Origin of the sequence: Nocardia camponoti (assembly GCF_014646135.1) — a bacterium.
Taxonomy (GTDB): Bacteria; Actinomycetota; Actinomycetes; order Mycobacteriales; family Mycobacteriaceae; genus Nocardia; species Nocardia camponoti.
In genome coordinates, this window is record NZ_BMMW01000003.1 from 569114 (window position 1) to 684456 (window position 115343).

A 115343-nucleotide genomic window follows, 5' to 3' on the forward strand; every position below is an offset into this window, starting at 1 on the left:
CGCCAGCGGCGGCGAAGGCGAGCGCGTGTGCGCGGCCGATTCCCCGGCCCGCGCCGGTCACGATCACCGTGCGGTCTTGGCAGAGTTTGTCTTGCATGTCTTTCCTTCGTTAGTGATTAGTTGTGGCGGCGTCAAGGAAGGCGGGTCGCTCGCCGCCCCCGTTGACCAATAGCGCTGCTCCACTGATGTATTCGGCCATCTCAGACGCGAGGAAGAGCGCGGCATTGCCCACGTCGGCGGGTGCGGCGAGGCGGCCAAGCGGCACCGTCTTCGCCACTGCCGCGACGCCCGCTTCGTCGCCGTAATGCAGGTGGCTTTGCTCGGTTTCGACCGGCCCGACGACGACGGAATTCACCCGGATCGGTGCCCACTCGACCGCGAGCGAGCCGACAAGGCTGTCGATGCCCGCCTTGGCAGCGCCGTAAGCGGCGGTGCCGGGCGACGGTCGGTGGCCGCTCACGCTGGAGATCATGGTGATCGAGCCGTGGTTCTGCTTTTGCATCACCGCGTGCGCCTGTTGCGAAACAAGCAGTGGGGCAAGGAGATTCAGCTCGACGATCTTCGAGTGAAACCTTGGGCTAGCCGCGTCCGCGAGTGCGAACGGCGCACCGCCCGCGTTATTGACCACGTGGTCGACGCGGCCGTGCACCCCGACGATGTCGGCGAACATCGCCGCCACTGAGTCGGGATCGCGCACGTCGCATGTCCGGTGCTCAATTTCGTTGTCACCAAACCGGATTCGTTCCTCAAGCGGCCGTCTCGCACACGTGAGCACCGTCGCGCCCGCAGCCAGAAACGCGCGGCTGATACCAGCGCCGACCCCGCGTACGCCGCCGGTCACCAGCACGATCTGGCCGGAAAGGTCGATTTCTATCGCCATCGTGTTAACCTACCAAGCAATTGCTTGCTTTGTCTTGAGATGGGACATCGATGGGGATAAATCGGCACACCGAAACGACTGGCGTCGAAGTCGTCACAGTCGACTACCCGCCGGTCAACGCACTGCCATCCGACGGATGGTTCGCGCTGGCCGACGCGGTGCGGGCGGCTGGCCGCGAACCTTCCACCCGGGTGGTCGTGTTGCGGGCAGAAGGGCGCGGGTTCAACGCGGGCGTCGACATCAAGGAGATGAACGCCGACAGCGGCCACACCGCGCTCATTCGCGCCAACCACGGCTGCTTCGACGCGTTCGCCGCCGTCTATGACTGCGAAGTTCCGGTGATCGCGGCGGTTAACGGGTTCTGCCTCGGCGGCGGCATCGGACTGGTCGGCAACGCGGACGTCATCGTCGCTTCCGACGACGCCACGTTCGGACTGCCCGAAGTCGAACGCGGAGCACTAGGTGCCGCAACGCATTTGGCGCGACTGGTCCCCCAGCACCTGATGCGGACGATGTTCTACACCGCGGGCAAGCTCACGGCACAGCAGCTGCACCATTTCGGGTCGGTGTACAAGGTGGTGCCGCGCGCCGAACTCGACGCTGCCGCAATGGAAGTCGCCAAAAACATCGCCGACAAGGACCCCCGCGTGATTCGGGCGGCCAAGCGCGCGCTGAACGGGATCGACGTCCAAGACGTGCACCGCTCCTACCGGTACGAACAGGGCTTCACGATGGAACTCAACCTCGCTGGCGTGGCCGACGAGATCCGCGCCCGCTTCGACGACGACATCGCCGCGCAGAAGAAGGAGAGCTGAATTTCCATGCGCGACAAGACGATGACGCTCGACGAGGTGGTCGGCGAGCTGCGTAGCGGCATGACGATCGGCATCGGCGGCTGGGGTTCGCGGCGTAAGCCGATGGCGCTGGTGCGCGCGCTGTTGCGGTCGGATGTTACCGACCTGACTGTTGTCACCTATGGCGGCCCTGACCTGGGGCTGCTGTGCTCGGCGGGCAAGGTGCGCAAGGCGTACTACGGGTTCGTTTCGCTCGATTCCGCGCCGTTTTATGACCCGTGGTTCGCCCAAGCGCGCACGTCGGGGCAGCTCGTTGTGCGCGAGATGGACGAGGGCATGGTGAAGTGCGGACTGCAAGCGGCGGCCGCGCGACTGCCGTTTTTGCCGATTCGCGCAGGGCTCGGGTCGTCGGTCGTCGACTTTTGGGAAGGCGAGCTGAAGACGGTCGATTCGCCGTATCCGACCGATGGCCAGACCGAGACGTTGATCGCGATGCCCGCGTTGCAGCTGGACGCGGCGTTGGTTCACCTTGACCTCGCCGATCGCCACGGGAATGCCGCCTACACCGGGGTCGACCCGTACTTCGATGATCTGTATTGCCTTGCGGCAGAGCGCCGTTACGTGTCGGTTGATCGGGTTGTCGACACCGAAGAACTTGTGAAAACCGTTCCGCGCCAAGCGCTTTTGCTCAACCGCATGATGATCGACGGGGTCGTCGAAGCACCCGGCGGCGCGCACTTCACTTTCGCTGGTGAATACGGCCGCGACGAGCGGTTCCAGAAGCACTATGTGGCCGCGGCGCAGTCGGCTGAGTCGTGGACCGAGTTCAAGGCTCGCTACCTGGATGTTTCCGAGTCGGAGTACCAGGCCGCTGTTGCGGCGTTCGCTGAGGAGTCGCGATGAGTCCCACCCGTGCTGAGGTTTGCGTCGTCGCCGCCGCCGAGATTTTTCGGGGGGCGGGCGAGATTATGGCAAGCCCGATGTCGACTGTCACCACGATCGGGGCGCGGTTGGCTCGGCTGACTTTCGAGCCTGACCTGCTGCTTTCCGACGGTGAAGCGTTGTTCTTCGCCGATGTCCCCGCGATTGGGTCGGGTGCGCCGATCGAGGGATGGATTCCGTTTTCGAAGGTGTTCGACGTTGTCGCTTCTGGTCGTCGGCACGTCGTAATGGGTGCGAACCAGCTCGACCGATTCGGCAACCAGAACCTGTCGGCGTTCGGTCCGTTGCAGCATCCGAAGCGCCAGATGTTCGGCGTGCGCGGTGCGCCGGGCAACACGATTAACCACGCGACCAGCTACTTCGTGCCTAACCACAGCCCGCGCGTCTTTTGCGACACCGTCGATGTGGTTTCTGGGATTGGCTACGACAAGGTCGACGCGACCAACCCCGCTTACCGGTTCCACCACCTGCATCGGGTTGTTTCGAACCTTGGTGTGTTCGACTTCGGTGGTCCGGAATCGACGATGCGGGCGCTGTCGCTGCATCCGGGGGTTTCGGCGGACGAGGTCGCTGAGCAGACGTCGTTTGAGGTCGCCGGGTTGACCGAGGCGGGCGAGACGCGGTTGCCCACCGACGAGGAACTACGCCTGATTCGGGACGTGCTTGACCCCAAGGGTTTTCGTGACAAGGAAGTGCGGGCATGAATCTCCGTGACGGCGCTCAGTGCGTTTCTATGCGGGTCCAGTGCGGGGAGGTTGCGGCATGAGGTTGCGTACTCCGCTCACCGAGCTGATCGGGATCGAGCACCCCGTTGTGCAGACCGGGATGGGGTGGGTCGCTGGCCCGCGCCTGGTCGCGGCTACCGCGAACGCGGGTGGCCTCGGGATTCTCGCGTCGGCGACGATGACCTACGACGAGCTTGTCGCTGCCGTCGCCAAGACGAAGTCGCTCACGTCGCGGCCCTTCGGCGTGAACATTCGCGCTGACGCCACCGACGCGTTGGAGCGCATTGAGCTACTGATTTCCGAGCAGGTTGCCGTCGCTTCCTTCGCGCTCGCGCCGAAGAAGGAACTGATCGCGCGGCTGAAAGACGCTGGCGTTGTTGTCATTCCGTCGATTGGCGCGGCGAAGCACGCGGTGAAGGTCGCGTCGTGGGGCGCGGACGCGGTCATCGTGCAGGGTGGCGAAGGCGGCGGTCACACGGGGCCGGTCGCGACGACACTGTTGCTGCCTTCGGTTTTGGACGCGGTAGACATTCCCGTTGTTGCGGCAGGCGGGTTCTTCGATGGGCGCGGTCTTGCGGCGGCGCTGTCGTATGGGGCGGCTGGCGTCGCGATGGGCACGCGGTTCCTGTTGACGCAGGAGAGCACGGTGCCGGACGCGGTGAAGGCGGAATACCTGGCGCGCGGTCTGGGCGACACGGTCGTTTCCGCGAAGGTCGACGGGGTGCCACACCGGATGCTGAACACGGATTTGGTTGAGCGACTTGAACATTCGGGCGGCTGGCGCGGACTGTCCGCCGCGGTTGGCAACGCGGCGAAGTTCAAGTCAATGACTGGGATGAAGTGGTCGGCGCTTGTTCGCGACGGATTGGCGATGCGGCGAGGCAAGGATCTGACGTGGTCGCAGGTGGTGATGGCCGCGAACTCGGCGATGCTGACGAAGGCGGCGTTGGTTGAGGGCAGGACCGATGCGGGCATTTTGCCTGCGGGCCAGGTCACGGGCATTATCTCGGATTTGCCGACGGTGGCGGACTTGATCGCCGAGATCGTGAGCGACGCTGCGTCGCGCATCGCGTCGGTGAACAGTTTGGTTGTTGAGCCTGCGACGTCTTAGGCGCTCGTCAAGAAGGCCTGGCCCGCGTGGACCAGGCCTTCTTTCGTGTTCCGCCTAGGTAGCAACCAGCCTGTTGCAATAGCCATGGCATAAACGTGCAGATTCGCGCGAAAGGCCGCAATTTCCCCCGAAAGTCCGTGAACGTGCACGTTTATGCCACTTCGTTCTGCGAACCCGGCGGCGGCACTCTCGCTGGTCGCCCCACTTGGCGACCAGCGAGCTGGCGGTGGCTCCTACTCCGTGTCCAACCGCTCGATGATCGTCACGTTGGCCGTGCCTCCACCCTCGCAAATCGTCAACAACCCGTAGCGGCCGTTGACGCGCTCCAACTCGTGCAGCAACGTCGCGAACAGCTTCGCGCCCGTCGCACCAAGTGGGTGGCCCAACGCGATCGCGCCACCGTTGACGTTCACCTTTTCCGGGTCAGCGCCAATCTCCTTGATCCACGCCAACACCACCGGGGCGAACGCCTCGTTGATCTCGATCACGTCAATGTCGTTGATGCTCAACCCAGCTCGCTCAAGCGCGTACTGCGTTGCTGGGATCGGGGCGCTCAACATGAAGATTGGGTCGGCGCCGCGCGCGCTCACGTGGACGATGCGGGCACGGGGGGTGAGGCCGTATTCCTGAACAGCCCAGTCGGAGGCGAGCAACGTGGCCGACGCACCGTCGGAAATCTGGCTCGCAACTGCCGCGGTAAGCGGCGAACCCTCGCTCAACGGCTGCAACGTCGCCATTTTCGCCAGGCTCGTTTCGCGCGGACCTTGGTCGACGGTGAAGTCGCCAACTGGCACGATCTCCGCTTCGAACCGACCGTCGGCGATCGCCGCACGCGCACGTTTGTGGCTGCGCAGCGCCCATTCCTCCATGTCAGTGCGGGTAATCCCCCACTTTTCCGCGATCAGTTCCGCGCCCCGAAACTGCGAAACCTCGCCCGTCCCGTAGCGCGCGTCCCACCCTTCAGCGCCGACGAACGGCGAGTCGAACCCGTACTCGCGCCCTGCCAACATCGCCGCCGAAATCGGGATCGCGCTCATGTTCTGCACGCCAGCGGCAACGATCACTTCGGCCGTGCCGCTCATAATCGCTTGTGCGCCAAAGTTAATCGCCTGCTGGCTCGACCCGCACTGCCGGTCGACCGTCACGCCCGGCACTTCCTCCGGGTAGCCCGCCGTCAGCCACATGGTGCGGCCGATGTTGCCCGCCTGCGGGCCGATGTTGTCGACACAGCCGACGATCACATCGTCGACAACGGCCGGGTCAATCCCGGTCCGGTCGACGAGGCCGCGCAACGCGGCAGCGCCCAGGTCAGCGGGGTGAACGGCGGCGAGCGCGCCGCCACGTTTACCGACGGCGGTGCGCACCGCGTCGATCACGTAAGCCTCGCGGGCCGGGGTGTAGGGGCGGCTGGTCATGAGAACTCCTAGCTAGCTCACGGTTAAACCGTCGAGCACGATCGTGAGGTATTGCTGTGCAAGGTTTTTCACGGTGATGGGGCCGCCCGGCGTGTACCAGCGGACCGCGACCCACACCGTGTCGCGCAAGAACCGGAAGGCCAGTTCCACGTCGAGTTCGGGTCGGAAACTGCCATCGGCGACGCCTGCGGCGAGCACGCGATGCCACAGCTCGCGGAACTCAGTGTTGAAGTCGCCGATGTAGGCGAAGCGGGGGACGTCGCGCAGGTTTTTTGCTTCGGCCTGGTAGATCGCGACGGCCGCGTGATGAGCGTCGATCGCCTCGTATGACGCAATCACCAAGGCTTCCAACGTGTCTCGCGAACTCAGGCCAGCCGCCGCGATCTCGCGGTAGCGACCGAAGAGTTCGTCGAGGAACCCGCGCAGGATCTCGTCGACCATCGACTCTTTCGAATCGAAGTGGTGGTAGAGGCTGCCCGAAAGGATGCCTGCCGAGTCGGCGATGTCGCGCACGGTGGTGGCGCGGAGGCCACGTTCGGCGAACAGGTCGGCGGCGAGGTCGAGCAGCTCGGCGCGGCGGTTGCGTTTGGCGGTGTCGGGTGCGGTCACGCCCGTCATCATGCGCGTTGACTACTGACCGACACCACTTCGCCGGTCAAGTAGGTGGTGTAGTCACTAGCGAGCATGGCGATTGTCGCGGCGATCTCCCAAGGTTCGGCGGCGCGACCGAATGCTTCACGCTCGCTGAGGGCGTCGAGGAGTTCGGTTGAGCTGACCTTGTCGAGGAAGGGGTGTCGCGCGATGCTCGGGGCGACGGCGTTGATCCGCACCCCGAGTTCGGCGGCTTCGACGGCACTGCATCGGGTGAGCGCCATAACCCCGGCTTTCGCCGCCGCGTAGTGAGCCTGACCTTGCTGCGCGCGCCAGCCGAGGACGCTCGCGTTATTCACGATCACCCCGCCGTGCCCCGCGCCGCGGAAGTAATTCAGGGCCGCGCGGGTGCAGCGGAAGGTGCCGTTGAGGGTGATGTCGAGGACGGTGTCCCACTGCTCGTCGGTCATGTCGACGACGGGCGTTTCGCCGCCGAGCCCGGCGTTGTTGACGAGGATGTCGATGCGACCGGACGCCTCGATCAGGTTGTTGACCTGCGCGGTGTCGCGGACATCGCAGACGACGGCACCGATTTCGCGCTCGGGAAATTCTTTGGCGAGCAGCTCGGCGGTTTCGGTGAGCCGACGCTCATGCCAGTCGGAGACGACGACGTCGGCCCCTTCTTCAAGGAGCCTGCGCGCGGTCGCCGACCCAATGCCGGTGCCCGCGGCAGCAGTGACGACGGCACGGCGCCCAACGAGCAGGTTGTGCCCGGGCGTTGGGGTGGGAGGGACGGATAGCGGTGAGCTCATAACTACTCCTGACCGGGACAAATGTGATGGGCGGTGCGCGCGTAGGCGGCGCTGCCGACGTGGGTAGAGGTGATGTCAGCTCGGGCTTGGTGACTGGCCGCAGGCGTACGGGCGGCACTGCCGACGTTGGCGGGAGCGATACCAACTCGGGCTCGCTGTCCGGGCGCTGACGCGCGGACGCCGACATGGGCAGAGGTGATGCCAGGTCGGACTCGGCGACCGGTGACAGGCGCATAGGCCGCGCTGCCGACGTTGGCGTGGGTCGCTCGGGCTTGGCGACTGGTCGCAGGCGTACGGGCGGCGTTGCCGACGTTGACGGGAGCGATACCAATTCGGGCTCGGCGGGACGGTCGCAGGCGCATAGGTGGCACCGCTGTTCACGGGCGCGCCTCGCGTGGGAGGCCGAGCACGCGTTCGGCAATGATGTTGCGCTGCACCTCGTTTGAGCCGCCGTAGATCGTGTCGGCGCGGGTGAAGAGGTAGAGGCGTTGCCATGCGGTGAGGTCGTCGGGGTCGGTGACCAAACCCAGCGCGCCCTGCACCGCCATCGCTAGCTCGCCCAAATCGCGATGCCAGTTGGCCCACAACAGTTTTGACACCGATGCGCCACCCGCGTCGGTGCTCGCCTCGCTCATCGTGCGCAGCGCGTGCGCGCGCAGAACGCGCAAGCCGACCCACGCGTTGTCGATTCGGTCGACGATCAGCGGGTCGTCGAGTGCGCCGGTTCGACGGGCGAGCGCTTCGATGTCGGCGAGTTCGCGGGCGAAGCGGATCTGCTGACCGAGCGTCGAGATGCCGCGTTCGAAAGTGAGCGTGCCCATCGCGATGCGCCAACCGTCGCCGGGTGCGCCGACGACCAGGTCAGCGTCGGTCACCGCATCGGTGAAGAAGACCTCGTTGAATTCTGAAGTGCCCGTTAGCTGTTCGATTGGCCGGACCTCGATGCCCGGCTGATTCATCGGAACAAGCAGGTAGGAAAGGCCGTGGTGGCGCGTCGACCCGCGCTCGGTGCGGGCGATGACGAAGCACCAGTCGGCGACGTGCGCTAGCGACGTCCAGATCTTCTGCCCGTTGATCACCCAGCGGTCGCCGTCGAGGCGGGCGGAGGTGCTGACGGCGGCGAGGTCGGAACCAGCGCCCGGTTCGGAGTAGCCCTGGCACCAGAGTTCGTCGACCGAGCGCACGCCCGGCAGGAAACGCTCCTTTTGTGCGTCGGTGCCGAACGCTAAGACCGTCGGGCCGAGCAGTTCCTCACCAACGTGCGAAACACGCGCAGGCGCATCAGCTTTCGCGTATTCCTCGTGGAAAATCACCTGCTGCGCGACGGTCGCGTCACGGCCACCGTGTTCAGTCGGCCACCCGAGGCACGTCCAGCCGGATGCGGCGAGATGCCGGTCCCACGCGAGGCGTTCCTCGAAGAACTCGTGTTCGCGGCCGGGGCCGCCGGTGCCGCGCAAGGTCGCGAACTGGCCGGATTCGAGGTTCTCGGCAAGCCAGTCGCGAATTTCTGCCCGAAACGCCGCGTCGTTGGTCGCGGTATCGGAATCTGAGGTCTGGATCACGCCCACGTCGATAGAGTAACCTACCAAGCACTTGCTTTGTTAGGAGAACGTCAGTGTCACCTTCCGCACACACAACTCCACAGGCCTTGCGCGCCATCGCCGCAGCTCACCCCGCTGATCTCGCCATCATCGACGGCCCCGCCCGCCTCACTTGGACTGAACTACTCGATGAAGTGCGCGTCGCGGCACGGGCGTTGATCGCGATTGGGGTCGAGCGGGGCGACCGCGTCGCGATGTGGGCGCCGAACACCTACCACTGGGTGGTCGCCGCGCTGGGCGCGCAGTCGGTCGGGGCGGCTTTGGTGCCGTTGAACACGCGGTATGTGGTCAGCGAGGCCGTTGATGTGCTTGAGCGAGTTGACGCCAGGGCGATCTTCGCGGCAGGCCCGTTCCTTGGCCGCGACCGCGCGACAGAGCTGGTCGATGCGGGCGTCGCGGGCACGGTAATCGCCGTCCCGGTTGAAGATTCAACCTCGCCTTCCCTAGCGACCGGCTCGACTACTGCCGTGCCCGTCGACCCAGAATTCGCTGCCCAAGGTGGGGACACGAATCCAGACGATTCCTCGGCAGCGGATTCGCCGCATGCTGCCAGTCTCGACGCGGCGAACGTGCAACCTGGGTCGGCTACCGCGGATTCGGACGCGGAAGTCGGCAGTCCGGTGGCAAGCCTCTCCTGGGCGCAGTTCCTCGCGGGCGCGGCCGGGGTCAGTGACAGCGACGGAGAACTGCGGGCCGGCGAAGTTCAGCCCGACGACATCGCCGACATCCTCTTCACCTCCGGCACCACCGGGCGCAGCAAAGGCACGCTTGTCGCGCATCGGCAGGCGCTCGACGTGGTGCGCGGGTGGGTCGAGTGCACCACCGTGCGCGCGGGCGACCGCTACCTCGTGATCAGCCCCTTCTTCCACAACTTTGGGTACAAGGCGGGGATGCTCGCGTGCGTGCTCACCGGCGCGACGATGATTCCGCAGGCGAGCTTCGATGTACCAAAGGCGTTGTCGCTCATCGAAACTGAAGGCGTCACGGTATTGCCGGGGCCGCCGACCATTTACCAAACGCTGCTCGACGCACCGTCGCGGTCCGAGCGCGACCTGAGTTCGCTGCGCGTCGCGGTCACCGGGGCGGCGATGGTGCCGGTGGTCCTGATTGAACGGATGCGCGCCGAGCTCGCTTTCGACGTTGTTGTCACCGGATACGGCCTTTCGGAGGCGTCCGGGTTTGGCACGATGTGCCGCGCCGACGACGATGCCGCAACGATCGCGGGCACGTGCGGTCGCCCGATTGCGGGCTTTGAGCTGCGACTTTCCGACGCGGGCGAGGTGCTGCTTCGCGGTCCGAACGTGATGCTCGGCTACCTCGACGACCCCGCCGCCACGGCCGAGGCCATCGACGCCGACGGCTGGCTGCACACCGGCGACATCGGCGTACTCGACGAACGCGGCTACCTCCGCATCACCGACCGGCTCAAAGACATGTACATCACCGGCGGGTTCAACGTGTACCCGGCGGAGATCGAGCAGACGCTCGCGCGCCTCGACGGGATCGCGGAGTCCGCGGTGGTCGGGGTGCCCGACGAGCGCATGGGCGAGGTCGGCAAAGCGTTCGTTGTGGTGCGGCCGGGCTCGCAGCTCGAACCGCGCGACGTAATCGCTTATGCGACACAGCATCTCGCGAACTTCAAGGTCCCCCGAATCGTGGAATTCCGCGACCAATTGCCCTACAGCGCGGCAGGCAAAGTGCTCAAGCGCGAGCTACGTGAGGAGAAGGCGTGAGCCTGTCAGAAGAGGTCGTCACCTACGCGGTGCGCGGGTCGGTCGCGGTGGTGACCATGAATCGGCCCGAATTCCGCAACGCGCAGAATTCGCAGATGACCTACGCGCTCGACGCCGCGTTCGTTCGCGCTGTCGAAGATCCCGAGGTCAAGGTCATCGTATTGGCCGGTGCCGGAAAGCATTTCAGCGCTGGCCACGACATCGGGACGCCAGGACGCGACCACGACGTTGTCTATGAAAACAAGGCCGCGCTGTGGTGGGACCACGTTGCGCGCGAAGGTGGCGACCAGCGGTTCGCGCGTGAGTCCGAGGTGTACCTCGGGATGTGTCGACGGTGGCGCGAGCTGCCTAAGCCGATGATCGCGATGGTGCAGGGCGCGTGCATCGCTGGCGGGCTGATGCTGGCGTGGGTGTGCGACCTGATCGTGTGCTCCGACGACGCCTTCTTCTCCGATCCTGTTGTGCGCATGGGGATTCCGGGCGTTGAGTACTTCGCGCACCCGTGGGTTATGGGCCCGCGCGCGGCGAAGGAATTCCTCTTCACCGGCGACCGCTTCGGCGCGACGCAGGCCAAGGAGTGGGGCATGGTGAACCGGGTTGTGCCGCGCGACGCGTTGTCAGACGAGGTGTTCGCGCTTGCCGAAAAGATCAGTGCCATGCCGCAATTCGGTCTGGCGCTCACGAAAAAGGCAGTGAACCAGGCCGAGGATCTGATGGGGATGCGCTCCGGAATGGACTCGGTTTTCGGCCTCCACCACTTCGCCCACGCGCACAACGCGGAAGTTGGCGCGGACTCTCTCGGTGGGATGAACGCGCGGACGATGCGCGGCGCGGCTGCGGGGACTGCCGCGCAGGGGGGCAAGGGTGCGACTGGCGCGGAGGCCGATAACGCGAGCGCCGCAGACCCTGGTTCGGGCGACCATGATGCGGTCACCCAGGCTGCCGAAGGTGCTGTCGGGCTCGGCGGCAACGGCGTTGGCGAGAGCGACGCCGTTGCGGCCAATCTGAGCGCCAGCAAGGCGGACTCTGCGGCAACGGAAACAACGAAGGCGGGCCGGTAGATGGATCTCGATATTGAGCCAAGCGCGCGGGCGTTTCAGCTCGAAGTGCGGGAGTTTCTGGCCGCGAACGTGCCACATCGACCGCTGCCGTCGATGGACACTGCCGCCGGCTTCGAAGCGCATCGGGAGTGGGAGGCGACGCTCGCCGACGCGCGATTGTCGGCGGTTTCGTGGCCGCGCGAGTTTGGTGGACGGGACGCGTCGATCCTTGAGTGGGTGCTCTTCGAAGAGGAGTATTACGCGGCTGGTGCGCCCGGTCGCGTCGCGCAGAACGGCATATTCCTGCTCGCCCCAACACTTTTCGAGCATGGGACACCGGAGCAACTCGCGCGGATTCTGCCGCGCATGGCTCGCGGCGACGACATTTGGGCGCAGGCGTGGTCGGAGCCTGAGGCGGGGTCGGATTTGGCGAGCTTGCGGTCGCGGGCTACGCGCGTCGACGGCGGCTGGGTGCTCAACGGGCAGAAGACGTGGAGTTCGCGAGCGTCGTTCGCGGACTGGGCATTTGGACTTTTTCGGTCTGATCCCGACGCGCAACGTCATCATGGGCTCACCTATGTGATGTTCCCGCTCACAGCCGAAGGCGTCACGGTGCGGCCGATCCCCCAACTCGACGGCGAACCCGGCTTCGCGGAGATCTTCCTCGACGACGTTTTCGTCCCTGATCAGGACGTGATCGGCGCGCCGAATGAGGGCTGGCGGGTCGCGATGGCTACGTCGAGCAACGAGCGCGGGCTTTCCCTGCGCAGTCCGGGGCGGTTCAGCGCGACGGCGCGGCGGATCGTCGACCTGTGGCGCGAGGAGCGTTCGGCCGAAGACACCGCCGCACGCAACGCGGTTGTCGACGCGTGGCTCGGCGCCGAGGCGTACCGGCTGCACACGTTCGGCACGGTGACGCGCCTCGCCGACGGCGGCCAACTTGGCGCGGAGTCGTCGATTACGAAGGTGTTCTGGTCCGACCTCGACATCGCGATGCACGAAACCGCGCTTGACCTGGTTGGTAGCGAGGAGCGCGGTCCGTGGACCGACGGTTACCTGTTCTCCCTCGCGGGCCCAATCTATGCGGGTACCAACGAGATTCAACGAAACATCATCGCCGAACGCATCCTTGGTTTGCCGAGGGAGTCGCGCAAATGAGGACCGCACGTACTACCCAAGGAGGGCCGCGATGAGGTTCGCGCTAAGTACCGAACAGGTCGATTTCGCGACCGAACTCCGCAAAATTCTCGACGCCGCGAAGGTGCCGGGCATCGCGCGTGCGTGGGCTGACGGCGACTTCGTCCCCGGTCGCGCGTTGTTGCGCAGCATCGCTGACATGGGCGTTTTCGGACTCATCGTCGACGAGGAACACGGCGGGGCGGGCGCAACGGCGGTGGATTTGGTTGTCGCGTTAGTCGAGCTTGGTCGGGCCGGGGTGCCGGGGCCGATCGTGGAATCGGCGGCAGCGATTCCCGCACTGCTGCAACACCTTTCGCCTGTCGACGAGGCTACGTTGTCGCGCATCGCGGATGGCTCGACATTAGCGACCATCGCTTTCGCGTACCCGAGCACCACTGCGGGCGTGCGCGATCAGACCGCGACGCCCACGCTCGCCGCGAACGGGCACGCGGGCGCGACGCCATCACTCGAACCAGGGCGTCCTGCGCAAACTAAACCCGCACTCGCGTTGGACAGCGGGGCCGCCGACCTGGTGCTGCACGCAACCCAGCGTGCGGTCGGCGTCGGGCTCACGACGCGCGCTGACAACGACGGCGACACCACCGGCGCAAGTCCCGGGAACGTCTCGCGCGCGATTGTTGGTGACGCCGTCACATCCGTCGATGCCACCCGCAAGCTGACACGGGTCGAACCAGGCGAGGTGCTGGCCGACGACGCGGACGCCATCGACTACTCCTTCGACGTCGGTGTCCTCGGGTGTGCCGCACAACTGCTCGGTGCCGGGCGGGCGATGCTTGATCAGTCCGTCGCCTATGCCAAGGCGCGCAAGCAGTTTGGTCGTCCTATCGGCGAGTTCCAGGCCGTTAAGCAGCAGCTGGCCGACGCGCTCATCGGCCTCGACCTTGCCGAGCCACTGCTCTACCGAGCGGCACTCACCCTCGACACCGCCGATCGCGCACGTGACGTTTCGGCGGCCATCGTCGCGTGCGGCGACGCCGCCCACCGCGCAGCACGGACCGCACTCCAGGTGCACGGCGCGATCGGCTACACGGCGGAATGCGACCTGTCGCTCTGGTTGACCAAAACCACCGCACTCCGCACCGCATGGGGCACGCCTGATTTCCACCGCGCCCGCATCGCAACGGCCCTCCGCAATACCCCACCCGACCGCCCCGCCTGATCACCGTTGCCACCCACCAACAGCCGCGATCCTCTCTTGAGCCGGTACGCCAGCCCAAGCAATCCACACGACGCCGCGCATCGGGCTCTCCGTCCAACGCCCGATGTGTCGATCGCACAGATGCCTCAGCAGGCTTGTGCACCAGCACATCGGGCACCGCGGCAGTCTTGTGCACCAGCGCATCGGGCTCTCCGGCCAACGCCCGATGTGTCGATCGCACAGATGCCTCAGCAGTCTTGTGCACCAGCACATCGGGCACCGCGGCAGTCTTGTGCACCAGCACATCGGGCTCTCCGGCCAACGCTCGACGTGCTGATCGCACAGCTGCCTCAGCCGTGTTGTCCGCAAGCACATCGGGCACCGCAGCAGTCGGCGTCCCGGATAACACCCTGAACCGGCACGGGGCATCGCGCACCCCGGACCGCCCACCGCCCCCCTTCTCCCCAAGGATCCGTACATGTCCGCTGACGAACTCGACGAGTTTCGCGACTCCCTTCGCGCCCTGCTCACCAAGCACGCCGGGTCTGCCGCGCTTCGCGAGTCGATGACAACTGAGCTTGGGTACGACCCGAAACTCTGGACCATGCTGTGCGAGCAGATTGGGGTTGCTGGGCTCGCGGTCCCGGAAAAGTGGGGTGGAGCTGGGGCTACGCTCACCGAAGCCCTGCTCGTTGTCGGCGAGCTCGGGCGCGTGCTGTCGGGGGTGCCGATGCTCGGGTCGGCGGTGCTCGCCACCCAAGCCCTGCAACTTTCGGGCGACGACGACGCCTGCGAACGCCTACTCCCCGACCTCGCCTCCGGCGAACGCACCGCTGCGCTGTGTTGGGCGGGCGCGAAGGGCTGGGACGAAACCCCGATTCGGGTAGACAACGAATTACTCACCGGCACAGCGCATTACGTTCTGCACGGCACACAAGCTGACGTACTCCTAGCGCTCACCAACGACGGCCTCTACGAGGTCGATCCCGAAGCGCCAGGCGTCACCCGAACTCCCACCCCCGCACTCGACCCCACCCGCCAACTGGCCACAATCACGTTCACCGACACCCCGGCCCGCCGCATCGCGACAGCCGACCTGACCGGCTTGCGCCAACGTCTGCGCGAAATCGCATGGACCGCGCTCGCGGCGGAACAGGTCGCCGCCGCCCGCTACTGCCTGGACCAGACCGTCGAATACACATCGACCCGCGTGCAATTCGGGCGCCCAATCGGGGGCTTCCAGGCGTTGAAACACCGCATGGCCGACATGTACGTGTTGGTCGAGTCGGCAGATTCGGCAGCCCAACTGGCAACGAATTCACTTGCGAGCGAAGCGGATTCGTCGACAGAGGACGCATGGGTGGCCCGCAAGCACTGCACTGCGGCCTTCGAAGCGGTAGCAGCGGAAATGATCCAGTTGCACGGCGGAATAGCAATCACGTGGGAACACGACGCCCACCTGTACTTCAAGCGCGCCCACGCAACATCGCACCTTTTCGGCCAGTCCCCCCGCCCAACCTAGGTATTGGCGCAGGGTCAACACGCTTTGGTGGCGAAAGTTACTCGCACGATGCCGCCACCAGAGCGTGCTCACCGATTTGTCGTACCCGAGGGGCACTATCGACCGCATGGGGGACAAACAAACTGAGCCGTTTATTGGGTCGTGGGCCGTCGAAGCCGGGGTTATGACGCGATGGGAGCTGCGAAAGAACTTCGCACGCGTCGCGCCCAATACTTACGTGCCGCGCGGACACCAGATGGACGCCATCGACCGCGCGAAGGCCGCCGTGCACTGGACTAAGGGACAGGGTGTACTTATCGGTCGTTCGGCCGCGGCGCTACACGGAACCAAGTGGATCGCCGACGACACAAGAGCCGAGATCGCGGTGAGAACCTTCCGGCGAACACCAGAGTGGATCTCGGCTACTCAACACCGGATACCTTCCGCCGACCGCTGTTTCGTCGGCGATTACCCAGTGACAACGCCGATTCGTACCGCGTTCGACCTGTCATGCCGATTGCCAGAGCATGAAGCCGTCCCGGTGCTCGACGCCCTGTGCCGCGCGACCGCGCTCACGCCTGGCGCGGTCATTGACTTCTGCGACCAGCATCCGGGCGAGCGCGGTTGCGCAATAGCCAGGACCACGTTGGCACACGTAGACCCTGGTGCCGAGTCACCGCCAGAGTCGTTGACTCGACTTTGCATCGTGAACAGTGGGCTTCCCGCGCCGGAGACGCAGATCGTCATCCGCGACCAATTCGGCGCGTTCATCGCTCGCATCGATATGGGCTGGCGCGAGGCAAGAGTCGGCGTCGAATACGACGGAGCCCAGCACTGGACCGACCCAGCTCAGCGCACGAAAGACATCGATCGCATCGCACTACTGGAAGCGCAGGGCTGGCGGATCATCCGGGTGAGCGCGAACTTGCTGTACGCGCGCCCACATGTGTTCCTAGACCGGATACATCAGGCCCTAAATCGGTGAGCACGCTCTGGTGGCGGCATCGTGCGAGTAACTTTCGCCACCAGAGCGTGTTGATCTTGATCCGCGAGGACTACAACCACGTATCCAACGTCGTATTCGTCAGGAAACTGTCCAAATCAGACCTCCACGGGGCCGGCGTCGACTTATCCGGCGCCACTCCCGTGTACTGGCCACGGTAAAACAGCAGCGGACGACCGTCGCCCGCCTCGCTCATGGCCTGCACGCGGCCGATCACGATGTAGTGGTCGCCGCCGTCGACTACCGAGTCCACCGTGCACTCGATCGTCGCCAACGAACCTTCCAACACCGGCACACCGCCAGGCGAACTATGCCAAGCGAGACCGGCGAACTTGTCTTCCGCGCGCGAGCCAAACGTCGCGCACGTCGACTGTTGTTCTTCCGCAAGCACATTCACGCAGAAGCGGCCCGCAGCTTCGATCGCCGCCCATGACCGCGAGCCCTTCGTCGGGCAGAACAGCACGAGCGGCGGGTCAAGCGACAGCGCCGCGAACGACTGACACGCGAACCCAATGGGCTCGCCCGCGGGGTCGACCGTGGTGATCACGGTGATGCCTGTGCAGAACTGCCCGAGGACGTTGCGAAACTCGCGGCCGTCGATCATTGCTTGAATCCGACCGTGAAGTCGTGACCCCACAGACTCACCGCGGTCGATTCGCGCGCGATCCAATCGTCGTCGTCGACTTCTAGTCCCTCGCAACCGAATTCGATGTCGAAGCCGCCCGGCGTCTTCATGTAGAACGACAGCATCTTGTCGTTGATGTGGCGACCAAGCGTCGCCGACATGCGCACCTTCTTGCGGTTCGCGCGGTCCAGGCAGAGGCCGACGTCGTCGGAATTCTCCACCTCAACCATCAGGTGCACGATGCCAGTGGGGTTCGGCAGTGGCAGGAACGCGAGCGCGTGGTGGCGCGGGTTGCAGCCGTAGAAGCGCAGCCAGGCCGGGTCGCCGTCGGCGGGTCGGCCGACCATCTGCGGTGGCAGTCGCATGGAGTCGCGCAGTCGGAAGCCGAGGATGTCCTGGTAAAACGCCTGTGCCGCAGCATCATCGGTGCACGTGAGCACCACGTGACCGAGGCCCTGTTCGGCGGTCACGAACTTGTGGCCGTACGGGCTGACGAATCGGCGGCCAAGGTACTGCGCGCCATAGAACGCCTCAAGCGTGTTGCCTGACGGGTCATCGAAGCGGATCATCCCCTCGACGCGCCGCTCCCCCAGCTCTTCCTTCGTCCCTTCGACGAACGCGACGCCAGCCTTGTCGAGCGTCTCGCGCAGCTGCTGCAGCCCGCGCGCGTCGGTGGCCTCCCAGCCCGAAACAAGCAGCCGGTCCGTATCGCCAGGAACGATGACCAGGCGCGCGGCGAAGTCGTCCATTCGCAGGTAGAGCGCATCGGGGTTGGGCCCGCTGCCCTCCATCATGCCGAGTACTTTGAGGCCGTACTCGCGCCAAGCGGCCATGTCGGTCGCCTGAATGCGCATATAGCCAAGGGCGCGGATGCTCATCAGCCCTCCCCGAGGAAATCGATGGTGAGCCGGTTGAATTCGTCGAATTTCTCCAGCTGCGCCCAGTGCCCACATCCGCCGAACACGTGCAGTTGCACGCGCGGGATAAGTTTCGTCGCGAGTAGCGCGCCGTCGAGCGGGTTGACGCGATCCTCGCGGCCCCAAATCAACAGCACCGGCTGACGCAACTTGTACGCGTCGCGCCAGAGCATGCCCTTTTCGAAGTCGGCGCTGGCGAACGACTTGCCCATCGCTTTCATCGCACCAAGCGACTCGGGGGTGTTCGCGAGCGCGAACCGCTCATCGATCAGCTCGTCGGTGATGAGGCTCTGGTCGAAAACCATGATGCGCAAGAACTTTTCGATGTTGTCGCGCGTTGGTTCGTAGGTGAAGCGCGAAAGCAGCTTCACACCCTCAGTGGGGTCGGGGGCGAACAGGTTCGTGCTCAACCCGCCGGGGCCCATCAATACGAGCTTGCCCGCGCGACCGGGATAGTCGAGCGCGAACCGCACCGCGGTGCCGCCACCAAGCGAATTACCAAGCAGCGCAACGCGTTCGTCGATATTGAGGTGGTCGAGCAGCGCGAGCAAAGCGGTGGAACTGTGCACGAAGTACTGCGGGTGATCGACCGGCTTGTCGGACTTGCCGTACCCCGGCTGATCAGGCGCGATCACGTGATAATGCTGGGCGAGCACTTCGATATTGCGCGCGAAATTCGACCACGCAGAAGCGCCGGGACCGCCACCATGCAGCAGCACGATCGTCGGGCCGGTGCCCGCCTCGTGATAGTGCAGCCGCAGATCATCGGTGACTTGGGCGAACCGCGACGTGGATTCGTAAGTGATTTCAGCGGTTTGGGTCATCGGCTACACCATCGCGTCGGTGATCGGCAGGCCGAACTCGTGCGTCCCGTACATCACGTACGCGCGCTCGGGATCGTTGGCCGCATGCACGCGACCGGCGTGCGCGTCGCGCCAAAAGCGTTGCAGCGGTGTGCCGTTCGCGAGCGCGGTGGCTCCGGAGGATTCGAAGAGCTTGTCGATCGAGGAAATCACGCGGCCGGTGGCGCGCACCTGATCGCGGCGAGCACGAACGCGCAGGTCAAACGGCACTTCCTCACCCGCGAGCAGGTGTGCGTACTCCTCGGCGACGTTGCCGGAAAGCTGACGCCACGCGGCGTCGATATCGCTGGCAGCCTCGGCGACGCGCACCTTCGCGAACGGGTCGTCCTTCGCGTTTTCGCCAGCGAACGCCGCGCGCACCCGCTTGCCCTGATGCTCGACGTGCGCCGCGTACGCGCCGTAGCCCATGCCGACGATGGGCGCCGAGATCGTGGTGGGATGGATTGTGCCCCAAGGCATCCGGTACACCGGGTCGGTGTTGTTCGCGAGGCCAGGCGCACGGCCTTCGCTCATCGCGCGGAAGCTCAAGAACCGGTGCGAAGGAACGAAAACGTCTTCGACGACAACAGTATTCGAGCCGGTGCCGCGCAGGCCGACAACGTCCCACACGTCCTTGATCTGGTACTCGCTGCGGGGAATGAGGAAGCTGCCGAAGTCGACCGGCTTGCCGTTCTTGATCACCGGACCGCCGACGACGACCCAGCTCGCGTGGTCCGAACCCGACGACCACGCCCACGATCCGCGCACCACGTACCCGCCGTCGACGGCCTGGCCCGCTCCCATCGGCGCGTACGACGAGGAGATGCGGACGTCGGTGTCTTCGCCCCAAACCTCTTCTTGCGCTTGCTGATCGAACAGCGCGAGGTGCCAGTTGTGGACGCCGATGATGCCAGCGACCCAGCCCGTCGACCCGCACGCGCTCGCGATCTTGCGAACGGTGTCGTAGAAAACAACGGGGTCGGCGGCGAGGCCGCCCCACTGCTTGGGCTGCAACAGCCGGAAGAATCCGGTCTCCTGCAGGGCCTTGACGGATTCTTCGGGGAGCTTGCGCAGGTCTTCGGCCTCTTGCGCGCGTTCGCGCAGGGTGGGGAGGAGGGCCTCGACCCGTTCGGTCACTTCTTGCGTCATTTGGGAGCCCGCTCCTGTTGTCAGCCGGTTCGTATCGTCTCTGAGATTAGAACAGGTTCTTGTTTCTGTCGAGAAGATCCGCACAAGTACAGCGCAAGACCGCTAGCGTGAAGCGAACACGTTTTGTAACGTGTTCTAGTGAAGAAGGAGGGTTCGGGATGACAGTCAACCCCAAGGTGAGGGAACTCGATGTCGGCACGGCACCGAAACGGTTCGCGCGCGGCTGGCACTGCGTTGGCTTGGCGAAGACATTTCGCGACGGCAAGCCGCACGCGGTCGAGATCTTCGGCACCAAGCTCGTCGTCTGGACCGACAGCAACGACGACATCCAGGTCCTCGACGCCTACTGCAGGCACATGGGTGGCGACCTGAGCATGGGCTCGGTCAAGGGCGACGACATCGCGTGCCCGTTCCACGATTGGCGCTGGGGCGCGTCGGGGAAATGCACGTCGATCCCCTACGCGCGCAGGGTGCCGCCGCTCGCGCGGACGCGGCGCTGGACGACGCTGGAACGCAACGGTCAGCTGTTCATTTGGCATGACCACGAAGGCAATCCGCCGGACGTGACCATCCCGGCCATCCCCGACGCCTACCCCGACGGGAATGTCCTTGCCGACGGTTGGACGCAGTGGACCTGGAATTCCATGCTGATCGAGGGCGCGAACTGCCGCGAGATCATCGACAACGTGGTCGACATGGCGCACTTCTTCTACATCCACTACGCGTTCCCGACGTACTTCAAGAATGTGTTCGAAGGCCATGTGGCCACGCAATTCTTGGAGACTAAGGGCAGGCCCGATATTGGCATGGCGGCGAAGTACGGCGGCGAGACTTTGTTGAAGTCCGAAGCGTCGTACTTTGGTCCGTCATACATGATCAACCCGCTGGTCAACAGCTACGGCGGTTACGAGATCAAGGTGGTGCTGATCAACTGCCACTACCCGGTCACCCAGGATTCCTTCGTGCTGCAGTACGGGCTAATCGTGGAGAAGCCCAAGGGAATTGACGACGCGACCGCGCAGAAGCTCGCCGAATCGATGGCGGAATTCTTTGGCGACGGGTTCATGCAGGACGTCGAGATTTGGAAGAACAAGTCCAAGGTCGACAACCCGCTGCTGTGTGAGGAGGACGGCCCGGTCTACCAGCTGCGCCGCTGGTACGAGCAGTTCTACGTCAACGCCGCCGACGTCACCGAAAAGATGACGCAACGCTTCGAATTCGAAGTCGACACAACCAAAGCCAACCAGGCATGGGAGGCCGAGGTCGCCGAGAATCTGCGGCGTAAGGCCGAAGCCGAGGTCGGGTAGTCATGGCATGGGCCAAGGCGCCGGATTTCGCCGATCAGCCCGAGCGGCGTGCGGCGGTGGAGGCCCAGACCAGCGACGATCGGCGACATTACCTGGACGAAGGTCTGACGCCACTGCGGTGTCAGACCTGTTCAGCGCAGGTTTTGGTGCGTAAAGCGAGCGAGCATCAGACGTCGATTCAGTGGACGGACCGCCCGGCCGATGTGTGCCCGGTTTTCGCGCGACTGGGCGCTCCGGGCCGTCCCGATTCGTGCCCGTCGTTGGAGAAGACGATCGCGTGGGCGGTCGACGAGGGTGTGCTTACGCAGGACTGATCAAGATCAACACGCTCTGGTGGCGAAAGCTACTCGCACGTTGCCGCCATCACAGCGTGCTCAGGCGACAGCTAAGCGGCGGTACTGGCCTGGCGGGAGACCGTACTCGCGTTTGAACGCCTTCCCGAAGGCGAATTCCGAGCTGTAACCCGTCATTGTCGCGATGGTCGGGATCGGGAGGGTTTCCTCGCGCAGGTGTTTCGCCGCCGTCGTCAACCGCCAGCGGGTCAGGTACGACAGCGGCGGCTCGCCAACCATCGTCGTGAACTTGCGGGCGAAGGCGGCGCGCGACAGACCGACATGGTCAGCGAGAGATTGCACCGTCCACGCCGCGGCCGGGTCGGTGTGCATGATCGCCAACGCCGGAGCAACCGACGGATCGCGCAACGCCGCCGCCCACCCGACGGCTTCCGTACGCGGTTGTAGCTCGACCCAGGCGCGCAGGATGTAGAGCAGTAGCGCGTCAATGAGCCCGCTGACGATCGCCCGCGACCCGATGCCCGGGTTTTCCACCTCGGCCGTGAGCAGCCCGATTGCCGCGGTGAGCTGCGGGTTTCGTGCGGCGTCGGCCGGGAGGTGGATGAACTCGGGCAGTTGGCGGAGGATCGGGTGCGGGCGGACATGGTCGAGTTGGTAGTTGCCGCACAGCAGGCTGGTTCGCTCGCCATCGCCGCCCAGCTGACACGAACCGACGGGCGGCAGATTCGTGAACTGATCCTCGCGTGGGACTTCTGGTTGGGTCGACGGGTGGTCGGCGAGGACGTGGCCGGAGCTATCGCGAAGGAAGATCACGTCACCGGTGGTGAGCGGAACCGGCTGGGAGGAGTCGCGGGTCGGATAGATCCAGCAATTGCCTTGCAGCACAACGTGAAACCCGCAGCCAACACCATCAGGCAACTTGAGCGCCCACTGCGCGCGGCCGTCGGTGCGCACGGATTTGGGTGCGCCGGTTCGCATGGAAGCGACCGCTTCACTAAGCACATCCACGTCTAACTCCGATCCGATCCGCCGATCGTTGCCACGTGAGCACGATCCTCCCTCACGCCACGGTCAACACCACCTTGCCCGTCGTCCTTCCCGTCGCAACCAGCTCGTGGGCGGCGGCCACTTTTTCCAGCGGGAACGTCGCGGCGACCTCGACCCGAAGTGCGCCCGACTCCAACAACGCCGCGACCTCCGGCAAGCCAGGGGCGTCCGCGTCCACCGACGTGCCAACGAATCGCCTGCCGGCGGAAGTCACCAAGTCAGCCAATTCCGCATCGCGGTGCTGCGTGATGGTCACCAGCGCGCCGCCGGGGTTCAAGACCGTCAGCGAGCGAGCTCCGTCGTCGACCGAGTCGACAACCACGTCGATCTTGTCGACAACCTCAGTGAAATCGACTGTGCGGTAATCGATTACCTCATCAGCCCCAAGCGACCGCACGAAATCGTGCTTCTCCGCCGACGCAAGCGCGATCACATACGCACCCCGCGCCTTCGCGATCTGCACCGCCAAATGGCCAACGCCACCGGCCGCGCGGTGGATGAGCACCCGGTCGCCTTCCTTGACGCCCGCACCCTCAACCAATCCTTGCCAGGCGGTCAGCGCGACCAACGGCACCGCCGCCGCCTCTACCTGCGACAACGCGGTCGGCTTCAGCGCGAAATGCGAAGCGGGCGCGGCGACGTATTCGGCGTAACCGTTACCTGCTGCGGGGAAGCGCGGCATGCCGAATACCTCGTCACCGATCGCGAAGTCGACGCCTTCGCCGACCTCAACGACAGTTCCCGCGATATCCCAGCCGAGCGTGAACGAAGGCTCGCCAAGGAGAGGGAAAGCGCCCGATCGCACCGCGACGTCAACGGGGTTCACCCCACTCGCGGCCACCCGAACGACAACTTCGCCGGGACCAGCCGTCGGCCGCTCAACCTCAACGACCTCAAGTACCTCGGGTCCACCGAAAACCTGCTGAACGATCGCGCGCATCGCCTTGTCCTCCTGCGTCTTTGGTCAGCTCATGTGCTGACACCAATAACGTTAGAGGCCGGAACCAAGACGATGAATGGCCTGAAGTCTCCCCTTTTTGTCCAGGCGTCTCGCGCTGCGAATCGACACAGTTGGAGCCACTCAATTCGTCACGTGACCCCGCACAAAACAAGATCACCAGGCTCTGAGGGATTTTCCTTCTCGACGTTTGTTTACCTGAGAGCCTGGTGATCTTGATCGAACTAGCGCTCCCGCTGCAATTCCAGCGCGATATCGATCAGCTGGTCCTCCTGACCGCCGACCAGCTTCCGCTTGCCCGCGCGAACCAGCATTTCCGCCGCGCTCACGCCATATCGCTCGGCCTGACGCTCAGCATGCTTCAAAAAGCTCGAGTACACACCCGCGTAGCCCATCATCAGCGCCTGACGGTCAAGCAAGCACTCCTGCGGCATGATCGGGCGCACCACATCCTCGGCCGCATCCGCGATCGCGAAGAAGTCGATGCCGGTCTTCACGCCCAACTTGTCGCAAACGCCAACGAAGGCTTCGACCGGGGTGTTGCCCGCGCCCGCACCGAATCGCCTTGCGCTGCCGTCGATTTGGGTCGCGCCAGCGCGCACCGCGTATACCGAGTTCGCGACGGCGAGGTCAAGATTCTCGTGGCCGTGGAAGCCGACCTGGGCGTCATCGCCCAGTTCCGCGACCAGCGCGGCAACGCGATCCGACACCTGCTCAAGCACAAGGGCGCCCGCCGAGTCGACGATGTACACGCACTGGCAGCCCGCATCGGCCATGATCCGCGCCTGCTTCGCCAGGAACTCCGGCGGCTGCGTGTGCGACATCATCAGGAAGCCAACGGTCTCTAACCCCAGGTCACGGGCGTAACCGAAGTGCTGGATCGACACGTCCGCCTCGGTGCAGTGCGTCGCGATCCGACAGATCGACGCCCCGTTGCCCTGCGCGATCTTGATGTCTTCCTTCACCCCGACACCGGGAAGCATGAGGAAGGCGATCTTCGCGTCGCGCGCCGTTTCGGCGGCGATCTTGATGAGGTCCTGCTCAGGGGTCCGCGAGAAACCGTAGTTGAACGACGAGCCGCCGAGGCCGTCGCCGTGGGTCACCTCGATGACCGGCACGCCAGCACCGTCGAGCGCGGCGACGACGTCGCGCACCTCTTCGGCGGTGAATTGGTGCCGCTTGTGATGCGAGCCGTCGCGCAGCGACGTGTCGGTGATGCGGATGTCAAGGGAATCGGAATAGACCATCGGAAAGCTCCTCACACCGAAAGAATCTGGGCGGCAATGACTTCGCCGACGCGCGTGGCCGCCGCGGTCATGATGTCGAGGTTGCCCGCGTACGGCGGCAGGAAGTCGCCAGCGCCTTCGACCTCAACGAACACCGAAACCTTCGCCAGCCCGCCCGAGACGACCGACGGCTCGTCGAACTGCGGCTCGTTGAGCAGGCGATATCCGGGAACGTACTGCTGAATATCGGCGACCATGCGGTGGATCGACGCGCTGATCGCCGCCTGATCCGCGTCTTCGGGGATCGCGCAGAAGATGGTGTCGCGCATGATCATTGGCGGTTCGGCCGGGTTCAGGATGATGATCGCCTTGCCACGCTCCGCGCCGCCGATGGTCTCGACACCGCGCGACGTGGTCTTGGTGAACTCGTCGATATTCGCACGGGTACCGGGCCCGGCGGACACCGACGACACCGACGCGACGATCTCCGCGTACGCGACCGGCACCACCCGCGACACGGCGGCGACGATCGGAATCGTTGCCTGGCCACCGCAAGTGATCATGTTGACGTTGGGCGCATCAAGCAGCGAGTCGAGGTTCACCGGCGGGACAACGGCAGGCCCGACGGCGGCGGGCGTGAGGTCGACCGCGCGAATCCCCGCCTCCGCATAGCGCGGAGCGGCGGCGCGATGCACATACGCCGACGTCGCTTCGAAGACCAGGTCCGGCTTCTCGGCTTGGGCGAGCAACCAGTCGACACCCTCAGCGGACGTCTCAAGCCCGAGCCCACGAGCCCGCTTGAGCCCCTCGCTATCGGGGTCGATGCCGATCATCCAGCGCGGCTCGATCGACTCCGACCGCAGCAGCTTGTACAGCAGGTCGGTACTGATGTTGCCGGATCCGACGATCGCGGCGGTGACGGGGCTATTCACGATGCACTCCTCATGCGAAAGACAAACGGACCGAACCGAGTCCGGTGAAGTCGGCGGTGAAGTCGTCGCCTGGGCGCGCGTCGATGGCGCGTGTGCACGACCCGGGCAGCACGATGTCGCCCGCCTTCAGCCGCACGCCAAAGCTCGCGACCTTGCGCGCCAACCATGCGACCGCGATCAGCGGATCGCCGAGCACCGCGTCGCTGCGACCTTCCGCAACGACCTCGCCGTTGCGGGTAAGGACGGCGTCGATGGCGGTGATGTCGATGTCAGCGGGCGCGACGCGTTCGGTGCCGAGCACGAAGCCAGCCGACGACGCGTTGTCGGAAATGGTGTCGGCGAGACCGATTTTCCAGTCGGTGATGCGCGAATCGATGAGTTCGATCGCGGGCGCGTAGGCGACGGTGGCGGCGAGCACGTCTGCCTCGGCGCAGTCTTCGCCTGGAAGGTCTTCGCCCAGCACGAAACCCACTTCCACCTCGACGCGCGGCAACAGGTACCGCGACGTATCCACTGGCCGGTCCTGGAACACCTCCATGTCGGCGAGCAGGTGGCCGTAGTCGGGTTCATCGACGCCCATCATCTGCTGCATCGCCAGCGACGACAGCCCGACCTTGTGGCCAACGACTTTCGCGCCCGCGCGGAGTTTGCGCTGGATATTGAGTAGTTGGATCTCGTAGGCGTCGACCACGTCGATGGCGGGATGGCGATCGACCAGCGGCGACACGGCGACCCGGTCGGTTTCGGCGCGAGCCAATTCATCGGCGAGCTCGGAACGCAGCGCGTCAGAAAGCACGCGGACCTCCTAAGACAACAGGCGTGCCGGCCGGAGTCGGCCGAACACCAAAACTGTAACGGGTTGCCGGGCCAAATATCAGCCCTTCTTCCAGACAACATAGCGCAAACGCGCCCTGATTCTATAACGTGTTCTACATGAGTGATCGGGAATACGATGTGGTGGTTGTCGGCAGCGGCGCCGCCGGAATGACCGCCGCGCTCACCGCGGCACATCGCGGGCTGAGCGTGGTGTTGTTGGAGAAGGCGCCCTACTACGGCGGATCGACGGCGCGGTCAGGCGGTGGCGTGTGGATTCCGGGCAACAAGGCGTTGCGCGCGTCGGGCCAACCCGACGATCGCGACGACGCGCGGACCTACCTCCACAGCATCATCGGCGACGTTGTGCCTGCCGAAAAGATCGACACGTTCCTCGATCGCGGCGCTGAGGCGTTCGACTTCGTGCTCGACCACAGCCCGCTCAAAATGACCTGGGTGCCGGGCTATTCCGACTACTATCCCGAAGCGCCGGGCGGACGTGGCAGCGGACGCTCGTGCGAACCAAAACCGTTCAACGCCAAGGTACTTGGGCCCGAACTGGCCAACCTCGCACCGCCGTACGCGAAGGCTCCACTGAACGTGGTCGTCACCCAGGCCGACTTCGTTCGCCTCAACCTCATCCGTCGTCACCCGAAGGGGATCATGCGGGCGCTGCGCGTTGGCGCGCGCACGTACTGGGCGAAGGCAACAGGAAAGCACCTGCTCGGGATGGGACAGGCGATCATCGCGGCGATGCGAAAAGGGCTGCTCGACGCGGGCGTTCCGGTGCTGCTTGATACCGCGTTGACCGAGTTGGTGATGTCGGATGGGCGCGTGACCGGGGTCAAGGCGCTTAGCAATGGCGAGCCGGTCACGTTCACCGCGCGACACGGCGTCGTCCTTGCTAGCGGCGGGTTCGAGCACAACGCGGAGATGCGCGCGAAATACCAGCGCGCGCCGATCGGCACTGAGTGGACAACCGGCGCGGTCACGAATACCGGCGACGGAATCGCGGCCGGTTTGGCGATCGGTGGCGCGGTCGACTTCATGGAGGACTCCTGGTGGGGCCCAACGACTTTCAAGGCCGGCAAACCGTGGTTCGCGCTGGCTGAGCGCAACCTGCCGGGCACCATCATGGTCAACGACCGCGGCGAGCGGTTCGGCAACGAGTCGGCGCCCTACGTCGAAGCCGTACACACGATGTATGGCGGCAAGTACGGCCAGGGCGAAGGGCCGGGCGAAAACATCCCCGCGTGGCTCGTTTTCGATCAGCGCTACCGCGACCGCTACATCTTCGCGGGTTTGCAACCGGGACAAAAGATTCCGTCGCGCTGGATGGAGAACGACAACATCGTGAAGGCCGACACCATCGAGGCGCTCGCCGACCGCATCGGCGTGCCCGCTGACTCGCTCGCGTCAACTGTGCAGCGGTTCAACGGCTTTGCCGCATCCGGTAAGGATGAGGACTTCGGGCGCGGCGACAGCCACTACGACCGCTACTACGGCGACCCGACGGTGAAGCCGAACCCGTGTCTGGCCGAGCTGTCGCATGGGCCGTTCTACGCTGCGAAAATGGTGCCCGGCGACCTTGGCACGAAGGGTGGCCTTGTCACCGATACAGCGGGACGCGTACTGCGCGAAGACGATTCGCCGATCGACGGCCTCTACGCGGCGGGTAACACCAGTTCACCGGTGATGGGCCACACCTACGCGGGCCCCGGCGCGACGATTGGCCCCGCGATCGTGTTCGGCTACCTCGCCGTTCTCGACATCCTCGCGAAGAAGGAGGGCAAGATCCATGCCCATTGATCCCCAACTGGCTCTCGGCGCGGAACTTCCCGCGCGCACCTTCGCGTGGACCGCGACCGACGTGCAGCTTTACCACCTCGGCATCGGCGCGGGCGCACGCCCGCTCGACCCGACCGAGTTGCGCTACCTGGCCGACGAAACCCCGTGTGTCCTTCCCACTTTCGCGACAGTAGCGCCGACCTTGGGCGAAACCGAAGCCCCGAAGGTGCAGTTCCCCGGCATCGACATCGACCTCGCGAATGTGGTCCACGGCCACCAGGAAGTGGTTGTCCACCGGCCGATCCCCGCGACGGGCAAAGCGTCGAGCACCGGCCGCATCAGCGAGCTCTGGGACAAAGGCGCGAACGCGGTAATCGTGCAGGAACAGACCGTGGTCGATGAAGATGGCGAGCCACTGTGGACGGCGCGCTCGTCGATCTTCGCGCGAGGCGAAGGTGGTTTCGGCGGCGAACGCGGCCCGAGTGCGAAGACAGAACTCCCCGACCGCGCCCCGGATGCGGAGCTACTGACCCCGACGCTCCCCCAGCAAGCCCTGCTGTATCGCCTCTGCGGCGACCGCAACCCGCTGCACAGCGACCCGGAATTCGCGGCCAAGGCAGGCTTCCCCGCGCCGATCCTGCACGGTTTGTGCACGTACGGTGTGGTCGCGAAGGCCATGACGGATGCGTTCGTTGACGGCGACCCGGCTCGCGTCGCAGCGTTCCGCGCTCGCTTCGCGGGCGTGCTGTATCCGGGCGAAACCCTACGGACGCGGGTGTGGCAGGACGGAAACGAGCTCACCGCCGTCGTGACGGTGGTGGAACGGGAAGACGCACCGGTCCTCAGCGACGTGGTGTTGCGTATCGCGTGACCAGCGGTTGAGGCGCGCTAATCAGCGCGCCTCAACCAGCCTGGTCGGCCTTCGCCGACTCGGGAGCTTCAACCACCGGCTTGCGCCCAGCCAAGCCGGCGATCACCACCGCGTAAATCAGCACGATCAACACCGGCGCCGCCAGCGGTGCCCACATCAGCTCAACCGGGACAAGCGCCGCTGTCGCCGCCGCGATCGTAAACAAAATCGCGCCGCCAACCGACGGAATCGTCGTCGGCACGACACCTTCCGGCGCATGCAGCACCGCCGCGTTCAGCAGGTACGTTGTCGCGACCAATCCCGTTGCCGCAGCGGCAATTACGCCGACGTCGTCCGAAAACGCGATAGCCGCGATTACCACGAGCACCGCGACAACAGCCGCCGTCCGGTACCACCAACTGGCGATCACCAACGCGAGCGAAACCACCCCAGCGAGCGGATTCACCAACGCGACAGCGGCAACGAGCAGCAGCCCGGAAAGCAGGGCGAGAAATCGCGTCATCGACGCACCCGCACCGTCCGCCGCCGCTCCGGCAGCAACTTCATCGCCTGATCCAACCTCGTATCCTCCGGCCACGCGATGATATCGACGCCGACCGTGCCCATGTCCCGGTACATCGCCGCCCGTTCCAACTGCCACATCTTCGCCATCGTGTCGTCGAGTCCTTCGGCGAACGGCGTGCCGCGCAGGACGTCGACAGCGACTACCACGTGACCGCGTTTGCGCAGGTCAATGAGGGCCAAGGCGAACTGGGTGTCGAGCAAAGTCGTAAACGCGACAACGATCGCGCCAATCGGCACCGCCGCGTGCGGGGCCAACGTGCCGGTGGTTTCGACGTGCTCGTCGCCAACGCCAAGCACGGTGTCGACGATGCGGTAGAACTGCCTGCGGCCGATGTCGGGACGCAACCAGCGCGGTTGTTCGCCGAGGCAGACCACGGCCGTGCGGTCACCCGCCTGCAACGTCGACTGCACAACCTGGGCGGCGCCACGCACCGAAAGTTCAAGCGACGCCGACGCTGGACCGGGTGCCTGCTGCGAAGTATCAACTAGCACAACAACATCCGCCGACCGGTTCGTGAATCGCTCGGTGATGTACAACCGGCCACGTCGCGCCGAAACCGGCCAGTTCACCGTGCGCAGCTGGTCGCCCGGCGCGTACGCGCGGATGTCGGCGTACTCAACGCCCGGCCCATGCCGACGGGTGAGGTGCGTACCGATGCGATCGGGAAGTTCGGTGCGCGGCAAGCGCATTCGATGCGGATCGGCGATCGGATAGACGAAAACCTGCGCCGCGGGCACTTCCGCCGTCGCGACAGCGAGCCCGGCCGGACTCAAGGCCGACACCTTCACTGTCACCGGGTAGCGCCCCCAGCGCGCGGCCGAAACCGCGAGCTCAAGTCCTGCGGGCGCGCCGCCGGAATCGTGCGCTTCCTCGACGGTCAGTTCCATGCCTTTGATCGGCAGCGCCGTCATCCGCAACAGCGCGTGACCTTCTTCAACGAAGGCCGCGATGCTGCTGTGCACCTCTTCGGTTTCAAAGCACCGCACGGTCCCGCTGCCGTCGACCTGCACGCGCGTGCGTGCCTGTTGGAAGGGCGCGGTCGCGAGCACGCCGAGCATGGGCGCGGCGAAGATGACCAACTGCCACTGTCCGCGCACGACGGCGACGACGAGCGCGACGGCAGCGCACCCGGCGAGGATGAAAACGAGCGGCGCTGGCCGCCACCGTAGTTCGACCTCGACCGACCGCGATTCGTCGCGATGTCTCATGTGCTCGTCGCGCGGGGAACCGGGAGTCGACGCAGCAGTTCGCCGATGACGTCCTCGCCGCGAATCCGTCGCACCCACATCTCGGGGCGCAAGGTGATGCGGTGGGCCATCGCGGGGACGGCGAGTGCCTTGACGTCTTCGGGAATCACGTAGTCGCGGCCAAGCAGCAGCGCGCGCGCCCGTGACATCTGCACCAGGTCCAACTCGGCACGCGGCGACGCGCCAACCTCGACCTGCGGGTGGTTACGGGTCGCGGTAGCAAGGGCGACAACGTAACTCACCACGTCGGGATGCACCGTCACGAACTCGACCGCCTGGCGCATCTCCATCAGACCCTGGGCGTCAACGACCTGCTGCACCTGCGGCGATGTCGCGCCACGCTCAAGGCGACGGCGAATCATCGTCGTCTCATCGGTCTCCGAGAGGTACCCGAGCCGCAGCTGAATCGCGAACCGGTCGAGCTGGGCCTCGGGCAGCGGGTAGGTGCCCTCGTACTCGATCGGGTTGTCGGTGGCTAACACGATGAACGGCTGCGGCAGCAGGAACGTCTCACCGTCGATCGACACCTGACCTTCGGCCATCGCTTCCAACAGCGCGGCCTGGGTCTTCGGCGGGGTGCGGTTGATCTCGTCGGCGAGCAGGAAGTTGGTGAAAACCGGCCCGCGTCGGAAGTTGAACCGGCCCGACGACATGTCATAGATCGTGGAGCCGAGCAGGTCGGCGGGCAGCAGGTCGGGCGTGAATTGCACGCGCGTGAAATCCAACCCGAGCGCGGCCGCGAACGAGCGCGCGATCAGGGTCTTGCCCAGTCCGGGCAGGTCCTCAATCAGGACATGCCCACCCGACAGCACCGCGATCATGATGAGTTGCATCTCATCGCGTTTGCCGACCACGACCCGACCCAGCTCGCGCAACACCGCGTCGGAGCGTTGGACGGTCGCATTCAACGGGATTGTCATCGTCTCGCCTCTAACCCCTCACATCACATGGTCTGTAGGCGGCGCAGGATCTCGTCCAGTGCCGCTCTACCGGGTGCGCGACCGGTGTGGTCACGCAACGCCGCGTTCGCCGGATCCACCCATCGCCACAGTTCGGGTCCGAACTGCAACTGCCCTGCGGCTTCGGTGGCTTTGCGGTCTTTGGAGATCCGCATACCGGTGGACAACTCAAATTCCTTGGCCAGCAGTGGCCGAAGGTGTCGGTCCCAGTCGGCGCGCGTGCCGTCGGCGCGCGCGGTCAACATTTGGGCGCGTGCTTGCCAGCGGTCGAGCATTTCGGCGGGACCGTTGTCGATGTACTCGGGCAGCGGTGCTTCCCGAATCACGCGGTAGCGCATCGACCAGACAAGCGAGCACAGCACGATCGCGACGGGCGCGCCGACGGCAAGACCGACCATCGTCGGCGCGAAGACCGCGAGCGCGGCTTCGATCGCGACAACGATGATGATGGCCCAGATCGCCATCGCCTTCCGATTCGCTGGGGGCGCTTCAACTTCCTGCGTCACCGTGATCATGCGGGCACCAACCTTCGCTGGAGATCGGCCAAGACGATGCGAAGTAGCTGCTCGGCGCGCATGCGCTGCCACTCAAGCATCGAGTGCGGGCTAAAGCGGGCTTCTTCGAACAGCGCGACCAACTCGCGGGCCGACGCGTCGTGCAGCACGCCACTTTCAAACGCGCGCGCGAGCACTTCCATCGGGGTGTCCGATGCCTGCGGGCGGGCGGCGTTGTCGCTGGAGAGGCCGCGTTCCATCGCGGCGTAGCAGGCGATGATCGCGGTGCGCGGGTCCTGGCCGGACATGTTGATCGCGGCGAGGCCCATTTCGGCGGCGCGGGTGAGCGAGTCGACGTCGGTGTTCGTCGGTTCTTCAACCGGCGTGGGCGCGGGAATTGGCTTGCGTCGCGCGGCAATCGCGACGACGAGCAGCCCGATCAACGACAGGCCGATCAACGTGAGCGCGAGCCCGACCGCGATGAACAGCGCGGTGCCGGTGAGTTCGGACGCGCCCGGACCGGGGTCGGCGGTGATCGAATCGGCTGGCGTTGGCACCGGACCCGAGCCTTCGGCGACGGTTTCCGCGCTTGGCTGGATCGGCCCGCGTGCGCCAGGCAGCAGGAACAGGCAGGTGACGCCACCCGCGAAGACGAGCGAGACCGTCGCGACGAGCACCGGGCCGAGGACGGTGAGCCTGCGCCACTGGAACGCGGGCATAGCGTCGTGTTCGGCAACCGGCATCGCGAGCGGCAGTCGGTGCTGGCTTGCGATGACCCCGGCAACGAGGATGACGACCGAAACGAGCAGCAGCACGGGCATCACCGCGACGAGAAGGGGCGACGCGTGCTCAGTGCGATTGCTTGCTCCGGGCATGGTGCCGCTCAACGCGAACGTGGCCGCAGCGACCAACACGATCACGACGACCGCTCGCGTAATAGGTTGATTCACCCCGATCACTGCATTACCGCCAAACCCCGAAGCTTCACAAAACAGCCACATAGTTACATGGCGAGCGAGCGCCCCGGGAGTAAATGGCGATATTAGGGTTACTCGCGAGTAAAACTAGTTAGAAACACCCACTTTTAGCTCACCAAGTCTGCTAGCGGTACGCGCTAGATCCGGTAGCGCATGCACATCGGCTATTAATTCTTTCGGCAGTGCGGCGGCAGCGATTGTGGTTGGCAGATCGGCGTCGTAGAGCACGTCGATGAGGTTCACGAGGCGCATCGCGTGATCGAGGGGCACGTCGCGCAACAGCGGAACGCCACGCAGCGTCCACCGTTTGAAGCGGGCGGTTAGCCGGAGGTAGTCGGCGGCGCTGGTTGGAGTGCCACAGAGTTGCTCGAAGGTGAAGGCGACGGCATCGTCGGTCGCTTCGGTAGCGAAAACCGTTCTGCCATTGCCGATTTCGACACAGAGTGTGCCCGGACGTGCGGTTTCGTCGAGCAGGTAGTGGCCAGCGAGGAAGCCGCTGTCGCGCTGGGTGCCGATCGTGCGGTAATCGAGCGGGCCGTCGAGACTAAGCACGTCGACGTGGGACAGGATTCGCTCGATCGTCGGCACGAAACGGTCGTGGAAAAGCGGGTTCGGCAGTAGCCCCTGTGGTGGCTGATTCGACGTGACAACCAGGACAATCTTGCGGGCGAACAGCACGTCGAGCATGCGTGCGATGAGCATGCCGTCGCCGATGTCGTTGACGTGAAACTCGTCGAAACACACCAGTTCCGTGTCGCCAAGCAACTCGCTGACCGCCGTTTCGATCGAACCCGTCGCGTGCGTTCGTTCGTGCAGCGCGGCGAAGAACGTGTGGAAGTGGAAGCGGCGTTTGCCCGCGGTTCGCACGTCGGCGAAAAAGCGGTCCATCACCATCGTCTTGCCGCGACCAGGCCGACCGTGCAGGTACAGGCCGCGCTGCTTGCGGCGAGCGCGGCCGTGCCGGTCGAGCAATGCCGTGAGCGCGCTGAGCGCGGCCTGTTGATCGGCGTCGAGTGTCACCGCGTTGAACGTCATCGCTACCCCAGTCATCAGCTGTCGTTGCTGAAACTGTTTTAGCTTGGCTCACGATTGGGTAGCACCAAACGTGAGCAACGTCGCTCGTCGCCGGTCAACTTCGCGCATAATTGCGAATGCGAATTTGCCACTGGCGAAATTCACGCACGCAATTGTGAGGTGTCACAAATAAATTCGTGGCGATATTGTTCGCCCTCCTACTTTACGCTGTAAGCACCAATCCGGAAGTGGGGACGCCGGTGCCCGCTGTCACGACGATTCGGTCCAGGTCGGTGACCTGATTCACCGACGTCCCGCGAATCTGACGCACCGCTTCGGCGATGCAGTTCATGCCGTGAATGTAAGCCTCGCCGAGCTGCCCGCCGTGCGTATTCAGCGGTAGTCGACCGCCGAGCTCGATTGCGCCATCCGCAATGAAATCCTTCGCTTCCCCGCGCGCGCAGAAGCCAAGTTCTTCCAGCTGCATCAGGACAAATGGCGTGAAGTGGTCATACAGGATGGCCGCTTGCATGTCGGTTGCTCGAAGTCCGCTCTGCGCCCACAACTGGTCGCCGACCAAGCCCATTTCGGGCAGGCCGGTCATCGCATCGCGGTAGTAGCTGGTCATCACGTACTGGTCAGCGCCGCTGCCCTGAGCGGCGGCGGCGATCACCGCGGGGCGTTGCGGGAGGTCGCGCGCACGTTCGACGCTGGTGACAACGATCGCGACACCACCGTCGGACTCCTGACAGCAGTCGAGCAGGTGCAGCGGTTCGGCGATCCAGCGCGAATTCTGGTGCTGCTCAAGGGTTATCGGTTTTTCGTAGAAGAACGCGTTAGGGTTGACCGCGGCGTGCTTGCGATCGGCAACCGCGACCGCGCCGAAGTCGGCACTCGTCGCGCCGGTGACGTGCATGTACCGACGCGCGACCATCGCGACCTGCGCCGCTGGCGTGCCGAGCCCCTGTGGATAGGCCCAGCCCGCGTCAACGCCCGACGAAGTGGGCGCTGCCGCGAGCGCGGGCGAGAACTGGCCGAAGCGCGCGCCGGAGCGTTCGTTGAACGCGCGGTAGGCGACGACAACGTCGGCGACCCCGGTCGCGACGGCCATCGCCGCCTGCTGCACGGTCGCGCAGGCCGCCCCGCCGCCATACCCGATGTGCGAGAAGAACTTTAGGCTCGGGATGCCGACAGCACGAGCGACCGCCGCCTGCGTGTTGGTGTCCATCGTGAAGGTCGTGAGGCCGTCGACGTCGTCGGGGGTCAGGCCCGCGTCGTGCAGCGCGGCCGTGACCGCCTCGGCGGCAAGTCGCAGTTCGCTTCGACCTGAATCCTTCGAGAAATCCGTCGCGCCGATGCCGACGATGGCCGCGTTGCCAGACAGGGTGCGGCCAGACAGGGTGCTCATGCGGCTACCTCAACTACCGCTGTCGCGGTGATGTGTTCGCCGAGACTGTCTCGGCCGCGGACGTCGATGGTGATGTCGTTGCCGTCTTTGCCGGTCACGGTGCCCGAAAGGACAAGCGTGTCACCGGAATACAGCGGAACCCCCAAGCGCAGCGCGATCGACTTGATGCGCGCCGTCGGGCCAGCCCAGTCGGTGACGAACCGCTGAACGAGGCCGGTGTCGGTGAGAATGTTGACGAAGATGTCCTTCGAACCCCGCTCGCGCGCTTTGTCGCGGTCGTGGTGGACGTCTTGGAAGTCGCGGGTGGCGATGGCCGTGCTGATCACGAAGGTTGGGTCAGCGTGGATCGTCAATTCGGGGAGGGTGGTGCCGATGTCGATCATGCGTGGCTCGCGTTCCAGTAGGGCAGGACGGTGCCGTCGGCCAGGGTTTCGAACGCGACGGTGACGGAGGTACCGATCGTGACGTCGTCGGGTGCGACCCCCCGCAGTTCGCCGAGCATGCGGACGCCTTCCGGCAACTCGACGAGCGCGACGACAAACGGCAGGTCACGGCCGGGAACCGGGGGTGCGTGGTGGACGACGAAGCTGAACACGGTGCCTTCGCCGGTTGCCACGATGTAGTCGGTTTCGGGCTGGCCGAGGGCGGGGATCGGTGGGTGCCGGAGGGTGCCGTCGGGGAGTTGTTGGATGCGCAGCTCACCGAGTTTCGTTCCGGCCCAAAAGAATTCGGTGTCTTTCGAGATCACCGGGCTAACGCGCGCCGCAGGTGCCGCTGGGAAATCTCGGGTCGGCCCGACTTCCGCGCTTGGGACGCCGTCAGATATCGGGGTAGCCGAGGCCGTCGCCGCAGTCGGGGCCGCAGTCGGGGCGGTCGCGGCTGCCGGGGCGGTCGCGGCTGCCGGTGCGGTCACGGCGGATGAGGCGCTGGCCGGAGGTGTCGCGGAGTTCGTAGTTGCTGCGGTTTCCTCCGTGCGCGGGGCGAATTTCAGGATGCGGAACAGCATTTCCGTGACCACCTCGTCGCCCACTGACCACGTGGTCAGGAACGTGAGGAACCATCCTTCGCCGAGCCCGGTTCGCTTGGGGCCGTTGAACTCCGCTAGGCGCGACGTGACCGTCACTTCCTCGCCGGGGTGCAGGTAGCGGTGGTAGGTCTGCTCGCAGTTCGTGCCGACTACCGACGTGAAACCTGCCTCGTCGAGGAGTTGCGTCGCCAAGCCGAGTGGGTCGTCGGCGGCGCGGGTGCCGTGCAAGCCGTTCATCGTCCACACCTGCGCCATCGCGGGGGGCGCGACGATGTCAGCGTGACCCGCCTCCTGAGCTGCGGCTTTGTCGACGTAGATCGGATTGGTTTCACCAATCGCTTCGACCCAGTTGTTGATCATCGGCTGATTGACCGGGTCGCGACCCGAGCGCGGCGTCGACGCACCCGCCGCGATCAGCTCGGTCAGCGCTTTCTCTAGCACGGGAGTCCTTTCAGCGCGGCACGCGCGGCAGGGCGAGGCCCGCCGTCGCGACCAGTTCACGCATGATCTCGTTCACGCCACCGCCAAAGGTGACGACGAGGTTCTGTTTGGTGCGGCGGTCAAGCCAAGTGAGCAGGTCAGCAGTGGTTTCGTCGGCGGGGTCGCCGTAGCGGCCGATGATCTCTTCGGTGATCCGACCCGCTTCTTGCAGCGATTCGGTGGAGAAGATTTTGGTCGCTGACGCGTCGGCAATCACTTCGTTTTGCGCCGCTGCTGGATCGGCTGCGGCAACCTGCCAATTAAGTAATTCGTTGAGCCGCACCATGGTTCGCACCTTGCCGAGCGCGCGTTGGACTGCCGGTTCGGTGAGAACGTCGTGCGCGGCCGACCAGTCGCGCAGCCGGTCATACAGTTGCTCGATCTTGCCCGACGGGCCGAGGCTCACCCGCTCGTGATTGAGCTGGGTCGTGATTAGTCGCCAGCCTCGGTTTTCCTCCCCTACCTGCATCGATACCGGGACGCGGACGTCGTCGAAATAGGTCGCGTTGGTGTGGTGCGCACCGTCGCAGGTGATGATCGGTGTCCACGAGTAACCGGGGTCTTTCGTGTCGACGATGAGGATGGTGATGCCTCGGTGTCGCGATTCGGGGGTGCCGGTGCGGCAGGCGAGCCAGACGTAATCGGCTTCGTGCGCGCCGGTCGTAAAGATCTTCTGGCCGTTGATCACCCACTCGTCGCCATCGCGCACCGCGGTGGTGCGGAGGGCGGCGAGGTCGGTGCCCGCTTCGGGTTCGGAGTAGCCGATCGCGAAGTGCACGTCGCCAGACAGGATGCCCGGCAAGAACTTTCGCTTCTGCTCGTCGGTGCCGTAAACCTGCAACGTCGGGCCGACGGTCAGCAACGTGACGAGTGGGAGCGGCACGTCGGCGCGCACCGCCTCGTTGAAGAAGATCTGCTGTTCCATCGGGCCAAAACCCTGGCCGCCAAACTCTTTTGGCCACCCGACGCCAAGCCAACCGTCGGTGCCCATGCGGCGGACGACGGCACGGTAGGCGTCGCCATGCCGGTCGACGGCCATCGCCGCCTGTTCTTCGTCGGTGACGAGAGTGGCGAAGTACGAACGCAATTCAGCGCGAAGCTGGGTTTGCTCTGGCGTCAGCTCAGGGAACATCTTGCTCCTAACAGGTCGAGCCGCAGGTCAGCGCCACCGAGCTGGCGGGCGAGGTCTTTGGCTTGCGAGTAGTAGCGGTGCATAGGGTGGCAGATGTCGACGCCGAGTCCACCATGCAGGTGGTGACATCTCTGCATGGCACGCGGGAGTTGATCGGCGGCCCAGTAGGCGACGATGTCGAGGTCCTCGGCAGTCGCGTTGCACCAGCACGCCGCTTCGGCAGCGACGTGCAGGGTGCGCGAGACGACGTAGAGGTCAGCGACCTGTTGGGCGACCGCTTGGAACTCGGCAAGCGGTCGATCGAATTGCCTTCGGGTGCGGACGTGTTCGGCGGTGAGCGACAGCGCGCCGGTGAGCAGGCCGTCGGCCGCCGCGCCCATCGCCGCGAGGGCAGTGTGGTGCAGGGTTGGCAGCAGATCGGGGATCAGGTGGGTGGCAGCGACGTTGTCGAGGACGACGGTCGCTTCGGGGGTGCCCGATGAGGAAGGGCTGGGAATGATGCGCAGCCCATCGGCGGTCGAATCAACCAGCGCCACACCGGCATTGGTTGGGATAAGCAGCCACTTCGCTTCGTTGGCGTAGGGCACGGCAACCTTGCGACCGGTGATGCCGACCATCGCGACCTGACTCGCGCTAGAGCTACCCGCCGCCGTTCCCTGGCCGTGCGGCGTCCCACTGGCAACGGGGCCGACTGACTCAGCGATGACGGAGCTGCCGCTCCGGGGGGAAGCAGAGTTCGGGGGCGCGACATCAGCGTGTTCGGCGGGGTGCGCCGTAGCGAGTGTTGTGGGGGTGGCAGTAAAGGGTGCGCCCGGCTCGTGCAGGGCGGCGGTGACGATCGCGCCGTTGATGACGTCGGTGAAGACGCGTTCGGCGATGTCGTCAGGCAGGGCGGCGTTTACCAGCGGCAACACGCCCAAAGCCAAGGTCGTCAGCGCTGGCACGCACACCGCGTCGCGCGCCAACTCCATGACCAGCGCCGATACCTCTGGCAAGCCCATGCCGTCGCCGCCGAACTTCTCCGGCACAGCGACCGCCAACAGACCCGAGTCGACCAGTGCTGGCCACAGGTCCATGTCGCGGGCCGCGGTGCGTTCAAGCAGGCTCACGACCACTTCGGCTACCGCATCGGCGCTTTCGTCGCGGGTGAAATCCACGTCGTTCTCCCTAAACCTAGCTCTCGCGTGGGAGGCCAAGAATCCGTTCGGCGGCCATTGTCAACAGGATCTGCTCAGTGCCGCCAGCGATGGACAGGCAGCGGGTGAGCAGGAATTCCTTTAGTTCGGGCGTTTCTGTCGCGCCCGCGAAACCTGTTAGTTCCCAAGCGTATTCAGCGAGGTCTTGCCGGTGTCGCACGCCGACGAGCTTGCGCACCGACGCCTGCGCACCCGCGTCAGCACCAGCGACGGTCGCGAGTGCGATGCGCTGATCGAGCAGCGTGCCCGCGACTTGCGATGCGATGAACGCGCCAAAGCGGTCCTCGCGTAGCTCGCTGTCGGGCCCGAACGCGGCAAGTAGCGCTTCGAGCGCACCGCCAATTCCGCCGCCGCCCATGGCAACTCGCTCCGCCGACAGGGTGGTTCGGGCGATCTTCCACCCGTCGCCGAGCCCGCCGACCAGGTCGTCATCGGGCACGAACACATCGTCGAGGAACACTTCGCTGAAGCGGTCTTCGCCGGTGATTTGGATCAGCGGCCGAATATTGACGCCCGCTGCGCGCATGTCAACGAGGAAGTAGCTAATGCCTCGATGCTTGGCGACTGTCTGGTCGGTGCGCGCGAGGCAGATGCCCCAGTCCGCGACCGACCCAAGCGACGTCCACACCTTCTGACCTCGCAAAACCCAGCCACCGTCGACGCGTTCAGCCGTGGTGCGCAGGGCGGCGAGGTCACTGCCCGCGCCGGGCTCGCTGAAGAGCTGGCACCAGGTGACGTCGCCGTGCAGGGTCGGCCAGACGAACCGTTCGACCTGCTCGGGCGTACCCCATTTCAGCAGCGTCGGAATGGCCCAGCCCGCTACGGCGAGTTCGGGCACCTCGATGTCGGCGACCCGCAGCGCTTCGGCGATTTGCATCGAGGTAAGCGGATCCGCTTCGCGCCCATAGGGTTTGGGCCAGTGCGGCATGAGCAGCCCGGCTTTGACGAGTGCGTCGCGTTGGGGACTAGCTGACCGCCCCGCAGCCTCAGCGCCTGCCTGGTCCGCGTCGGGCATGAGTAGCCCGGCCGTGACGAGGGCGTCGCGCTGGGAACTCGCTGAGCGCCCCGCAGCCTCAGCGCCCGTCTGGTCCGCCTCGGCCGGTATCTCGGACTGCCCCGCCGCCGGCCCGTCGACGGCACCCACCTGCGTAGGCAGCCGCGCGATCGCAGCGACCTCCGCCGCCAACGTCGCGTCGTCGAGCTGGTCGCCCAACACCTGACGCGCACCCGTTGTCCGGCGCTGACCCGCGCGGCTCAGCTCAGCAACCCGCGCCCGCCACCGCGACGAACCGCCAAGCAGCTGACGCAACGCGCCCGCTCGGCGCAGGTAGAAGTGGGCGTCGTGCTCCCAGGTGAAGCCGATTCCGCCGAGTACCTGGATCGCGTCTTTCACGTTGTCGACGGCCGCGTCTAGCGCGACAGCAGCCGCGACGGCCGCCGCGATCGGGAGCTCATCGGTGTCGAAGGCGGCAGCGGCGTCGGCGGCGACGGCCTGCGCGAGCTCGGCCCGGCACAGCATCCACGCGCACAAGTGCTTGATCGACTGGAAACTGCCGATCGGCTTACCGAACTGCTCACGCACCTTGGCGTAGTCGACGGCGGTCCGCAGCGCCCAGCCCGCGATGCCAGCGAGTTCGGCGGAGGCGAGGACGACGAAGAGGTCTTCGACGTCGAACTCCGGCGCGAAAGTGCTTGCGGCGGGGACGAATACGTCGGTTGCGACCACATGCGCGAGCCCGATCGTCCGATCAGCCGACGAAACCACTGTGATCTCAAGCTGCTCAGCGGGCAGCAAAAACCACTGCTCACCAGCAGGAACAAGGACCTGCGTCTCCTCATCGGCCCCGTAGACATACTCCCACCGGCCGCTCACAACCCAGCCAGCGTCGCTCGGCGTCGCGCTGGCGTCACCCGTCAGCGCGACAGCGCACGGATCACCCTCGGCGACAACGCCATTGGCAACCAACCGACCCAAAGCCGTTGGTAACACCGGTCCGCCGACCAGGTCGTCAGCCGTCTGCTCAAGCATCACTGCCAGGTCAGCGACGGTTCCACCCAGTCCGCCACTCGACTCCGCGAGTGCGACTGAGAACAAACCGAACTCGGTGAGCCCGTCCCAATACTTGCGCCAACCCCGCGTGCCGTCGACACGCGTCGTTGCAATTGGCGTCACACCTTTCGCCCAACTCCGCAGGGACGCGGCGGCGGCTTTATGCTCGTCAGTGGTGGCGATGGTCACAGCAAAATCAGCCCTTCCGGCGTGATTCGCACACCTAGAACATGTTCTAATATCTGGGCCGGGTGGAAGTCAAGAGTCAACGAAAGGGTTCCGCGATGGACAGTCCCCCAACTTCGCCCACCGTGACGACGCTGTCGGAAGACGAGCTGAGTTCAACGGCCCAACGCGAACGCCGCAAGCGCATCCTCGATGCCACGCTCGCGCTCGCGTCGAAGGGTGGATACGACGCCGTGCAGATGCGCGCGGTCGCCGAACGCGCCGACGTCGCGGTCGGCACGCTTTACCGCTATTTCCCGTCGAAGGTGCACCTGCTCGTGTCGGCGCTCGCCCGCGAGTTCGAGCAGTTCGAAGGCAAACGCCGCCCACTTCCCGGCGACGGTCCGTCCGAGCGCATGCACACGCTGCTCACCCAAATCACCCGGATGATGCAGCGCGATCCGTTGCTCACCGAAGCGATGACGCGCGCGTTCATGTTCGCTGACGCGTCAGCGGCGGCCGAGGTCGACCGCGTCGGCAAGGTCATGGACCGCGTTTTCGCCCGCGCGATGAGCGACGGCGAACCAAGCGAACGCGACCTCGCCATCGCCCGCGTGATCTCGGATGTGTGGCTGTCGAACCTCGTCGCGTGGCTCACCCGCCGCGCATCGGCGACCGACGTCACCGCTCGCCTTGAGCTCACCGTCGACCTGTTGCTGAGCGATCGCCAATAACCTTCGTTACGCTCGCGAGCGCGGGGGTTGTGGTTTGCACGTGAGTCGCTGGGTCGACTCGGACACAACCCGCCGCGCCGTCTGCGAGCTTCTCGCAACACAGTATTGTTTTTCGCGCCCCCTAAACATCCCCTCCCATCACTAGGTTGGATGCGTGAGCGCACAGGATCTGCCCTTGGACGTCCGCCGTGCACTGGCTTCGGTCGCGCGCGTGCCGCGACTGCTGGTTGCTTCGGACTATGACGGCACTATCGCCCCCATCGTCAATGACCCGGCGAAAGCTTTTCCGCAACGAGAATCGGTGAGCGCGTTACGTGCGCTTGCTGGCATGGCAAACACCACCGCCGCGGTCATTTCCGGTCGTGCGCTTCGTGACCTCGCCGCCCTGTCGCGGCTGCCCGTCGAGGTGCAGTTGATCGGCAGTCACGGCTCCGAGTTCGACGTCGGTTTCGTGCATGCCATCGACAACGACGCGCGGCAGTTGCTCGCTGAAATCATCACCGAGTTCAACAAGATCGCTGCCGAAAACCCCGGCGTGACAGTCGAAGCCAAGCCAGCGAGCGCCGCGCTGCATGTGCGCAACGCCGATCCCGAAATTGGGCGGCGCGCACTCAATACCGTGCGCAAGGGTGCGGCGAAGTGGGTTGGCGTGCAGGTCACCGAGGGCAAAGCGGTGATCGAACTCGCGGTTATCCCCACCGACAAGGGCACCGCGCTCGACACCATCCGCCACAACGAAAGTTCGTCGGCAGCAGTCTTTTTCGGTGACGACGTCACTGACGAGAAGGCGTTCCGCGTGCTTTCGGGCCCCGACGTCGGCATCAAAGTCGGTGAAGGCGAAAGCATTGCGAAGCTGCGGGTTTCGTCGACTGAAGATGTCGCGAAGGCGCTGGCGTTCCTCGCCGAAGAGCGTCGCATGTGGCTGGCTGGCGCATCGGCGCCGCGCATCGAACGCCTTTCGATGCTCGCGAGCCCGCGCTCGGTCGCGCTGCTGACCCCCGACGCAACCGTCACCTGGTTCTGCCACCCTGAACCCGACTCGGCCGCCGTCTTCGCGCATCTGCTCGGTGGCGACAGCGCTGGCCACTTCACCGTCGAGCCCGAGCGCCCCGGCTTGCCGCTTTCGCAGCGCTACGTCGACGGCACGATGACCGTCGAAACCCGTTGGTCCAGTTTGAAAGTCACCGATTACCTGCCGCATGATGTCGCGCCGAATCGCACCGACCTCACGCGCGTCATTACCGGCGACGCGAAGGCTGTCGTCACGTTCGCGCCGCAACCGGAGTTCGGCCAGGTCGCTGTGCGACTGGAGAAGGTCGCGAGCGGGTTGAAGGTCAAGGGCACCAACGATCCGATGGTCTTGCGGTCGCCGGGCGTTGAGTGGGACATCATTTCCGACGGCACATCAACGGTCGCGAAGGCGGTTGTCGACCCGTCCGAAGGTCCGGTCGTGCTCGAATTGCGGTGCGGCACCGCCGATCTCGCGCCGTCGATGACGCCCGAACCAGCTCGTCGCGCCGAAGCCGAGAAGTACTGGTCGGAATGGGCTGCGGGACTGCACCTTCCGCCGTTGAAGCGCGATCTGATGAAGCGTTCTGCGCTCACCTTGCGCGGCTTGGTGCATCGCCCGTCGGGGTCGATCTTGGCTGCGGCAACCACCTCGCTGCCGGAAGACATTGGCGGCGTGCGCAACTGGGACTACCGCTACTGCTGGCTGCGCGACGCATCGCTCACCGCACAGTCGCTGGTGCGACTCGGTTCGCTCACCGAAGCCGACGAATTCCTCACCTGGGTACACAAGGTGCTCGCCACGCTCGCTGGCCCGGAACGCCTGCACCCGCTCTACACGATCTACGGCGAAACACTGCCGCCCGAGGCCGTCATCGACCTGCTGCCCGGGTACGCAGGTTCGCGGCCGGTGCGTGTTGGCAACGCGGCGAACATGCAGGTGCAGTTGGACGTGTTCGGCCCGATCGTCGACCTGATCACGTCGATGGCGCAGGAGCGGGAACGTCAGGGCAGCCCCAACGCGCTCCCCGACGCCGATTGGGAACTCGTGCATGCGATGGTTTCGGCGGTGCAGCGGCGCTGGCGTGAGCCTGACCACGGCATTTGGGAGATTCGCGGCAACCCGCGCCACCACGTTTACTCGAAGGTGATGGGCTGGCTCACCGTCGACCGCGCGCTTACCCTGGCGCGGCGGTTCGACCGCCCAGTCGACCCCGAATGGGTCGCACTGCGCGAAGAGATCGCCGAGGAAGTCAAGGCCAAGGGCTGGAACGACGAGGTGCAGTCCTACACGGCGGCCTACGACGGCACCGACCTGGACGCGGCGACACTGTGGATTGGCCTCAGCGGTTTGATCGAGCCGACCGACCCGCGCTTCGCCGCGACGGTCGTCGCCACCGAAGCCGAATTGCGTAGCGGCGCAACGGTTTACCGGTACCACCATGACGACGGCCTGCCTGGTGGCGAAGGCGGCTTCCACCTGTGTGCGGCCTGGTTGGTTGAGGCTTATCTGCTGATCGGTCGGCGTGACGACGCGGAAGCCTTGTTCGCGCAGCTCGTCGCGGCGGCGGGCCCGACGGGTTTGCTGAGCGAGGAATACGACCCGGTCGCCGAGCGCAGCCTGGGCAACCACCCCCAGGCGTACAGCCACCTGGGCTTACTCCGCTGCGCACAGCTGTTGAGCGAGTCGGCGGAAGTGCTGGTCTAGCTAGGCGGACCCAACCCACCAAGATCATCAGGCTCTGAGGGATTTTTCTACTCGACGTTTGTTTACCTCAGAGCCTGGTGATCTTGTTTTGTCTTCCCCACCTAACCGGTTATCGACTGAGCGCTTGTCCTGCTACGCTATAACGGAAACGATTCCCATTATGATCTAGAGCAGATCCGTAGCTAGGCCAGGAGTACCGCGTGAGCAGTCGATTCACCCGCATCTGTGCAGCGTTGACGGCGGGAGCGGCAGCCACCGCTGTGCTCGCTGCCTGCGGTGGGAACAGCAAGGACGACGGCACCATCGACGTCGTCGCGTCCACCTCGGCGTGGGGCTCGATCGCCACCGTGATCGCAGGCCCCGACGCCAAGGTCACCTCGATCGTCACCGATCCGGCCGCCGACCCGCATTCCTTCGAGACGACACCCGCCGACACCGCCAAGATTTCCGACGCTGACCTGGTTGTCTTCAACGGCGCGCACTATGACGAGTTCATCGAAAAGGCCATCGAAGGCAAGAAGAAGCCGAGCATCGAAGCCTTCGCGCTGCGTGCCGACAAGGCCGACGAGAACGAGCACGTCTGGTACGACATCCCGACCGTTTCCGCCGTCGCCGACCAGATCGCCGTCGAACTCGGCAAGCTCGACAGCGCGCACGCCGCCGGGTACACCGAGCGTGCGAACGCCTTCAAAACGCAGCTGATCGGCATCAACACCGTCACCGCGAGCATCGCGACAGCACACGCCAACGCCCCGGTCGTGCAGACCGAGCCGATCGCGCACTACCTGCTCAAGGCCGCTGGCGTCGACGACCGCACGCCGCACGAGTTCCAGGAAGCGATCGAGCAGGAGACCGATCCGTCGCCCGCATCGGTTGCCGCGACGCGCGAGCTGCTCACGTCGAAGACCGCGAAGGCGCTCATCTACAACACCCAGACCCAGGACAAGATCACCAAGGACCTGCGCGACGTCGCCGCCGGTTCGCAGGTGCGCATTGTCGAGGTCACCGAGACGCTGCCCGTCGGGCTCGACTACGTCGCATGGCTGACCGCCAACGCGAAGTCGCTCGCGCTCGCACTGCGCTGATCCGATGCTGATGTCCGCAACGCCCCGGAAGGGGGTCGCTATGGGTGAAGTCGCAACGCGGGTGGAGACATCGGCGATCCAATTGCGTTCCGCGCGACTCTCTTTCGGTCAACGCACGCTATGGCGCGACCTCGACCTCGATGTCGCGCCGGGCGAGTTCATCGCCGTCCTCGGCCCCAACGGTTCGGGCAAAACGTCGCTGCTGAATGTGCTGCTCGGCAAGCTCGCGCTTGAATCGGGCAGCGCTTCGGTTGCGGGAGTTGGTGCGCGCGTTGGCAATCCGGCGGTGGGCTACGTCCCGCAGCAGAAGACCATCGACGCTGGCGTGCAGTTGCGCGGCACCGACCTCGTTGGGCTTGGCGTTGACGGACATCGCTGGGGCATCGGCTTGCGCGGACGTCATGAACGAAAGCGCAAGGTAGACACCGCGATTGCGGCGGTTGGCGCTACCGCCTTCGCGCACAAATCGTTGGAAAAACTGTCTGGTGGCGAACAGCAACGGCTGCGTGTCGCCCAGGCGCTCGTCGGCGACCCGTCGGTGCTGCTGTGCGACGAACCACTGCTGAGCCTCGACCTCGCCAACCAGGCGCTCGTCGCGGAACTGGTCGACAAACGTCGCCGCGAACACGAAACCGCCGTGCTCTTCGTGACGCACGAGATCAACCCAATCCTCCCCCTCGTCGACCGGATCCTGTACCTGGTCGACGGCGCGTTCCGCATCGGCACCCCCGACGAGGTGATGACGTCGGAAACCCTGTCCGAGCTGTACGGCACCGAGGTTGAGGTGCTGCGCGTGCGCGGCCGCCTCGTCGTCGTCGGCACGGGCGACGAACTAGACGCGCTTGGCGGGAAGCACTGATGGAACGTCTGACCAAGCTCATGCATCAACTGCTCGACTTCAACACCACCGCCAACCTGCTCACCTACGACTTCGTGCAGCAAGCGCTCATTGCCGCGCTGCTGCTCGGGCTGCTTGCCGGGCTCATCGGGCCGCTGATCGTCGCGCGACAGATGTCGTTCGCCGTGCACGGCACCTCCGAACTGTCGTTGACCGGCGCGGCCGCCGCGCTGCTTGTCGGCGTCGGGGTTGGGTTTGGGGCGATTGTCGGGTCGGTGATCGCGGCTGTGCTGTTCGGGTGGCTAGGAAACCGTGCGCGCGAACGTGATTCGGTGATCGCGGTTGTCCTGTCGTTCGGGCTCGGGCTTTCCGTCCTTTTCCTCTGGCTCGCCCCCGACCGCGCTGGCTCGAAGTTTTCCCTGCTCACCGGCCAAGTCGCGAGCGTTGGGTACGACGGGCTCGCACTGCTCGTGACCTGCGCTGGCGGCGTGCTTGCCGTGCTCGCGGTGATCTATCGACCACTGCTCTTTGCGAGCACCGACCCCGAAGTCGCGATCGCGCGTGGGGTTCCCGTTCGCGCGCTTTCCGTTATTTTCGCTGTGCTGCTTGGCATTACGGCCGCGTTCGGCGTGCAGATCGTCGGCGCGTTGCTCGTGCTCGCGCTCCTCATCACCCCCGCCGCAGCAGCCGCGCAGGTGACAGCGAGCCCGCTTCGTCAGACAGTCCTTTCGGTGATCTTCGCCGAGGTCGCAGCCGTCGGTGGACTCCTACTTTCGCTCGCCCCTGGCGTCCCGGTGTCGACCTTCGTCACCGGCATCTCATTCACGATCTACCTGGTGTGCCGGGTGGTCGGCCAGCGCGACCGGAAAGTCGCGAAGGTCGGCTAACGCCCGCGTCACTTCTTGCTATAGCCCGACGCCGCCGCATGCACATCCCGCGCCTGCGAACGCGAGCACTGTGCGTGCTACTGGGAAATGATGTCGGTGGGATGCCATTCAAGGGGCCTGCATGGGTCAAATAGATTGCTCACTTGAGGGCATCCTTCGTGAGCATCAATATGCCTTCGCCGTCGTAAGCACCCACAAATACCGCCTCCAGCGCACTCGCCAGTGCGGAATACGAAATGGAGTCGCTACTACGGACCCAAGCTCGTACGGCGGGCACATCGCGAAAGACAAAACCACAGTACAGGAAGGTCGTGTCTTGACTTCTTAGCACGTCATCAAGCACGTTATCCGACTCACCAATAACACAGGTTGCGAAAATATCGTCGGACTTCACCACTGGCACGAACTGGTCGACGCCCGAGGGGCTATCCCAGGGACGCCGCATCGGTAGTTCCAGAACGAGTACACGGCCCGCGTAGCGGCTCGCAATTAGATTGCGAAACCCCGGCAAAGCAAACCCACCGACTGCAAATCGGAATTCGCAAATGTTCAGCACGTTGGCGTCCTCGGAAACTATCGCATAAACATTATGCAATCGTGAAGTTTCATCGGACAACCCCCGCGCAAGACCGAGTCCATGGACCAGAGATTCGCGCATGAAGTCCCGGCCGCTTTGATCGAGACTGACGATACGCACAGGTTTCACTTAGGTACCACCGATCCGTGGGAGTCGATTCGATACTGCACTGCCAACGCCGCCGCCCACATGCGGCCCACCATCGCAGCCTGCCTCAACTCGTCGAGGCGATCAACTTCGGAAACTGCGGCTGGAACTTCGCTAACCGCGTCGGCCCGCAAGTTCCGCCCGCTGCCCACCGTCACAACCGCACGAGCGGCCCACCACGACCAGTTGTTGGACTGGACCGACGGCATCCTGACCGCGCACTCGTTGCGTCCAGATTCCTGGCGTTCGGTCCGCAATCCGCAAATACCTCAGCGGGCTGCCTCCCTCGCGAGAGTAGGATTTGCGCCCATGAGTTCGGAATTGCTCGATCGCTCGGTGCACCAGAATCGGCGAAGTCATAGGCAGGTTCTTCACCAGGAGGCGGCGCGTCGAAAGTCGAAACGACTGTTATGAAGGTTACTCCATCGGCTCTACGTACGACGATTGAAGGACTTCGAATCTAGAAGACCAACGTGGCAACTGGCTATTAAGGCTCTTCCAATCTGCATCGGCGTAGTCGGGAATTGAGTCGCTTACACCGATCGCATCGAGAAGATAGAACCTCGCCGCGACCCCGCGCACAATAAGCTCAGCACTCGGATGGAGCACGAAATTCACCGCAACCGCGTCCGAAATTGCGGTCAGGTTGCCGACCACGGAATAGGCAGTAAACCCGGTTCTCGATTTTACGCTATTCCATCCAAATAGCTGAGCACCGTCTACCACACACAGTACGGAATTCCCCGCACGAAACTGTAATGCCGTCCTCGCCTCAAGAAGAATCGCAACCTTCCCCACGAGTGGCGACACGCGAATATCGAGTATCTGCATTTCCTGCAATGCATCGACTTCAGCGAGTGAGCCTTCATCGGTCATGCCGTCCCAAGTAGGCCGATCATCAGAAAAGGCCAGATCCTCAATCGTTATCATGAGATCGGGATTGGGCATGCGGATCGCCATTTTTCACAGTCTGTCCTGTCATGGGATTCACGGTTTGACCTGTCTGATTCATGTATACTACGTAGCCGTTTGGCTGAGGATACCTGCCCGAGGTTACCGGCTCCATCACTCGAACCTGTGTCACACGTGAGTCGAGACCAGCAGTACCACTTGGGATTGGGTAGGTCACTGCCAACCGCCACCGTCGCCACGGTACGCGCCGCAAGCGACGAACAGTTGTTGGACTGGACCGATGAGATCCTGACCGCGACTGCCTGCTGCTTCTGCGTGTTGCGAGACCGAGTGCCTCTAGCTTTCTAGTACTCGCCGGAATTCCGCAAATACCTCAGCGGGCTGCCTCCCTCGCGAGAGTAGGATTTGCGCCCATGAGTTCGGAATTGCTCGTCGATGTATCCGGCAACGGTGTCGCTGTCCTGACGCTCAACCGACCAGCCAAACAAAACGCCGTCACCGCGACGATGGCCGCCGAACTGAGCGCGGCCCTGCGCCGCTGCGATATCGAAGATGCGATTCGCGCTGTCGTTATCACGGGCACCCCGCCCGCCTTCTGCGCGGGCGCCGACCTCGCCGCGCGCGGCGAACCAACCGCCACCCTCGACCCGCCGCCGTGGCAGGTACGCAAGCCCGTCATCGCCGCTGTCAACGGGCACGCGGTCGGCATCGGACTCGCACTGGCCCTGCAATGCGACCTGCGCTATTTCGCCAGCGACGCCGTCTACGGGATGAGTCAGGTGCGACGTGGCGTGCTCGCCGACGGTTACGCGCACTGGACGCTGCCGCGCCTCGCTGGGCTGGCGAACGCCGCCGACATCATGCTCACCGGGCGTACCTTCGACGGATCAGAAGCGAAAGCGATGGGCCTCGCCAACGCCGCGCTGCCCGCGGGCGAAGTACTGCCGACCGCGCTCGCGGTTGCCAACGACATCGCCAACGGCCCCGCTCCCCTGCCCGTCGCGCTGTCGAAGCGGCTGATGTGGGAGGGCCTCGGGATGACGCCCGCGATGGTTGGTCAGCTTGAGTCCGAACTCAACGCGCACGTCGCCAAGAGCGTGGACGGCGGCGAGGCGATGGCCGCGTTTAACCAACGGCGGCAACCGAATTGGAGCGGTTCGGTGAGCGAGGAATGGCCAGCGTGGAACCCGCAGCCAGCCAGCCTCAACGAAGGTGAAGGCGCTTAAAAGTTCCCGTTGCACGAACCGGCAACGAAGAGCAACGCGAACAACATCCCGACAATGGTGCCGAAGATCGCCGCGATGTACCCGATGAGCACCTGCGAACGGCCACTGAGCCGACCGTAAGAACCATCGATCTCGTTGAGCGCTCGCTTGCCGAGCACCCATGCGACCGGCCCAAAAAGCCCGCAGCAGAACGGGCTTAGCAGACCAAGCACGAGGACAAGGTTGGCCTGCGGGTGCTCAACCGTCTCGCCGCTAGGCAGATTGGGGATAGCCACGCTGCGAATTGTACTGTCTCGCAGCGTGGCTGGGCCGCTAACTCAAGCGACGCTGGCGCGCGACTTCGCCCAGAACAACACCAGCGGCAACGGAGGCGTTCAACGACTCGACCGGACCTGCCATCGGAATGCTCAGGATGGAGTCGCAGGTGTCGTGCACGAGGCGCGACAGGCCCTTGCCTTCGGAACCGACAACGATGACCGTCGGCAGCGAACCGTCGAACTCGTCGAGCGTCTGATCGCCGCCCGCGTCGAGCCCGATGATCTGAAACCCTTGCTGCGCAAACTCTTTCAGCGTGCGAGTGAGGTTGGTTGCCTTAGCGACGGGCAGTCGAGCCGCCGCGCCCGCACTGGTCCGCCACGCAACCGCGGTGACACTCGCGCTACGTCGCTGCGGAATGATCACGCCTTGGCCGCCGAACGCCGCGACCGACCGAATGACCGCGCCGAGGTTGCGCGGGTCGGTGATGTGGTCGAGCGCGACGATGAGCGCCGGCTCCGCCGACTGCTTCACCTTGTCGAGCAGATCCTCAGGATGGGAGTAGCGGTAGGGCGGCACCTGCAGCGCGACACCCTGGTGCAGCCCGTTGGTGCTCATGCGGTCGAGGTCGGTGCGCGGCACCTCAAGAATCGAAATGCCCATGTCGGCGGCGCGCTGCACGCTTTCGCTCAGGCGGTCGTCGTTCTCGGTGCCGTTGGCGACATACAGCGCGGTCGCGGGGACCTCGGCGCGCAAACACTCAAGCACCGGGTTGCGACCAAGCACCAACTCGGGACCGTCGTCGGGCTTGCGCCCCGGCCCACGCGACGGCGCCTTGCCGATCGGGCGACCAGCGGCCTTCGCCTTGTCGGCAGCGACCTTGCGCTTATGCGCGGGATGCTTCGTACGCGCCTCAGCAGGCGGGGTCGCGCCGCGACCCTCAAGGCCCCGACGGCGCTTGCCGCCGGTGCCAACTACCGCGCCCTTTTTGGTGCCGCCTTTACGAATAGCACCGCGTCGCTGTGAATTGCCTGCCATCAGTTCGCCTTTCCGCTCATGCGCCCAGCGACCATTCCGGCCCCTGCGGGGTATCGGTAACTTCGATACCCGCCGCGATTAGCCGATCCCGGGCGGCATCGGCTTCAGCCCAATTCTTTTCCGCGCGCGCGGTGGCGCGACGGTCCAATTCTGTTTTCACGAGCGAATCGAGTGCGTCCAGCGCCGCCGAATTGTCGGCGGGACTGAACCACTGCTCGTCGAGCGGGTCGACCCCGAGGATCGACAGCATGGCCCGCACCTGCGAAGCCTGTTCAAGCGCGGTGTCGACCGCACCGGCTTCGAGTGCGCGGTTGCCTTCGTGCACGACGCGATGAATCTCGGCGAGCGCCCTGGGCACCCCCAGATCGTCGTCGAGCGCGGCGGCGAACGCGTCGGTCCATTTACCGACCGTCACCTCGCCAACGCGTTCATTCACGCGATTCACGAAGGCCTCAATGCGCTGATACGACACCACCGCGTCGTCAAGCGCCTTGTCGGAATACTCCAATTTCGACCGGTAATGCGCGCTACCCAAATAGAAACGCAATTCCACCGGTCGAACGCGAGTGAGCACGTTCGGCACCGACAACACATTGCCGAGCGACTTCGACATCTTCTCGCCACCCATGGTGACCCAGTGATTGTGCAACCAATACCGCGCGAAACCGTCGCCGGCCGCTTTCGACTGCGCGATCTCGTTCTCGTGGTGGGGGAACACCAAATCCAGTCCCCCGCAATGGATGTCGAATTCGGCCCCGAGGTAGTACTCGGCCATTGCCGAGCATTCGAGATGCCAACCGGGACGACCGGGACCCCACGGCGACGGCCAGCTCGGCTCACCGGGTTTCGCCGACTTCCACAGTGTGAAATCGCGTGGGTCGCGTTTGCCGCGCGCTGGCGCTTCACCCTGATGGACATCGTCGAGTTTGTTGCCCGACAATTCGCCATAATTCGGCCAGCTGAGCACGTCGAAATACACGTCGCCTTCGGCGGCGTACGCGTGCCCACGGTCAATGAGTCGCTGCATCATTTCGACCATTTGGGTGATATGGCCGGTGGCGCGCGGTTCGGCCGACGGCGGCAAAACGCCGAGCACGCGGTATGCGTCGTTGAACGCGCGCTCATGGGTCGCCGCCCATTCCCACCAAGGCCGACCGGCTTCGGCTGCCTTGTGCAGAATCTTGTCGTCAATGTCGGTGACATTGCGAATAAACGCGACATCAATGTCGTTGGCGAGCAACCAGCGGCGCAGCACGTCGAAAGCGACGCCGCTGCGCACATGACCGATGTGCGGGAGGCCCTGGACGGTGGCCCCACACAGATACACCGAGGCACGGCCGGGGACTAGCGGGACGAATTCCCGCAGGGTCCGCGTGTCGGAGTCAAAAAGGCGCAAGGTCACGGCAATCGATCCTAGTCGGTGGGATAGGCAGGAACACGCGCGGCTGGCGTGGGCCTACCTCGATTGTGAACCCGCATCAGCCGTAATGGCACGGCGGCGGGCGATGGCAGGTTGGATCTAAGACCGCGGACACTCAGTGTTCGCGGTCAACAGACAGGTCGCGATAGCCGCGACACCTTCGCCGCGACCGGTGAGCCCTAACCCGTCAGTGGTGGTGCCCGAAACAGAAACGGGCGCGTCGAGCAGTTCGCTAAGTACTTTTTGCGCTTCGGCGCGGCGCGGGCCGATCTTGGGTCGGTTGCCGATGACCTGAACGGCCGCGTTGCCGACCGACCAGCCTTCTTCGATGAGCAGGCGACGGACCTCGGTGAGCATGGCGGCACCGCCAACGCCGGCCCATTCTGGGCGGCCAACGCCGAAAACGGCACCGACGTCGCCGAGGCCAGCGGCGGAAAGCAGGGCGTCGCAGAGCGCGTGCACAGCGACATCACCGTCGGAATGACCAGCGCAGCCGTCGGCATCGGGGAAATGCAACCCAACCATCCAGCAGGGCCTGCCCGCTTCGATGGGATGCACGTCGCTTCCGATGCCAACTCTCATCGCACTACCTGCGCTACGAGTGATTCGGCCAAGCGAAGGTCAAGGGGCGTCGTGATCTTGAAGGCGAGCGGGTCGCCAGCGACGGTGTGGACGGGAACGCCGATGCGCTCGACCAGTCCGGCGTCGTCGGTGGCCGCGCCTTCGGCGGCGTAGGCGCGACGAAGCACGTCGGCGGTGAACCCCTGCGGGGTTTGGATCGCGCGAAGACCGGCGCGATCGGGAGTGCCGGTGACAACGCCAGCGGCATCGACGGATTTGATCGTGTCGACAACGGCCAGCGCGGGGACGACAGCGTCGTTGCCCGCGTACAGCGCGCCAACCACCCTGCCGATGAGCGCGGGCGGAGTGAGCGCGCGTGCGGCGTCGTGCACAAGGTAATGCGTCGCATCGGGGGTGGCAGTGATGCCAGCGCGCACCGAGTCCGTGCGCTGAGCGCCGCCAACAACCACCTGCACCGGTACCGGGGGCAACGCACCGAGCGAGGAGGTAAGCGCGGCGTCGATGATGTCTTGCGGTAACCCTTCGGGCACGACAACGACAACGCGGTCGACGACGCCAGAGGCGACTAGCCCAGCGACAGCGAGTGCGACCATAGGCGTGCCGCCGACCGGGACGAACGCCTTGGGCAATGACTCACCCAGGCGAACGCCGCGACCGGCGGCAGGCACCAATGCGACGACAGCGGACACGGCTTTTAGGAAGCCGCGGCGAGGACCTCGTCGAGCAGCGATTCGGCCTTGCCGTCGTCGGTGCCCTCAGCGAGCGCGAGCTCACCGACGAGGATCTGACGAGCCTTGGCCAACATCCGCTTCTCACCGGCGGAAAGGCCACGGTCCTGCTCACGACGCCACAGGTCGCGGACGACCTCGGCAACCTTGTTGACATCGCCGGAGGCGAGCTTCTCAAGGTTGGCCTTGTAACGGCGCGACCAGTTGGTCGGCTCTTCGGTATGCGGTGCCCGAAGCACCTGGAATACGCGGTCGAGGCCCTCTTGGCCGACGACATCACGCACACCGACGTATTCCGCGTTTTCCGCGGGAACCCGAACGGTCAGGTCGCCTTGTGCGACCTTCAGGACCAGATACTCTTTTTGCACACCCTTGATGGTGCGGGTCTCGATTGCTTCGATCAGCGCCGCTCCGTGGTGGGGGTAAACGACGGTGTCTCCGACCTTAAAAATCATGTGTCCCGTGCCCCTTTCGATGTTCACAGTTTAACATGCGACTCGATAACGGCGCGATCAACTGTGCAGGTCAGGGCCACAACGAGGCCATCCTAGGGGTTGACAAGTAACACTTGTTGTGCATTACGTTGAGCCATAATGGGTTAACCCGCAGCACAACGCGCCGCACACCCCTAGTCTATCGCTGGCATCTACCCGGCAACCACCGCCGAGACACCGAACTGTTATCTCGGCTCCCGCGCGTCGCGAGCCCCGTCGCCACACACGCGAAACGAACTACTACGCTGCCTAGTTACTACACCTTCGCGCCCTCTCTAGGGAGCGCGAAGTGAGCCCGGTCGACATGGAGGACAAACCGTGACTGCCCACACAGCTGTGACAGCCCCGTCGGCGCGCCGTCGCATCGCGGCGGTTGCCGCCATCGCCGCGGCCGCAGGCATTGCCCTGAGCGGTTGCAGCGCAGGCCAGCACAGCCAGACGGCTTCGCAGGCCGCAGCGATCAACGGCACCTTCGCCAACGTGGGCGACATCGCCCTGCGTGACGTGCACATCGTGTACCCGTCGAGCCCCGCCGAGCACGACAAGGGCGGCAAGGCTGTGCTCGCGCTGTCGATCATCAACGGCAGCCAGACCATCACCGACGAGCTGACCAGCGTCACGTCCGACCTGGGCCAGGTCAAGCTCACCGGCCCGAACGGCGACGCGCGCTTCGAGCTCAAGCCGAACCAGACCGTCGTCGTCGGCCCAGTCGAGGTTTCGGCAGCGGTGCCGCCGCACGCCGCCGATGGCGACGACCACCACGCGCCGACCAGCTCTGCAGCGCCGACCACCACGGCAGCGCCGACGACCACCAAGGCTCCCGCTGGCGACAAGCCGTCGGCTGACCCGGTCACCAAGCCCGGTTCGATCGAGATCTCGAACCTGAGCAAGCAGATCTACCCGGGCCTGACCTACACGGTCACCTTCAACTTCAAGACCGCTGGCACCGTCCAGGTGTCGATCCCGGTCGACGCCGCCGACACCGACCGCGTCACCAACACGAAGTCGGGCCCCGCGCCCGAAGGTGCGTCCGGCCACTGATCTTTTCCGCAAATGCCAGTCAGACATCGCGTCTGGCTGGCATTTGTCGTTTCTGTCAGTACGCGCACGTAAGGTCCGCTTTTATGGCAAAGACCAAGCCCGTCTATCGCTGCTCGGCCTGCTCGCACGAAGTGGCGAAGTGGGTTGGCAAGTGCCCGGATTGCGGTGCGTGGGGCACGGTCGACGAGGCCGCTGTGCTGCCCGCCGCCGCTGTCGCGCCTGGTCGTAGGGCTATGTTGCCGAGCACTGCTGCCGCGCCGCTTTCGCAGATCGACGCCAAGGTCACGCAGTCGCGGTCGACTGGCGTTTCCGAACTCGACCGGGTGCTAGGCGGCGGTGTCGTGCCCGGTTCGGTTGTTCTGCTTTCCGGCGAGCCGGGCGTTGGCAAGTCGACGCTGCTGCTTGAGGTCGCGTTTCGGTGGGCGTCCCAGCGCGACGAGACAGCCCTCTATGTCACGGCTGAGGAATCGGCAGGGCAGGTCAGGTTGCGTGCCGATCGCACGGGCGCGGTCCACGACCGGGTTTATTTGGCCGCCGAGTCGGATCTGTCGATCGTGCTCGGTCACGTTGAGCAGGTGCGGCCAACGCTGCTTGTTGTCGACTCCGTGCAGACCATGCTCGCGCCCGAGGTCGACGGCGTGATTGGTGGCGTCACGCAGGTGCGCGCGGTCACGGCGGCGCTTACGTCGCTCGCGAAGGCAACCGGTGTCGCTGTCCTATTAGTTGGCCACGTGACTAAAGACGGCAATATCGCCGGTCCGCGCACCCTTGAGCACCTCGTCGACGTTGTTTTGCAATTCGAAGGCGACAAGAACTCGACGCTGCGCATGGTTCGCGGCATCAAGAATCGGTTCGGCAGCGCCGACGAGGTTGGTTGCTTTGAGCTGCATGAAGACGGCATCGCGTGCGTCGACGATCCGTCTGGGCTGTTTCTCCATCACCGCACCGAGTCGGTGTCGGGCACGGCGGTCACGGTCGCGATGGACGGCAAACGGCCGCTGGTCGCCGAAGTCCAGGGGCTCACCGTCAAGACCGAAATCCCGCAGCCGCGTCGCGCGGTCAGCGGGCTCGACTACAACCGCGTCGCGATGGTGCTCGCTGTCCTGCAAAGTCGCGGACGGGTTTTTCTCGGCAAGCACGACGTGTACGCCGCGACCGTCGGCGGCATGCGGTTACTCGAACCTGTCGCCGACCTCGCGATCGCGCTTGCCATCGCGAGCGCGGAAGCCGACCGGGCGTTGCCTGCGGGCTGGGTGATCCTCGGCGAGGTCGGGCTTGCCGGTGAGGTACGCAAGATTACCGGGCTCACGCGCCGTCTCGCTGAAGCCGAGCGCCTTGGCTTTACCAACGCCATCGTTCCGCCCGGCGCGGAGAAAACCAAGATCGGCAATATGCGCGTGCACGAGGTCAGCGACCTTCGCGCAGCGCTACGAATGGCTGGTTTGAGCAAATCCCGAGCAGCCAAAGAAACTGTCCCCGCCGGATAGCGTGAACGGCCATCCCCCTTGACACCGCCGCAATTCCTGCGAAGTTTGCAAACAACACAGAACTAATGTGTGAGATATAGCGCACCAGCATAATGTGGCGCGGCCGTTGATTATGCGGCCAGATTGAATGGTTCGGCCGCGCTGCGAATCGGACCTAATTGCGCGACAACCATGTACGCGCCCGCGGGCACCGGCGCACGCTCGCCAACGCAATTCGGTTGCGAGGTAGTGCCAAACCAAGCGCCCTTGTAGGAAAGTTGTTCACCCGCCTTGAGTGTCTTTGTCTCCGGCGGATTGTCGGGGTTGCAGTCGTTGCTCGCCCACAGTCGCTTCTGCCCGTCGAGGGTGTAAACCAAGAATTGCGGGCCGGCCCCGAAGTCGCGCGAACAAGCCGTGCCGGACGTATTCGTGATCACCGTCCCGAACTGCGGCTGGTCGCCAACGCGGTAAGTGGGTTGTGCGACAGACACTTTCACCGCGAGCGACTGGTCAGTGCATGGCGCTGCCGCTGGCTGGGTGCCCGCGTTCGTCGATGACGCACCCGTCGACGACGTGCTTGGGGCGATGCTCGTCGACTTCGACACGGTTGTTGTCTGGCTCGTCGACTGCGCCGAAGTGGCGGTAGTCGACGTGACCGTCTCGGTGCCCGGCGAATCGCCGCCACGCGCCACCGCCATGACCAACCAGATCACCACGATGAGCGCGACAACGATCAGCCCGATCGCGAGCGCACGACGACGCCAGTAAATCTCCGGTGGCAGCGGTCCATTCGGTTCCAGCACCCCACCACGGTAAGCGCACCGCCCAAGCGGGCGCTCGATGAGTTCGGCGTGTCGGGTTACACAACCTCGCCGATATTGCCGACCGCGCGACGCAACTGCACGCGCCCGTCCTCAAGCTTGTACGTGACACTCGCGATCGCACACTGACCAGTGGCTACGCGCTGCGAGATGATCATCGACCGCTGCATGAGTAGTCGCGACGTCTCGACAACGTGGCGTGCCTCGAACTCGTCGACCTGGGTGAGCCCTTCGCGGCGGCCAACCAAGATCGACGGCGTGACCCGCTCAACGACGCTGCGGATGAACCCGCCCGGTACCTCGCCGCCGTCGAGGGCGTCGATCGTTGCCTTCACCGCACCGCAGTTGTCGTGCCCGAGGACGACGATCAGCGGCACATTGAGCACCTCGACGCCGTATTCGATCGACCCAAGCACCGACGAATCAACAACGTGACCGGCCGTCCGCACGACGAACATGTCGCCGAGACCCTGGTCGAAGATCAGCTCGGCAGCGACGCGCGAGTCGCCACAGCCGAACAGGATCGCGTGCGGGTGCTGCTCGTTGACGAGCTTGGCCCGGTCGGCGGCCCCTTGGCTAGGATGCAGCAGGTTGCCGTTGACGAACCGCTCGTTGCCTTCGCGCAGCGACTTCCAGGCACTTATCGGATTGGAACCAGGCATAGCGACCATTGTGCACACTGCACGGGTTACCAGCGAGTCCGTCACGTTGCATGGTCGCAAACAACCCCTGGCGAAACTGAAGTGGAAATAGTGAGCATCGACGGAGACAGCCTGCTTGATTGGTTCGCCGAATCGGCCCGTGACCTGCCGTGGCGCGAACCAAGCGCCACCGCGTGGCACATCCTGATGAGCGAGATCATGTTGCAACAGACGCCGGTCGCGCGCGTCGAACCGATTTGGCGCGAATGGGTCGCGCGGTGGCCGGTTCCGTCGGCGATGGCGGCGTCGTCGCAGGCAGAGGTGTTGCGGGCGTGGGGCAAGCTCGGCTACCCGCGCAGGGCGTTGCGGCTGCACGAATGCGCGGGCGTGTTGGCCGCTGAGCACGGCGACGAGGTCCCGCGTGACGTCGACGTACTGCTCACCCTGCCCGGCATCGGCGATTACACCGCGCGCGCTGTCGCGTGTTTCGCGTACGGGCAGCGAGTGCCTGTCGTTGACACCAACGTGCGGCGGGTTGTCGCGCGTGCGGTGCATGGGCGTGAGCCGGGCAATCCGTCGGCACGGCGCGACCTAGCCGACACGTTGGCGTTGCTGCCCGCGTCGGTTGAGCGCGCCGCGGTGTTCTCGGCGGCGTTGATGGAGTTGGGCGCGACGGTGTGCACCGCGCGCACACCCGATTGCTCGCGTTGCCCGTTGCCCAGGTGTGCGTGGGTTGATGCGGGCAAGCCTGAGTCGACTGTGGTGAAGAAGGTGCAGAAGTACGAGGGCACCGATCGACAGGCGCGCGGTCGACTGCTCGACGTGTTGCGTGCGGCGAGTGGGCCGGTTGAGCGGGTCGCGCTGGATTTGGCGTGGACGCGCGACGTTGGTCAGCGGGCGCGGGCATTGGATTCGCTGTTGGTCGATGGCCTGATTGAGCAGACCGAGGACGGACTCTTCGCGCTCGCCGGCGAGGGATGAAACGGCTCGCATGTTCGTGCGCTCCCGGGCGATGAACCGCTGATTTCGGCGGCTTGGGCGCGCGGCCGCACGATGTGGAGCCCCATCTGCGAGCGAAACCGCTACTGCGGCAGCACTTTTCGCAAAAATCCCGCGACTAGCTCACGATAGACCGTCGGCTGTTCGTCGTGCACCAAATGCGCGGCGTCGGCGACTAACGCGTATTCGGCGTTCGGGTGCACGTCGGCCATTAATCGCATTTGGCCTGCCGGGGCAATCGTGTGCTCGGCCTCGATCAGGAGCGTCGGGATTTCCAACGCCTTCCATTCCGGCCAAAAGTCGCGCGTGCCCCAATCTTCGGAGATCGCGCGGAACGTCTCAGTCTCGCCATGCAGGTGGTAGCCCTGATCCGTCAGCGTGAATGCCCGCTCGAAATAGCGACCGGCGACCGGCCCGAAATAGTCAACAAGCGCATCAGCGTCGGCGAACGGTTGCGGCCATGAATCGACTAGCGCGGCCCACCCTTCAGCCGTCTGGCCGGTGAAATCCGGGGCGATGTCTTCGACAACCAACGCGCGCACGCGATCGGGGTGGGCAGCGGCGAAAACCCAGCCGTGAATCGCGCCCATCGAATGCCCAATGATCGTGAGCGGCTCAGCGATATGTGCCGTGTGGGCGGCGAGGTCGGCGGCGAAGGCGTCCGTGCCCAGGTCGGCAGGCACTGGTCGACCATGCCCGGCAGCCTGAAACGTGTACACATGGCCGAACTCGCGCAACCACGGCACCTGATCCGACCACGTGGCCGCGGAACCCATCAACCCGTGCAGCAACAGGATCGGCGCGCCGACCCCACCTTCGTCGTACAACACCACCCGATTGTGCCGCACCCGTCGCACGCTGACGGCAGCGCTAGGGTCGAGGTCATGGCTGTTGTGAAGATCAATGCGATCGAAGTTCCCGAGGGCGCTGGCCCCGAATTGGAGAAGCGGTTCGCCGCTCGCGCGGGCGCGGTGGAGAACTCGCCCGGCTTCCTTGGTTTCCAGTTGCTGCGTCCCGTTGCCGGCGACAACCGGTATTTCGTTGTGACGCAATGGGATTCGGAGGAATCCTTCGAAGCGTGGCGCGACGGTCCCGCGCGAGCCGCGCATGCCGGTCATGGCAGTGGCGGCGAAGCGCCGAAGCCGGTGTCGACCGGGGCGTCGTTGCTTGAGTTCGAAGTGGTCCTTGACGTGCCAGCGAAGGGCTGACCTCGGTATTGACGTGACGCCACTAAGGCTGTCACAGTTCGAGTGCACACCTGCGACGGTGCGCGGTAATTCCGGTGAGATTCCGGAGCGGTCGCGCCACTGTAAAGCCAGACACCCGCACCATCGCATCGATAACAACCACGGGACGCGCATCCCAAGGAGAGGAATTCGAATGGCTATCGCACATTCGCCCAGCCGCTCGGCTGGTCTGGACAACCTGGCAACCGTGCTCATCACGGTCGGTGTCGTTCTCGCTGCCCTGCTCACGCTGTACCTGGTCGGTTTCGATCAGGGTGCCATCTCGCGTACCGGGATGTTCATGCATGAGCTGATGCACGACGGACGTCATCTGCTGGGCGTTCCATGCCACTGATCGGGACCTACAAGACCCTGCTGCTTCGCGGTCTGCTTGCCGGTCTGTTGGCTGGACTGTTGGCCGCGACAGTGGGCTATTTCGTTGGCGAGCCGCACATCGATGCGGCGATTGCCCTTGAAGAAGCCGGCGCTGGTGGACATTCGCACGGCGACGAGCCGCTCGTGAGTCGGGCAGGGCAAAAAGCGGGCCAATTCCTCGCACTTGGTTTGGCGGGCATGGCATTTGGCGTGATCATCGCGTCGGTGCTCAACTTCGCGCGACGGTATTCCAAGCTCAACGCACTCCAATTGACGCTCGTGACAGCCGGTTTCGCATGGCTCGCGATCGTTGCGGTGCCGTTCTTCAAATACCCAGCGAACCCGCCTGCGGTCGGTGATCCCGAAACGATCGACCAGCGGACCTGGTTCTGGGTTGCGGCAGTGGCGCTTGGCCTGCTCGCGGTGACGGCTTGCATTGCCGCCTACCGCGCGCTGGCAACCCAACGCGCGTTCCAATTGCTCGGTGCGACAGCGGCTTTCGTCGTCGTTGTTGCGCTTGGTTACCTGCTGTTGCCCGACGTGAACGAGGTGGCCGCCGACTTCCCCGCCACCTTGCTGTGGGACTTCCGGGTTGCCTCGCTCGCGCAGACGACGACGCTGTGGGTGACGTTGGGGCTGATCTTCGCCACGCTCACGCAGCTTGCCGCGCGTGACGTCGCGAAAGCTGAACTGCGACTGCCTGGTCTTCGCATGCGATTGCACCTGCGGACGAAGTAACGCAGCACCAAAAACGGCGCGCCGCTTGATCTTCAAGCGACGCGCCGTTTTCGTTAACCGTCTTAGTTGAGCGCGGCGTCGAGTTCGATATCGGCAACGCCAGCGAGCGCCTTGCTGATCGGGCAGCCATTCTTGGCTGCCGTCGCGGCGGCGACGAAAGCATCCGAATCCAGGCCCGACGCGGTGGCGCGCACCGTCAACTTGATCTTGCTGATGCGGAAGCCGCCTGCCGGGTCGGGGCCGAGGGTCACGTCAGCGGTGACGGTCTCGGTGCCGGGCGTGCCACCCGCGTTGGCGATTTCGGCCGAAAGCGCCATCGCGTAGCACGACGAATGCGAAGCGGCGAGCAGCTCTTCCGGGCTGGTACCGACGGCATCGTCGGCCGCGCGACGCGGGAAGCTCACGTCGAACTTGCCGACGCCGGAGCTGACCAGCGCGACCTCGCCCGATCCGTCCTGCAAACCGCCGGTCCAGTCGGTCCGTGCGCTACGAGTTGGCATGTGAATCCTTTCGGTTAGGAGGCCACCGCGGCCGCGGTGACTTCGTCGAGGCGTTCGAGCATGGCGGGCCACACCTGTTCGTGCACGTCACGCACCGCTTGCGACGGGAAACCCGAGTGTTTCAGGCGAAGCCGAATGCCGCGTGGCTGTTTCAAAAATTCAACGGCGACAACGGTTTCTACCCCGCCGGTGGCCGCGGTGACCCAGGTGAATTCGACCCGGCGATCCTTATCAAGGCGCAAAATGCGGCCATAGTGCGGATTGCGTTTCTCGTCAGTACCAGTGTCGAAATACAGCGGCTCGTCGACGCCGGGACGCATACGGACCGAACCGGGAATCGCTAACCACAGGTCGAGGCCCTGTGTCCACGCCGCATACAGCAGGCTGGGCGATGCTTTCATCACGCGTTCGACCATGAGCTCATTGGGTCGCGTGGACAGGTCCGGAGGAGGAACTGGCTGGTCCATCCCGTCGACCTTACCCGTGGTGACCGGGCGACGACGGCATCGGGTGCACCGAGGTCGCCGGGTCGACTTCGCACCATCGCAAGCGCGAAATACGGGCCTGCGAGCGCCAATCCGACGCACGGGGGCGCACGTGTCGGTGGCACGCAATAGGCTGGCCGATGTGGGAATGTCTGCGAAGTGGGTACGCGACCTCGGGGTCCGCCGCGCCTACCCGGTGCTCGGCGTCGGTTACCTAGCCTTCGTCTGGCCGCTGCCCGTGCTGCTCGGGTGGTCGGTCGGCCTTTGGCAGGCGGTTGGACTGTTTGGCTGGACGCTCGCGCTGATCGGGCTCGCCGAGTGGATGCGCCAGCGGCACGCGGTCGCGCGTGCACGTCAGGAGTTGGCGGACGCCGTCGAAGCCGTGCGGCGCGCTGAACAGCTGCGGGTCGTGAGCGAGGAACGCCTCGCGATCGCACGTGAAGCAGGAGATGCGCTCGCCCAAAGCATTTCGCTGATCAACGCGCAGTCATCGGTTGGGCTTGAGCTGTTCGATCGCAAGCCCGCGAAAGCCGCCGCGGCGTTGGCGACGATCAAGACAACGTCGAATCAGGCGCTCGCCGAACTACATTCGCTGCTGCCCGCCATTCGCACCGAGCCAGCAACGCAAGTCGCCGCCGACAGCGACGAGCCCCTGCCGCCACCCGCACAACGTGAGCCAACGCCAACACTCGACGACCTCCCGTCGCTTGTCGACCGCACCCGCGCATCGGGACTTGCCGTTGACACCAAGGTCATTGGCATGCCCAAGCAGTTGCCCGGCGTCATTGACGTGGCCGCCGCCCGCATCATCCAAGAGTCGCTGGCCAATGTCGCCCGGCACGCGCCGGGCGCAGACGCCCTGATCACCCTGCGCTACTCCCCCGAGTCGCTCGACATCACCGTCGACAACAGCCGCCCGCTAGCGCCGCCAAGCGCGGCGACTCGCGCGGCCGCGAAGGGCAACGGCATCATCGCGATGCGCGAACGCGCCCACGCCCTAGGTGGAGCGCTCACCGCTGGCCCGCGCCCGTCGGGCGGCTTTCGCGTCGCCGCGCGCCTACCAGCGCGTCCGGCCGTGGTTGAGGTTCACGAAGTCAGCGCATAATCCAGGCACGTGAAAGGCCCGCTCCCAACCGGGAGCGGGCCTTTCACGTTGCGGCCTTACTCGCCCGAAGCAGCAGCTTCCGGCGCGGGGCCTTCAGCAGCACCCGTGAGCACGACCTCCGGCTTGTCTTCAGCCGGTGCCTTCGTGAGCTTGGCCTTGCTGGTGAAGGTGAACTTGGCATCTTCACCAAGACCCTCGCCGTTCCAGCCTTCAACGTCGACAACCACGGTCTGACCAGCGCCGATCTCGCCGAAGAGGATCTTCTCCGACAGCTGGTCCTCGATCTCACGCTGGATCGTGCGACGCAGCGGACGCGCGCCGAGCACCGGATCGAAACCACGCTTGGCAAGCAGCGCCTTGGCCTGATCCGACAGCTCGATTTCCATGTCCTTGTTCTTCAACTGCCGCGCGACACGGTCGATCATCAGGTCGACCATCATCACGATCTGCTCGGTGTTGAGCTGATGGAAGACGATGACGTCGTCGATGCGGTTGAGGAACTCGGGACGGAAGTGCTTCTTGAGCTCGTCGTTGACCTTGAGCTTCATGCGCTCGTAGTTCGACTGGGTGTTGTCCGAAGAGGTGAAGCCGAGGCCAACCGCCTTCGAAATATCCGACGTACCCAGGTTCGACGTGAAGATCAGGACGGTGTTCTTGAAGTCGACCGTGCGACCCTGACCATCGGTGAGGCGACCATCTTCCAACACCTGCAGCAGCGTGTTGTAGATCTCCTGGTGCGCCTTCTCGATCTCGTCGAACAGCACGACCGAGAACGGCTTGCGCCGGACCTTCTCGGTGAGCTGGCCGCCCTCTTCGTAACCGACGTACCCGGGAGGGGCACCGAAGAGCCGCGACGCGGTGAAGCGGTCGTGGAACTCGCCCATGTCGATCTGGATGAGCGCGTCGTCGTCGCCGAACAGGAAGTTGGCAAGCGCCTTCGACAGCTCGGTCTTACCGACACCCGACGGACCGGCGAAGATGAACGAACCCGAAGGACGCTTCGGATCCTTCAGCCCGGCGCGAGTACGACGGATGGCCTTCGACACCGCGCGAACGGCGTCTTCCTGGCCGATGATGCGCTTGTGCAGCTCGTCTTCCATGCGGAGCAGACGGGTGGTCTCCTCCTCGGTGAGCTTGAAGACCGGGATGCCAGTCCAGTTGGCGAGGACTTCGGCGATCTGCTCGTCGTCGACCTCGGCAACCACATCCAGGTCGCCCGAACGCCACTGCTTTTCCCGCTCAGCGCGCTTGGCGACGAGCTGCTTCTCCTTGTCACGCAGACGCGCTGCCTTTTCGAAGTCCTGCGCGTCGATAGCGCTTTCCTTCTCGCGGCGGGCGTCGGCGATCTTGTCGTCGAAGTCACGCAGGTCCGGCGGTGCCGTCATCCGACGGATGCGCATGCGCGCGCCCGCCTCGTCGATAAGGTCGATGGCCTTATCCGGCAGGAACCGGTCGTTGATGTAGCGGTCGGCAAGCGTGGCCGCGGCAACGAGCGCACCGTCGGTGATGGAAACCCGGTGGTGTGCCTCGTAGCGGTCGCGCAGGCCCTTGAGGATGTTGATGGTGTGCTCGACGGTGGGCTCGCCAACCTGCACCGGCTGGAAACGGCGTTCCAGCGCGGCGTCCTTTTCGATGTACTTGCGGTACTCGTCAAGGGTGGTTGCGCCGATGGTCTGGAGTTCACCACGGGCCAGCTTGGGCTTGAGGATCGAAGCCGCGTCGATAGCGCCCTCGGCCGCGCCCGCACCAACGAGCGTGTGCAGCTCGTCGATGAACAAGATGATGTCGCCACGCGTGTTGATTTCCTTGAGCACCTTCTTGAGGCGCTCTTCGAAATCACCGCGGTAGCGGCTGCCCGCGACCAAGGAACCAAGGTCGAGGGTGTAGAGCTGCTTGTCCTTGAGCGTCTCGGGGACCTCACCGTTGACGATGGCCTGCGCGAGGCCTTCAACGACGGCGGTCTTACCGACACCGGGTTCACCGATGAGCACAGGATTGTTCTTGGTACGACGCGAAAGCACCTGCATGACGCGCTCGATTTCCTTAGCGCGACCGATAACCGGGTCGAGCTTGCCTTCGAGCGCGGCCTGGGTGAGGTTGCGCCCGAACTGATCGAGCACGAGCGAAGTGGACGGCGTGCCAGCCTCGCCACGCGACCCGGACGCACCGCCCTCGACGGGCTCCTTGCCCTGGTACCCCGAAAGCAGCTGGATGACCTGCTGACGAACGCGGTTGAGGTCGGCGCCCAGCTTGACGAGCACCTGGGCCGCGACGCCCTCGCCTTCGCGGATAAGACCGAGCAGAATGTGCTCGGTGCCGATGTAGTTGTGACCGAGCTGCAGCGCTTCGCGCAAGCTCAGTTCAAGGACCTTCTTGGCACGCGGGGTGAAGGGGATGTGACCGGACGGCGCCTGCTGGCCCTGACCGATGATCTCCTCGACCTGGCTGCGCACACCCTCCAACGAAATGCCAAGGGACTCAAGCGACTTCGCCGCCACGCCCTCGCCCTCGTGAATCAACCCAAGCAGGATGTGCTCGGTGCCGATGTAGTTGTGGTTGAGCATCCGGGCCTCTTCTTGGGCCAGGACAACGACACGCCTCGCGCGGTCGGTGAACCTCTCGAACATCGCTCCCTCACTCTCCTGCTCCGACATTCTGGCAACAGACGCCGCAGTATGCGCTGGTCAAACCTGGGCGTTCGACTGGCGAACTGTCGTCGTCAGCCTGCCATGAAGCCCGGGGGTTGCGGCCCCCGCCTCCACTCTAGTTGGCAGGGGATTTCCTTGCCGCCGGTCCACTCTATTGGCGTGCACCGACAACAAGGTCATTCACTCACAACGCGCACGTCACGGCATTCGTTTCCGATCCAGTTTTGCCTACAGCGAAATGTGGATCTAGCCGGTGAACGGCGGAACAAACTCGCACGCGACCGGGCGGGGGTGGTCGGGGTCGAGCGCGTTCAGCGCGAAACCGGCCGCGCGTGGCGAACCGGCGATGGCCAAATGTTCCGACAAATCCTGCGAGCAGCCGTCGGAAACGACGATCGACGTCGCGTTCGGGCCGGGCACTGTGCCCGATGTGTAGGGCACGACCAGTTCGTCTAACGCCGACGCGATGTTGGTGTAGGTGACGCGCGGATCGTAGACGCCGTCGGCATTAAGGCTGGTCATGAAGGGGCTGCCGGTGAACATTTGCGCGCACGCGTTGCAGAGCGAGCCGGTGAGCGCGTCCATCGCCGAGCCGACGCCGAGCACTCGGCTGAACGCGGCGATGTCGCCCGCGCCGAAGGCGTTCGTGCCAAGCCAGGGCGGCGCGATGCCGACGAACTTGTCGACCTTGGCGCCGCCGCCGAGTCGCTTGATGTAGTAGTTGCCCGCGATGTTGCCTTGCGAATGGGCGACGAAGTCGACTTTGCTCGCGCCGGTCGCGCCGAGCACCATGTCGACGAACGCCGAGATTTCGGCCGCGCTCTTTTCGATCGGTGCCATGCCGCCGATGGCTGAGATGGGCCACGGAAGGTCGTAGGCGCCGTAGGTGAGGGAGAAGACGCAGTAGCCCTCGTTGGCGAGCAGCGGGACGTATACGCCCCAATTCGTTTGCGCCCCACCGCCGGTGCCGTGCAGCAGGACAACCGGATTCGGGTGCTCCGGCGATGGGACGCAACGGGTGTCGTTCGAACCCGGCAGCGCGCCGCCTGGGTTGAGTAGTTCAGGGCCGATTCCAGCGAAGAAGTTGTAGTCAACCGGGTAGGTCGGTGTGGCCTGGGCCGGTGCGCTATTCGCCGCGAGGGAAAGCATCGCCGTCGCGACGAGGACGAGCAGCGTTCTCATCTCTTTACTGGAACACGTTCCAGTAGGCGATGGGGTCAGTTCGCCGAAACTCTGCCTTCGGCGATGCCAGCGGTCACGAGCGCGCCGCACAGGACGGCGAACGCAACGGTGTGTACGACGGCGCGCACGATGTTCCATCGCACCCATGCGGCTTCGAAATCGGCGCGCACGGTAGCCAAGTCGGGAACGGCTGCCGGGTCGCCCGCTGCCGCGAGGGCGTCGTTGAGCGGAACATTGGCGCCCGCGGTGACACCGAACGCGATCACGTTGAGCGCCAAGGCGATTGCTACCAGAATCAGCGTCTTACGTTGTGGCGCACCGAGATTGGTGAGCAGCGCGAGCAGCGTGAAGCCAACCGTGCCCATGAACGCGAGCATGAACCACGGGTTGATGATCACCACGTTGACCTTCTGCATCACGTCGACGAGCGTGCGCGCGTCGGTGCGTGCCAGGGCGGGCATCACCGAGATCGCGTAGGCGTAGAACACGCCAGCGGTGAGGCCGGTACTGAGCACCGCGAGAGCTAGCGCGCTAATCCGAAGGCCGAACATGGGATCCTCCTGCGTGAACCGTCGCCGAAAGCGTTTCGGCGTCAACAGGATTCAACTCGCAGACCGCGCTCTGCGATAGCGCTTTGCCGGCTTACAGGTCGTGGTCGGAGATCAGCCCGCTCTGCATCGCGAGCGCGGCCAGGCGCGTTCGCTTCTGGTTCTGCGGCAGGGTTTCGACCCCAAACTTGGCGAACAACGTGCGCAAATGCGTTTTGATCGCGTCGATGCTGAGGAACAGTTCTTCGGCGATCTGCTGGTTCGACGCTGGCGTCGCGAAGCCCGTCCCGTGTTTGTACGGCCGACACAGTGCGATCAGCACGGCCCGCTGGGTGTCGGTGAGCGAACGCATCGTCGGCAGCGAACCGGCCGCCGTGTGCGTCGCGTCGTCGACAACGCCGTCGAAATCAAAGAAATGCACGAGCGTTGTGCCGAGCCGAATGCGGTCGCCGGGGTTCAGGCGACGTCGCCCGACGAGGCGCTCCCCGTTGACGAAGGTGCCGTTGCGCGACAGGCCGTCGTCGACGATGGTCCACTGCGCGCCCAGATATTCGACGGCAGCATGCAGGCGTGAAACCTCAACATCCCAGCCAAGCACCAGGTCAGCGGCCAAATTTCGACCGATGGTGATGCGCTGACTTTGCGGATTCAACGCGAACTCGTGCTGCCGACCGGTGTCGTCGGTGAAGCGCAGGAACGTCACTGTCTCACCTCGAACTCCCGGAAAAGCTTGCGCACGAGAGCATTCTAACGGTGCGCCGACCTGACCAGGTGCCGCGAGGCCACCAGTTGAGCCCAAACGAGAAAAGGGCCGATCAGGCGAGAAACCCGCGCTGGTCGGCCCTTATCTAGAAAGCTTTGCGAATTACTTCGCGACCTCGGCGTTGTAAGCCTCGGTGATTTCGGCCGAGATACGACCACGAGCCGAAACCTTGTGGCCCTTACGACGAGCCCATTCGCGAATTGCGGCGCTCTGTTCGCGATCCATAGAAACGCGCGCCTTCCCCTGCGGAGCCGGAGCACCCGCGGCCTTCACCCGACGACGGCCACTGACGCGACGGGCGTTGTTGACCCATTCGTCAAGACCCTCGCGCAGGCGCGTGGCATTCGTCGTCGACAGATCGATCTCGTACGAAACACCGTCGAGCGCGAACTCGATGGTCTCGTCCGCGATGGACTCACCGTCGACATCGTCGATCAGGCTAACGGTGACCTTCTTTGCCATGAGATGAACGTCCTCTCGAAATCGTCAAGCCTGCCCTCAGGCCGAATACCCGAGGCAAGAATACCCCGAAACGTTAATTTTCCAACATGGGGTCAAAAGTTTAGGAATTGACTGGTCAGCGTGCAGTGGGTCGGACAATCGGGAACAGGATCGTTTCCCTGATTCCCAAACCCGTGAGTGCCATCAACAAGCGATCGATTCCCATACCTGTTCCCGTTGTCGGAGGCATGCCATGTTCCATCGCGGTAAGGAAGTCTTCGTCCAACACCATCGCCTCATCATCGCCCGCGGCGGCAAGGCGTGCCTGGTCGACGAAGCGTTCACGTTGGATCACTGGGTCTACGAGTTCTGAATAGCCAGTTGCCAACTCGAAGCCGCGAACATACAGATCCCACTTCTCCGTAACGCCGGACTTGCTGCGATGTTGACGCGTCAACGGAGAGGTCTCAACTGGGAAGTCACGAACGAAAGTCGGTGTGTAGAGCTTGTCGCCATAGACGTGTTCCCACAGTTCTTCGACAAGTTTGCCGTGACCGTAGCCCTTACCTTCCGGAATTTCTAGACCCACCTGTTCAGCGAGCTTCAGCAATTCCGGCACAGTCGTTTCTGGCGTGACCTCAACACCGATGGATTCAGACAACGAAGGGTACATCTCGACCGTCGTCCACTCGCCGCCGAGATCATATTCGGTGCCATCAGCAAGTGTGACTTGCAGGGTGCCGAAAGCCTCTTGTGCGACTTCTTGGATCAATTCCCGAATCATCGTCGCCGACTCATCGTAGGTGCCGTAAGCCTCATACGTTTCCAGCATCGCGAACTCGGGCGAATGGGTCGAGTCGGCACCTTCGTTGCGGAAGTTCCGATTGATCTCGAACACCTTCTCCAAGCCGCCAACCACGCAGCGCTTGAGGAACAGTTCCGGTGCGATTCGCAGGAAAAGATCCATGTCGAGCGCATTCGAATGAGTAACGAACGGACGCGCGGCAGCACCACCATGAATGGTTTGCAGCATCGGCGTCTCAACCTCAAGGAAGCCACGGCGCTCGAGGGCATCACGCAGCGCGCGCACCACGTTCACGCGCGTACGGGCCATCTGGCGGGCTTCTGGGCGCACGATGAGGTCGACGTAGCGCTGACGCACCCGCGACTCTTCGTTGAGCTCCTTGTGCGCGACGGGCAGCGGTCGAAGCGACTTCGCCGCCATCGACCACGAGTCGGCCATGACGCTCAATTCGCCTGTGCGCGAAGCGATTACCTCGCCATGAACGAAGACGAAGTCGCCAAGGTCGACGTCGGCCTTCCATGCGGCGAGCGCGTCGGCGCCAACGCCGTTGAGGCTGATCATCGCCTGGAGCTTGGTGCCGTCGCCCTCTTGCAGCGTCGCGAAGCACAGCTTGCCGGTATTGCGCACGAAGATCACGCGACCCGCGACGCCAACGGTCAAACCAGTCTGGGTATCGGCTTCGAGATCGGGATAGGCGGAACGGATTTCGGCGAGCGAATGGGTTCGCGCGACGACAACCGGATAGGCCTCGCCACCTGCGGCGAGCAGCCGTTCCCGCTTATCCCGACGGATCCGCATCTGCTCTGGAACATCGACATCCGCGGCGGGACGGTCGGCACGCGGCGAATCAGCGGGGTTAGGGGTGCTCACATCCGATAACAGTAGCGGGCAGGCAATTGTGCGCTACAGCGAGGCCAGCGCATTCACCTCACGCGCGAAATGCGGAACACCAACTCCAACGGTAAGCATCCCGGCCGACTTCAACGCCTGATATCCGCCGATCAGATCGGTCGCCCGATGGATGCCGAGATCCTGCAATGCGGCGGCGGCCAAACTCGATGTATAGCCTTCTGAGCAGAAAATGATCCACTCCACATCATGGTCGGCGGCAAGCGCCAACTTCGCCGACGAAGTGGGGTCGAGTCGCCATTCCAAAACATTGCGTTCGATCACCAACGCGCCGGGCAGCGAACCTTCACGCGCACGCTGAGCGGTCGGGCGAATGTCGACAAGGATCGCACCGCGAGCGAGCGCCGCGGGCAAGTCGTAAACGTAGAGGCGCCGCAGCTTTTCGCGGGCGTTGGCCAGCATCTGATCAATCGTCAAGTGGCTCATCACAGGTCACCTTCGGGCTGGTCGGTGAGGACGGTTTTGGTGCGACGGATGGTGCCGTGACCGGTCACCTCGTAATACGACATCGCTGATAAGGGCGGTGAATAAGCGTGCACGCTGAGCGTGGGGTCGAGTGGGCCGACGGATTCGCCAGTGCCCGAATCGGTAACCGCGTTGACCGGCGCGCGGACCACATCGTGCACCCAGCCAATCGGAAAAGAAGCCTGGTCACCTGCGGAAAGGGTGCGGCGACGCAACTGCGTTCCCGTCCAGCGATATTCCGACAAAGCGCCACTGAGGACGGTGAGCGCGCCGAGCGAACCGGCGTGATCGTGCAATTCAGTTGATTTTCCTGGCGTCCAACTGATCAGCCAGATATCAACTTCATCGTCGGCATGGAGTCGCGCCGCCCAACGCTCGTCGGTTGGCCAAATGCCACCTTCGGGCAGCAGGTGGTCGTAGGTGCCAGCGAGAACGCCAACGGCACCTTCATCGGTGAGCCGCAGCAAATCAGCTGGGCGAAGTCGAGTCGGCAGCGCGGGGCCGGTGGCCGTGGCGCGATCGAAAGAATGCTCTGCGGAAAGGGCAGAAGAACGCATGCGCGAATCTCCAGAAAGTGGGTTCGGTCGAGGAAAACTGCGGCCTCGAACGGTCGAGGCAAGTTAGCCTCGACAACACTCCTGGGTCTGCACAGCGGAAATCACGTTCGCGAGTTTAACAGCATGCGCACGCCATCAACAAAATGACGTGCGGCACACCACTCATTTTTTGTTGCGCTCGTACACCAGCCGCAGACCCGTCAAGGTCAGATGCGGTTCATGTTCGTCGATGGTTTCCGATTCCGGCACGATCAGCGGCGCGCCCGCACCGGTGGCGACCACGGTGACGTCCTTGCCAGCGAAGGCATCGAACTCGTCGCGGACGCGGTCGATGATGCCGTCGACCAGGCCCGCGAAGCCGAACACCGCGCCCGACTGCATGCACTCGGCACTGTTCTTGCCAAGCACCGAACGGGGACGTGCCAGCTCAACGCGACGCAACGCGCTTTTCTCGACCAGCGCCTCGGTGGAAATCTCGACGCCGGGGGCGATCACGCCGCCAAGGAACTCACCCTTGGCCGAAACCAGGTCGACGCAAATCGCGGTGCCGAAATCGACAACGATCGCCGGGCCGCCAAAGCGGCGGTAAGCGGCGAGGCAGTTGACGATGCGGTCGGCGCCAACTTCCTTCGGGTTGTCGACGAGCAGCGGGATGCCCGTGCGCACGCCGGGCTCGACAACAACGTGCGGGGTGTGCGACCAATAGCGCGTGAGCATGGTCCGCAGTTCGCGCAGGACCGGCGGCACGGTGGACAGCGCGGAAACGCCAACGACCTGTGCAAGGTCGGCATCGCCGATGAGCCCGCGCACCTGCACGGCGAGTTCGTCAGCGGTGAGCAGCGGGTTGGTGTGAATGCGCCAATGGCGCGCCAACGTCGCGTGCTCGCCACTGCCGGAAAACAGGCCAAGCTCAATACCGGTATTGCGGACGTCGATGGTGAGCAGCATGCGATTAAACGAACGAAAGTGAGCGCGGCGAGGTCAGGCCCGAGCCTTCGGGTGCGTGCGCCGGATCGTCGCCCAATTCGACCGGGCGGTTGTGATCGTCGACGAAAACGACGCGCGGGGCGTACTCGCGCACCTCAGCCTCGTCCATCTGGCCGTAGGCAATGAGGATCACGAGGTCGCCAGGGTGGACGAGGTGGGCGGCGGCACCGTTGATCCCAATGACGCCCGAACCGCGCTCACCTGCGATGACGTAGGTTTCGAGGCGGGCGCCGTTGGTGATGTCGACGATGCAAACCTGTTCGCCCTCAAGCAGATCGGCGGCATCGAGCAGGTCTTGGTCGACGGTCACCGAGCCGACATAGTGCAGGTCAGCGTGGGTGACAACGGCACGGTGGATCTTGGACTTCATCATGGTGCGCAACATAGGTCGAACGCCTTTCTTACTGCGGTAGCGAGTTCGCGTCTGGGTGGCCGTCGATGGTCGCGCCCAAAACGATGGGTGCGTTGTCGATGAGCCGGGTGTTGCCGACCTTGGCCGCGACGAGCAGGCGCGCGTTGCCGGTGGTCGGGTTGGGGTTGAGGTTGGAGTCGCGCAATTCGACATAGTCGACGTCGACGCCGGGAACCGAGGCGAGCACTTCGCTCGCTGCCTTAACGACGGCCTCCGGGCCGAGGCCCGACGCGTACTTGCCAGCGACGAGAGCGGCCGAGAGGGCGAGGGCGGTTTCGCGCTGTTCGGCGTCGAGGTAGCGGTTGCGCGACGACATCGCGAGACCGTCGGCCTCACGCACGATCGGGTGGCCGACGATGCGCGCGCTGAAATTCAGGTCGCGAACCATGTGCCGGATCAGGGTGAGCTGCTGGTAATCCTTCTCGCCGAACAGCGCCTCGGTGCAGTGGCTGATCTGCAGGAGCTTGCAAACAACCGTGAGCATTCCGCCGAAATGCGTTGGGCGAGAAGCACCTTCGAGCTCAGCACCGAGCGGGCCGGGCTCGACCGTGGTGCGCGGACCATCCGGGTACATCTCGTGGACGCTTGGCGCGAAAACCAGGTCGACGCCCTCGGCAGCGAGCAACTCAAGGTCGGAGTCGAGGGTGCGCGGGTAAGCGTCAAGGTCTTCGTTCGCGCCGAACTGCAGCGGGTTAACGAAGATCGAGACGATCACGATCTGATTGGTGAGCTTCGCCTGGCGAACCAGCTGCAGGTGACCCTCGTGCAGCGCGCCCATGGTCGGGACAAGGCCGATCGTGCGGCCAACACCGCGCAGCGCGGAAGCGACCGTCGACATCACCTCGGGGCTGTGATGCACCGTGAGCTTGCCGGGCGTGAACGCGCCGGTCGCGCGGGCGCCGCCTTCGTGGCGATGAATTTCCCTCGGCTCGAATTCCATCAGCGGCCTTCCTTGGCGAGTAGGTCCAGCAACGCTGGATTGGTTTGGGCGAGTTCGGCAGTGCGAAGCGACATCGCGCGATAGGCGGCGGCTAGGCGATCGTCCACGTTCTCAAGGGCGTCGAGATGGGCGGCGACCGCGTCGACGTCACCGCGCGCGACCGGGCCGGTGAGCGCGGACTTGCCTCGACGCAGCGCGTTGTCGAGCGCGGCCGAGACGAGCGGGGCGATCAGGCGTTCCGGCAGGCCACCAGGCTGGTCGTCGACGGTTTGTTGACCGAAGACGCCCGGGCCAGCAAGCGACTCGCGAAGGGCTGCGACCGCGTCGACGATGACGGTGACCAGGTGATTACTGCCGTGCGCTAGCGCGGCGTGGTAGAGCGTGCGCTGGTCTTCGGCGACGCGAACGGGCTCGCCGCCCATTTCAATGACCAGCGCCTGGGCGATGGCGTAGCCGATCTCGTCGGCCGCGGTGATGCCGAAGCAGCTGTTGGCGAGGCGGTCGATGTCTTCGTCATGGCCGGTGAAGGTCATCGCGGGGTGGATCGCCAAGCCGAGCGCGCCCTGGTCGGTGAGCGGGGCGAGCACGTTGACGCCGTTCGCGCCCGAGGTGTGGGCCACGATCGTGCCCGGTCGAACCGCTCCGCTTGCCGCGAGTCCGCGCACCAAACCCGGGAGTTCGGCGTCAGGCACCGCGAGCAGCAGAAGTTCGGCGCGTGCGGCGACCTGCTCGACCGGCAGGATCACCGAATCGGGCAGTCGGGTTTGCGCGCGATGGACCGACTCGTCGGAAATCGCGGCCACCCCGAACACCACATGACCTGCGCGTTCGAGTGCGACACCAAGGGCAGAACCCACGCGTCCCGCCGAAATGACCCCAACGGTCAGCCGTGCGGGCGGTAGGTCGACACCACTGTTGTCGTCGTCGAAATTGACACTTCTCGAGGTCAACGTTGTCCTCTCGATTGCGTTCCAGTCCCGCTGCGCGGGTACCAGACGTACGAGACCACGATAACGAACGTTTCAGCGCGAGCGCCACGCGGCTGTGACGTGATGTGCACCGCTTATTGCTGCGCAACCGGGTGGTTGCGATACACGTGGCATTTTCGTGCACGTTCGCTTCGTTTGGGCTGAAATTGGGGCCTTGGTGCGCGAACGTGCACGAAAACGCTATTTGCTTTTCGCGCCCGACTCCTGCTGGAGGTTGGCCATGATGTCGGCAACCGAAAGGCGGGGGGCGTCGCCTTCGGACTGGGCGCGACGGCGACGGCGCGACGGGGTGCCGACCGGGGTCGGGGTGGGGTCGGCGCCGGGATCGGAAAGGCGGGTGGGCTTCGGCTTGGCTTCGGCCGTTGCGTACGCGAGTTCCGGCTCGGTTGGCTGGGAGCTGTTCGGCTTGTTCGGCGACTGCGTGCCGCCGGTCTGCTGCGACGTGCTCGCCGACTGTGTGCTGTTCGCCGACTGCGCGGTGGTCGGATGCTGGGTGCCGTTGGTCGACTGCGAGGCGGTCGCCGACTGCGTGCCAGTGGTCACCTGCGAGGTGCCCGCCAGTTGTGTGTCGTTGGGTACGCCATTGGCCGGACGCTGCGTGCCGTTCGTCGGCTGCGAGGTGCTCGCCGACATGCCGTTGGGCTGTGCGCCACCTGTCGACGTGCCGTTCGCGGGCTGGGCTTTTGCCGACTGCGCTGCGCCGTTAGCCGCGGGCTTGTCGTCGGCGACAACGCGGGTGTTCGGGGACGACAAGCGCGGCGGGGCGGACTTGCGCAGCGGCGACGACGGGAACGGGTCGGCGGTCGCTGCGTACTCGTCGAGGACAACGGCCGACGTTTCGGCAGTGACCGGGTCGTCGTACGGGTCGGCGAAATTGGCGGCGACTGGCGCGAGGAAAACCGGCTTCAACGTGCTGGGCGGTTGCTGCCACGGTCCGAACCAGGCGGCGTCGGCATCCGTCGGGCTATCCAGCGAATCCTGGTCACTTGACTCAAAAGCGTCGAAGGAGCCGCTCGGCAGCGCGTCGATGCGAACAGCGTCGGCTTGCAGCGCGGGCTGGTCGTCGGGGAGCGAGCCTTCGAAAAGGTATTGCAGGTTCTGGCGCAAAACGGCCAGTTCAGCGCGCAACGCGGCCATTTCGCTCGCGTCGGCGCCAACCTCAGCGCGCACGCGCGCCTCGACACCCATCTCGTACTCACGGCGAGCGTTGACCTCACGCTCAAGCTGGAGTTCGTAAACGGTCTGCATGTCGCGCACCTTGGCCTGATCGACCGCGGCGTCCTTGCGGTAGCGCGTTGCCGCGAGCGCGCCAATGACGGCGGCCCATAGTGCCGCTACCAGGCCAATCCGCACATATTGCAGGTTGTTGCTGAAGACAAGGAAGATGCTGGCGGTGAGGCCGAGCAGGATGAGCGCGCCGATCATCAGCTTCCCCGCGTCGGCCCCCCGACGACGAGGCGGGCTGGTGCGGGAAGGTGAAACCATGATGGCCAGGGTAGCGGGCAATCGCCGCAGAGCACACCAAAGGGCATGGTTGGCTAATTGGCCGATTGCTAAGTAGTAGCCGAATCGTCGGTCGGGTCCTCGGGGGCGCGGCAGCAGAACTCAAGCCACAATGCCGCAGCAACCAGCGCGGAACCCGCGAGCAACCCAACGACCGCACCCGGAATGTCGGCCTCGGCAGCACTAACCGATGCCCGCTGCGGGAAGGCCCAGAGCAGGAACCCGAGCCACGCGCCCGCCGCGATCGACCCCACCTGCAACGACGCCTTCGCGAGCGCGGCGGCCCGCGCGACATTGATCGGATGCAGCTCATGCGGTCCGTCACCGACGTGCTGATCGGCGATCTTGGCTTTAATCACGAACCCGAGCGCGGTCTCAATCGCCGCGACGGGCAAAAGCGAAGCACCCGCGAACATCGTGATCGCCGGAAAACTGCTGTACGCCCACCGCGTAACGGCCCAGCCGAGCGCGGCGGCAACGATGACATTGAGGACGAGGTCAAGCACCCGCGTTGGTCTCAGCTGCACGATGGGAAACCTTCGCTGCGGCGGGCGCTACTCGCGGTGTTGATGCCCGGGGCGGTCATGTCGGCGGGGAAATGCACCGAACCCGTTGTCCCGCTTCGCCCTTCGGCGGTGCGCATGGACTTGGCTTCTGCGTCCGTGCGTGCCGAGTCGCCACGAGCATCGACCGACCCGGCAGTCCCCGCCGCACCGGTCGGCCTATCGACGTTCGGCGAACTCGCGGGCGAGGAGTTTTCGGGGATCAGTGACAGGTCGGTGCGGATGACACCGTCGCGTTCGGCGGGCGGGAGGGCGGCGAGTAGGTTCGCGATTGGGGCGTCGTTTAGGTGAGCTGCTGGGTCGGCGTCTAGCCAAGGAGTGAGGACGAAGGCGCGGTTGGCGGCCTGAGGGTGCGGGAGGGTTAGGGTGGGGTCGGCGCTGGTGAAGACGTTGTCGCCGTCGGAGACGCTCACGACGTCAACGTCCAAAGTTCGTGCGCCCCAACGCACTTCACGCACGCGATGCGCGCGCTGTTCCAGCTCTTGCCCGAAGCGCAGCCAGTCGAGCGGAGCGAACGTCGAATCCTCGGCAATGACAACGGCATTGAGATAGTCGTCCTGCTCAACGCCACCCCACGGTGCGGTGGAATACACCCCCGACACCGCGACCACGCGATCCCCAAGCGCCGCAACAACACTGCGCAGATTCGCGAGCCGATCCCCCAGGTTCCCGCCAATCGACAGCACGGCCCGCGTCATCGGACCGCGCCGACTACTGCCGCGTCCCCGGCGAACGCAGCCCACTTCCCCCGACCACGCACCCTCAGACCTCTCGGTGCCGAACCTCGGCGGCCGCCGCACGGATGTGCCGCGCCGCCACGCGAACTCACCGCGGCGCTTCTCACTGCCGCAGCTCCGCGGCCACCGTCCGGTAGCGCGTCGCAACCACTCACATGTCCTCGAACGTGCGCGTGCCCCGACGCCAATGCGCTCGCGGCCGCACCTTGAGGTCCACTATCCGGTTGGGCGTCGCAACCACTCCTCATCGCCGCACCTCCGGGGCCACGGTTCGGTAGCGCGTCGCAACCACTCGCACGTCTTCGAAGGTGTGCGGGATCGGGGCCGATGGCTTGTGGACCACCGCTTCCACGGCCTCGATGCGTGGGTCGGTCATTACGTCGTCGGCGATTTCCGAGACCACTGTTTCGATGAGGTCGCGGGGTGGGCCCGCGACGATGCGCACCGCGCGTTCCGCCAAACCGCCGTAGTCGACCGTGTTGGCCAGGTCATCGGATGCCGCGGCCGCGGTGAAGTCGACCCAAACGGTGAGGTCGATGACGAATTCCTGACCGTCGCGCTTCTCGAAATCGAAAACCCCGTGCCGTCCGAAAACCCGCAGCCCGCGCAATTCGATGCGCGAAGTGGCCGGGCGACCGGCGGGGGGCGGCAACAGCGGTGAACTCATGACTCTCCTCGGAAGCGCCCGGCACGCTGCCAGGCTTCGGTGACAGCGATGGCGTCGAGCGATGACCGCACGTCGTGCACCCGCACGCCCCACGCGCCGTTGGCCGCCGCCAATGCCGACACCGTCGCGGTTGCGACCTCGCGGCCGTCGGGGGGACGCGGCGTGTCGCCGTCGGCCAACAGCGCGCCGAGGAAACGCTTGCGTGACGCGCCGATGAGGATCGGCAGGCCGTCGGCGACGAACTCGGGTAGCGCGGCGAGCAGCGCCCAGTTGTGGTCGGCGTTCTTGGCGAAGCCGAGGCCGGGATCGAGGATCAGCCGTTCGGGGGCAATACCTTCGGCGACGGCGAGGTCGACTTGGCGGCGCAACTCCGCGCGCACCTCGCCAACCACGTCGGCGTATTCATTCGCCGGTCCGACGTGCCGGTAGTCGGCGCTCGCCCGCCAATGCATGAGAATCCACGGAACGCCCGCTGCCGCAACAACTTTCGCCATGATGGGATCGGCGCGACCACCGGAAACGTCATTGACGATCGAAGCGCCCGCCGCGATGGCCGCCTCAGCGACCTCACCGCGCATGGTGTCGACCGACGTCGGCACCCCAGCCGCGACAAGCCCGCGAATGACTGGAACAACCCTCGCGATTTCGGTGGCCGGGTCAACCCGGTCCGCACCGGGTCGCGTCGACTCGCCGCCCACGTCGACGATGTCGGCCCCGTCCGCGAAAAGCGAAAGTCCGTGCGCGATAGCAACTTCGGGATCGAGGTAACGACCACCATCGGAAAAAGAATCGCCAGTTACGTTGACGACCCCCATCACCACGCAGTCGCGCCCGTCACGCGCAACGGGCAGCGATCCGCGAGTGGCGGGTGCAGACTGCGCGGCCCGCCAACCCGGCGCAGGCTCGAACTCGGTGCCCGCTCGCCCGCTGACCCGAGATTCGCTTCGCATCGGAGACGCGGGCTCCTGCCGCTCGGGCAACCCCTGCGGCGCGGGCGCGTCTCCCGGCGGGGTCGAGCTCATTTGCGCAGGATCAGGTCCAGCGCCTCTGATCGCGAGGCGGCGTTGGACTGCAACAGGCCGCGCACCGCCGACGTTGTTGTCGACGCGCCTGGCTTGCGAATTCCGCGCATCGCCATGCACAAATGCTCGGCCTCGATGACCACGATCGCGCCGCGTGGGTCCAGACGGCGCATGACCGCGTCGGCGATCTGGCTGGTGAGACGCTCTTGCACCTGCGGGCGCTTCGCGTACAGGTCGACAACGCGCGCCAACTTCGACAAGCCAGTGACCCGACCGTGCGTGCCCGGAATGTAGCCAACGTGGGCGACGCCGTGGAACGAAACGAGGTGGTGCTCGCACGTTGAGTACAGCGGGATGTCGCGGACGAGCACCAATTCCTGGTGGCCCTCGTCGAACGTGGTCGCGAGGACTTCGTCGGGTTCGACGTAGAGCCCGGCGAACATCTCGCGGTAGGCGCGCGCGACGCGGGCGGGCGTGTCGAGCAGGCCGGGACGGTCGGGGTCTTCGCCGACAGCGAGCAGCAACTCGCGAACGGCCGCCTCAGCGCGGGGTTGATCAAACTTCGCGCCGGTCGCCGTCGCGATCAGCTCAGCCGCGTCCTTGTCGTTGTTGTTGACCGACAACTTCTCCGCACCTCCACCATCTTCGGTGCCGATCGACCTCGGGCATCCGCCTTTTGAGCCTAGTTGCCCGAGATCGTCGACTAACCTGCGGCTCAGCGACGCCCGTCGGCCGGCGGTTCCGGCGACTGCGGCGGGGTCTGGTCACCCCACGGTTCGAAGCCCTCGGCAGCCCCGTGACGCGGCGGCTGTTCAGGCTGCTGCCACGTGCCCTGCTGCGGCTGCTCCCAGTTACCCGTCGGCTGTTGAGGGGGCTGAGGCGGCTGACCGAACCCGGACTGCGGCTGGTCGAACCCATTCGCCTCTTCGCGCGGCGGCCAACCCGGTGCCGACCACCCGGCAGGAGCGCCGTAGTCGGGACGCGAACCGTGCGTGGCGGGCCCAGTCGGACGTGGGAACGCCTGGGTGGGCGCGGACTGGTCGGGCGCGGCAGGCAGCGGGTAACCGCCGGGTGCGGGAGCCGGGTAACCGCCGTGACCGTTGGTTGCACCCGCAGGCGCGACCGACTTCGGCGCGGCAGGCGGCGGCCACGGCTCGCCACGTTCAGCGGCCAGTTCGCCCGGCGTTTTCACCGGCGGCTTATCCGACGGCAACCGGTCGCCAAACTCGTTGAACGCCGTGATGCGCGGACGCTTCTCGACCGAGGCGAGGATGGTTTCCAGGTCCTTGCGGTGCAGCGTTTCGCGCTCAAGCAGCGCGGTGGCGAGGACGTCGAGCACGTCGCGGTACTCGTTGAGGATTGACCACGCCTCGGTGTGCGCCGCCTCGATGAGGTTGCGAACTTCCTCGTCGATCTCGCGGGCGACCTCATGCGAGTAATCCGACTGCGCACCCATGCTGCGACCAAGGAACGGATCGCCGCCTTCTTGGCCGTAGCGGACAGCACCCAACCGCGCGCTCATGCCGTATTCGGTGACCATCGCGCGAGCGATCTTGGTCGCCTGGTCAATATCGGACGACGCGCCCGTTGTCGGCTCGTGGAACACCAGTTCCTCAGCCGCGCGACCACCCATCGCCATGACCAACCGCGCGATCATCTCGGCGCGGGTCATCAGGCCCTTGTCGTCTTCGGGCACCGTCATCGCGTGACCACCGGTGCGACCGCGCGCGAGGATGGTGACCTTGTAAACCGGCTCGATATCGGGCATCGCCCACGCGGCGAGCGTGTGGCCGCCCTCGTGGTAGGCCGTGATTTTCTTCTCGTGCTCGCTGATGATGCGGCTCTTGCGACGCGGACCACCGATGACGCGGTCGACCGACTCTTCAAGCGAGTCGCCGGTGATGACCGTGCCGTGCTCACGCGCGGTGAGCAGGGCGGCTTCGTTGATGACGTTGGCGAGGTCGGCGCCCGACATGCCAACCGTGCGCTTGGCCAACCCGTCGAGGTCGGCGTCCGGCGCGATGGGCTTGCCCTTCGAATGCACGCGCAGGATGGCACGGCGACCAGCGAGGTCGGGGTTGCCGACCGGAATCTGCCGGTCGAAACGGCCGGGACGCAGCAGTGCGGGGTCGAGGATGTCGGGGCGGTTGGTCGCGGCCATCAGAATGATGCCGTTGCGATCGCCGAAGCCGTCCATCTCGACAAGCAGCTGGTTGAGGGTCTGCTCGCGCTCGTCGTGACCGCCGCCGAGGCCGGCGCCACGCTGACGGCCGACCGCGTCGATCTCGTCGACGAAAATGATGCACGGGCTGTTCTGTTTGGCCTGCTCAAACAGGTCACGCACCCGCGAAGCACCAACACCGACGAACATTTCGACGAAGTCCGAACCCGAAATCGTGAAGAACGGAACGCCCGCCTCACCAGCAACAGCGCGCGCGAGCAGCGTCTTACCGGTGCCGGGAGGGCCGTAAAGCAGCACGCCCTTGGGAATCTTGGCGCCAAGCGCCTGGTAGCGCGCCGGATTCTGGAGGAAGTCCTTGATTTCGACGAGCTCTTCGATGGCTTCGTCGGCACCAGCCACATCGTTGAACGTGGTCTTAGGCATGTCCTTGGTAAGCATCTTTGCCTTGGACTTGCCGAAGCCCATCATTCCGCCGCGACCGCCGCCCTGCATGCGCGACATGACGAAAAGGAACAGGCCAACGAGCAGCACCATCGGCAAAACAAAGAGCAGCAGCTGCGAAAGCGCGCTCTCCTGTTTCACGACGGTGTTGTATTTGGCACCGGACTGCTGCACCGCGTTAAAGATCTGATCGGACGTGCCGCTCGGATACTTAGCGATGATCTTGTTCTTGCCGCCGGTGGCTTCGTTGCCATTGTTCAGTTCGATCCGGAGCTGCTGCTCCTTATCGTCGATCTGCACGTTGCTGACATTGGCTTTGTCACTGAGCTGGCTGAGCGCAACAGAAGTGTCGACGCTCTCCCAACCGCGTGTGTCATCGCCGATGTAGCTGAACAGCCAGATCGCGAGCAGGATGCTCGAGATGATCGCCAAGGTGCGAAACACTGTCTTGCGGTTCATAGAGCGTCGGCCGGACGGCCCAGTCCTTTCCGGTAATTCTCCGGGGAGTGGCTAGCGAACGGATGCGGACATGCCACGTTACCGCGTACGGTCATATTCGAAACATCGCGCAGTTCGGCTGCTGGTGCAGTTGCACTGGTCAACGGCCGGGGCGAGGGAGAGGTTCCCGAATGTCTCGACCGCGTTGCTTTATGTGGCCCTAATCATGTCATGCCCGCCCTATCGTGGGGTGAGACACAACTACAGCGCAGGGGGTACCGACATCGTCGAGCTAAGAACACCCACAGCGATTCTGCGTCACGGCAAAGGGCGAGTCTCAGTGATTCGTCCAGGCTCCGACGGCGAGCGCGTCCTTGATGTGCCCGTGTCTGACCTGCTCAAGGTGCGACTAAACCGACGCGCCGACGACGCGGTAGTCATCGAGATCTATCTCCGTCACCCAACACCCGTGCTCACCGGCGTTCCCGCCGACCGCACGCCTCTTCCGGTGCTGTTGAACGAGAACGACGTGCCTGCCGCACTGGGCATTGTCGACCGGATCAACGACCAGATCCTGGCAACGCAGCGCATCGACGTCGCGTCGCCCGACCTCACTCCCCCGGCACCCGAAGAAGGAAAATCGGGCCCGACCAGGGGCGATGTGGAGCGTGCTGTCCGCAGGATGGCGCCGCGCAAGGAAGCGCGGTCGGCGGTCAACGCGCTGAACCGGTTCGTCACGCCGAATGAGTACGTGCTGGAAACGGCCATCGCGACGGCATTGCCGCCCGCTGGCGTCGGCATGGGTCTGCTTGCCGCGACCACCGACCGGCTGCTTTTCATTTCCGTCGGCACCGGCGAGCGGTACGCGCACGAGCTGCCTGTCGCGGCGATTCTTTCGGCACGCACGGTCGAAGGTCGCAGCGCGCCGGGCGAGGTCGATACGCGCCACGGCGGATCGGGCATCGACGTCAATGACGGTGGACGCATTTTGCATTTCGCCGGACTTGATCGCGCCGACACCGAACGGGTCACCTGCGCGGTGAACTTCGCGGTGCGTCGCGAAGCCAACGACGGCGCGCCGGGCCCAGCCGACCCGGGCGTGTCGCAGCTGTACAGCGAGTGGGAACTACTCGTCGAACGCCATTCACTTGGCATGGTCGACGACGGGCAGTTCCAGCGCTACGGCCGAGGAATCCTGCGCAGCCTGTAGGCGCTAGTCCTCTTCGGGACTAGGCGGCCCGACGATCGGCTCTTCGGTCGTTGTGTCGACGGTGATTTCCTCGACCGTTTTGGGCGCCGACCCGACGAGCTCGATGCGCCGCCACGGGCTCGTCGGGCGCGTCCAGAGGCGAACCAATTCCAAGCGACGGTCAACGCCGCCGTTTTTCAGCTCGGCGAGGTCTTCTGTCGCCTGCCAGAAGGTCCAACCGGCCAGGTACGCGTCGCCGAACTGACGCCAGTTGCGGTAGCGGCGTTGGGCTTGCGGCAGCGCCCGCATGATGTAGGCCCATGCCATCTCGGCTTCGATGTAGCCGGCGGTGAAGGCCATGCGCGCGACCGCGACAACGCGGGCGATGTCCCATGCCTCGATGCCATGCGGCAGCGGGCGCGAAAGATGTTCAGTGAAGCCGATTTTCACGGCTTGGGCCCAGATGTCGTAGTCGCGAACCAGCGACTCCGGGTTGTCCATCCCCCTAAACGAGCCGACCTGACGCAAAAACGCGCGATGCCGGTCGGCACGTTCGCCGAAACGGTCGCGTTCGCTCGCGTTGACCGAGGCGTTCACCAGGGGGTTGATCAGCGCGTATAGCGGCGAATGCATGCCGTCGAGCAGCGCTTCCATCGTGGCGCGCGCCTCGTTCGCATCGGTGATTCCCCATGCGCCAGTGAGCGTGTCGATCGCCAATTCGCGGCGGTCACCGAGCGGGTGATCGCGCTCTGGCCCGAGCAAAAGTTCGTCGTGGAACGCGTCCCAGCGGGCGGAGTAGAACGCCCCGAGTGCGAGGCCGCGCAATTCATCGTCGCTCATTTCGGCGCCCGACCAGTGGTCTTCTTCGCGCTCATCCAGTTCCGGATACGGGAAAGTGGTCAGCGCTGGTATTCCCCGAGCAGGCATGCGGTCGAGTCTAATGTTTTCTAGGCCTGCCGTGATATGCCACACAGGTCTATTGTTCCCGTATGTGTAGAAATATCACCGTCTTGCGTGGTCTGGAGCCTGCCGCCACCGAGCAGGAGATCTACGCTGCCGCGCTGCAATATGTACGCAAAGTCGGCGGCATCTCCGGGCTGAGTTCAGTCACCAAGCCCGCTGTCGACAAGGCCGTCGCCGCGATCGCGGAGGCGACAACAACCCTGTTGGCCGAATTGCCCGATCGCCGGGTGCCCCCGCCAACCGAACCACCACTTCGCCGTATCGCTGCCAACGACGCGGGATAGGTGTTCTACTGCCGGTAGAACCTGTGTCAAAACAGTGGAGGCTCTACCGTGGCTGAACTCGATGTGCGAAATCCGGCAACCGGCGAAGTGGTCGGCCATGTGCCCGTCACCACCGCCGACGAGGTCGCGCGCGCTGTCGACCAACTGCGCGCGCACCAACCTGCTTGGGAAGCACTCGGGGCCGACGGCCGCAAAGAGTGGTTGCTGAAACTGCAAGATTGGCTCATCGACAACACCGAGGAACTCGCCGCGGTGTTGCAGTCGGAAACGGCAAAGCCGCGCGTCGACGCGCTCATCGATCCTGCCTTCGCCATCGACCTGCTCGGCTATTACGCGCGCCGGGCTGCCAAGTTCCTCACCGACGAACATCCGTCGCCGCACAGTCCGCTCGCTCGCGCGAAGAAGCTCACGGTCACTTACCGGCCGTATCCGGTGGTTGGTGTGATCACGCCGTGGAACTTCCCGCTCGCGATGCCAGCGATCGACATTTTTCCCGCGCTCGCCGCTGGCGCTGCCGTGATTCTGAAACCGTCTGAGGTCACGCCACTTTCGGCGGTCGAACTCGCGCGTGGCTGGGCCGAGATCGGCGCGCCGCCGGTATTCACCGTGGTCACCGGTGCTGGCGAAACCGGCGCGGCCGTTGTCGAGCATGCCGATTACGTGCAGTTCACCGGGTCAACGGGCACCGGTCGCAAGATCGGTACCATTTGCGCCGAGAAGCTCAAGCCCTACAGCTTGGAACTCGGTGGCAAGGACCCGGCGATCGTGCTCGCCGACGCCGACCTCGACCGCGCCGCGCACGGCATCGCCTACGGCGGCATGTTTAACGCTGGTCAGGTGTGCATCTCGGTTGAGCGCGTTTACGTCGAAGCGCCGGTTTACGACGAATTCGTCGAGAAGCTCACCGCGGCCGTCGCCGCGTTGCGTCAGGGTGCCGATGGGCGTGAGTCCAAAAACGACGTGGGCGCGCTCGCCAACGAAGCGCAGCTTCGCATCGTGGAACGCCACGTCGACGAGGCCGTCGCGGCAGGCGCGCGTGTCACGACCGGTGGTAAGCGCACTGGCGTCGGCACGTTTTTCGCGCCAACCGTGCTCGTCGACGTTGACCATTCGATGGCCTGCGTCGCCGAGGAAACGTTCGGGCCAACGCTGCCGGTGATGAAAGTGGCCGACGAGGCCGAAGCCATCGCGCTCGCTAACGACTCGCGCTACGGCCTTTCGGCGTCGGTGTGGACCGGCGACAAAGCACGCGGCGAACGTGTTGCGCGGCAACTCAACGCGGGCGCGGTCAACATCAACGATGTCTTCGCGAATCTGTTCAATTTCGCGATGCCGATGGGCGGTTGGGGCGAGTCGGGCGTTGGCGCCCGCTGGGGCGGGGCGGCGGGTGTCCGCAAATACTGTCGCGCCCAGGCGATCACCGCGCCCGCGCTGCCGACGATGGCCAAGGAACTGATCTGGTTCCCCTATGACATGAACAAGCTCGTGTTCGCGCTCGCTGCCATGCGAGCGGCTGGCGCGCGTGGTCGGAGGCGCTTTGACCTACCGCGCGTTTGGCGGTTGAAGGGCAACTAAAACCTTCCTGTGAGCAATCTCACAGCAGGTAGTGCGTGGCGGTGCGGGTTCGGCAATCTGCCGGTCACGGCCGCCTTTCGCATCGCGTCGGCGCAGGTCATCGACTGTGAAGTCGACCGCATTCGCGCTGGTCAATCGGTCCGCACGCGGGCCCCCACCGTCGGGCGCCTGATTGCGCGCAGCAAACGACCGGCCAATGTCGCGAGCGACCATGCCAGGCCATATGCTGTGCGAACCAACCTGATGTCCGTTTTGATCCACCTGCGCGAACTTCCCGGCCCTTTTTGGCTGGATTTTCTCGACCTATTCTGATAGCAAGGGGCTATGGACCCGCATTTGCGCGATCTGCGGTATTTCGTCGCCGTCGCTGAGGAACTGCACTTTACGAACGCCGCTCAGCGCTTGCACATCGCTCAGCCGACGTTGTCACGCCAAATCCGGCAGCTCGAACGCCAACTCGACGTGGTCCTGTTCGACCGCAACCAGCGCAGTGTCGCGCTCACCGTCGCAGGCAAGGAACTGCTCGACGGCGCTCGCAAGATCCTTGAGCTCTGGGAAGTCACCAACGTCTCGCTGCAAGAAGCGGGCGAGGTGCTGCGCGTCGGCATCCAGTCCGCGCTCGGTCGCGGCCTGATCAACGACCTGGAAAGCGCGTCGGGACACCGTCTCGCGCTGCATGCCGCGTCATGGAACGACCCGTCGAGCGGGCTTGCTGGCCGTCAGGCTGACATGTCGCTGGTCTGGCTGCCGCTGCCCGACTCCAACCGGTACCGCTGGCAGGTGCTGCGCACCGAGCCGCGCTGGGTGCTGCTGCCTGAGTCGCACCCGTTGGCGAGCCAGGATTCAATCGACTTCACCGACCTGCTCGACGAACCCTTCGTCGCGTTGCCGACCGAAGCTGGCGCGATTCGCGACTTCTGGCTCGGCAACGACGCGCGCGGTGGTCGTCCCGCCAAGATCGGCGCGGAAGCCGCGACCCCGGAAGACAAGCTCGAAGCCGTGAGCCTCGGCCTCGGCGTGTGCTTGCTCGCCGAAAACAACGTGCCGATGTACCGCTGGCCTGGCCTTACCGCGCGGCCCGTGACGGGGTTGAGCCCGTGCGAACTCGCTGTCGCGTGGCGTGCCGACGACACCCGGCCGACCATTCTCGAATTCGCCGCACGCGCTGTCGCTGGTGGTTTCGCCGATCCTGCCCCGGTCACCGTCGCACCGCTGGCGGTTTAATTCAGCAGTTCAAGTTGGGCGGCGAGGCCAAGTAGCGTGGCCTCGCTGCCCGGCTGACCGATCAGTTGCGCGGCGAGCGGCGTGTGCGCGTGTGGGTGCGTACCCATCGGCAGCGAAGCGGCGGGCCAGCCGACGAGATTCCACAGGCCCGTGAAGGGCGCGTAGCGCAGGCAACTCACCACATTCGCCGCCCATCCCCGGGTTGCCCATTGCCGGGCGCGCGGTGGTGACGCCGCGAGCGTCGGGGTGATGACCACGTCGAAGTTCTCGAAGAAGTCGAGCAGTCGCGATTCGATGCGGTCGAGCTGTTTTGGGCGCACGAGGTGTAGTGCGCGAATTACGCGACCGATCGTGAGATGTTTACGTGTGCGCTCGGGGAGTCGATCCGGTTCGGTGAGCGCGTCGGCGTCGTCGAGGGTCGCTGTTGTCCAGCGCAACAGCATCGCCGCCATCGTGCCCTCATAGGACAGTTCGATCGGCTCAACGTGATGACCGAGCGCCGCCGCGTGCGCGCCCGCGATGCGCGCGGCGGCCGTCCAGTGCCGGTCGACGTGAATCCACCGCGACGGGGAAGCCACCGCGACGCCGATCCGCAGCGTTCGCGGTTGATGCAATTCGGCGAGGTCAGGGCGACCGGCGAGCACCGAAAGACCAAGGGCCGCATCCGAAACCGTCGACGCGAAGATCCCGTTCTCGGCCAGCCCATCCCAGGAACTTGTGCCAATTTCGGCTGGCACAACCGACCGCCCCGGCTTGATCCCGAAAACCCCGCACGCGGCGGCGGGCACCCGAATCGAACCGAGCCCGTCGGTGCCGTGCGCGATGGGAACCAACCCGGCGGCAACGGCGGCGGCCGACCCACCCGACGACCCGCCCGCACTTCGCCCGACATCATGCGGGTTGCGAGTGATGACCCCGTTGCTGTCGGTTGTCCCCCAGAGCCCAAGCTCCGGCATGGCCGTCGTCCCGACCACGATCGCGCCAGCCGCCCGCAGTCGCGTGACGACAGGATGGTCGACCGCCACATTCTGCTTAACCGCAACCGGCACCCCCGCCAACGGCAACACATCAAGATCAACACGCTGCCCGAGCGCGGCAGCTTCAGCCCGCGCATGCTCAGCCCGTACGCAGGCAAACGCATTGATCTTCCGATTCTCAGTTCCGATCCGCGTGAGCGCGTCAACGGCAACGTCAACGGGCGAAATCACCCCCGCCCGCACCCGCGCGGCAGTAGTACAAGCGGGCCCAACCAGCGGAAACGCAGGCTTCACCCTCGGGCGTTCAAAACACAGCTCATCGGCGTCCCAGGGCAGGGTCACCTCGTCATAGAGGTCATCGTGCACCGCGGATGCTCCCCCTCTGCCTAGACTTTCGCATTGCTTTGGGTCATCGGAATACGGGCGCTCAGCTAGCAACGCGAAAGCTATCATTTCGGCTGCCGCGGGAGGCTTGATGAGGAGTGGCGTGGCGGAATCTATTTCGCCCTGCGAAGGGTTGAAGACGGCCGTCGCGAAGGGTTTAGGAACGAGCGCCCAGCATTCGACCGCGCATGCGGAGAGCGTCGAATTTGGGATTATGCGCAGCTCGCGACGCGGAGCGAGCGGGCTAGCCCTAGTGGTCGAGTATCCGCGCAAAATGGACGCTCCGCAGCAGGCGAGCGCCGAACTTCGCAAGTAGCGCGCGGCTCGTGACGCGAAGCGAGCGGGCGAGCTGTCCATGCGGAGGACTCGCGCATTGCACATTGTGCGCAGCTCGCGACGCGAAGCGAGCGGGCTAGCCCTGGACGCGGGTATTCGCGCAAATGGACGCCCGTAGCAGGCGAGCGTCGACTCTCGCAGGTAGCGCGATGCTCGCGACGCGAAGCGAGCGGGCAAGCCCTGCGAGCGGTGGACGCGCACAAAACGGACGCCCCGCGGCGGCCGAGCGTCGAACTTGCACATTGTGCGCAGCTCGCGACGCGAAGCGAGGGGGCTAGCCCTGCGAGCAGAAGATTCGCTCGAACGGAGGCTTCGCGGCGGCGAGCGTCGAATCTCGCAGGTAGCGCGATGCTCGCGACGCGAAGCGAGCGGGCGAGCCCTGCAATCGACACGTTCGCGAGAACGTGCCCGGGCAACGGCCAGCAACATTCGAACGTGCACGGATCGAGCACCCGAATCTCGACCGTTGCGCGCAGCCCGCGATGCGAAGCGAGCGGTCGCGCCCCTGCAATCGACACGTTCGCAGAAACTCAGCCAACCACCCGCGACCTCGAGGAGCGGCGGCCCCGCAGGGGCCGGTCGCGGCCGTCCGTCCGTTCAGGTGCCGTTGCGTAGGCGACGAAGGAGCAAGCAACGGTGCCTGAACGGACGGACCTCAGGGCCGCGACACGCGCGCGCCAGCGCGCCAAAAACACAGTTATGTACCGAATCCCTCCACCGAATACCCGTGGCAACGGCGGGCGGTCTACAACCCGCCATGTAAAGAACCCCCGACAGAAGCGGGCGGGCTTTTTCTTTAGAACCCGACCACCCACGGGCTACGTTCAATCCCACGTCCCCATGCCCGCGCGCACCACACCCTCAGCGCATGAGCGCAAAGACCCAGGCTGGCCACCTTCACAGGAACGTCACCACTCCGGCCACTGGCCGCGCTTAAACCACGTCCCGCGCGCGTCCACAACCCTTAGTGCGGTCCGCCAGACATGGCTGGCCACTGCCACGAGAACGTCACCACTCCACCCACAGGCCGCGCTCAAACCCACGTCCCCACGCCCTGCGCGCGCACAACCCTCAGCGCGATCCGCCAAGACCTGGACTGGCCACCTCCACGAGAACGTCACCACTCCCCGGATGGGGTGGCGAGCCAACGACGCAGGCAGCAACCAGCCACGTCGCCACCCGCTCAAACCGCCGCAACCACGCCCTCGCGCGCCCACCCCCTGAGCGCACGATCCGCAAAAACCCGGGCGATCACCTTCGCAAGCACGTCACCACGGCCCATAAACACCCACCCGAGCGACACAAAAGTGCGGGCGGGCAACCTCACCCCACCCGCATCCAACCTACGAATAAACAGCCGGGTCCAACGTCCCGATGTACGGCAAATCCCGGTACCGCTCCGCATAGTCCAGCCCGTACCCCACAACAAACTCGTTCGGGATGTCGAACCCAACATTGGCCACATCAACCGGCGTCTTCAACGCATCCGGCTTGCGCAGCAACGTCACAACCTCAAGCGACGCCGGGTTGCGCGTCGACAGGTTTCGCATCAACCACGACAGCGTGAGTCCCGAGTCGATGATGTCTTCGACGATCAGCACATTTCGCCCAGCGATGTCTTTGTCGAGGTCCTTCATAATTCGCACAACGCCGGAGGACGACGTCGACGAGCCGTACGACGAAACGGCCATGAATTCCAGCTGCACCGGGATCGGGAGCGCGCGGGCGAGGTCGGTGATGAAGAAGACCGCGCCTTTGAGGACGCCGATCAGCAGCAGGTCACCTTCGGGTGAGTCGGGCGGGTATCGCTTGGCGATGATCTCAGCGAGTTCCTGGGTTTTGGCCTTGATCTCGTCTTCGGTGATCAGCACCGACGCGATGTCGTCTCCGTACACGGGAAGTGTCCCTTCTGTTCCTGATCACTGCTCGGTTCGCGGCTGCGTGCGCACTGTCAGCGTGCCATGTTCGCGGGCGACGACCAACCTGCGGGCCGGGTCGCCGCCGCCAACAGCGACCGCACCTTGCCCGCGCCATTCGCTCACGAGCGCGTCGATTGCTTGTAATTGCGCGTTCAGCGTGCGGTTGACCCCGTGTTGGGCGAGCCAGTCGCGGATCGCGCGGCGACGCACCGCGACGGGTGCAGTGGCAAGGATCTCGCAGGACAACCCGGCTGGATCACTGTGCGCTACCGAACTCAGTTCGGCGGCGAGCCCGTCGATGACTTGGCCGTCGGCGCGGAGATGGTCGGCGGTTCGCGCGAGCGCTTGGGCGACGCCCCCGCCGAGCACGTCCTCAAGCAGCGGGAGCACTTCGGTGCGCAACCGGACTCGGGTGTACCTCGGGTCGACGTTGTGCGGGTCGTCCCACGGCGTAATCCCCAGGTCCGCGCACAGCCCGACGGTGTCGGCCCGCCGCACCTCAAGCAGCGGCCGCCCCCATGGCGCATTCCACGCGGCCATGCCCTGCAACGAGCGCCCACCCGCTCCGCGCGCGAGCCCAAGGAGGACGGTCTCGGCTTGGTCGTCAAGGGTGTGGCCGAGGAGCACGGGCCGCCCGTCGCGAACCTGTTCTAGCGCGGCGTAGCGGGCCTGCCGCGCGGCGGCTTCGACTCCCCCGACGCGCCCGACGTCAACGGGCACGACTCGCGCAGCGACGCACCCCAGTTCTAAGGCTTGGTCGACGGCCCGCGCGGCAACTTCCCCGGACCCACTTTGCAGCTGATGGTCGACAACAACCGCTTCGACTTCGCCAATCTCAGCAACAGCGGCAGCGGTCAACGCGAGCGAGTCGGCTCCGCCCGACAGTGCGACAACAACACCACTGGGCCGAATAGGCAAGTCCCCCAACCACTTTCGCACACCACGCCGAACCGCAAGTGCGGCAGGAGTTTCCGGCAACGCCTTACGCGACACCAGCGCCACCGCGGTTTCGAACCAGAGTGGCATTTTCGTGCACGTCTGCGGACCTTAGACCGGAATCCGGGCAGTTCAGCGCGAATGTGCACGAAAATGCCATCCATTTGGCAACCACAAGGTTGCTATGCGCAGCCCGACTCCACCGCACTACCCCAACACCCGCGCGACCCACAGCCCCGGCTCATCAATCTCGGAAACCAGTGGCAACGTGTCCCCACTCGTCCAAATCGCGTTGAACTCGCTCATCCCAACGCGCGCAACCACCTCGTCAACAAACTTTTTCCCACGCACGTACTGCGCGACCTTCGCGTCAACCCCAAGTAGCGCGCGCATCAATCGCTGCACCGGGTTGCTCGGGCGCTTTCGCCGCTGGTCGAACGCGCCCCGGATCTTCTCGACGCTCGGCACAACGGCAGGCCCAACCGCGTCCATCACGTGGTCGGCGTGACCTTCGAGCAGTGTGCCAAGCATCAGTAGCCGGTCCAATGCCTCGCGCTGCGGCGGAGCCTGCATCGCGCGCAATAATCCAACGATCCCCTTTGAATTGGGGTCGTCTGAACCAGGATTCTTGCGACGCAATTCGAGTTCGCCGGTGAGGCGCGAAATCATTTTGCCGAGTGAATCGTCGCCGATCGCGCTGAGCTGGTCGACGTTGTCGCGCATGTAGTCGGCCAACCACGGCGCCGACGAAAACTGCACCCGATGCGTGACTTCATGCAGGCAAACCCACAGCCGGAAATCGGTCGGGTCGACACCAAGCGCCCGCTCGACGCTCAAAATGTTCGGCGCGACAAGCAGCAGGGTGCCGTCTTCGCCGGTGAACGGGTCGTACTGGCCGAGGATGGCCGTCGAAAGGAACGCCAGCATCGCGCCTGCCTGCACCCCGGCGGGTTTGCCCGCCAGCTTGCTGACCCCGTCGGGCGTGGAAGTGCCGGTGAGGGCGGCTATCGAGTCGGCGGCGGCGTTGATCCACCCAGCCCGGCTGACGATCCGCGCGGCGGGAACGGGTTCGTCGTCGAGCCGCAAACTGACCTCGCGCACCGGCCCTTCGGCCCGCACCGAAAGCTCGGCTAGCTCGGCGACGATCTGCTCACCGTCGCCCCGCGTGATGCGCGGCCCGGACGGGGCGAGCACGGCGCCGGTGCGCGCGGCGAGTCGCCAATCGACGATGCCGCTGAACGTCTTCTTATCGGCAAGCTCCGACATGTTCGCTACCCGCTCTCATGAGCACCCGCAGTTGCGCAGGGTGGCCGCCACCGCGTCGAGTGCGGGGCGACTCACTTCGGGCAACCGGTCGTTGGACATCAACGCGAAAGTGAGCACCCGACCGTCCCGGTCGAGCACATATCCGACCAACGCGCTGCCGACGCTCAGAGTTCCGGTCTTCGCACGCACCCACCCAGCACCAGCGCGGTTGGCGGTGACGAAACGCGCGGCCAGTGTGCCGGAACCGCCCGCGACGGGCAGGTCGTCAAGCAGGGGCGACAACGCCGCGGTGCGCGGGTCGACTTCAGCTTTGGCCTGGGTGCCCGGCAGCACGCCGGTCGGCTTGGCTGCGGTGGCGATGATGGAGTTGAGCAGTTGGGCGGGCACGCGGTCGTCGACGGACAGTCCGCTGTTGTCCTTCATCGTGAGCCCAGTGATGTCGAACCCGGCGGCGATGAGACCCGAGTTCACCGCGTCAACGGCACCGGCGAACGACGCTTCGTGCCCGGTCGCAACGGCCAATTCACGGCCAACCATTTCCGCGAGCACGTTGTCGGAGTGAACCATGAAGTCGTGCAAGCGAACTCGCAACGGCGCGGACTCCACCTTCGCGAGTTCCTTACCGGGCGTCGCGGCCTGACCAACCCGCGCCAACGCCGGGTCAACGCCAAGTGCGGCGGCGAGCGCGCGCCCGGCGTCGAGTGCGGGCGTCGCGGTGCGCGGGGAGTAGTCGGCGAGCGGGTCGATGCGGCCGCCGTCGATCATCACCGGTTCGATGGGTGCGATCGACCCGTCGGGAATGTCGACCGGATCCCAGCCCGGCGCCATCGTCGGACCTCGGTATGCCGAAACGTCGACGAGCACCGAGCGAACCTGATAACCCGACGCCTTGATCTGGGCGACGAGGTCAGCGAGTTTCGGCGCGTCGGTGTAGTAGCCGCCTTCGGCGCGCGCGGTGAGCGTCGGGTCGCCAGCGCCGACCAGCACAATCTCGCCCGGCCCACCGGCGACAACGCGCGTGGTGACGCGCTGCGAATCCGGCAGCGTGAGCAGGGCGGCGGCGACGAGCATCACCTTCGCCGTCGACGACGGAATCATCGGCTTGCCCTGGTCTTGACTCCACAACACCGTGCCGCTTGCCGCGTCGGTGATCTGTGCGGCGAAAGCGCCAAGGTCGGGACTGGTCACGACAGGGCCAAGCGCGGCGGCGATGCCAGCGGCCGACGGCATCGGCGCGGCACCCGAAGCGGGCAACAGCTGGTCAGCAGGTGTGGCGACGGTCGGCGGTGCGGAAATAGTGAGACCACCGTGCCGGAATTCTGGCGTCCACGGGCGCGCGACAACCGCGAAAACCGCACCGATAATCAGCAGCGCGACCAGCACCGCAGCAACCCAAATCCACCGTGATCGTCGGCTCAAAACCCTCATCCCTCCACCAACCCCGCGCCTGCCGCACCGGTGCTCAACGCCACCACACTATCCTCGTTGCGCAACGGTTCGGCAGAACCGCGTACGCAAGCCCGCGAATAAGAGGAGATGGCGTGGAGTTCGACGTCACCATCGAGATCCCCAAGGGTTCTCGCAACAAGTACGAGGTCGATCACGAGACCGGTCGCATCCGGCTCGACCGCTTTCTGTACACCTCAATGGCCTACCCCGCCGACTACGGCTACATCGACAACACCCTCGGCGAGGACGGCGACCCGCTCGACGCGCTTGTCCTGCTGACGGATTCGGTGTTCCCCGGTGTGATCGTTGAAGCGCGTCCGGTCGCGGTGTACCGCATGACCGACGAAGCTGGCGGCGACGACAAGATCTTGGCCGTCCCGGCTGGCGACCCGCGCTGGGACCACATCCAGGACCTTGGCGACGTTTCGGAGTTCCTGCTTGGCGAGATCAAGCACTTCTTCGAGCGCTACAAGGATCTTGAGCCGGGCAAGTTCGTCAAGGGTTCGGAGTGGCTGCCGCGCGCCGAGGCCGAGAAGATCATCGACGAGGCGTTCGCCCGTGAGAAGGAACAGGGCCACTAAGCCCCGAGTACGCGAAAAACGGGAAGTCCCTTTTGGGGGCTTCCCGTTTTTTCGTTGCTAGTACCAGATGTAAAGGTCCCAGCCGTCCCAGTTTTCGACGCATTCCCAGTAGTAGCCGCCGGTGTAGGACGACTCGCCGTCGGCGCGGCACGAGTACAGGCTCGGGTAGGTGGCGTAGTAGGTGCCGAGCGGGCCTGCCGACGCGGTGCCAGCGGCTACCGTCGACACCCCGGCGACGGTAGCGAAGGCGAGCGCGGCGATGGTTGACTTGATACGCATTGGTGACTCCTGTTGTGGCGGTTGCTTTCTCGTTAGCAATCACGTTATGAGTGATCAACCGCCTAAACAGCCACCCCTAGGTGGACGCGAGGCCCACCTAGGTCGCTTTCCTACTCACTCTTTGGTGCCCGCCTGAATTCCGCCCATCTGACGTAGCGGAACTTCCTTCCAGAACAGCACGAGCAGCAGCGCGATCAGCGCGACGCCAGCCGCGACAAGGAACACCGTCGACATCGAATCGGCGAAGCCAACCTTGAACGGTTTAGCCAGCTCTGGGTTCAGTTGCTGGATCACCGAGCTGTCGGAAAGCACCGAGCTCGCCGCTGAAGTGTCGTGTGCGACAAGACCTTTCGACAACGTGACGTCGGCAGGGTTCGTGCTGTGCAACCCTTCGACAACAGCGTGCTGATATGCCGGGTCTTTCGCTGCCGCCTGCATCTCGTCGGTGATGTTGGGCGTGATCAGCGAGAACAGAATCGACAGGAACACCGCGGCGCCCAACGTGCCGCCGATCTGTCGGAAGAACGTGGCCGACGCCGTCGAGACGCCCATGTCGGCGGGCGGCAGCGCGTTTTGCAGTGCGAGGGTGAGCGGCTGCATCAGGTTGCCGAGCCCAAAACCGGTGCACGCCATGAAGATCATCGCAAGCCAGAGCGGACTGTCCGCGGTGAGGAAATGCAGCAGGAACAGCCCCGATGTGAGTGCGGTGCCGCCGATAATCGGGAAAACGCGGTAGTGGCCGGTGCGCGAAATCAGCCGACCCGACAGCAGCGAACCGAGCATGAGCCCGAGCACCATCGGCAGCAATTGCAGACCAGCTTCGGTCGGCCCCGCACCACGCACCACCTGCAAGTACTGCGGCAGCAACAACATTCCGCCGAACATCGCCATGCCAACGACGAACGAAATGGCAACGCCCAGTGCGAAAGTGGTGTTTTTGAAGACGCGAAGCGGGATCAGCGCGGCGTCGCCCATGTAGTTCTCGACCGCGACGAAACCGGCGAGGCCGAGCGCGCCAATCACGTAGCAGGTCAGCGAAGCGGCGCTTGTCCAACCCCACTGACGTCCTTGTTCGGCCACGATCAACAGCGGAACAAGCCCGATCGAAAGCACAACGGCGCCAAGGTAATCGATGCGGTAGGTCGCCTTCGGCTTGCGCGGCAGGTGCAACACCTTGGTGACAACAACGAGCGCGAGCAGCCCGAACGGCACGTTAACCAGGAACACCCAACGCCAGCCGGTGATGCCCAAAATGGAATCCTGCCCGGCGAGCAGACCGCCAAGCACCGGGCCAGCAACACTCGAAATACCAAACACCGCAAGGAAATAACCCTGGTATCGCGCGCGCTCACGCGGCGGGATGATGTCGCCCATGATCGCAAGCGCAAGCGACATCAAACCGCCAGCGCCGAGCCCTTGGAAGGCGCGGAACGCGGCGAGTTCGTACATCGATTGCGCCACGGTACACAACAGCGAACCCACGATGAACAGGCCAATCGCGGTGAGGAAGAACGGCTTTCGGCCGAACATATCCGATAGCTTGCCGTAGAGCGGGGTGCTGATCGTCGCGGTGATGAGGTAGGCCGTCGTCGCCCATGCTTGGAGGGAATAGCCCTGGAGGTCGTCGGCGATGGTGCGAATCGACGTCGAGACGATGGTCTGATCGAGTGACGAAAGCAGCATGCCGAGCATGAGCCCCGACAGGATCGTCAAGATTTGGCGATGGGAAAAGCCGGTGTCGGATTGCTCCGACGGCTTCGTGGTCGTGCTTGTCACTTGTTCTCCGTCGATTTCAAGATGGGATTGCGCGCGGCGAGGGTGGGCCGGGCGTTGTCGTAGTCGGTCACGTACCGCGTGAGCAGACGCGCGAAGGTCGCGAGGTCGTCGGGCGACCATCCCTCGGTGACGAGCGCGACGCCTTCGTGGCGTCGCTCGCGAATGCGTTCGGCGACCTCATGACCCTTTTCGGTCACTTCGAGCAGCGTCGCGCGACCGTCGTCGGGGTCGGCGGTGCGTCGCACCAGGCCATTGTCGACGAGTTGCGCCACCTGGCGGCTCACCGTTGACGCGTCGGAATACACCGCTTCGGCCAGCGCGCCCGAGCGCATCGGCCCGTCGCAGAGCAGCCGAAATAGCACGACGAAGCCGGCAGGATCGATGCCGAATCGCTCTTTGGCCTGGGCGAGCATGCGGTCGCGTAGCCGATGCAACCGGACGAGTTGGGTCGCGATCGCATCGATCGACGGGTCAGTCATCTGCCACCTTTGCTTGCAGCATGCAATTAGTTGTATGGCGCAAGCATATGGGCGGAACGGTTGCCGTGGCAACCGTTTAACTAGGTTTTACTCGCCCTTGAAGTCGGGCTCGCGCTTCTGGAAGATCGCAGTGATGGCCTCGGTGAGGTCGTTCGACGGCAGGAACGCGGCGTTCCACGTCGACACGTACCGCAACCCGTCGGTGACGGCTGGCCGCGTGCGGTGCTCAAGCACGTCCTTGATGCCCTGGACGACGAGCGGCGGGTTGGCGGCGATCTCGGCGGCCATCGCGTCGGCGGCGGCGAGCACTGCTTCCTGGTCGGGGTAGACGTCGTTGACGAGACCAATGCGCTCGGCACGCTCGGCGTCGATATCCTTTGCGGTGTAAGCCAATTCGCGCAGATGACCTTCGCCGATGATGCCGGGAAGACGTTGCAGCGAACCGATATCGGCGACGATCGCGACCTTCGCTTCACGCAGCGAGAACTTCGCGTCGGCGCTTGCCAGGCGGATATCGGCGGCGGCGATGAGGTCGAGCGCGCCACCGATGCACCAGCCGGAGATGGCCGCGATCACCGGTTTGGTGCAGTCAGCGACGGCCGTCACCGATGCCTGCATGCGCCGAATCTCATGCAGGAAATCGGTGCGCGGGGCGGCCTTGGCGTCGGGCGCGAGGACCGGGGCGAGGGTGGCCGCGATGGCGGGCAGGTCGAGGCCGAACGAGAAATGCTTGCCCGAGCCCGTGAGGACAACCGCGCGCACGTCGGGGTTCGCGCTGAGTTCGGCGAAAATCAGCGGCAGTTCGCGCCAGAAATCCGGGCCCTGCGCGTTGCCCTTGCCGGGGCCGGTGAGCGTGACCCGAGCTACGTGGTTCGCGATGTCGACGGTGAACGCCTGCCAATCAGTCATGTATCGAATTATGTCGTTACCGGCGGGTACCGACGATGGCGCGTCGGCGACTTTTGATCATGTGCGCCAAATATGAACTCTCACCGCATATTTACCGACCGCGACCTACTCTGGATCTCATGCGCAGGTCGTCTCTTCCGCCAGTCGCATGTCGAGTCGCGGACACGCTCATCGCCCGAGGTCATCACGGCGTCATCGTCTCCCCCGATACGCCAGCACCCACCGCTGTCGACGCCGCGCGCGCGTTCGGCGCGGGACCAACCGAGATCACCCGGTCGCAGGTCTTCCTGCTCGACGACGACCCGGTTTTGTTGCTCGTCGCCGATCATCACCAGATCGATTTGGTGCGCATTGGTGAGCGGTTGGCTGGCAAGTTGACGCAGGCACCTACCGCGTTGGTTGAGCGGGTAACCGGCCAGCCGATCGACGGCACCGCGCCGGTTGGTCACCCGACCAACCTGCCGACGTGGGTCGACACCGCGCTCGCCGAGCACCCCGAAGTGTGGGCAGCGGGCGGTCATCCGAACACGGTGTTCCGCACCAACTTCCGCGAATTAGTGCGCATTACGGCGGGTTTGCCGCTTGAGGTGGACTGAGCTGGCCGGGCTGTCGGGCGTAAATTGGGCCGGGTGGGCGATGTTGTACGACCTTCACCGGGCGAACTGGTGGTTCCTGACGACCTGAGCGGAATCACCGCCGAGCAGTACCGCGCGTCGATGCGCCACTACCCGGCGGGGGTAACGGTGGTCACCCTGGGTGGCGCTGACGGCCCGGTCGGCTTCACCGCGACATCGTTCGCGTCGCTGTCGCTTGAGCCGCCGCTGGTGTCGTTCAATATCGCGCATACGTCGTCGAGCATCGACGCCCTGCGCAAAGCAGACAGCGTAGTAATCCACTTTTTAGGCGAACACCAACAGCACTTGGCGCACCGCTTCTCCCGAACCGCCGCCGACCGCTTCACCGACCACAGCCTGTGGACCCCGTTGGACACGGGCGAGCCCGTCCTCCACGGCACCCCGATCTGGTTGCGCGCGACAATGCACAGCTTGATCGACCTTGGCGACCACACATTGGCCGTTGGCCTGGTCACGCGGGTGCACGACGAAACCAACGAGTCGCCGTCGGCGGCCCCGCTGCTGTATTACAACGGCGAATACCACCGCCCGACGAAATTGGATGGGTGAGCGGGCTTACCTCGCACTGACCGCAACCACCCGGTTGCTACATGACTGGCATTTTCGTGCACATTCGCAGGCAAACCCCGAAATTCGGCCTGTTCCGTCCCGAACCCGCACGAAAATGCCAACCCCACGACGTGGACTTGCCCGCGCGTCCCGCAGCTATTTACCTCAGACTTCCAAAGTCGTACAATATTTTGTACGACCTATGTGAGGGAACCATGACTGCGCTACCGATCTCGACCGCACGCCAAAACCTGTTCAAGCTAGTTCAGCAGGTGAATGACGACCACGACGTCGTAACCGTCGTGACGAAGTCTGGCGAAAATGCCGTCCTGGTAGCGGAATCCGACTGGAATTCCATCCAGGAGACGCTCTACGTGCTTGCCACCCACGGTGGCGTCGAGCTGCTTGAGTCCGCCCGAGCTGGATACGAGGGCAAGTTCACCGCACACGAACTGATCGATCCCGATGTCTGAGCGAAAGCTGGTATTCACGGCATACGGCTGGAATACCTACGCTTCGTGGCTCAATCGCGATCGGAATGTCCTCAAGGCCGCGAACAAGCTAATAGCCGCGATTCTCGATGACCCTTTTACCGGGGTGGGCAAGCCCGAGCCGTTGAAACACCAGCTGGCTGGGCATTGGTCTCGGCGGATTACCCGAGAACACCGCATCATCTATCGGGTGACCGACACCGAGGTGATTGTCATCGCGGTGGGCGGGCACTACGCGGAGTAGCCCTTCACTCAACCAAGCAAGGCGCGGCTCCCGCAGGCGAACTCGCCGTCAACGGGCGCGTTTCCGGCGACGGCCCCCACAGCCCGTCGACCGCCGCGTACTCCCAACTCGGCCCGCGCGTAACCAACGTGGCGATCGCCTCGATCAGCCGGTCGACGTCGGCCGCTGTCGTCCCCAACCCGATGCTCGCCCGCAAAGCGGCGGACAAGCCGAGGCTCGCCAACAGCGGGTGTGCGCAAAAGCGCCCGTCACGTACGCCGATCGCGTGCTCAGCCGACAAGTACGCGGCCACCTTGCCCGGCGCGAACCCGTCGACGGTGAAACACACGATCCCAACGCAATCCGGGCTGTCGGGGAACAGTCGAACAATCGAAACGCCAGGAACAGCCGCCAACCCATCACGCAACCGGTCGGCGAGGAACCGCTCGTGCGCGACCAACTCGTCGGCATCAAACGAACTCAGCGCGGCACACGCGGCCGCGATCGCCGCCGCGCCCAACACATTTGGCGAGCCAGCTTCGTGTCGCTGCGGTGCCGGAGCCCACGAAACATCCGATACGGAAACCTCACGAACAGCCCCGCCTCCAGCTAAGTACGGCGCGGCCGAGTCCAACCAATCACGCCGTCCGACAAGCACTCCGGCCCCAAACGGCGCGTACAGCTTGTGGCCGGAGAACGCGATGTAGTCAATACTGGTGTCGCGCAAGCTAATCCGACGGTGCGGAGCCAACTGGGCGGCATCGACCAAGATCCGCGCGCCACACAAATGCGCGACGGTGGCCAGGCGCTCAAGCGGCAACACCTCGCCGGTCACATTCGAAGCCCCGGTCACCGCGAGCAACGCAGCGGGTCGCGCGCACAACTCAGCGACAACCCGGCCAATCGTTTCCTCGACCGTGTCCGCAGCCGCGACAACCCGACGACCCTTCGCCGCCCACGGCAGGAAATTCGCGTGATGCTCAATGTCGAGCACCACCGTTTCCCCTGGTACACACCCTGCGAGCAGGTTCAGCGAGTCGGTGGTGTTGCGCGTGAAAACAACAACCTGGTCAGCGTCAGCATCGAGGAAACTAGCCACAGCCCCGCGCGACGCTTCGTAGCATTCGGTCGAGATCCGCGACGCGTACCCAGCCCCGCGATGCACGCTGGCGTAGTAGGGCAGCAGCTCAGCGATCCGGTCGGTGACCTGCGCTAATGCGGGTGCCGAAGCGGCGTAGTCGAAGTTGGCGTAGGTCGCGGTGCCACCTTGCACGAGCGGCACCTGCAGGTCGGCACCGGAAACGGTGGCCAAGGCACAGGTGGGGTCGATAACGGCAGTCATGAGAGGTATCCCGTCGGTTCAGGGACCCAAGCTAAGAAGGGTCCGCGCTTGCCGCGCCCACTGCGGACGCCAGCCTGGTCGTCACCCGGAGCACCCCACCGCGGAGGAGGGTTGCCGACCAGCTAGCCGGGGCTTATCGCTGGTACTCGTGACCTGTTTCGAGAGTGACAGATGCCCCCAAACTCTGTCAACCGCGACTTTCCGAGCAGTTGCCCCAAGATTGCCAACAGGCGCAACACGCCACAGTCGCAACCCTCAATGATTGAGTTCCCCCACTATCTGTTAGAGTCAGCCAAATGTCATCGAGCTTGAGCGGCCCGCAGCGCTACCCCGTGTACGCGCTCGCTCGCCTCACCAAGGCGCTGCATGCCGAAATCGGCGTGCCATTGCGCGACCACTGGGTGCTTACCTTCGTCGCCGATAACCCCGACCTCTCGCAAAAGAAGGTCGGCGAAACCCTCGGCATCGACCGCAGTGAGGTCGTCCGGGTGGTCGACGCGCTCGAAACCGCTGGTCTGGTGGAACGCACCCGCGACGGCAAAGATCGCCGCAAGTACCGCCTCACCATCACCGACGCCGGCCGCAAACAATGCAAACGCGTCGACAAGGTGATCGCCGAAGCCACCGATCGCGTCTTGGGCGACCTCGCCAAAGACGAGCGAGCCACGCTCAGTCGGCTCGTCACCAAAGCACTCCAAGGCGTCACCGAATCGCCGATCTGACCGGCCGAAACGGATACCACGCAACAGCAAGCGCGCCGAGTACCGTTGGCATTTGATGCTTCCGCACCGTTTGCCCTTCGGTAACCCGACTGTGAAAGAACTAAACGACACCGATGGGGGTCACCCGATGAGAGGTGGACGCAGCGCAATGCTCGAGCCACACCTGCCCGACTTGACCGGCAGCAATCCGCTGCTGCGCGCCGCGATGGCCGCGCCGGAACGCACGCTGGTCGACATCGTCACCGCAACCGCGATGGCCTTCCCCGACGCGCCCGCGATCGACGACGGCGAAACAGTCCTGACTTACCTTGAGCTCATCGCCGCCGTCGAGGCGCGCATGGCCGAGCTCGCTGACGCGGGCGTTCGCCCAGGTGATCGCGTTGGTGTGCGGATGCCGTCGGGTTCGGCCGCGCTCTACATCACGATTCTCGCTGTGCTCTATTCCGGCGCGGCGTATGTCCCCGTTGACGCCGACGACCCCGAGGAACGCGCCCGCCTGGTTTTCGGCGAAGCGCGCGTTTCGGCGATCGCGACCGGCGACGGAATCGAGTCGGCGACAACGGTTCCCGGCGAGCCGCATCACTGGAACACCCTCCCCTCCCCCGACGACGACGCGTGGATCATCTTCACCTCCGGCTCGACCGGCACCCCGAAAGGCGTCGCGGTCACGCACCACAACGCCGCCGCGTTCGTCGACGCCGAAACGCGACTCTTCTGCACCGACAAGCGAATTGGCCCCGGCGACCGCGTATTAGCCGGGCTCTCAGTAGCTTTCGACGCGTCATGCGAAGAGATGTGGCTCGCGTGGCGCAATGGCGCGTGCCTGGTCCCCGCCCCACGCGACCTCGTCCGCACCGGTGCCGACCTCGGCCCGTGGCTAATGCGACGCGGCATCAGTGTCGTTTCGACCGTCCCCACTCTCGCCGCGACATGGCCCGCTGAAGCCTTAGAGTCCGTGCGCCTCTTGATCTTTGGCGGCGAAGCAGTGCCACCAGAGCTGGCCGAACGCCTCACTGACGGCGAGCGCGAAGTCTGGAACACCTATGGCCCAACCGAAGCGACCGTCGTCGCATGCGCCGCCCAGCTCGACGGTAAGGGCCCCGTCCGCATCGGGCTACCGCTCGACGGCTGGGACCTGACTGTCGTTGACCCGCAAGGCAATCCGGTCCCCGAAGGCGAGACGGGCGAACTAGTGATCGGCGGCGTCGGCCTCGCTCGCTACCTTGACGCCGCGAAAGACGCCGAAAAGTACGCACCGCTTCCGTCGCTCGGGTGGGAACGCGCTTACCGCAGTGGCGATTTGGTGCGCAACGACAGCGAAGGCCTGATCTTCCTCGGTCGCGCTGACGACCAGATCAAGATCGGCGGCCGACGGATCGAGCTCGGCGAAATCGACAACGCCCTGCAAAACCTTCCCGGCATCACCGGCGCGGCTGCCGCTATCCGAACAACCAAGGCGGGCAACAAGATTCTTGTCGGTTACCTCACCGGCGCGGCCTCCGACTTCGACGTGAAGGCTGCCCGCGCGATCCTCGCCGAGCAACTGCCCGCTCCGCTCGTCCCGCGACTCGCCGTCGTCGCCGACCTGCCGACCCGCACGTCAGGCAAGGTCGACCGCAACGCCCTGCCGTGGCCGCTGCCCAAAACCGAAGCCGACACCTCGCTGACCGGCACGGCCGCCTGGGTCGCGCACCAGTGGGACGCGATCCTCGGCGCCGAAGTCACCAGCCCCGACGCCGATTTCTTCGATCTGGGCGGCGGTTCCCTTTCGGCGGCGCAGCTCGTCGGCGCGTTGCGCGAGCGATTCCCGCACGTCACCGTCGCGCAGCTGTACGAGCACCCGCGCCTTGGCGCGCTCGTCAGTTTCCTCGACGGCAGCGCGCCGGTCGCCGTTGCTGACGTGCGCGAGGTCGTCCCGACGCCGCGTCGCGCTCAACTCGTTCAGGTGCTCGCGACGATCCCGCTCACCACCCTTACCGGCCTGCAATGGGTCACGTGGCTCGCCGTGGTTTCGGGCATCGCGGGCTGGTCGGGTTCGCTGCCGTGGCTGCCGCGCCTGTCGTGGTGGTGGATTTTGGTCGCGTTCATTCTGTTCATCTCGCCGATCGGTCGCATGAGTATTTGCGTCGCGGGCGCGCGTCTGTTGCTCGCCGGGCTCAAGCCCGGCACGTACCCGCGCGGGTCAGCGGTGCATCTGCGACTGTGGGCAGCCGTGCGGCTTTCCGAAGCCAGCGGCGCGGAAAGTCTTTCTGGCGCACCGCTGATGGTCCCGTTTGCGCGTGCGTTGGGCGCGCGCATCGGCAAGGGTGTCGACCTGCATTCGCTGCCCCCGGTCACCGGCATGCTCGACCTGGGCGACGGCGCGAGCGTGGAACCCGAGGTCGACCTGTCGGGCTACTGGGTCGACGGCGACCTCGTCCACATCGGCGGCATCAGCATCGGCGAAGGCGCGGTGATCGGCGCGCGGTCAACCCTGTTGCCCGGCACCAAGATTGGTAAGCGCGCGGAGATCGCGGCAGGCTCGGCGGTGGCCGGCAAGGTCAAGGCTGAGCAGGAATGGGGCGGCTCGCCCGCGGTCAAGACGGGCAAAGCGCCACGTCGCTGGCCGTCGCATGAGCCCGAACGCGCGCGGCACTGGCTTGTTGTTTTCGCGCTGTCGTCGATGCTGCTCGCCGCGATGCCGGTGTTCGGTCTCGCCGTCGGCGGCACGTTCATCGCGTGGTGGATTCGCGAAGAGACGAGCATCGGTCAGGCAGCGTTGCGTGCGTTCGCGATCCTGCCGGTCGCGACGCTACTTTCGCTCGGCGTCTACGCCATCGCGACCGTGATCGCAGTTCGACTCCTCAGCATCGGCCTGCGCGAGGGCTACCACCCGGTCCGCAGCCGCACGGGCTGGCAGGTGTGGGCCACCGAACGCCTGCTCGACTCCGCGCGCACCTTCCTGTTCCCCCTGTACGCGAGCCTGCTCACGCCCGTCTGGCTGCGACTGCTTGGCGCGCGGATCGGCAAGAACGTCGAAGCGTCGACCGTGCTGCTCCTTCCGAAATTCACCGTTGTCGCCGACGGCGCCTTCCTCGCCGACGACACCATGATCGGCAGTTACGAACTTGGCGGCGGCTGGCTGCGCATCGGTGAGGCAAAGGTCGGCAAACGCGCGTTCCTCGGCAACTCAGGCATGACCGCGCCGGGGCGTCGAGTGCCGAAAAATGGCTTGGTAGCGGTCCTTTCGGCTGCGCCTAGCAAGGCGAAGGCGGGGTCGTCGTGGCTGGGTAGCCCGCCGGTGCGGTTGCGTCGCGCTGCCGAATCTTCCGATACCTCAAGGACTTTCAATCCGCCGCTGAAGTTGAAGTTGGCGCGTGCGATCGTCGAAACGTGCCGGCTGATCCCGGTGATGGTCACGTTCGCGATCGGGCTTGGTGTTTTGTTCGCGCTCGCGTTTGTGGCGGAACAGACGAATTACCTTGTCGCCGCGCTGGTTTCGGGTCTCGTATTGATGGTCGCCGGTGCCGTCGCAGGCGCGATCGCCGTTGCCGCGAAGTGGGCGCTTGTCGGTCGTATTCGCGCTGTTGAACACCCGCTGTGGAGTTCGTTCGTGTGGCGCAACGAGGTGTCGGACGCCTTCGTCGAGACCGTTGCCGCGCCGTGGTTCGCCCGTGCCGCAACTGGTACGCCCGTCATGAATCTGTGGCTTCGCGGACTCGGTGCCAAGATCGGCCGCGGGGTATGGTGCGAGTCCTATTGGCTTCCGGAGGCAGACCTGGTGACACTCGGTGACGGCGCGACGGTCGAACGTGGCTGCGTTGTGCAAACGCATCTTTTCCACGATCGCATCATGGCGATGGACACGGTGACTCTCGGCGCTGGCGCGACCCTCGGGCCGCATTGCGTCGCCCTTCCCGCCGCCCAAATCGGCGCGGGCGCGACCATCGGACCGGCTTCGCTCGTGATGCGTGGCGACGTCGTTCCGCCGTGGACGCGCTGGTGGGGCAACCCGATCGCGCCGTGGACCTCGGCGACCGACCCCGTCGCAACCCATGAGTCGAGGCAGTCCGGGGTCGCCTGATGCCACAGACCGTCAACACGACCCCGATCGACCCGTACCTGCCGCAAAACGGCAATCGGGGCTATCGCGTCTCGCGCTATGAACTCGACATCACCTACCGGCCAGCGAGCAACCGGCTTTCCGGTCGCGCAGTGATCATCGCCGTCACAACGGGCGTCCAGCCGCGCTACAGCCTCGACCTTTCTCCTTCGCTTTCGGTGTCGAAGGTGCTGGTCAACGGGTCAAAGGCAGCGAAGTTCACCCATTCGAACGGCAAGCTCACCGTCACGCCGCAGCACAAGATTCCGGCGGGTGGCGTCCTTGAGATCACCGTCGTTTACGCCGGAACGCCGCGACCGGTGCGTGGGCCGTGGGGTGAGGTCGGCTGGGAAGAACTCACCGAGGGCGCGCTTGTCGCGAGTCAGCCGAACGGTGCCGCGTCGTGGTTCCCGTGCGACGATCACCCGAGTTCCAAAGCGACATACCGCATTTCGATCACCACTGATACCCCGTTCTTCGCGCTCGCCAACGGCAAGCTGCTGCGCAAGCAGGCGAAGGCGAGCCAGACGACGTGGGAATACGAGATGTCGGCGCCGATGGCCGCCTACTTGGCGACCGTCCAGATCGGCAACTACCGCAAGTATCGCGTCGGCACCGTTGGCGAGCCCGTGCCGATGGACGCGGTGCTCCCGCCCCGGTTGCGCGCCGAGTTCGAGCACGACTTCGCCCGACAGCCCGAAATGATGGCGCTGTTCACCGAGAAGTTCGGGCCGTACCCGTTCGACAGCTACACCGTCGTCGTCACCGATGACGAGCTCGACATCCCGATCGAAGCCCAGGGCATTTCGATTTTCGGCGCGAACCACTGCGACGGGCGTCGCGGTTCCGAACGCCTGGTCGCGCACGAACTCGCGCATCAGTGGTTCGGCAACAGCCTCACCCTCGGCCAGTGGCGTGACATCTGGCTGCACGAAGGCTTCGCCTGTTATGCGGAATGGTTGTGGTCGGAAGCGTCAGGCGGCCCGACCGCCGACCAGCTCGCGCGGGCAGCGCGCACGAATTTGGCGCGGCAGCCGCAAGACATCATCGTCGGCGATCCGGGTCCGCAAGACATGTTCGACGATCGCGTCTACAAGCGCGGCGCGCTCACCCTGCACGCGTTGCGTCTTGAACTGCGCGACAAGATGTTTTTCGACCTTGTTCGCGAGTGGACAAGCCGGTACCGGCATGGTTCGGTGACCACCGAGGACTTCGTCGATTTGGCTGGTCACTACACGTTCACGCCGTTGCGCGGGTTGTTCGCCGCCTGGTTGGGCACCAAGCCGCTGCCGCAGTTACCGCCGGTTGGTGGCGGTTAGACGGGCGTGATCCACGTCCCCCACGGGGTGTTGCGCAGGACCGTGTAGACGGTGAGCAGCGCGAAGAACCCCCACACGACCGCAGGATGCAAGCGGGGTAATCGCCACTTCTGCCCGTGTCGCGCGCGCAAGAACCAGTCGGTGACCCACACCGCGAACGCGACGGTGAGCGGGATGGCGAGGATATTGCTGTGCAGCGAGTCGATGAGATGACCGTTGGTCAGATTGTGCATCGCGCGCATGCCGCCGCACCCGGGGCAATACAGCCCGAACAGGCCATATACCGGGCAGATGCCGTACGAACCTTCGACGTGTGGGTCGCGCACGTGCAGCAAAACGAGTGCGCCAACGCCGAGACCCGCGGCGATCGTCGGGCCGCTAAAGCGTCGCCACGCGGGCAACGGCTCGGCTGGCCGCAGGTCGGCAGAGGTATCCACGTTCACTACGTTAGCGCCGCTGGTTCGCGTTAGCTAGCGGCCAAATCGATATCTGGCAAGCGGTAATCATCTGTGCGAGAGAGACGATTTCACTAGATGAGCGGCCCGGGTGATGTGGACAACAACAACTGGGACACTGTGACTCGCTAACACTAGCTAGCGCGGAGTTCGCGCGGTACCGTGGCCTACGACACAAAGGAGTGCCGTGATGTTTGCCTTGTCCCACGCGACCCGTAACCAGCTGCGTAATCGCACTTTCGCGACCGCCAAGCTGAACACGCCGTCGCAGCCTGCCGCAGCGAAAACCGTACGCACCGACGACGGTGCCGATCTCCGAGTTCACGTTTACGGCAAGGAATCGGCCCCCACGCTGGTCCTCATCCACGGGTGGGCATGCAGCATCGAATACTGGCACCCGCAGATCCGCGAGTTCGCCGACGACTACCGCGTCGTCGCCTACGACCAGCGCGGCCACGGCGAATCGACCCTCGGCAGCACCGCCCCGAGCGAGCACACTCTTGCCAGCGACCTCGTCGCCGTCCTCGACGCAACGCTGCAACCTGGCGAAAAAGCCGTGATCGCGGGCCACAGCATGGGCGGCCTGACCATCCAGGCATGGGCCAAGCACTACCCGGCCCAGGTCGGTGAGCGTGCGTCGGCCGTGTTGCTCGCCAACACCGCCAACGCCGACATCCGCTGGGAAACCGACCTCGCGCCGGTGCTGAACAAGCAGCTCACCATCGGTAAGTACGCGGTGACCGTCGGTGGCGTTCCGGTGCGGATGCCGCAACCGGTCAGCGAGTCGCTGCTGTTCGCGCCGCTGCCCATCCCCGCGGGCTGGCTCACCGAGCAGATCATGCGCTACCGCGTGCTCACCCCCGACGCCACCGACGACGAGGTCAACTTCGCGATCGGCATCATCCGCTCTTGTCGCCCGCTGGCCCGTGGCCGTCACGCCGCCGCGATGGCCGACATGGACCTCAGCGAAGGCACCGCCAACCTGAACGTGCCAACCACGGTGATCGCGAGCGCGGGCGATCGCCTGCTCCCCCAACGCCTTTCGCGCCCTTTGGTAGATACGCTGCGCCGCACCGGCAACTTGGCCGACTTCCACATCCTGCCCCACGGCCACCTGAGCAACGTCGAAGATACGACCGCGTTCAACTCAGTACTGCGCCATATCGCTCACACCGCAACAGTCTCTCGGGCCACCCGCCGCAACGTCGCCGCACTCTGACCCGAGTCGGATCTCCCGGACGGTCAACGGCGACCGATCCGGGAGGGTCTTGAATCTCTACAACTTCGCCGGATCGCTGTCGGCAAGGCGCACCCGGTCGAGCACGGCGTCAAGGGCGTCGGTAAGCCGCTTACGTTCGGCCGATGCGACCGTAAGCCCGCTTTGCTCGATCGCGCGCGTCATCACCTCGTAGGTGAGCGTGCCCCGTCGAGTTGGGTAGACGAGTACGCGCCGTCGGTCTTCGTCGTCGACTTTGCGCAGGACCAGATTGTCGTTGATCATCGCGTCGACCAGCCGCGTGAGCGTGGCGCCCGTGAGCAGCGTCGAGTCCCCAAGCTGCGACATTGAGCGGCCAACTCCGTCGGAGAGGGCCGCGAGCACGTGGAATCGCGCGATTGACGCTTCCCCAACCGATCGCGCGAGGGATCGATCTAGCTCCTGCGATACCTGCCGCAGTGATCGCGCCAACTCAGCGAGCGCGGCTGGTCCGGTACTACTATCGTCCACAACGCCAACTATATACAAAGCCGTATGGGGCATATTCGAATGAAAATATCGGTGGTGACTTATGACTGCGCACCCGCCCCGCGACACGGTCGACCTAGCGTTGGTAATCCCGTTGAGTGGTCCAGCTGGCATGTTCGGGCCTTCGTCGGAAGCGTGCGCGACCCTCGCGGTCGAAGACATCAATAGCGCGGGCGGGATTCTTGACCGACCAGTGCGGTTGCACCTCGTCGATGCTGGTGCGCCATTACCGCAACTCGCGGGGCAAGTGGATCAACTTGTCAGTGAGTCGCGCGTCGATGGCGTTGTCGGCTGGCATCTTTCGAACGCGCGTAAGGCAATTACGCCGCAGACCGCAGGTCGGGTGCCCTACGTCTACACCACCTTTTACGAGGGCGGCGAGGACTCCGACGGGGTTTACATGGTTGGCGAAACACCCGAACAGCAACTGTTTCCCGCGCTGCGGTGGCTACGCGAGGAACTCGGCGTTAGTCGGTGGGCGATCGTCGGCAACGACTACGTGTGGCCGCGCGAAACCGCAAGGGCTACCCGCGAATTCGCCGCTAGCGCGAATATTTCCATTGTGGGTGAAACCTATATTCCCCTGGGCGGACGTCGTTTTGGCCAAGCACTAGAGCTCATCCGTAACTCGACCGCGCAGGGCGTGCTGCTGTTCATGGTTGGTGCCGACTGCGCCGCGTTCAATCAGGCATTCGCCCGCGCCGGGCTCGACAGCGACCGTTTGCGACTGTCGATGATGATCGGTGAAGATGTCCTTTACGCGGGCGGGGCACGGTCCACCCGCGGATTACTCACCGCGTCCGGCTACTTCGAAGGCGTAGTTTCGCCTGCCGCAATGGATTTCGGTAGTCGATACACCAAGCGGTTCGGCACAAGCGCGCCAGCACTCAACAACATCGGCGAGTCCTGTTACGAGGGCGTACTGCTGTTCGCGGCGCTTGCCGAGTCGGCCCGCAGCCTCGATCTGCGCGCGATCGAGCGCAATGCCGGACGCGTGAGTTATCGCGGTCCGCGCGGCGAGGTCACCGTTCGTGGTGCCCACACCACCCAACCGGTATACCTAGCCGACGCCGACGCTCTGCAATTCAGCGTGCTCACTGAACTGACTTCCTAGCTGTCCCGACCAGTCCCCACTTCCGGTCGGGACCGCAACCTCAGCTCACCGCAGCACGCGAACTCGGCAGACCAAGCTCGACCGCACCGACGGTGTTGGCGTAGGACGGCGACTGGCACTGCTCGTGGCAACCCTTAGTCAACGTGCAGGTCAGCGACGAGATCGGCCCACCGTGGAACGGGCAGTCGTGCACCATGTCGGGCAGTTCGTAGCGCTTGCCGTCGACCACGTCGAGCAGGGTTTGCCCTGCCCACAGCGGCTCCTTCTCGATTTCCTCACGCAGCGGGTTCGGTCGCGCGAGGTAGTACTTGCCCTTCGTCGCGATCGCGATTATCGGCGCGAGGACCATCGCCACCGCGAGCGCAAGATACGGCGACCACGCCGCGAGCAGCGGTCCAAACGCGCCGAAGTACGCGGTGATCGACAGTGCGGAACCAACGAGCATCGAACCGAAACCAACGGGGTTGATCGGGTAGAGGTAGGCCCGTTTGAACTCGATGTAGGACGGGCTGATCTTGAGAATGCCCTTGTTAATCACCATGTCGGCAACGATCGCGCCGATCCACGCGATGGCGACGTTGGAGTAGAAGCCGAGGATCGTGTTGAGCACGGTGAACATGTTGGCGAGCATCAGCGAGGTCGCGATCACGATGTGCAGGCCAAGCCACACCACGCGGCCCGGGTGCAGGTGCAGCACGCGCGAGAAGAAGTTCGACCACGAAAGCGAACCCGAGTACGCGTTGGTCACGTTGATCTTGACCTGGGAAAGCAGCACCATGATCGTCGCGATGGTCAGCGCGACCGCGTGGTTGTGAATCACCGAACCGTACGCGCCGAGGAACTGCTCGATCGGCTCAGTCGCCTTGGTGAAGCCGACCTGACCGGCCACGTAGAACGCAAGGAATGCGCCGCACAGTTGCTTGGCCGCACCAAGAATGACCCACCCTGGGCCGGCCGCGAGGATCGCCGCCCACCAACGCAAGCGCGGGGTTTCGGACTTCTCCGGCATGAAGCGCAGGTAATCGACCTGCTCACCGATCTGCGCGATCAGCGAAAGGGCAACGCCCGCACCGGCACCCACGGCGATCGCGGTCACGCGGGCGCTGCCACCGTCACCTGCCCACGAGAGGAAGCCGTCGAAGCCGGTCGGGTCGGCCGATGCGATCATCACGAGCGGCGCGGCGAACAGGATCAGCCACAACGGCTGCGTCCACACTTGGAACTTGGCTAGCGCGGCCATGCCATAGAGCACGAGCGGAATGATGACGATCGAGCCGACCAAATAACCAAGCCAGAGCGGCATCCCGAACGCGAGCAGCATCGCTTGGGCCATGATCGCGCCCTCTAGCGCGAAGAAAATGAAACAGAAGCTCGCGTAGATGAGGCTCGTGAGGGTTGAGCCGAAGTAGCCGAAGCCCGCGCCGCGGGTCAGCAGGTCCATGTCGAGGTTGTACTTGGCCGCGTAGTACGAGATCGGGATGCCGGTCAGGAAGATGGTGACGGCCGCGACCAGGATCGCGACGACCGCACTCGATGCCCCATGCGTCACCGCGATTGACGCGCCGATCGAGTAGTCGGCCAGGTAGGCGATGCCGCCAAGCGCGGTCACCGAGCACGCCATTGGCGTCCAGCGCCGGAAAGACTTGGGGGCGTAGCGAAGTGAGTAGTCCTCGATGTTGTCCTTGGCGGCCCACGCTTGGAAGCGCGACCACCTACTCCCTGTGGAGCCCTGCACAGTGCTCATCGGTTGTTCTCCTAGCTTTTCGCAGCTGTCTCGCATCGGCGGCAATGGCCGTGCATGGCAGACGCTATGGCAATCATTTTCAAGCGGCGATAATTCAAATGAAACTTAATCAGCGGGATACGATCGCCCGATACGGCAATATGAACGTCACACGGCGGAAAGAGCGGCGAAATCGGCTGCCGTTTTGCTCGTGGT

The 115343-nt window shown here is 64.8% G+C and carries 112 protein-coding genes, 2 pseudogenes and 1 riboswitch (1 of these 115 cut by a window edge); of the genes and pseudogenes, 41 read left to right on the forward strand and 73 right to left on the reverse strand.

Translation table 11 applies throughout. The features are described from left to right. Nucleotides 1-97, reverse strand: partial view of an SDR family oxidoreductase gene (locus IEX78_RS17515; protein WP_188830050.1) — the start only. 812 nt of this gene lie to the left of the window's left edge; 97 of the gene's 909 nt are visible here — the first part of the coding sequence; its start codon is at nt 95-97; its stop codon lies off the left edge, out of view. Between the two features lie 12 nt (nt 98-109). Next, nucleotides 110-880 carry an SDR family oxidoreductase gene (locus tag IEX78_RS17520; RefSeq protein ID WP_373291607.1) on the reverse strand — a complete coding sequence of 257 codons (771 nt, stop codon included), beginning with the start codon at nt 878-880 and terminating at the stop codon, nt 110-112. Nucleotides 881-930: 50 nt separating this feature from the next. Between IEX78_RS17520 and IEX78_RS17525 the strand changes: the two genes are divergently transcribed. Genes IEX78_RS17525 through IEX78_RS17540 form a run of 4 tightly spaced genes read left to right on the forward strand, consistent with a single transcriptional unit; the run spans nt 931 to nt 4452 of the window. Then, nucleotides 931-1695 (forward strand): enoyl-CoA hydratase family protein, encoded by a 765-nt coding sequence (locus IEX78_RS17525; protein ID WP_188830051.1) that lies wholly within the window; start codon nt 931-933, stop codon nt 1693-1695. Between the two features lie 6 nt (nt 1696-1701). Then, complete coding sequence (locus IEX78_RS17530; protein WP_188830052.1) at nt 1702-2577, forward strand: CoA transferase subunit A; 876 nt, start codon at nt 1702-1704, stop codon at nt 2575-2577. Further along, nucleotides 2574-3320 carry a CoA-transferase subunit beta gene (locus IEX78_RS17535; protein ID WP_188830053.1) on the forward strand — a complete coding sequence of 249 codons (747 nt, stop codon included), beginning with the start codon at nt 2574-2576 and terminating at the stop codon, nt 3318-3320. The genes IEX78_RS17530 and IEX78_RS17535 overlap by 4 nt, the downstream gene beginning before the upstream one ends. Before the next feature lie 58 nt (nt 3321-3378). Then, nucleotides 3379-4452 (forward strand): NAD(P)H-dependent flavin oxidoreductase, encoded by a 1074-nt coding sequence (locus tag IEX78_RS17540; RefSeq protein WP_188830054.1) that lies wholly within the window; start codon nt 3379-3381, stop codon nt 4450-4452. A gap of 233 nt (nt 4453-4685) precedes the next feature. Here the strand turns inward: IEX78_RS17540 and IEX78_RS17545 are convergent, their stop codons facing one another. From IEX78_RS17545 to IEX78_RS17560, 4 genes are all read right to left on the reverse strand, one after another. Further along, complete coding sequence (locus tag IEX78_RS17545; RefSeq protein ID WP_188830055.1) at nt 4686-5867, reverse strand: acetyl-CoA C-acetyltransferase; 1182 nt, start codon at nt 5865-5867, stop codon at nt 4686-4688. A 12-nt stretch (nt 5868-5879) separates the two neighbouring features. After that, nucleotides 5880-6485, reverse strand: a complete 606-nt coding sequence (locus IEX78_RS17550) for a TetR/AcrR family transcriptional regulator (RefSeq protein ID WP_188830269.1) — start codon at nt 6483-6485, stop codon at nt 5880-5882. Next, nucleotides 6485-7270: an SDR family oxidoreductase gene (locus IEX78_RS17555; protein ID WP_188830056.1), complete on the reverse strand. Its 786-nt coding sequence runs from the start codon at nt 7268-7270 to the stop codon at nt 6485-6487. Before IEX78_RS17555 ends, IEX78_RS17550 begins: the two co-directional genes overlap by 1 nt. 377 nt (nt 7271-7647) lie before the next feature. Further along, complete coding sequence (locus IEX78_RS17560; RefSeq protein WP_188830057.1) at nt 7648-8838, reverse strand: acyl-CoA dehydrogenase family protein; 1191 nt, start codon at nt 8836-8838, stop codon at nt 7648-7650. A 47-nt stretch (nt 8839-8885) separates the two neighbouring features. On the opposite strand from IEX78_RS17560, the gene IEX78_RS17565 reads away from it, so the two are divergent. From IEX78_RS17565 to IEX78_RS17590, 6 genes and pseudogenes are all read left to right on the forward strand, one after another. Then, nucleotides 8886-10604: an AMP-binding protein gene (locus tag IEX78_RS17565; protein WP_188830058.1), complete on the forward strand. Its 1719-nt coding sequence runs from the start codon at nt 8886-8888 to the stop codon at nt 10602-10604. Nucleotides 10605-10660: 56 nt separating this feature from the next. Continuing rightward, a pseudogene (locus IEX78_RS17570) lies at nt 10661-11464 on the forward strand (enoyl-CoA hydratase); the annotation flags it as partial. A gap of 201 nt (nt 11465-11665) precedes the next feature. Then, nucleotides 11666-12802, forward strand: a complete 1137-nt coding sequence (locus IEX78_RS17575; protein ID WP_188830059.1) for an acyl-CoA dehydrogenase family protein — start codon at nt 11666-11668, stop codon at nt 12800-12802. Nucleotides 12803-12833: 31 nt separating this feature from the next. Further along, entirely contained in the window at nt 12834-14003 is a 1170-nt protein-coding gene (locus IEX78_RS17580; protein WP_188830060.1) for an acyl-CoA dehydrogenase family protein, read from the forward strand. A gap of 457 nt (nt 14004-14460) precedes the next feature. Further along, nucleotides 14461-15504 carry an acyl-CoA dehydrogenase family protein gene (locus IEX78_RS17585; RefSeq protein WP_188830061.1) on the forward strand — a complete coding sequence of 348 codons (1044 nt, stop codon included), beginning with the start codon at nt 14461-14463 and terminating at the stop codon, nt 15502-15504. 106 nt (nt 15505-15610) lie between these two features. Then, nucleotides 15611-16468, forward strand: coding sequence for a PDDEXK-like endonuclease domain-containing protein (locus tag IEX78_RS17590; protein ID WP_188830062.1), 858 nt, complete (start codon nt 15611-15613; stop codon nt 16466-16468). Between the two features lie 70 nt (nt 16469-16538). Here IEX78_RS17590 and hsaB read toward each other — a convergent pair whose 3' ends face one another. The 4 genes from hsaB to hsaA are packed head-to-tail and all read right to left on the reverse strand — an operon-like array spanning nt 16539 to nt 20019. Further along, complete coding sequence (gene hsaB / locus IEX78_RS17595) at nt 16539-17090, reverse strand: 3-hydroxy-9,10-secoandrosta-1,3,5(10)-triene-9,17-dione monooxygenase reductase subunit (RefSeq protein ID WP_308426556.1); 552 nt, start codon at nt 17088-17090, stop codon at nt 16539-16541. Next, nucleotides 17087-17992: an iron-dependent extradiol dioxygenase HsaC gene (gene hsaC / locus IEX78_RS17600; RefSeq protein WP_308426563.1), complete on the reverse strand. Its 906-nt coding sequence runs from the start codon at nt 17990-17992 to the stop codon at nt 17087-17089. The genes hsaB and hsaC overlap by 4 nt, the downstream gene beginning before the upstream one ends. After that, nucleotides 17989-18852 (reverse strand): 4,5:9,10-diseco-3-hydroxy-5,9,17-trioxoandrosta-1(10),2-diene-4-oate hydrolase, encoded by an 864-nt coding sequence (gene hsaD, locus IEX78_RS17605; protein ID WP_188830064.1) that lies wholly within the window; start codon nt 18850-18852, stop codon nt 17989-17991. The genes hsaC and hsaD overlap by 4 nt, the downstream gene beginning before the upstream one ends. A gap of 3 nt (nt 18853-18855) precedes the next feature. After that, entirely contained in the window at nt 18856-20019 is a 1164-nt protein-coding gene (gene hsaA, locus IEX78_RS17610) for a 3-hydroxy-9,10-secoandrosta-1,3,5(10)-triene-9,17-dione monooxygenase oxygenase subunit (protein ID WP_188830065.1), read from the reverse strand. Nucleotides 20020-20177: 158 nt separating this feature from the next. Here hsaA and IEX78_RS17615 point away from each other — a divergent pair, with 158 nt between their 5' ends. Together IEX78_RS17615 and IEX78_RS17620 are read left to right on the forward strand one after the other, a co-directional pair. Next, nucleotides 20178-21326: a 3-ketosteroid-9-alpha-monooxygenase, oxygenase component gene (locus IEX78_RS17615; protein ID WP_188830066.1), complete on the forward strand. Its 1149-nt coding sequence runs from the start codon at nt 20178-20180 to the stop codon at nt 21324-21326. A gap of 2 nt (nt 21327-21328) precedes the next feature. Continuing rightward, nucleotides 21329-21640 carry a hypothetical protein gene (locus IEX78_RS17620; RefSeq protein ID WP_188830067.1) on the forward strand — a complete coding sequence of 104 codons (312 nt, stop codon included), beginning with the start codon at nt 21329-21331 and terminating at the stop codon, nt 21638-21640. Nucleotides 21641-21700: 60 nt separating this feature from the next. Here the strand turns inward: IEX78_RS17620 and IEX78_RS17625 are convergent, their stop codons facing one another. The 5 genes from IEX78_RS17625 to IEX78_RS17645 all read right to left on the reverse strand — a co-directional run bounded on the left by IEX78_RS17625 (nt 21701) and on the right by IEX78_RS17645 (nt 26578). Continuing rightward, nucleotides 21701-22627 (reverse strand): AraC family transcriptional regulator, encoded by a 927-nt coding sequence (locus tag IEX78_RS17625; protein WP_188830068.1) that lies wholly within the window; start codon nt 22625-22627, stop codon nt 21701-21703. A 52-nt stretch (nt 22628-22679) separates the two neighbouring features. After that, nucleotides 22680-23606, reverse strand: a complete 927-nt coding sequence (locus tag IEX78_RS17630) for an NADP-dependent oxidoreductase (RefSeq protein ID WP_188830069.1) — start codon at nt 23604-23606, stop codon at nt 22680-22682. Between the two features lie 242 nt (nt 23607-23848). Further along, nucleotides 23849-24871, reverse strand: a complete 1023-nt coding sequence (gene dmpG / locus IEX78_RS17635; protein ID WP_188830070.1) for a 4-hydroxy-2-oxovalerate aldolase — start codon at nt 24869-24871, stop codon at nt 23849-23851. An 11-nt stretch (nt 24872-24882) separates the two neighbouring features. After that, entirely contained in the window at nt 24883-25785 is a 903-nt protein-coding gene (locus tag IEX78_RS17640; protein WP_188830271.1) for an acetaldehyde dehydrogenase (acetylating), read from the reverse strand. A 7-nt stretch (nt 25786-25792) separates the two neighbouring features. Continuing rightward, nucleotides 25793-26578, reverse strand: a complete 786-nt coding sequence (locus IEX78_RS17645; RefSeq protein WP_188830071.1) for a 2-keto-4-pentenoate hydratase — start codon at nt 26576-26578, stop codon at nt 25793-25795. Nucleotides 26579-26715: 137 nt separating this feature from the next. Between IEX78_RS17645 and kstD the strand changes: the two genes are divergently transcribed. Together kstD and chsH3 are read left to right on the forward strand one after the other, a co-directional pair. Then, the gene (gene kstD / locus IEX78_RS17650) at nt 26716-28404 is read left to right on the forward strand and encodes a 3-oxosteroid 1-dehydrogenase (protein ID WP_188830072.1); all 1689 of its coding nucleotides are present in this window, start codon (nt 26716-26718) and stop codon (nt 28402-28404) included. Continuing rightward, on the forward strand, nt 28394-29254 hold the full coding sequence (gene chsH3 / locus IEX78_RS17655; protein WP_188830073.1) for an enoyl-CoA hydratase ChsH3: 861 nt from the start codon (nt 28394-28396) through the stop codon (nt 29252-29254). Before kstD ends, chsH3 begins: the two co-directional genes overlap by 11 nt. A 31-nt stretch (nt 29255-29285) precedes the next feature. On the opposite strand, the gene IEX78_RS17660 is transcribed toward chsH3, so the two are convergent. The 12 genes from IEX78_RS17660 to IEX78_RS17720 all read right to left on the reverse strand — a co-directional run bounded on the left by IEX78_RS17660 (nt 29286) and on the right by IEX78_RS17720 (nt 41992). Further along, a complete protein-coding gene (locus IEX78_RS17660) occupies nt 29286-29756 on the reverse strand; it encodes a hypothetical protein (protein ID WP_188830074.1) in 471 nt (156 codons plus the stop codon). Next, entirely contained in the window at nt 29753-31027 is a 1275-nt protein-coding gene (locus IEX78_RS17665) for a DUF58 domain-containing protein (protein ID WP_188830075.1), read from the reverse strand. The genes IEX78_RS17660 and IEX78_RS17665 overlap by 4 nt, the downstream gene beginning before the upstream one ends. Then, entirely contained in the window at nt 31024-31986 is a 963-nt protein-coding gene (locus tag IEX78_RS17670; protein ID WP_188830076.1) for an AAA family ATPase, read from the reverse strand. The genes IEX78_RS17665 and IEX78_RS17670 overlap by 4 nt, the downstream gene beginning before the upstream one ends. 23 nt (nt 31987-32009) lie before the next feature. Then, nucleotides 32010-32540 carry a hypothetical protein gene (locus IEX78_RS17675; RefSeq protein WP_229684064.1) on the reverse strand — a complete coding sequence of 177 codons (531 nt, stop codon included), beginning with the start codon at nt 32538-32540 and terminating at the stop codon, nt 32010-32012. After that, entirely contained in the window at nt 32537-33469 is a 933-nt protein-coding gene (locus IEX78_RS17680) for a DUF4129 domain-containing protein (protein ID WP_229684065.1), read from the reverse strand. Before IEX78_RS17680 ends, IEX78_RS17675 begins: the two co-directional genes overlap by 4 nt. Before the next feature lie 114 nt (nt 33470-33583). Next, nucleotides 33584-34546, reverse strand: coding sequence for a cell division protein ZapE (gene zapE / locus IEX78_RS17685; protein ID WP_229684066.1), 963 nt, complete (start codon nt 34544-34546; stop codon nt 33584-33586). 187 nt (nt 34547-34733) lie between these two features. Next, nucleotides 34734-35918 carry a lipid-transfer protein gene (locus IEX78_RS17690; RefSeq protein ID WP_188830078.1) on the reverse strand — a complete coding sequence of 395 codons (1185 nt, stop codon included), beginning with the start codon at nt 35916-35918 and terminating at the stop codon, nt 34734-34736. Further along, nucleotides 35915-36301, reverse strand: coding sequence for a MaoC family dehydratase (locus tag IEX78_RS17695; protein WP_188830079.1), 387 nt, complete (start codon nt 36299-36301; stop codon nt 35915-35917). The genes IEX78_RS17690 and IEX78_RS17695 overlap by 4 nt, the downstream gene beginning before the upstream one ends. After that, nucleotides 36298-37386, reverse strand: a complete 1089-nt coding sequence (locus IEX78_RS24340; protein WP_229684067.1) for a bifunctional MaoC family dehydratase N-terminal/OB-fold nucleic acid binding domain-containing protein — start codon at nt 37384-37386, stop codon at nt 36298-36300. The genes IEX78_RS17695 and IEX78_RS24340 overlap by 4 nt, the downstream gene beginning before the upstream one ends. Nucleotides 37387-37396: 10 nt before the next feature. Then, on the reverse strand, nt 37397-38557 hold the full coding sequence (locus tag IEX78_RS17710; RefSeq protein ID WP_188830080.1) for an acyl-CoA dehydrogenase family protein: 1161 nt from the start codon (nt 38555-38557) through the stop codon (nt 37397-37399). Then, nucleotides 38542-39714 (reverse strand): acyl-CoA dehydrogenase family protein, encoded by a 1173-nt coding sequence (locus IEX78_RS17715; protein ID WP_188830081.1) that lies wholly within the window; start codon nt 39712-39714, stop codon nt 38542-38544. Before IEX78_RS17715 ends, IEX78_RS17710 begins: the two co-directional genes overlap by 16 nt. Nucleotides 39715-39730: 16 nt before the next feature. Beyond that, the gene (locus IEX78_RS17720) at nt 39731-41992 is read right to left on the reverse strand and encodes an acyl-CoA dehydrogenase family protein (protein WP_268240909.1); all 2262 of its coding nucleotides are present in this window, start codon (nt 41990-41992) and stop codon (nt 39731-39733) included. 95 nt (nt 41993-42087) lie between these two features. On the opposite strand from IEX78_RS17720, the gene kstR reads away from it, so the two are divergent. The 5 genes from kstR to IEX78_RS17745 all read left to right on the forward strand — a co-directional run bounded on the left by kstR (nt 42088) and on the right by IEX78_RS17745 (nt 48228). Further along, a complete protein-coding gene (gene kstR / locus IEX78_RS17725) occupies nt 42088-42702 on the forward strand; it encodes a cholesterol catabolism transcriptional regulator KstR (RefSeq protein WP_188830082.1) in 615 nt (204 codons plus the stop codon). 154 nt (nt 42703-42856) lie between these two features. Next, a complete protein-coding gene (gene otsB / locus IEX78_RS17730) occupies nt 42857-45418 on the forward strand; it encodes a trehalose-phosphatase (RefSeq protein ID WP_188830083.1) in 2562 nt (853 codons plus the stop codon). A 200-nt stretch (nt 45419-45618) separates the two neighbouring features. Then, nucleotides 45619-46503 carry a metal ABC transporter solute-binding protein, Zn/Mn family gene (locus IEX78_RS17735; RefSeq protein WP_188830084.1) on the forward strand — a complete coding sequence of 295 codons (885 nt, stop codon included), beginning with the start codon at nt 45619-45621 and terminating at the stop codon, nt 46501-46503. 40 nt (nt 46504-46543) lie between these two features. Continuing rightward, nucleotides 46544-47362 (forward strand): metal ABC transporter ATP-binding protein, encoded by an 819-nt coding sequence (locus tag IEX78_RS17740; protein ID WP_229684069.1) that lies wholly within the window; start codon nt 46544-46546, stop codon nt 47360-47362. Then, on the forward strand, nt 47362-48228 hold the full coding sequence (locus IEX78_RS17745; protein WP_188830085.1) for a metal ABC transporter permease: 867 nt from the start codon (nt 47362-47364) through the stop codon (nt 48226-48228). Before IEX78_RS17740 ends, IEX78_RS17745 begins: the two co-directional genes overlap by 1 nt. A 139-nt stretch (nt 48229-48367) precedes the next feature. Here the strand turns inward: IEX78_RS17745 and IEX78_RS17750 are convergent, their stop codons facing one another. Further along, complete coding sequence (locus tag IEX78_RS17750) at nt 48368-48934, reverse strand: hypothetical protein (protein ID WP_188830086.1); 567 nt, start codon at nt 48932-48934, stop codon at nt 48368-48370. A gap of 435 nt (nt 48935-49369) precedes the next feature. Beyond that, complete coding sequence (locus IEX78_RS17755) at nt 49370-49912, reverse strand: hypothetical protein (protein ID WP_188830087.1); 543 nt, start codon at nt 49910-49912, stop codon at nt 49370-49372. A gap of 365 nt (nt 49913-50277) precedes the next feature. Between IEX78_RS17755 and IEX78_RS17760 the strand changes: the two genes are divergently transcribed. Further along, on the forward strand, nt 50278-51090 hold the full coding sequence (locus IEX78_RS17760; RefSeq protein ID WP_188830088.1) for an enoyl-CoA hydratase/isomerase family protein: 813 nt from the start codon (nt 50278-50280) through the stop codon (nt 51088-51090). Here IEX78_RS17760 and IEX78_RS17765 read toward each other — a convergent pair. The 6 genes from IEX78_RS17765 to carD form a co-directional block, all read right to left on the reverse strand. After that, a complete protein-coding gene (locus tag IEX78_RS17765) occupies nt 51087-51365 on the reverse strand; it encodes a DUF4190 domain-containing protein (RefSeq protein ID WP_188830089.1) in 279 nt (92 codons plus the stop codon). The genes IEX78_RS17760 and IEX78_RS17765 overlap by 4 nt on opposite strands. 37 nt (nt 51366-51402) lie before the next feature. Further along, on the reverse strand, nt 51403-52383 hold the full coding sequence (rlmB, locus tag IEX78_RS17770) for a 23S rRNA (guanosine(2251)-2'-O)-methyltransferase RlmB (RefSeq protein ID WP_188830090.1): 981 nt from the start codon (nt 52381-52383) through the stop codon (nt 51403-51405). 16 nt (nt 52384-52399) lie between these two features. Beyond that, nucleotides 52400-53785, reverse strand: a complete 1386-nt coding sequence (gene cysS / locus IEX78_RS17775) for a cysteine--tRNA ligase (RefSeq protein WP_188830091.1) — start codon at nt 53783-53785, stop codon at nt 52400-52402. Between the two features lie 117 nt (nt 53786-53902). Beyond that, nucleotides 53903-54385 carry a 2-C-methyl-D-erythritol 2,4-cyclodiphosphate synthase gene (ispF, locus tag IEX78_RS17780; protein WP_188830092.1) on the reverse strand — a complete coding sequence of 161 codons (483 nt, stop codon included), beginning with the start codon at nt 54383-54385 and terminating at the stop codon, nt 53903-53905. Beyond that, complete coding sequence (gene ispD, locus IEX78_RS17785) at nt 54382-55074, reverse strand: 2-C-methyl-D-erythritol 4-phosphate cytidylyltransferase (RefSeq protein WP_188830093.1); 693 nt, start codon at nt 55072-55074, stop codon at nt 54382-54384. Before ispD ends, ispF begins: the two co-directional genes overlap by 4 nt. Before the next feature lie 5 nt (nt 55075-55079). Then, nucleotides 55080-55568: an RNA polymerase-binding transcription factor CarD gene (gene carD, locus IEX78_RS17790; RefSeq protein WP_019044685.1), complete on the reverse strand. Its 489-nt coding sequence runs from the start codon at nt 55566-55568 to the stop codon at nt 55080-55082. Between the two features lie 357 nt (nt 55569-55925). On the opposite strand from carD, the gene IEX78_RS17795 reads away from it, so the two are divergent. Both IEX78_RS17795 and radA read left to right on the forward strand, forming a co-directional pair. After that, nucleotides 55926-56648, forward strand: coding sequence for a hypothetical protein (locus IEX78_RS17795; protein ID WP_229684070.1), 723 nt, complete (start codon nt 55926-55928; stop codon nt 56646-56648). A gap of 83 nt (nt 56649-56731) precedes the next feature. Beyond that, entirely contained in the window at nt 56732-58135 is a 1404-nt protein-coding gene (gene radA / locus IEX78_RS17800) for a DNA repair protein RadA (protein ID WP_188830094.1), read from the forward strand. 110 nt (nt 58136-58245) lie between these two features. Here the strand turns inward: radA and IEX78_RS17805 are convergent, their stop codons facing one another. Together IEX78_RS17805 and IEX78_RS17810 are read right to left on the reverse strand one after the other, a co-directional pair. Beyond that, a complete protein-coding gene (locus IEX78_RS17805) occupies nt 58246-58917 on the reverse strand; it encodes a hypothetical protein (protein ID WP_188830095.1) in 672 nt (223 codons plus the stop codon). Nucleotides 58918-58973: 56 nt separating this feature from the next. Continuing rightward, nucleotides 58974-59597, reverse strand: a complete 624-nt coding sequence (locus IEX78_RS17810) for a carbonic anhydrase (protein WP_188830096.1) — start codon at nt 59595-59597, stop codon at nt 58974-58976. Nucleotides 59598-59687: 90 nt separating this feature from the next. On the opposite strand from IEX78_RS17810, the gene IEX78_RS17815 reads away from it, so the two are divergent. Beyond that, nucleotides 59688-60557 (forward strand): HhH-GPD family protein, encoded by an 870-nt coding sequence (locus IEX78_RS17815; protein WP_188830097.1) that lies wholly within the window; start codon nt 59688-59690, stop codon nt 60555-60557. Between the two features lie 101 nt (nt 60558-60658). Here the strand turns inward: IEX78_RS17815 and IEX78_RS17820 are convergent, their stop codons facing one another. Then, a complete protein-coding gene (locus IEX78_RS17820; protein ID WP_188830098.1) occupies nt 60659-61405 on the reverse strand; it encodes an alpha/beta fold hydrolase in 747 nt (248 codons plus the stop codon). Between the two features lie 54 nt (nt 61406-61459). On the opposite strand from IEX78_RS17820, the gene IEX78_RS17825 reads away from it, so the two are divergent. From IEX78_RS17825 to IEX78_RS17835, 3 genes are all read left to right on the forward strand, one after another. Further along, entirely contained in the window at nt 61460-61783 is a 324-nt protein-coding gene (locus IEX78_RS17825) for an antibiotic biosynthesis monooxygenase family protein (protein ID WP_188830099.1), read from the forward strand. Between the two features lie 172 nt (nt 61784-61955). After that, a complete protein-coding gene (locus IEX78_RS17830; protein ID WP_188830100.1) occupies nt 61956-62156 on the forward strand; it encodes a CbtB domain-containing protein in 201 nt (66 codons plus the stop codon). Continuing rightward, complete coding sequence (locus IEX78_RS17835) at nt 62147-62914, forward strand: CbtA family protein (protein ID WP_188830101.1); 768 nt, start codon at nt 62147-62149, stop codon at nt 62912-62914. The genes IEX78_RS17830 and IEX78_RS17835 overlap by 10 nt, the downstream gene beginning before the upstream one ends. A 62-nt stretch (nt 62915-62976) precedes the next feature. On the opposite strand, the gene IEX78_RS17840 is transcribed toward IEX78_RS17835, so the two are convergent. Next, nucleotides 62977-63414: an OsmC family peroxiredoxin gene (locus tag IEX78_RS17840; protein WP_188830102.1), complete on the reverse strand. Its 438-nt coding sequence runs from the start codon at nt 63412-63414 to the stop codon at nt 62977-62979. Between the two features lie 14 nt (nt 63415-63428). Then, nucleotides 63429-63881, reverse strand: a complete 453-nt coding sequence (locus tag IEX78_RS17845; protein WP_188830103.1) for an SRPBCC family protein — start codon at nt 63879-63881, stop codon at nt 63429-63431. 166 nt (nt 63882-64047) lie between these two features. Between IEX78_RS17845 and IEX78_RS17850 the strand changes: the two genes are divergently transcribed. Further along, nucleotides 64048-65004: a sensor histidine kinase gene (locus IEX78_RS17850; RefSeq protein ID WP_229684092.1), complete on the forward strand. Its 957-nt coding sequence runs from the start codon at nt 64048-64050 to the stop codon at nt 65002-65004. Between the two features lie 56 nt (nt 65005-65060). Here the strand turns inward: IEX78_RS17850 and IEX78_RS17855 are convergent, their stop codons facing one another. The 19 genes and pseudogenes from IEX78_RS17855 to ftsH all read right to left on the reverse strand — a co-directional run bounded on the left by IEX78_RS17855 (nt 65061) and on the right by ftsH (nt 84224). Beyond that, nucleotides 65061-67631, reverse strand: coding sequence for an ATP-dependent Clp protease ATP-binding subunit (locus IEX78_RS17855; RefSeq protein WP_188830105.1), 2571 nt, complete (start codon nt 67629-67631; stop codon nt 65061-65063). Between the two features lie 267 nt (nt 67632-67898). Further along, nucleotides 67899-68834: an esterase/lipase family protein gene (locus IEX78_RS17860; protein WP_188830106.1), complete on the reverse strand. Its 936-nt coding sequence runs from the start codon at nt 68832-68834 to the stop codon at nt 67899-67901. A gap of 35 nt (nt 68835-68869) precedes the next feature. Further along, on the reverse strand, nt 68870-69385 hold the full coding sequence (locus IEX78_RS17865) for an anthrone oxygenase family protein (RefSeq protein WP_188830107.1): 516 nt from the start codon (nt 69383-69385) through the stop codon (nt 68870-68872). A 91-nt stretch (nt 69386-69476) separates the two neighbouring features. Beyond that, nucleotides 69477-70076, reverse strand: coding sequence for an FHA domain-containing protein (locus IEX78_RS17870; protein ID WP_188830278.1), 600 nt, complete (start codon nt 70074-70076; stop codon nt 69477-69479). Nucleotides 70077-70247: 171 nt separating this feature from the next. After that, complete coding sequence (locus tag IEX78_RS17875; RefSeq protein WP_188830108.1) at nt 70248-70607, reverse strand: histone-like nucleoid-structuring protein Lsr2; 360 nt, start codon at nt 70605-70607, stop codon at nt 70248-70250. 115 nt (nt 70608-70722) lie between these two features. Beyond that, on the reverse strand, nt 70723-72189 hold the full coding sequence (gene lysS, locus IEX78_RS17880) for a lysine--tRNA ligase (RefSeq protein WP_188830279.1): 1467 nt from the start codon (nt 72187-72189) through the stop codon (nt 70723-70725). A 105-nt stretch (nt 72190-72294) separates the two neighbouring features. After that, a complete protein-coding gene (locus tag IEX78_RS17885) occupies nt 72295-72726 on the reverse strand; it encodes a rhodanese-like domain-containing protein (protein ID WP_373291608.1) in 432 nt (143 codons plus the stop codon). Then, nucleotides 72726-73322, reverse strand: coding sequence for a cysteine dioxygenase (locus IEX78_RS17890; RefSeq protein ID WP_188830109.1), 597 nt, complete (start codon nt 73320-73322; stop codon nt 72726-72728). Before IEX78_RS17890 ends, IEX78_RS17885 begins: the two co-directional genes overlap by 1 nt. A 162-nt stretch (nt 73323-73484) precedes the next feature. Next, nucleotides 73485-74270: a type III pantothenate kinase gene (locus IEX78_RS17895; protein ID WP_188830110.1), complete on the reverse strand. Its 786-nt coding sequence runs from the start codon at nt 74268-74270 to the stop codon at nt 73485-73487. A gap of 4 nt (nt 74271-74274) precedes the next feature. Further along, complete coding sequence (gene panD, locus IEX78_RS17900) at nt 74275-74694, reverse strand: aspartate 1-decarboxylase (RefSeq protein WP_188830111.1); 420 nt, start codon at nt 74692-74694, stop codon at nt 74275-74277. Nucleotides 74695-74710: 16 nt separating this feature from the next. After that, nucleotides 74711-75661: a pantoate--beta-alanine ligase gene (gene panC, locus IEX78_RS17905; protein ID WP_188830112.1), complete on the reverse strand. Its 951-nt coding sequence runs from the start codon at nt 75659-75661 to the stop codon at nt 74711-74713. After that, entirely contained in the window at nt 75661-76611 is a 951-nt protein-coding gene (locus IEX78_RS17910; protein ID WP_188830113.1) for a Rossmann-like and DUF2520 domain-containing protein, read from the reverse strand. The genes panC and IEX78_RS17910 overlap by 1 nt, the downstream gene beginning before the upstream one ends. Nucleotides 76612-76830: 219 nt before the next feature. Further along, the gene (locus IEX78_RS17915) at nt 76831-78135 is read right to left on the reverse strand and encodes a DUF6779 domain-containing protein (RefSeq protein ID WP_188830114.1); all 1305 of its coding nucleotides are present in this window, start codon (nt 78133-78135) and stop codon (nt 76831-76833) included. Nucleotides 78136-78203: 68 nt separating this feature from the next. After that, nucleotides 78204-78674 (reverse strand): DUF3180 domain-containing protein, encoded by a 471-nt coding sequence (locus IEX78_RS17920; protein ID WP_188830281.1) that lies wholly within the window; start codon nt 78672-78674, stop codon nt 78204-78206. Between the two features lie 245 nt (nt 78675-78919). Then, nucleotides 78920-79414: pseudogene (gene folK / locus IEX78_RS17925) on the reverse strand (2-amino-4-hydroxy-6-hydroxymethyldihydropteridine diphosphokinase); the annotation flags it as partial. 283 nt (nt 79415-79697) lie between these two features. Next, nucleotides 79698-80120 (reverse strand): dihydroneopterin aldolase, encoded by a 423-nt coding sequence (gene folB, locus IEX78_RS17930; protein ID WP_188830116.1) that lies wholly within the window; start codon nt 80118-80120, stop codon nt 79698-79700. Beyond that, nucleotides 80117-80935, reverse strand: a complete 819-nt coding sequence (folP, locus tag IEX78_RS17935; RefSeq protein WP_188830282.1) for a dihydropteroate synthase — start codon at nt 80933-80935, stop codon at nt 80117-80119. Before folP ends, folB begins: the two co-directional genes overlap by 4 nt. 203 nt (nt 80936-81138) lie before the next feature. Continuing rightward, entirely contained in the window at nt 81139-81765 is a 627-nt protein-coding gene (gene folE / locus IEX78_RS17940; RefSeq protein WP_188830117.1) for a GTP cyclohydrolase I FolE, read from the reverse strand. A gap of 92 nt (nt 81766-81857) precedes the next feature. Continuing rightward, entirely contained in the window at nt 81858-84224 is a 2367-nt protein-coding gene (gene ftsH, locus IEX78_RS17945; RefSeq protein WP_188830118.1) for an ATP-dependent zinc metalloprotease FtsH, read from the reverse strand. A gap of 319 nt (nt 84225-84543) precedes the next feature. Here ftsH and IEX78_RS17950 point away from each other — a divergent pair, with 319 nt between their 5' ends. Further along, a complete protein-coding gene (locus IEX78_RS17950; protein ID WP_229684071.1) occupies nt 84544-85413 on the forward strand; it encodes a hypothetical protein in 870 nt (289 codons plus the stop codon). A 3-nt stretch (nt 85414-85416) separates the two neighbouring features. Here the strand turns inward: IEX78_RS17950 and IEX78_RS17955 are convergent, their stop codons facing one another. After that, nucleotides 85417-86319: a DUF1266 domain-containing protein gene (locus IEX78_RS17955; RefSeq protein ID WP_188830119.1), complete on the reverse strand. Its 903-nt coding sequence runs from the start codon at nt 86317-86319 to the stop codon at nt 85417-85419. 62 nt (nt 86320-86381) lie between these two features. On the opposite strand from IEX78_RS17955, the gene IEX78_RS17960 reads away from it, so the two are divergent. The 3 genes from IEX78_RS17960 (at nt 86382) to IEX78_RS17970 (ending at nt 89438) form a co-directional block, all read left to right on the forward strand. Further along, a complete protein-coding gene (locus IEX78_RS17960; protein WP_188830120.1) occupies nt 86382-86639 on the forward strand; it encodes a DUF2277 domain-containing protein in 258 nt (85 codons plus the stop codon). A 48-nt stretch (nt 86640-86687) separates the two neighbouring features. Continuing rightward, nucleotides 86688-88214, forward strand: a complete 1527-nt coding sequence (locus IEX78_RS17965) for an aldehyde dehydrogenase family protein (protein WP_229684072.1) — start codon at nt 86688-86690, stop codon at nt 88212-88214. Between the two features lie 324 nt (nt 88215-88538). Then, nucleotides 88539-89438 (forward strand): LysR family transcriptional regulator, encoded by a 900-nt coding sequence (locus IEX78_RS17970; RefSeq protein WP_188830121.1) that lies wholly within the window; start codon nt 88539-88541, stop codon nt 89436-89438. Here the strand turns inward: IEX78_RS17970 and IEX78_RS17975 are convergent. From IEX78_RS17975 to dacB, 5 genes are all read right to left on the reverse strand, one after another. After that, entirely contained in the window at nt 89435-90691 is a 1257-nt protein-coding gene (locus IEX78_RS17975; RefSeq protein WP_229684093.1) for an amidase, read from the reverse strand. The genes IEX78_RS17970 and IEX78_RS17975 overlap by 4 nt on opposite strands. Before the next feature lie 1787 nt (nt 90692-92478). After that, complete coding sequence (hpt, locus tag IEX78_RS17980; RefSeq protein ID WP_188830123.1) at nt 92479-93030, reverse strand: hypoxanthine phosphoribosyltransferase; 552 nt, start codon at nt 93028-93030, stop codon at nt 92479-92481. 24 nt (nt 93031-93054) lie between these two features. Beyond that, on the reverse strand, nt 93055-94080 hold the full coding sequence (gene tilS, locus IEX78_RS17985; RefSeq protein ID WP_188830124.1) for a tRNA lysidine(34) synthetase TilS: 1026 nt from the start codon (nt 94078-94080) through the stop codon (nt 93055-93057). Nucleotides 94081-94197: 117 nt separating this feature from the next. Continuing rightward, nucleotides 94198-95256: an Rv3626c family coenzyme F420 biosynthesis-associated protein gene (locus tag IEX78_RS17990; RefSeq protein WP_188830125.1), complete on the reverse strand. Its 1059-nt coding sequence runs from the start codon at nt 95254-95256 to the stop codon at nt 94198-94200. 15 nt (nt 95257-95271) lie between these two features. Next, nucleotides 95272-96684, reverse strand: coding sequence for a D-alanyl-D-alanine carboxypeptidase/D-alanyl-D-alanine endopeptidase (gene dacB, locus IEX78_RS17995; protein ID WP_188830126.1), 1413 nt, complete (start codon nt 96682-96684; stop codon nt 95272-95274). Between the two features lie 113 nt (nt 96685-96797). Between dacB and IEX78_RS18000 the strand changes: the two genes are divergently transcribed. Then, complete coding sequence (locus tag IEX78_RS18000) at nt 96798-97286, forward strand: inorganic diphosphatase (protein WP_188830127.1); 489 nt, start codon at nt 96798-96800, stop codon at nt 97284-97286. A 57-nt stretch (nt 97287-97343) separates the two neighbouring features. Here IEX78_RS18000 and IEX78_RS18005 read toward each other — a convergent pair whose 3' ends face one another. The 4 genes from IEX78_RS18005 to IEX78_RS18020 form a co-directional block, all read right to left on the reverse strand. Then, entirely contained in the window at nt 97344-97565 is a 222-nt protein-coding gene (locus IEX78_RS18005) for a hypothetical protein (RefSeq protein ID WP_188830128.1), read from the reverse strand. A 114-nt stretch (nt 97566-97679) separates the two neighbouring features. Beyond that, entirely contained in the window at nt 97680-99341 is a 1662-nt protein-coding gene (locus IEX78_RS18010; protein ID WP_188830298.1) for an MDR family MFS transporter, read from the reverse strand. Then, nucleotides 99338-99820, reverse strand: a complete 483-nt coding sequence (locus IEX78_RS18015; protein ID WP_188830129.1) for a MarR family winged helix-turn-helix transcriptional regulator — start codon at nt 99818-99820, stop codon at nt 99338-99340. The genes IEX78_RS18010 and IEX78_RS18015 overlap by 4 nt, the downstream gene beginning before the upstream one ends. 87 nt (nt 99821-99907) lie before the next feature. Next, nucleotides 99908-100729 carry a crotonase/enoyl-CoA hydratase family protein gene (locus IEX78_RS18020; protein WP_188830130.1) on the reverse strand — a complete coding sequence of 274 codons (822 nt, stop codon included), beginning with the start codon at nt 100727-100729 and terminating at the stop codon, nt 99908-99910. Between the two features lie 119 nt (nt 100730-100848). Between IEX78_RS18020 and IEX78_RS18025 the strand changes: the two genes are divergently transcribed. The 4 genes from IEX78_RS18025 to IEX78_RS18040 all read left to right on the forward strand — a co-directional run bounded on the left by IEX78_RS18025 (nt 100849) and on the right by IEX78_RS18040 (nt 102648). Continuing rightward, nucleotides 100849-101325 carry a YbaK/EbsC family protein gene (locus tag IEX78_RS18025; protein ID WP_188830131.1) on the forward strand — a complete coding sequence of 159 codons (477 nt, stop codon included), beginning with the start codon at nt 100849-100851 and terminating at the stop codon, nt 101323-101325. 120 nt (nt 101326-101445) lie between these two features. After that, complete coding sequence (locus IEX78_RS18030) at nt 101446-101913, forward strand: flavin reductase family protein (RefSeq protein ID WP_229684094.1); 468 nt, start codon at nt 101446-101448, stop codon at nt 101911-101913. 215 nt (nt 101914-102128) lie between these two features. Further along, nucleotides 102129-102386, forward strand: a complete 258-nt coding sequence (locus tag IEX78_RS18035) for a type II toxin-antitoxin system Phd/YefM family antitoxin (protein ID WP_188830132.1) — start codon at nt 102129-102131, stop codon at nt 102384-102386. Next, entirely contained in the window at nt 102379-102648 is a 270-nt protein-coding gene (locus tag IEX78_RS18040) for a Txe/YoeB family addiction module toxin (RefSeq protein ID WP_188830133.1), read from the forward strand. Before IEX78_RS18035 ends, IEX78_RS18040 begins: the two co-directional genes overlap by 8 nt. 4 nt (nt 102649-102652) lie before the next feature. Here the strand turns inward: IEX78_RS18040 and IEX78_RS18045 are convergent, their stop codons facing one another. After that, entirely contained in the window at nt 102653-103969 is a 1317-nt protein-coding gene (locus IEX78_RS18045) for an aminotransferase class V-fold PLP-dependent enzyme (protein WP_188830134.1), read from the reverse strand. 39 nt (nt 103970-104008) lie between these two features. Further along, a riboswitch (SAM riboswitch) is annotated at nt 104009-104123 on the reverse strand. A gap of 142 nt (nt 104124-104265) precedes the next feature. Between IEX78_RS18045 and IEX78_RS18050 the strand changes: the two genes are divergently transcribed. The 3 genes from IEX78_RS18050 to IEX78_RS18060 all read left to right on the forward strand — a co-directional run bounded on the left by IEX78_RS18050 (nt 104266) and on the right by IEX78_RS18060 (nt 110091). Next, complete coding sequence (locus IEX78_RS18050; RefSeq protein WP_188830135.1) at nt 104266-104691, forward strand: MarR family winged helix-turn-helix transcriptional regulator; 426 nt, start codon at nt 104266-104268, stop codon at nt 104689-104691. A gap of 148 nt (nt 104692-104839) precedes the next feature. Continuing rightward, nucleotides 104840-108754: a Pls/PosA family non-ribosomal peptide synthetase gene (locus IEX78_RS18055; RefSeq protein ID WP_188830136.1), complete on the forward strand. Its 3915-nt coding sequence runs from the start codon at nt 104840-104842 to the stop codon at nt 108752-108754. Beyond that, nucleotides 108754-110091, forward strand: coding sequence for a M1 family metallopeptidase (locus IEX78_RS18060; protein ID WP_188830137.1), 1338 nt, complete (start codon nt 108754-108756; stop codon nt 110089-110091). The genes IEX78_RS18055 and IEX78_RS18060 overlap by 1 nt, the downstream gene beginning before the upstream one ends. Here the strand turns inward: IEX78_RS18060 and IEX78_RS18065 are convergent. Further along, on the reverse strand, nt 110088-110492 hold the full coding sequence (locus IEX78_RS18065) for a DUF2752 domain-containing protein (RefSeq protein WP_373291616.1): 405 nt from the start codon (nt 110490-110492) through the stop codon (nt 110088-110090). The two genes, IEX78_RS18060 and IEX78_RS18065, sit on opposite strands and share 4 nt — an antisense overlap. Before the next feature lie 244 nt (nt 110493-110736). Between IEX78_RS18065 and IEX78_RS18070 the strand changes: the two genes are divergently transcribed. Beyond that, nucleotides 110737-111765 (forward strand): alpha/beta fold hydrolase, encoded by a 1029-nt coding sequence (locus IEX78_RS18070; protein WP_188830139.1) that lies wholly within the window; start codon nt 110737-110739, stop codon nt 111763-111765. A gap of 57 nt (nt 111766-111822) precedes the next feature. Here the strand turns inward: IEX78_RS18070 and IEX78_RS18075 are convergent, their stop codons facing one another. Next, nucleotides 111823-112272, reverse strand: a complete 450-nt coding sequence (locus tag IEX78_RS18075) for a MarR family winged helix-turn-helix transcriptional regulator (protein WP_188830140.1) — start codon at nt 112270-112272, stop codon at nt 111823-111825. A 61-nt stretch (nt 112273-112333) separates the two neighbouring features. On the opposite strand from IEX78_RS18075, the gene IEX78_RS18080 reads away from it, so the two are divergent. After that, entirely contained in the window at nt 112334-113404 is a 1071-nt protein-coding gene (locus IEX78_RS18080; protein WP_188830141.1) for a substrate-binding domain-containing protein, read from the forward strand. Nucleotides 113405-113444: 40 nt separating this feature from the next. On the opposite strand, the gene IEX78_RS18085 is transcribed toward IEX78_RS18080, so the two are convergent. Then, on the reverse strand, nt 113445-115148 hold the full coding sequence (locus IEX78_RS18085) for a purine-cytosine permease family protein (RefSeq protein WP_188830142.1): 1704 nt from the start codon (nt 115146-115148) through the stop codon (nt 113445-113447). Nucleotides 115149-115343 lie beyond the last annotated feature (195 nt).

Coding starts and splice junctions, on each gene's coding strand:
- IEX78_RS17520 (WP_373291607.1), bottom strand. CDS start 880: ATGGCGATAGAAATCGACCTTTCCGGCCAGATCGTGCTGGTGACCGGC.
- IEX78_RS18020 (WP_188830130.1), bottom strand. CDS start 100,729: ATGACTGATTGGCAGGCGTTCACCGTCGACATCGCGAACCACGTAGCT.
- IEX78_RS18070 (WP_188830139.1), top strand. CDS start 110,737: ATGTTTGCCTTGTCCCACGCGACCCGTAACCAGCTGCGTAATCGCACT.
- IEX78_RS18055 (WP_188830136.1), top strand. CDS start 104,840: ATGCTCGAGCCACACCTGCCCGACTTGACCGGCAGCAATCCGCTGCTG.
- IEX78_RS18045 (WP_188830134.1), bottom strand. CDS start 103,969: ATGACTGCCGTTATCGACCCCACCTGTGCCTTGGCCACCGTTTCCGGT.
- IEX78_RS17915 (WP_188830114.1), bottom strand. CDS start 78,135: ATGGTTTCACCTTCCCGCACCAGCCCGCCTCGTCGTCGGGGGGCCGAC.
- IEX78_RS17850 (WP_229684092.1), top strand. CDS start 64,048: ATGTCTGCGAAGTGGGTACGCGACCTCGGGGTCCGCCGCGCCTACCCG.
- IEX78_RS17675 (WP_229684064.1), bottom strand. CDS start 32,540: ATGATCACGGTGACGCAGGAAGTTGAAGCGCCCCCAGCGAATCGGAAG.
- IEX78_RS17535 (WP_188830053.1), top strand. CDS start 2,574: ATGAGTCCCACCCGTGCTGAGGTTTGCGTCGTCGCCGCCGCCGAGATT.
- lysS (WP_188830279.1), bottom strand. CDS start 72,189: ATGCGGATCCGTCGGGATAAGCGGGAACGGCTGCTCGCCGCAGGTGGC.
- IEX78_RS18085 (WP_188830142.1), bottom strand. CDS start 115,148: ATGAGCACTGTGCAGGGCTCCACAGGGAGTAGGTGGTCGCGCTTCCAA.
- IEX78_RS17540 (WP_188830054.1), top strand. CDS start 3,379: ATGAGGTTGCGTACTCCGCTCACCGAGCTGATCGGGATCGAGCACCCC.
- IEX78_RS18080 (WP_188830141.1), top strand. CDS start 112,334: ATGACTGCGCACCCGCCCCGCGACACGGTCGACCTAGCGTTGGTAATC.
- ispF (WP_188830092.1), bottom strand. CDS start 54,385: ATGAGAGTTGGCATCGGAAGCGACGTGCATCCCATCGAAGCGGGCAGG.
- IEX78_RS17830 (WP_188830100.1), top strand. CDS start 61,956: ATGGCTATCGCACATTCGCCCAGCCGCTCGGCTGGTCTGGACAACCTG.
- IEX78_RS18060 (WP_188830137.1), top strand. CDS start 108,754: ATGCCACAGACCGTCAACACGACCCCGATCGACCCGTACCTGCCGCAA.
- folP (WP_188830282.1), bottom strand. CDS start 80,935: ATGGGGGTCGTCAACGTAACTGGCGATTCTTTTTCCGATGGTGGTCGT.
- IEX78_RS17710 (WP_188830080.1), bottom strand. CDS start 38,557: ATGTTCCCTGAGCTGACGCCAGAGCAAACCCAGCTTCGCGCTGAATTG.
- hsaA (WP_188830065.1), bottom strand. CDS start 20,019: ATGACGCAAGAAGTGACCGAACGGGTCGAGGCCCTCCTCCCCACCCTG.
- IEX78_RS17585 (WP_188830061.1), top strand. CDS start 14,461: ATGTCCGCTGACGAACTCGACGAGTTTCGCGACTCCCTTCGCGCCCTG.
- IEX78_RS17970 (WP_188830121.1), top strand. CDS start 88,539: ATGGACCCGCATTTGCGCGATCTGCGGTATTTCGTCGCCGTCGCTGAG.
- kstD (WP_188830072.1), top strand. CDS start 26,716: ATGAGTGATCGGGAATACGATGTGGTGGTTGTCGGCAGCGGCGCCGCC.
- IEX78_RS17960 (WP_188830120.1), top strand. CDS start 86,382: ATGTGTAGAAATATCACCGTCTTGCGTGGTCTGGAGCCTGCCGCCACC.
- ftsH (WP_188830118.1), bottom strand. CDS start 84,224: ATGAACCGCAAGACAGTGTTTCGCACCTTGGCGATCATCTCGAGCATC.
- IEX78_RS17690 (WP_188830078.1), bottom strand. CDS start 35,918: ATGAGCACCCTGTCTGGCCGCACCCTGTCTGGCAACGCGGCCATCGTC.
- IEX78_RS17575 (WP_188830059.1), top strand. CDS start 11,666: ATGGATCTCGATATTGAGCCAAGCGCGCGGGCGTTTCAGCTCGAAGTG.
- IEX78_RS17545 (WP_188830055.1), bottom strand. CDS start 5,867: ATGACCAGCCGCCCCTACACCCCGGCCCGCGAGGCTTACGTGATCGAC.
- IEX78_RS17825 (WP_188830099.1), top strand. CDS start 61,460: ATGGCTGTTGTGAAGATCAATGCGATCGAAGTTCCCGAGGGCGCTGGC.
- IEX78_RS17840 (WP_188830102.1), bottom strand. CDS start 63,414: ATGCCAACTCGTAGCGCACGGACCGACTGGACCGGCGGTTTGCAGGAC.
- IEX78_RS17890 (WP_188830109.1), bottom strand. CDS start 73,322: ATGCGTTCTTCTGCCCTTTCCGCAGAGCATTCTTTCGATCGCGCCACG.
- IEX78_RS17630 (WP_188830069.1), bottom strand. CDS start 23,606: ATGCGCGCGATCGTTCAGCAGGTTTTCGGTGGACCCGAGGTACTTGAG.
- tilS (WP_188830124.1), bottom strand. CDS start 94,080: ATGCCACTCTGGTTCGAAACCGCGGTGGCGCTGGTGTCGCGTAAGGCG.
- IEX78_RS17590 (WP_188830062.1), top strand. CDS start 15,611: ATGGGGGACAAACAAACTGAGCCGTTTATTGGGTCGTGGGCCGTCGAA.
- hsaB (WP_308426556.1), bottom strand. CDS start 17,090: ATGATCGACGGCCGCGAGTTTCGCAACGTCCTCGGGCAGTTCTGCACA.
- chsH3 (WP_188830073.1), top strand. CDS start 28,394: ATGCCCATTGATCCCCAACTGGCTCTCGGCGCGGAACTTCCCGCGCGC.
- IEX78_RS18050 (WP_188830135.1), top strand. CDS start 104,266: ATGTCATCGAGCTTGAGCGGCCCGCAGCGCTACCCCGTGTACGCGCTC.
- radA (WP_188830094.1), top strand. CDS start 56,732: ATGGCAAAGACCAAGCCCGTCTATCGCTGCTCGGCCTGCTCGCACGAA.
- IEX78_RS17810 (WP_188830096.1), bottom strand. CDS start 59,597: ATGCCTGGTTCCAATCCGATAAGTGCCTGGAAGTCGCTGCGCGAAGGC.
- zapE (WP_229684066.1), bottom strand. CDS start 34,546: ATGACTGGGGTAGCGATGACGTTCAACGCGGTGACACTCGACGCCGAT.
- IEX78_RS17555 (WP_188830056.1), bottom strand. CDS start 7,270: ATGAGCTCACCGCTATCCGTCCCTCCCACCCCAACGCCCGGGCACAAC.
- IEX78_RS17670 (WP_188830076.1), bottom strand. CDS start 31,986: ATGACAATCCCGTTGAATGCGACCGTCCAACGCTCCGACGCGGTGTTG.
- IEX78_RS17760 (WP_188830088.1), top strand. CDS start 50,278: ATGAGTTCGGAATTGCTCGTCGATGTATCCGGCAACGGTGTCGCTGTC.
- IEX78_RS17755 (WP_188830087.1), bottom strand. CDS start 49,912: ATGGCGATCCGCATGCCCAATCCCGATCTCATGATAACGATTGAGGAT.
- dacB (WP_188830126.1), bottom strand. CDS start 96,684: ATGAGGGTTTTGAGCCGACGATCACGGTGGATTTGGGTTGCTGCGGTG.
- IEX78_RS17660 (WP_188830074.1), bottom strand. CDS start 29,756: ATGACGCGATTTCTCGCCCTGCTTTCCGGGCTGCTGCTCGTTGCCGCT.
- IEX78_RS17525 (WP_188830051.1), top strand. CDS start 931: ATGGGGATAAATCGGCACACCGAAACGACTGGCGTCGAAGTCGTCACA.
- IEX78_RS17885 (WP_373291608.1), bottom strand. CDS start 72,726: ATGAGCCACTTGACGATTGATCAGATGCTGGCCAACGCCCGCGAAAAG.
- IEX78_RS17530 (WP_188830052.1), top strand. CDS start 1,702: ATGCGCGACAAGACGATGACGCTCGACGAGGTGGTCGGCGAGCTGCGT.
- IEX78_RS18030 (WP_229684094.1), top strand. CDS start 101,446: ATGCGCCACTACCCGGCGGGGGTAACGGTGGTCACCCTGGGTGGCGCT.
- carD (WP_019044685.1), bottom strand. CDS start 55,568: ATGATTTTTAAGGTCGGAGACACCGTCGTTTACCCCCACCACGGAGCG.
- hsaD (WP_188830064.1), bottom strand. CDS start 18,852: ATGACCCAAACCGCTGAAATCACTTACGAATCCACGTCGCGGTTCGCC.
- IEX78_RS17895 (WP_188830110.1), bottom strand. CDS start 74,270: ATGCTGCTCACCATCGACGTCCGCAATACCGGTATTGAGCTTGGCCTG.
- IEX78_RS17740 (WP_229684069.1), top strand. CDS start 46,544: ATGGGTGAAGTCGCAACGCGGGTGGAGACATCGGCGATCCAATTGCGT.
- panD (WP_188830111.1), bottom strand. CDS start 74,694: ATGTTGCGCACCATGATGAAGTCCAAGATCCACCGTGCCGTTGTCACC.
- IEX78_RS18025 (WP_188830131.1), top strand. CDS start 100,849: ATGCGCAGGTCGTCTCTTCCGCCAGTCGCATGTCGAGTCGCGGACACG.
- IEX78_RS17855 (WP_188830105.1), bottom strand. CDS start 67,631: ATGTTCGAGAGGTTCACCGACCGCGCGAGGCGTGTCGTTGTCCTGGCC.
- IEX78_RS17845 (WP_188830103.1), bottom strand. CDS start 63,881: ATGGACCAGCCAGTTCCTCCTCCGGACCTGTCCACGCGACCCAATGAG.
- IEX78_RS17695 (WP_188830079.1), bottom strand. CDS start 36,301: ATGATCGACATCGGCACCACCCTCCCCGAATTGACGATCCACGCTGAC.
- IEX78_RS17835 (WP_188830101.1), top strand. CDS start 62,147: ATGCCACTGATCGGGACCTACAAGACCCTGCTGCTTCGCGGTCTGCTT.
- IEX78_RS17860 (WP_188830106.1), bottom strand. CDS start 68,834: ATGAGAACGCTGCTCGTCCTCGTCGCGACGGCGATGCTTTCCCTCGCG.
- dmpG (WP_188830070.1), bottom strand. CDS start 24,871: ATGGTCTATTCCGATTCCCTTGACATCCGCATCACCGACACGTCGCTG.
- folB (WP_188830116.1), bottom strand. CDS start 80,120: ATGAGTTCACCGCTGTTGCCGCCCCCCGCCGGTCGCCCGGCCACTTCG.
- IEX78_RS18040 (WP_188830133.1), top strand. CDS start 102,379: ATGTCTGAGCGAAAGCTGGTATTCACGGCATACGGCTGGAATACCTAC.
- IEX78_RS18035 (WP_188830132.1), top strand. CDS start 102,129: ATGACTGCGCTACCGATCTCGACCGCACGCCAAAACCTGTTCAAGCTA.
- IEX78_RS17615 (WP_188830066.1), top strand. CDS start 20,178: ATGACAGTCAACCCCAAGGTGAGGGAACTCGATGTCGGCACGGCACCG.
- IEX78_RS17580 (WP_188830060.1), top strand. CDS start 12,834: ATGAGGTTCGCGCTAAGTACCGAACAGGTCGATTTCGCGACCGAACTC.
- IEX78_RS18015 (WP_188830129.1), bottom strand. CDS start 99,820: ATGACTGACCCGTCGATCGATGCGATCGCGACCCAACTCGTCCGGTTG.
- IEX78_RS17875 (WP_188830108.1), bottom strand. CDS start 70,607: ATGGCAAAGAAGGTCACCGTTAGCCTGATCGACGATGTCGACGGTGAG.
- IEX78_RS17550 (WP_188830269.1), bottom strand. CDS start 6,485: ATGACGGGCGTGACCGCACCCGACACCGCCAAACGCAACCGCCGCGCC.
- IEX78_RS17745 (WP_188830085.1), top strand. CDS start 47,362: ATGGAACGTCTGACCAAGCTCATGCATCAACTGCTCGACTTCAACACC.
- IEX78_RS18005 (WP_188830128.1), bottom strand. CDS start 97,565: ATGCGTATCAAGTCAACCATCGCCGCGCTCGCCTTCGCTACCGTCGCC.
- IEX78_RS17665 (WP_188830075.1), bottom strand. CDS start 31,027: ATGAGACATCGCGACGAATCGCGGTCGGTCGAGGTCGAACTACGGTGG.
- IEX78_RS17620 (WP_188830067.1), top strand. CDS start 21,329: ATGGCATGGGCCAAGGCGCCGGATTTCGCCGATCAGCCCGAGCGGCGT.
- kstR (WP_188830082.1), top strand. CDS start 42,088: ATGGACAGTCCCCCAACTTCGCCCACCGTGACGACGCTGTCGGAAGAC.
- panC (WP_188830112.1), bottom strand. CDS start 75,661: ATGGAATTCGAGCCGAGGGAAATTCATCGCCACGAAGGCGGCGCCCGC.
- IEX78_RS17955 (WP_188830119.1), bottom strand. CDS start 86,319: ATGCCTGCTCGGGGAATACCAGCGCTGACCACTTTCCCGTATCCGGAA.
- rlmB (WP_188830090.1), bottom strand. CDS start 52,383: ATGGCAGGCAATTCACAGCGACGCGGTGCTATTCGTAAAGGCGGCACC.
- IEX78_RS17865 (WP_188830107.1), bottom strand. CDS start 69,385: ATGTTCGGCCTTCGGATTAGCGCGCTAGCTCTCGCGGTGCTCAGTACC.
- IEX78_RS17990 (WP_188830125.1), bottom strand. CDS start 95,256: ATGTCGGAGCTTGCCGATAAGAAGACGTTCAGCGGCATCGTCGATTGG.